An 89,861-nucleotide genomic window follows, 5' to 3' on the forward strand; every position below is an offset into this window, starting at 1 on the left:
GATCGGGGTCGTAGCGTTCCAGGTAATCCGGGAGCCACACCGCCCAGTTGAGGCTGGTGGAGAGGCGCCGCCCCTTGATGGTGAGGAACTCGTTGGCGGGCACGTCATAGGGCAGGTTCAGATCGCCGCGGCCCATGAGCATGGCCGGCCAGATGATAGTGTGGAAAGGCACATTATCCTTGCCGACGAAGTAATACGACTTGACGTCGCCCTGCCAGAATACCTTCCATGCGTCCTTATCTCCCGAGCGCTCGGCCCACTCCATGCCGGCGGAGAGATAGCCGATGACGGCCTCGAACCAGACGTAGATGCGCTTGTCCTCGAAACCAGATACGGGAACCGGTATGCCCCAGTCGATGTCGCGTGTGATGGCGCGGTCCTTGAGCCCCTCCCTGAGGAAGCCCAGTGTGAAATTCTTGACGTGCGCCTTCCAGTGATCCTGACGCGACACCCACTTAGTAAGCTCCTCCCCGAACGCGCTAAGCTTGAGGAAGAAATGCTCCGTATCCTTCAACTCGGGTGTGGACTGACAATGCTTGCATTTCGGCTCGATGAGGTCTATCGGCGTCAGCGGCTTTCCGCAGGCATCGCACTGGTCGCCGCGTGTAGCCGCCCTGCAATGCGGGCAGACGCCGTTGACATAGCGATCCGGCAGGAAACGGTTGCACTTATCACAGTACAGCATCGTCATCTTGCCGGGATAGATATAGCCTTTCTCTTTAAGCGCGGTGAACATTTCCTGAGCGATGCGATAATGGTTATCGGTGCCGGTACGCGTGAAAAGGTCGAATGAGATGCCCATCCTGCGCCAGGATTCGAGAAAGGCCTCATGCCAGCGCTGCGCCACCTCCGCCGGCGACACCCCCTCCTGCTCAGCGCGCACCGTTATCGGCGTGCCGTGCTGATCCGAGCCGGAGACCATGAGCACATCGTTGCCCTTTAATCGATTGTAGCGCGCGAAAATATCCGCAGGCAGATACGCCCCGGCGATATGTCCAAGGTGCAGCGGCCCGTTAGCGTAGGGCCAGGCCACACCGATGAATATCTTCTCAGTCATAATCTTAAAAACTCGATTCTAATCGCATATGAATATGATTTTCTCTTTTGCTGTCGATGGTGTTCTTCACCTTCGACAATCTTCTGTGTCATTCTGAATCCTTCCATGATTTCCAAATATGTGGAAAGATGAAGAATCTCGTTCAGCATCAACCCCCTCTATCCCCCAATCATGGGGGAATTTTAAAAAGGGATAGGGGACACCCCTAATACCCCGGCAGGAGAGAACCTCCTGCACCTCTTTCATGATTCCGTCATCCCGACGTAGGGGCATCCTTCCATACATCCAAACATCATGGAAGGACCGTGACCTATTTCTTCAAATCCAGCCACATCTGATAGACTGCCTTCTTGGACATGCCGGACGACCTGGCCGCCCGGGCGACGGCGTCTTTAGCCGATACCCCCTCCTTACGCAACCGGCGCAGCTCATCCTCGACAGCGGAGGTGGACTTAACCTCCTCCTTAACCTTGCCCTCGATTACAAGCGTAAATTCTCCACGAATTTCTTCGAAATAATCGATGGCACCGCTGACCTTGCCGCGGTAAACCTCTTCGTACAGCTTGGTCATCTCGCGGCACACGGCGACGCGGCGGTCTCCCATTACCGTCAGTATATCCTTCAGCGCTACCTTCAATCGATGCGGCGCCTCGAATAGCACCATCGTCCGCGGCTCACCAGCTACGGACTCGAGGAATTTCACCCGCTGCGCCTTCATCCGCGGCAGATAGCCCAGATATGTGAATTCATGCGTCGGCAATCCGGAAACGACCACGGCGGTAATTATCGCCGAAGGCCCCGGTATGGGCACCACCTCGACGCCGTTCTCGATAGCCGCCTTTATCAGCTCGTATCCCGGGTCGCTCATTCCCGGCGTGCCCGCGTCGGACACCAGCGCGACATCGATGGTCTCGAGCTGTTTCAGCAGGTACGGCAGCTTGGAGCGCTTCGTCTGCTCGTTGTAGCTTATCATCTCCTTAGTGATGCCGCACATCGAGAGCAGGCGCCCGGTGCGCCGCGTGTCCTCGGCGGCTATGAGCCCGACATCGTTCATGGTCCTCATGGCGCGCATGGTGATGTCTCCCTTGTTTCCAATTGGCGTTGCGACAACATATAAAGTTTGCATAGCGGAAGTATTATAGCGTATCGGCCGGTGAAACGTCTATTTGGATTGACTTACCACGTCATATTCTGATATGATTTCCCATACACATTTTTTCCCAATGACTAGGAGATAACCGATGCCGACCCCTCAATTTAAAGAACTGAGACACACCTACGGTTTCGATGAAGTAGCGCTCGTTCCCGGCGATGCAACCGTCAATCCCGATCAAGTTAACCTGGACCTCAAAATCGGACCTTTCACATTCCCCGTGCCGATAGTAGCATCGGCGATGGACGCGGTAGTAGACCCCAAGTTCGCCGTCGCCATGCATAAGCTGGGCGGACTGGCCGTGTTAAACCTGGAGGGAGTGCAGACACGATACGAAGATGCCGCCGCGATACTTGAAGAAATTGCGTCCATGCCCCCCGACAAGGTAACGCCATTCATGCAGAAGGTCTACTCCGAGCCGATAAAGGAAAACCTCATCGGTCAGCGCATCAGGGAGATAAAGAAGGCCAAGGCGGTGTGCGCCGCATCGGTTACGCCGGCCAATACCAAAAAGTTCGCCCCGATATGCGCCGAGGCCGGCATCGATATCTTCGTCATCCAATCGACGGTAACAACCGCGAGACATATATCTAAAAGCTATAAGGGACTCAGCTTCGCCGACCTGTGCAAAGTGATGCCGGCGCCGATCGTTGTGGGCAATTGCGTCAGCTACGGCGCAACGCTTGAGCTGATGCAGCAGGGCATCTCGGGCATACTCGTCGGGGTGGGCCCCGGCGCGGCGTGCACCACACGCGAAGTGACCGGCGTAGGCGTGCCTCAGATTACGGCGACCCTCGACTGCGCCGCGGCGCGGGAACGGCACCTGAAGGATACGGGCAAATACGTCGTTCTCATCACAGACGGCGGATTCCGCACCAGCGGCGATATCTGCAAGGCCGTAGCCGCCGGCGCAGACGCGGTGATGCTGGGCTCAATCTTCGCCCAGACCAAAGAGGCCCCGGGGCGCGGCTATCACTGGGGTATGGCCACCCCGCATGCTTCGTTGCCGCGCGGCACGCGCGTCAAGGTCGGCACGACCACTACCCTCAAGCAGATGCTCTTCGGCCCGTCTTCGGTCACCAGTGGAACGCAGAACCTGGTCACCGCGCTGCGAACGTCTATGGGCATGTGCGGCGCTCGCAATATCCGTGAGATGCAAAAGGCTACAATGGTTATCGCGCCATCGATAAAGACCGAGGGCAAGCACTGGCAGCAGAGCCAAACGTAAATTGAATATCGCTTTGAGATTGACTCTTCGTCAGTCTCGCAAATAATTGCCAGGAGAGGTGAAATATGACGAAAAGATTTGCAGTACTGGGATTGATTATCACTCTGGTGGTTTCGATCTCCGCTATCGGATGCGACGGCGGCGGGAGCGCTGGCCCAACTCCTCAGCCGAAAACGGCGACAGCGCAACCGACACAACAACCAACTGGGCAACCCACATCGGAGCCAACGGCAACACAGGAGACCAACCCTGCCGCTACGGCAACGAGCCTTGACTTCACTGTTGAGTATGTGATTGAAGGACAAGGAACATTTACATACAGGTACAGGGCAAGGAACTTTGGAACCAGCGACCTCGATTTCAGAATTGACATGACCTCGGCACAAATGAACATGGCTTATATCCTGAAAGGTTCCACCCATCAGGGCTGGGTTTACAACGGATACGAATGGATCGACTTTATCACGATGTACCAGGGTTTCGATGAGTTTTGGGATGAATTCTATGAAAGCTTTGAAGGATATCGTGACTACTTGGCTGAAGAATGGACAGGCGTGCAGGGCTGGACATACACTGTTCCCGGAATGGGCACTGTGACATATACTAATATCGATATCAATCCCAGCCTTTCGGATTCTGTGTTTCAGCCGAATTAATACAGCCAGCACAATCAGACAACCATAGTACAAACCGTATATAAGCTAAGAACCGCACGCCCCATCGTACTGCGATGAGCGGATGGGGCGTGTATTATTTTCAAATCTCTAACACGGATTCAAATATTGACTTGAAGCTGATATCGTGTTAACCTCGAAAATCATCGCCAAATGAGGTGGAATATGCTTAAGAAGTATGCGCTACTGGGATTAATCATCGCCATAGCAGTCTCGATTACAGCAATAGGATGCGGCGGCGGCGGTACAAGTGAACCGACACCCACCGCAACGGCAACGGAGCAGCCGGGAGAGACCGGCACGCTGCCGGATAGCTACAAATTCTTCATGGAGTGGTCTGATTCGGACGGGCATTCGGGAGAGATGCAGTACTGGGTCAAGGGAGAAAAGTGGAATACCGCATGGAGCACAACATACGAAGGAACGGAAACAGAATACATGTGGATCTATGACGGACAGTTCGCTTACCTGTATATGCCGGAACTGAACATGGTATATAAATACGCTACTGAATGGGAAGTCGATAATCCGGGTGCGGCATTTGCGCAGGAATTTGAAGACGGATATTGGGGAGATTCATCAGACTCAGAGATACTCTCCGGTTTCCAGGCCGCATGTTCCGGAACCGCGTCTATCGAGGGGCAGGAGAACATAAGCGGCCAGTCATGCACTAAATTCACCTGCGACTTCGCCGATGGTTCCGTATCCAGCTACTGGATATCCGACAGCGGCTGGCTGGTCAAAGGCGAGGCCACCTCGGCGGAAGGATACAAATACACCATGCAGTATTCGAATATCGATCTTAACCCGACGATAGATGACAGCATGTTTGATATCGAGTCATTAGCTCCCGGAGTACCGATAACGACAGTATCTTGACACTACCGTAACTTTATGTTACCTTGGTAAAACTTAATAACTGAAAAGCGTAGAACAAGACTAGTACGTCCGGAAGCGGGGTCACAGAGAGCCGGGGCAGGTGAGAGCCCGGCACCAGCGCAGGGGCGGAATGGACTTGGGAGCTGCAAACCGAAATCGTTTTCGAGAGTAGGCTTTGACGGAGAGGGCACCGTTATCGTAGCCCAGGGTATCGCCGGTAAAGGCCGTACCTGACAAGAGCCGCCCCGTTCATTCGGGGAAAAGGGTGGCACCGCGGAGTTTTTAAAAACCTTCGTCCCTTCGACGAAGGTTTTTTGTTTTGTAAAAACGAACCTTAGCAAAAGAGGTGCAGGAGAAATCTCCTGCCGGGGTTTTAGGGGTGCCCCCTATTCCTTTACTAAATTCCCCCATGATTGGGGGATACAGGGGTTGATAATTACAAATCTAAAGTTTTTAAAGTCGACAGCCGGAGGTGGCGTATGTACTACCCGACAATAGAAGAAGTGAAAAAGCTGAAGAATCAGGGAAACCTGATACCTGTGTACCGCGAGATCGTGGCTGACTTGGAGACGCCGGTCTCGGCCTTCCTCAAAATAGCCGAGGGCGATTACGCCTTCCTTCTGGAAAGCGTGGAGGGCGGCGAGCGTCTGGCCCGCTACAGCTTCATCGGCGCCGATCCCTATCTTGTATTGCGATTGAACGACAGCAATGGCGATCCGTTAATCCCGATCGAGGCCGAGCTCAAGAAATACAAGGTGGTTCCCGTGCGCGGCCTGCCTCCCTTCCACGGCGGCGCCGTCGGCTATCTGGGATACGAGACGGCGCGACACTTCGAGAAATTGCCCGCCCCCGAGCGCGACCCGCTGGGCCTGCCTGAATCCGTCTTCATGTTCGCCGACACCGTGCTGGTATTCGACCACCTCAGTCATAAAATAAAAGTTGTGAGCCATGCGCATCTCCACAACGGCGATGTCGAGAAAGCTTATAAAGAAGCGACCGAGCGCATCGACGCGCTGGTGCGCAAGCTCAACCGCCCACTCGACTCGAATCGTGGTAAGCCTAACGGCAAGGCAGCCAAAGCCGCGACGTCCAACATGTCCCAGGCGCAATACGAGTCCATCGTAGCGCATGCCAAGGAACATATCGTCGCCGGCGATATCATTCAGGCGGTGCTATCGCAGCGCCTGAGCAAACAGACCAGCGCCCAGCCGTTCGACATTTATAGGTCGCTGCGCAGCATCAACCCCTCGCCCTATATGTACTATTTGAAACTGAACGACTGCCACATCATCGGAACCTCGCCGGAGCTGCTGGTGCGCGTCGAGAACGGCGTCGTCGCCACCCACCCCATCGCCGGAACGCGCCCCCGCGGCCACGACGCCGAGCAGGACGCCACTTATGAGAAAGAGCTTAAGGCCGACATCAAGGAGCAGGCCGAGCACATCATGCTCGTCGATCTGGGGCGGAACGACATCGGGCGCATAGCCGAGCCGGGCAGCGTCGAGGTGACGCAGTTCATGGATGTCGAGCGCTACTCACACGTAATGCACCTCGTCTCACACGTGCAGGGGAAACTGAGGAGCGACCTCTCCCCCTTCGCTGCGCTGCGCGCCTGCTTCCCCGCCGGAACCGTGTCCGGAGCTCCAAAAATTCGAGCGATGGAAATAATAGCCGGGCTGGAGCCGGACAAACGCGGCCCGTACGCAGGCGCGGTGGGATATTTCAGCTTCTCCGGCAACCTGGACACGGCGATAACGATACGTACCATAGTGATGAAGGACGGCACGGCGCACGTGCAGGCCGGCGCTGGCATCGTCTACGACAGCGTGCCGGAGCGCGAGCACCAGGAGTGTTTGAACAAGGCCCGGGCGCTGATGAAGGCCATTGAAGTCGCGGAGGAAGCATATGCTACTGCTGATAGATAACTACGACAGCTTTACCTACAACCTGTACCAGTACCTGTGCGAGCTGGGGCAGGACATAGAGGTCGTCAGGAACGATAAGATTACCATCGACGCCATCAAAAAGCTCAATCCGGAACGCATCGTCATCTCCCCCGGGCCGGGCACGCCGCTCGATGCGGGCATATCGGTCGATGCGATAAAACATTTCGGACCTAGATTGCCGATACTGGGCGTGTGTCTGGGAAACCAGTGCATAGGCTACGCCTACGGGGCCACGGTCGCGGGCGCGGGCGAGATCATGCACGGCAAATCGTCGACGATAAAACACGACGGCAAGGGCGTCTTCGACGGTCTGTCGAACCCGTTCCGGGCCATTCGTTACCACTCGCTGGCGGTCATGCGCGACGGCATCCCCTCCTGCCTTGAGGTGACAGCCGAAACGGACGGTGGTATCATCATGGGTCTAAGACACCGCAAGTATCCGACGGAGGGCGTGCAGTTCCACCCGGAATCGATTATGACGAATGTTGGAAAGGATTTGTTAAGGAATTTTCTAAATATGAAAGCGACGGTCAAACAGGAGGCGCGACAATGATTAAAGAGGCTATCGATATAGTGGTTAAAGGCAGCTCGCTCGACATGGAGCAGGCGGCGCAGGTCATGAATGAGATTATGGATGGTGTGGCCACGCCAGCGCAGTTCGGGGCATTCGTCACGGCGCTGCGGCTCAAGGGCGAGACGGTGCACGAGATAGCGGGCATGGCTAAAGTCATGCGCGAGAAATCGCTGCCGGTTAAAGCGGATGGGCCTCTGGTTGATACCTGCGGCACGGGCGGGGACGGCACCAAGACGTTCAATATTTCGACCACAGCGGCCTTCGTCGTGGCCGGGGCGGGGGTCAAGGTAGCCAAGCACGGAAACCGCGGCATGTCCAGCGGCTGCGGCAGCGCCGATGTGCTCGATGCGCTGGGTGTGAAATACGACATCGATGCGAAAGGCGTCGAGTGTTGTCTTGAAAAGATCGGCATCGGCTTCATGTTCGCGCCGCGCTTCCACCCGGCGATGAAGTTCGCCGTCAACCCGAGAAAAGAGATCGGCATCCGCACCGTGTTCAATATTCTTGGCCCCATGACCAACCCGGCGCGGGCGCAATCGCAGCTCCTCGGCGTGTTCAGCGACGAGCTGGCCCTGACGATGGCCGAGGTGCTGGGAATCTTAGGCTGCGGCCATGCGCTGGCCGTGCACGGCGAGGACGGCATGGACGAGATTACGCTCGGCGGAAAAACGACAGTGTGCGAGCTCAAAGAAGGCGCGGTTGCGCGATATTACATCGAGCCTGAGGACTTTGGTTTCACGAGGACGAGCGTCGATAAGCTGAGAGGCGGCCCGCCCAAGGAGAACGCCGACATACTTCGTGTAGTTCTGCACGGCGAGAAGGGTCCCTATCGCGATATCACGCTACTCAACGCTGCCGCGGCCCTCGTCGCCGCCGACATGGCGAAAGACCTTAAAGAGGGCGTGAAGCTGGCCGCCGAATCAATAGACATCCACGCCGCTATGAAGAAGCTGGACGAGCTGAGGGAGCTGACGCAAAGCCTGGTGTAGGGTGGGTTACTTACTCGGAGCTAACCCACCTTCGCAATATATTGTGGTGGGTTTCGCTGCGCTCTACCCACCCTACGGTTTGAGAGCTACCGACGGGGGTTGATATGACGAATACGGAAACAAGAGGTGCAGGAGATTTTCGTTGACAGCTATGAGGGAGTGCAGAGGGTCTTCCCTCTGCCGGGGTTTTAGGGGTGTCCCCTATCCTTTTTTAAAATCCCCCAAGATTGGGGGATAACAGGGGGCTGATTATCTGATGATCCTAGATGAAATAGTCCAATCGAAAAAGGAATCGCTGGAACTGCGGAAACGCGAGATGCCGCTCAGAGAGTTGAAGCGGCGTTGCACCGTCATGAAGCGCAAGCCGATAGACTTCGCCGCCGCATTGCGCGGCGATGATATCCGGCTCATCGCCGAGGTGAAGAAGGCCTCGCCCTCGAAAGGCGTCATAAATGCCGACATCGACCCGGTCAGCCTGGCGACAACTTATGCGGCAAACGGAGCCGCGGCGATATCGATACTCACCGAGGAGAAATATTTCAAGGGCAGCATCGATTACCTGAGAGAGATAAGAGAAGCTTTCGATGCAAAAAAAATCCGGGTGCCGCTGCTACGCAAGGATTTCATCTTCGACCCGTACCAGATATACGAATCGAGAGCCTGCGGCGCCGACGCGCTGCTGCTCATCGTAGCGATATTGGACGACGATAAGCTGGTGCAGTTGATCAATCTCAGCTACACGCTGGGAATGAAGTGCCTGGTAGAAGTACACGATGAGAACGAGATCAGACGCGCCGTAGCCAGCGGGTGCCGGGTGATCGGCATCAACAACCGCGATCTTACAACATTCGATGTCGATCTGCATACGACCGAGCGCCTGCGCCCGTTCGTGCCCGACGACTGCATCGTAGTAAGCGAGAGCGGCATAAAAAGCCGCGCAGATGTGGAGAAACTATACAGGTGGAAGGTGAATGCCATGCTGGTGGGAGAGGTGCTCTCCGCCGCCGATGATGCTGCCAAGAAAATGAAGGAGCTAATGTCATGACCAGGGTAAAGATTTGCGGAATAAAGGAGCCGTCGCAGGCCGTCGCCGCCGCCAAGGCCGGAGCCGACTATATCGGCATCGTGATGGCCCCGTCTAAACGACAGGTCGATATCGAGCAGGCTAGAGCTATCGCGGCCGCGGTGAAAGGGAGCCGTACGCTCTCGGTAGGCGTATTCGTCAACATGCCTGCCAGCGAGATAAACCGCATCGCCAAGTACTGCAACTTCGACCGCATACAGCTGAGCGGCGATGAACCCTGGGAATATGTGCAGGAGCTGCACCGCCCCGCCATCAAGGCCATAAAAATATCTAAGGAATACTCCAGCGAGAAGCTGGTGAGCGAGTTGTCAGGCGGCTATAAGAAGGCCAACTACTACTTCCTGCCGCTGCTGGATTGCGCCGTCAACGGAAGCTACGGCGGCACCGGCAAGGCGTTCGACTGGGCGATAGCCAAAGCAGCCGCGGGCAAATACCGCTTTGTGCTCGCCGGCGGCCTCACACCGGCGAACGTAGCCTGGGCTATAGCGGCGGCACGGCCATGGGGCGTGGACGTATCCAGCGGAGTGGAGACCAACGGCGTGAAAGATATCGGCAAAATAAAGAGGTTCATCTCAACGGTGAGAAGGATCGACTCCACACCGTAGGGCGAGTTATAAACCCGTCGTTAAATATAAGCTGTGGATTCCGGCCTACGCCGGAATGACGAACTCGACAATAAGAGGTGCAGGAGATTTCTCTCCTGCCGGGGGCACTGGGGGTGTCCCCCAGCTTTTTCCCTTCCCCCAAGAATGGGGGATACAGGGGGTTGATTATCACTTAGTCAGAGGTAAAAAGCAGATGAAGAACGCGACACAATTACCCGATAGAAATGGCCACTTCGGCCAATTCGGCGGCAAGTACGTGCCGGAGACGCTCATGGCCGCCCTGGACGAGCTCGAAAAAGCCTACCGCCAGTCCTGCCGCGACGCCAATTTTAAAGCCGAGCTCAAAGCCATGCTCAAAGACTACGTGGGGCGACCCACGCCGCTATATTTCGCCTCACAGATGACGAAGCACTGCGGCGGGGCACAGATATACCTCAAGCGCGAGGACCTGACCCACACCGGAGCGCACAAGATAAACAACGCCCTGGGGCAGGGGCTTTTAGCTAAGCGACTGAATAAAAAAAGAATAGTCGCCGAGACCGGAGCCGGGCAGCACGGCGTGGCCGCGGCCACCGTATGCGCCGTACTCGACATGGAATGCGTGGTCTACATGGGAGAGGAGGACATACAGCGCCAGTCGCTCAACGTCTTCCGCATGAAGCTGCTAGGCGCGGAAGTGCGCCCGGTGTCCAGCGGCAGCAGGACGCTGAAAGACGCGATAAATGAAGCGATTCGCGACTGGGTAACAAATGTCGACACCACACACTACCTGCTGGGCAGCGCGCTGGGCCCGCACCCCTACCCCATAATGGTGCGCGGCTTCCAGTCGGTCATCGGGAAGGAGGCGCGCAGGCAGATGTTGAAAACGACTGGCCGCTTGCCCGATTACATCGTCGCCTGCGTGGGCGGGGGCAGTAACGCGATAGGAATATTCCATCCGTTCCTGCACGACAAGAGCGTCAAGCTCATCGGCGTCGAGGCCGGCGGGCTGGGCATCGCCAGCGGCAAGCACAGCGCCCGTTTCAGCGGCGGCGGCATCGGCGTGCTGCACGGAACGAAATCGTACGTGCTGCAGGACGAGTACGGGCAGATAAAGGAGACGCACAGCATCTCGGCCGGGCTGGACTACCCCGGCGTGGGGCCGGAACACAGCCTGCTCATGGAAACGAAGCGCGCCGAGTACGCAATCGCTACCGACGACGAGGCGCTTGAGGGTTTTAAACTGCTATCCGAGAAGGAGGGCATCATACCGGCGCTGGAGTCGGCGCACGCGGTGTACTACGCCGCTAAGCTGGCCTCCGGACTGCCCAAAAGCAAGAGCATTCTCGTCAACCTGAGCGGCCGCGGCGACAAGGACATGGGCATCGTGGCCGGGGCGCTGGGGGTGAAGCTGTGAACCGCATAGATGCATTCTTCGATAAGAATCGACCGATTAAACGCAAGGCGCTAGTCGCATATCTGACCGTGGGCTATCCAAATATAGACGCGACGCTCGAGATCGCGATCGCACTGGTCGACAGCGGCTGCGACATCATCGAGATGGGCATACCCTTCTCCGACCCGCTGGCCGACGGCGCCACGATACAGCGCGCCAGCCAGCGCGCGCTGGAAGCAGGCATCACGCCGGGCAAATGTCTGGAGGTAGCCGCCAAGCTGCGTAAGAGGGTCGACATACCCCTGCTTTTCATGGGCTACTACAACCCGATGCTTCATTACGGATTTGATAAGTTCTGCATCGCATCACACAAAGCGGGCATCGACGGCTTCATCGTGCCCGACCTGCCGCCCGACGAAGGCAGCGAGGCCGAGGCTATCATGAAAAAACATGGCCTCGACCTGGTATATCTGGTGGCTCCGACCAGTTCCTCGCAAGAACGCTTGAAGTTCATCGCGGACAGGGCTCAGGGCTTCATATACGTGGTCTCGCTCAAGGGCGTCACCGGCGCGCGATCGACGATGTCGACCGACCTTGAAGATTTCATTTCGCGGATACGCAAGATAACGGATAAGCCGCTGTGTGTTGGTTTCGGCATCTCCACGCCGGAGCAGGCACAGCGCGCGGCCGGGCTTGCCGACGGCGTCATCATCGGAAGCCGCATCCTCGACATCATCGAGAAGAGCAAGCGCCCGGCAGCCGACGTGAAGGTCTTCATCGCGGATGTTCGCTCAGCCATCGACGCATAATGTAGGGGCGAATGGCCATTCGCCCTTTGTGGATCCCGGTTTTCACCGGAACGACGTGTAAGAAAAAGAGGTGCAGGAGACTTTTCTCCTGCCGGGGTTCTAGGGGTGTCCCCTATCCTTTTTTTCAATTCCCCCATGATTGGGGGACACAGGGGGTTGACCGGTTTTCATCATACAAAACTCTAATTGACCTCCTGCCTCCGTCTTTGCTATAGTAAGCGCTGTGGCTGTTGTTAAACCGTTCCGCGGTCTCAGATACAACCTTGATCGCATCGGCGATCCCTCGGCAGTAATCACGCCACCATACGATGTGATATCATCTGCGGAGCAGCTTCGCTATTATGATTTAAACCCCTACAATGTCATTCGTCTAGACTACGGAATCGACGAAGCGAAAGACACCCCCAAAAATAACAAATACACACGCGCCGCAGGTTATGTCAAACAGTGGCTAGATGAAGGAATACTTACTCGCGAGGAACGTCCGGCGCTTTATCTCATCAAGCATCGATTTACACACAACGACTGTGATTACAGCCGGTTAAGCCTCATGGCCCGGGTTAAGCTGGAGGACCTCACGACCGGTTGCGTCCGCCCGCATGAAAAAACGATGAGCAAGCCGCGCGAGGATCGCATGAAACTGCTCAAAGCCTGCGCCGTGAACTTCAGTCCGGTCATGGTGCTGTTCCGCTACAAACCCGGAGGCTTTGAGGAGCTATTCGCCGACGTTATCAAACGGCCGGCACCGCATGCCAAGGATAAGGACGGCGTGGAGTTCGCCATGTGGGCCATCACCGACAATGCTACCATACCGAAAGTTTCCAAGCTGCTCGCCGATAAGATGCTGTACATCGCCGATGGCCACCACCGCTACGAGACGGCTCTCAATTACAGTCGCGATCGCAAGGCAGCCAGCCCATCCGACAGCTACGATGCGCCGTACAACTACGTTATGATGACCATCACGCCGGCCGAAGATCCAAATCTGCTCATGCTGCCGACCCATCGCATTATAAAAGGGCTGAAACAAAGCGCGCTGGATTCGCTGAAAGATAAAATTGCCGAATATTTCGACAGCGAAACGCTCCCGCCGCATTCCAAAGCAACGGAATCGCTTAAGCACTGGATAGACGCTCTTCAGAAGAACCGTAATACCAGCTTCGGGCTATACGGGCTGGACGGCGAAAAGCTCTGCGTCCTGCATGCGAAAAAAGGCGTTGACCTGAAAGTCGACGGTGAGGCCGGGGACGACGCGGTCAGCGGCCTTGATGTGACCATACTCCATCGGCTTATCCTTCGCCGTATTCTTAAGATAGACAGCCCCAAGCTGGAGGAGGAATGCCTGGAGTACACCCGCGACGGCATCGAAGCTATAAAGAGTGTGAACAAAGGCGGCCATCAGCTTGCGTTCTTCCTCAATCCGACACCTATCGCTGATATGTTGGCCGTGGCCGATGCAAAACTTAGGATGCCGCAGAAATCAACATACTTCTATCCTAAGACACCGACAGGCCTGGTGATGAACCCCCTGTGGGACGACTAATACTCAAAACATTTCCGCATGTCCGATGCCACCTGCTCCGGCACAGCCTCGATTATGGATACGCCGTAGAAACGCTCCATAGGCCCCGAATCGTTGGTATACAGCGATTGGAATACGGGCCTTGAAATCATGCGCGCGCTGAAGCGGAAATGCCCCGGGTGCTCGTCTATAGCAGCAGAATAAGTGACAAGGTTAAACGAGTTTATCCCCATTTTCTTGTAGCCGTGCAGCACGCGCACGACTGCATCGGCGAAATCCCGTACGTGCTTTTCGTCGAAATCCGCTATGCCGCTGACCCGCTTGGATATAATCTGAACATCGCGATTGCCTCGCGGAGAAAAGGTGGCGATAACAGCTACCGACGCGTTCTCTCCTATAAACCTATCGCCACTTTCCTTTTCGATAGCTATTAGCTCCTGCCAGAAATTTGCACCAGTATCGCGCAGATAGCCTTCACTTTCACTCAAAAGGTCGGCTAGTTCCGGCATGGGTGTGCGTTCCAGGGCGATCTGAACATGGGGATGAATGATACTGGCGCCGCTGGGAGGCAGATAATTCCAGATCCACGCGGGGTATCTGGCGCCTGCATCGTACTTGCGGATAGAAACCGTATATTTCTGGACTGCCGTAAGATTGTCTACTATCATGTCGGGCGTGAATTCGTCAAGTTCCAGATAATGACAATCTGTTATTGTCGCTACGGCATGGTGCTCCGCAAATGGATATAGATTAGGGAACAATATACTTTGGCCGACTGTTATGCGACCGTCAGTATTTTCCGATAGAATTTCCGCTACGAACTTAGACGTCGCTCCATCGATATTCTCCCTGCAGAAATAGCATCCGTCGGCCGAGTGCGAAACAATATCTGATACGTTAATTTTAATCTTCTGTGCTTGTTTCACGCGCTTAGCCCTATCAAGGCTGATGCGGCTGCGGTATCCGGTAAGCGGATCGCTGCGATACTCTATCGGCTTTGTCTCACGCTTAAAACCGCGCAACGGATTAAGGAATTCAACTTTTACCGTCTCTTTTAGAAATTCCATAAGTCCACCCCGAAAATCAGGGTTTCATTATAACATCGCAAGATTTATATAAACATACCCAGTCCGGCACATGACACAGCGGAATTAATCATAAACGTAACGACTCTAGTATTGACAGTGGAAATCAACAGTAAGATAATACTTAAATACCTTTTACCGGAAGCGGGGATAAAACAAGGAGGCAGTAATGAGAATAGTCGTAGTAGGACTCGGGCAGTGCGGGAGCAGGGTAGCGGACGAATTTGCCAGAATGGGAAAAACGGCGGTGCGCCAGCGCGGCATACAGATAATAATGGGCGTCTACGCTGTAAATACGGACCAGGCCGACCTCAGCGGTCTAAAGACAATAAAGCCTGATTATCATCATCGGCTTCTTATCGGCGGGAGAAAGACTTCGGGCCATGGCGTAGGGAAGATCAACGAACTTGGCGCCGAGGTAGCGCGCAACGATAAAGATAAAATAGTGGACGCCATAAGAAGCGGCTCCAGGTTCTATGAGACCGACGCATTCTTCCTCATCGCAGGCGCCGCCGGCGGTACCGGTTCCGGTGCCCTGCCCATAGTCGCAGATACTATCAAAGAAAGGTATCCGGAGAAACCGGTTTATGCCCTTGTCGTGCTCCCGTTTTCTTACGAAGAGGAATCCGAGGAACGGTGCGTTTATAACGCCGCGACTTGTTTGAAGTCCATACATTCTGTGGCCGATGCCGTGTTCCTTGCCGATAACCAGAGGTACTTGAAGAAGGACTCCAACCTGTTGAACAATATGGACAAGATGAACGAGCAGATCGTCAGCCCGTTCTTTGAACTGCTATGTGCCGGCGAAGAAGTAAAACGAGGCAACATCGGAGCCAAAACCCTGGATGCCGGAGATATCATGCAGACGTTGGAAAGCTGGACGGTGATCGGTATAGGTAAGACTCCTCTGGGCACGTTCAGAAAACTGCCGTTTGAAAGAACAAGAAGCTTCAGGGCTAAAGGCAGAGAGACTTTCCGCGGCCTGGAGGCTATGAATCAGGCGATGTCTGAGATGTCGGCAACGATCAACCCCGCTGACGCAGCGAAAGCCCTGTACCTTCTCTCCGCCCCGCAAAAAGAAATGAACGTGGAACTGGTAAAAGAGCTGGGCAGCCTTATGAGAGAGGTTTCGGAAGATGCCCTTATCAGAAGCGGAGACTATCCGCGTGAGCGCAGCGACCTTAGCGTCACCGTGATTTTCTCGCAGCTCAGGGATGTTCCAAGAGTAAAACATTTGTTCAGCACGGTAACTGAGTCCGCCCCTCTGCTAAAGAAGAGACAGAAGGAAGCCGAGGACAAGCTGAAAGAGATGCAAAAGGCATCGGACGGCGTGCCGTCACTCCTCTAATCGATCGTCTCTCTTGATATTTATAACAAAGGCCCGCGATCGCGGGCCTTTCCTTTTACATTCGAATCCACGCGGATTTATTATTCTTGACTTCTCTTTTCAGGGTCCGCTTTTTTTATCGGCTTCTTCCCGCCGGTTTTATCTCCAGCCGTTTTATCGATCTTGGGACCGGCTTTACTCGTCTTCCCCTTTTTCGGAGCCTTCTTCTCAACTTTTCCAGATCGAGCACCCTCGCCGGAAAGCAGCGCCGCGATCTTCTCCGAGAGAACATCCTTGCTGAAAGGTTTAGCTATAACCCCATCCACCTCCGGCATGTCGTCCAGATTGAGCTGTCCTCCCCAGCCACTGATGACTAGTACGGGCGTTCCGGGCTTTATCTCTTTCACAATCTTAGCCACCTCGTGCCCCGACATGTCGGGCATTCCCAGGTCGGTTATCACCAAATCGAAATTGCCCACCTCAAAGGTATTTATGGCTGCCTCGCCGCTATTTGCCTCCACAACCTTGTGCCCTAAACGCTTCAGTGTAAGGCTTAAAATCCCGGCCACCTCCGGATTATCATCGACCATCAATATTGAAATGCTTTTCATAATATCGGTCTTCCCGGCAGCGCTCTTCTTACAGACAACACCCTCGCATACAGGCAGTTTAATTTTGAAAGTCGAGCCGACGCCTTCGTTGCTCTCTACCCATATATCACCGCGATGACGTTGTATAATGCCATAAGTTACGCTAAGCCCAAGCCCGGTGCCTTTATGTATTCTCGTAGTGAAGAATGGTTCGAATATCTTTTTTCTTACCTCCTCCGGCATGCCGATTCCCGTATCGCTGATGGCAAGGGTCACCCATTTCTTCGTCTGCGTAGCCTTAAGTGTGATCTTTCCTCCGTCGGGCATGGCGTCCATCGCGTTGAAGATTATGTTGAGCAACCCTTCCCTCAATTCTGCCGCATCCCCTTCAACAGGGGAAAGCTCCTGCAACTTCGATTCAATATCTATCGTGACGCCTTCTCTCTCCTTCAGTTTCACGCGGCGGGATTCCGCCATCTGCAGCGCGCTTTCCACGACCTCCTTCAAATCGAGCGCCTCAAAATTACGCTCCACCCTCACCCTGGCGAAGTCCTGCAGCCGGCGCACCGTCGTCGCCGCATCCATGGCGGTCTGCTCAATTATCTGCAGGTCTTTCTTTAATTTCTCATCCTTCACGTCCTCAAGCGCCAGCTGAGTGCGGCCCAGCACAACGGCCAAAATGTTGTTGAAATCGTGCGCCACACCCCCGGCCATTTCGCCCAGCGCCCTCAGCTTCTCGGCCTGAAGCATATATGCCTGCGCCGATTTCAAATCCTCATAAGCCTTAAGCAGTTCGGCTTCGTGTTGTTTGACCTGATTAAACAACCTCGAGTTCTCCATAGCGGCGGTCAGTGAACCGGATATCTGCTCCAGTATTTCCTTTTCCCTTTCACCGTAGGCGTTAGGGTTTCTGCTTGCAAGGTTAAACGTAGCGAACACCTCGCCCTTTGAGAACAACGGAACACGGATGGCCGACCTCAACCCGCTGCGGTAATACATGTGGTCGATGGGGAATTTCATTTCCTGCTCAAAATCGGGCTCGATAAGCGTCCTCTTCGTCTTAACCACCAGCCCTGTAGCCGAATCGCTTAATGGCAAATCGGCCCCGTCTTTCAACTGCGTATCTATATCCTCCGCCACAACAAAGTACCGCAACCTGTCGCCCTCCACCATCGCGATGCTGGTGCGATCGAAGTCCATGACCTTCCTGACTTCCTCGGTGAAAGCGCGATACACGCCCTTTATATCCAAACTCGATCCTAAAATCTTCGATAGTGAGGTGATGACCGACAGTCGCCGCGCGTACTCCGACACGCCGTGGTACAAATCAGCGTTCTCCACCGCCACGCCAGCCTGGTCGCTCAGGATGCGCAGCGGCTCCATGAGCACATTGTCTATCTCTTCCCGATCGGTCAATGCCAGTATGCTTCCCACATGGCGATCTCTGGCGAAAAGAGGCATGACCGCGACGGTTTTAACTCCCAGCATCTCCGCAACAACGTCGCTTTCTTCACGCGACAATATTGTGGAAGATACTTCGAAGAAATCGCGTGTTATAGTTGCTTTCCCATCCATGGCATTATCCACTGTCTGGCTGTAGCCCCTGATCTGCGGTATCTCTATATCCGTCAAACGTCTTCCTATGATGTCCTGCAGGTCGCCGACCTTAGACGCATCATATTTTGTGGCAAATACCATCCCTCTGGACACATTAGCCGCTTCGTCCACCTTAATTATGAGAGCGTGGTCGAAGCCCAGGTTGTGCACAACACCGTCAGCTACCTGCTGCATAATCTCCTTCAGGTCCAGCGTACTCTGGATTGAAGTCGTTATCTTCTGCAGCGCGAGGAGCTGGTTGGTACGCTGCTCAAGCTCCCGGCTTCTCTGCTGCAGCATCTCCTCAATATGCTTGCGCTCGCTGATATCCATGAAGCTGCCGATGACGGCCCTGCGGCCCTTGTACTCGATGGAAGCGACCTTCTCCAGAATCCATGTCGACTGCCCGTCTTTCCTGAGGAACCTGAATTCATGGGGCCGGTCGCTGATTCCCTTGAGGTTCTCTATCACTTGAGCCCTGGTTGTTTCCCTGTCATCGGGATGTATGTAATTCATCGAATCGGAATCCAGCAGCTCTTCCAGCGTGTACCCCGATATCCCGGTGAAGAGCGGATTAACATATTTAAACTTCCCGTCCTGAACCAGATAAATACCGGTGGCCGCGCTCTCCAGCATGCCGCGCGTCATCTCCTGAGATTCCTGAAGCTCCTCCCGGGCCCTCTTGCGCTCCGTAATGTCCCTGATAACAGTAATGAACCCCTGCGGGTTCCCGGACTTATCCCGCATCATCGCGGCTATAATCTCGCCGTCGTACTCATTACCATCGACATTCACCATTTTGTATTCAAGAGGACCGCTGATGCCCGTCTCAAATATTCTGGGCAAATCCGCCAGCGCCCTGTCTCTATCACTACTGGCAATGAAATCGAATCCATTAAGTCCGATAACTTGATCTTTAGAAGCAAATCCCGACATCCTAATACCGGCTTCATTCTCCTCTACGATCCTGCCGTTCATATCGGTCACGGTAACACCGTCGGGCAGTGAAGCGAATATTATACGCAGCTTCTCCTCGGAATCCCGCAACGCCTCCTCAACCTGCTTGAGCCTGGTGATATCCAGAAGGCTTCCGATGGCGGCGCGCTCGCCTTTATATTGGATGGAAGCGACCTTCTCCAGAATCCATATGAAGCTCCCGTCCTTCCTCAGCAGCCTGTATTCGTGAGGAGCGATATTGTCGCCTTTAAGATTTGCCACGGCTTCCCTTGTAACGCTATCCCTGTCATCCTGATGAATATAATCCGTCGATCTGTTGCCGATGAGTTCGTCAATGCTGTATCCGGTCATCTCGGCGAACATCGGGCTCACGTAAGCAAACTTGCCGTCCTTGACGATACAAACCGCGGTCGCGGCGCTTTCAATCATGCCTCGTGACATTTCCTCCGAATCGCGCAGGTCCTGCTCCATGCGCTTGCGCTCGGTAATATCCCTGATAACGCTGACTATGCCCTTGGGCCGGCCGGCCGCGTCGCGCAGCAGTGTGACATTTACCTCGCTCTGATATTCCCGATCGTCCTTGTCCTTTACGGAATATTCCACATTTATGCTTCGCTGCTCCCTGAGAGCCTTTATCATGTCGGCGACCATCTTGGGCCGCTCTTGTTCGGCGACAAAATCGAAGCCGCTCATCCCCACAAGCTGGCCCTTATCCGACCATCCGCCCAGCTTGGCCGCAGCCTCGTTGGTTTCGGTTATTATGCCCTCCAGATCGGTTACTATGATCCCATCGCCGATGGATTCAAAGATGATTCGCAGTTTCTCCTCCGAGTCCCGCAGCGCCTGCTCCATGCGCCTGCGCTCGGTGACATCCCTCATTACGGTGATGAACCCGGACGCTTTCCCCTCGGCCTCGTGCAGCATAGCAGTGCTGAGCTCACACTCGATCTCTTTCCCCTTGTTATCCGCTACTGTAAAAGTTGAACCGATGTTGTAACCGTCTTCGAAAACCTTTATCATCTCCTTGAAAGCCCTGTCGCGATCCCGCTCTACGATGAAATCAAAGCCGCCTTTCCCAAGAACCTCCTTCTTATCCGCAAAACCGAACGTGCGGAGCTGGGCTTCGTTCAGATCGATTATCTTGCCTTCAAGGTCGGTCACAACCACGCCGTCAGCCATGGATGAGAACATGACGCGTAATTTCTCCTCGGAATCCCTCAGCGCGTCCTCCATGCGTCTGTGCTCGGTTATATCCTTGAGGACAGCGACAAAGCCTGCCGTCCTGGCGGAAGGGTCCTCATACATGGAGACACCGACATCCACATACATCTCCTTGCCGACCTTATTAACAATTTTATATTCGGCCCTGGGTGTAGGATGTCCTTCCACCGCTTCCTCGCGGGTGGACATGGCCCTGGTCATATCGTCCGGTGCGATAAGGTCATAGCCTTTAGTTCCTATGATCTCTTCCTTGCTCTCCACCCCGCTCATCTCCAGCGCCGCGTCGTTCACCTCCAATATAGTAAATTCGAGATCTGTGAGAACAACGGCGTCTTTAATCGAGTTGAATATACCGCGCAGCTTTTCCTCCGATATCTTGAGAGCGTTTTCCATATTCCTGCGCTCGGTTATATCCCGCACAATGATAAGCGCGACTTCGTCATTAATAGCAGCCATCCTGGCGTCGAAGTGGCGAACCTCCCCCTCCATATTAAGCTCATAGCTATATTGCTGTATTCGACCTGTATCCAATGCATTCTTTATACTGCGAACCGTAAGATCGGCGATATCCGAGGGCATAACCTCCGCAACATGTTTCCCTACAAACTGCTCCGGAGACATGTACAACCCCTCCGCCGGTCCTTTGTAACCAATAAAAACGCCGTCCCTGCTCATCTGGAATATCAGGTCCGGCATAGCCTCTAAAATAGCCCTGCTGCGAGCCTCGCTCTCACGCAGCGCCTGCTCCGCCTTCCTGCGTTCGGTGATATCGTGAACAATCCCCTGATAGCCGGTAACGTCTCCGCCCGCGCCATAACGAGCGGTGAGAGTCATTAAGACGTCAAGACGCTCCCCATCCTTGCGCACCCATTTCACGGCATAATCCCTGACAGCCCCGGTGCTTCTTATCTCGCGTTGTAATGCTTCGCGATCGTCGGGATTGATATATAACTGTCTCGCGTTGAGATCAAGGAGTTCTTCCCCGGAATAACCTACCAGCTTAGCCAAAGAACGGTTAAAGTCCAGTATCCCTCCCTCAATAGTAGTTATTATGATAGCGTCCTGGGAATCCTCAAACAGGGTCCGGTACTTCTGCTCGCTTTCACGAAGAGCTTCCTCGGCCCGTTTACGCTCGGTGATATCCCTGAATACCCCGATCAGCTCTGCCGGATTTCCATATTCATCCCTTAGCACGGCTCCGCGCAACTCTCCATCGAATTCCTCTCCGCCTCGCTTTACAAATCTGTATTCGCCGGGTGCGCCGGTCCCCGTTTCGACCATACGCATCATATCCTCAATTGCCCTTGCGCGATCGGCCTCGACTATAGGTTCCATGCAGTTTCTGCCGATTACTTCCTCTTTTCTGTCATACCCTACCAGGCGCACTGCATCATCATTTAAATCCTTAACATTGCCATTCAGGTCGGTGACAACGAGGCCCTCTCCTATGGAATCAAAGATAAGCCGCAGCTTCTCCTCTGATGCCCTTAGCTCAGCTTCAGCACGTTGCCTCTCAGAAACCTCGCGTTTCAACTCCTTGTTGGCCTTGATCAGATCCGAGGTGCGTTCCTGCACCATCTTCTCCAGATTGTTACGGTAGTCGTCCAATTCCTTTTCTATTCGTTTACGCTCCGTTACATCTCGTACAACATTGACCATAAAGGCCGGCGCTCCAGCGTTGTCATTAATCACAGAGGCTGTGGCCTCGCAGTCGTATTCCTTGCCTCCTTTACCGAGCAGGCACCACTCGGACAAGGTGCTTTGCCCCTTGATAAGGGTATTCTGTATATCGTCAAAGGCCTTCGCGCGATCTTTTTCCGCAATTAGATTGAAAGCTTCTTGCCCAATAACTTCATCCCTGCTGAAGCCGAACATCCGCAAAGCCGCCGGGTTTGAATCCACAAGCTTGCCGGTTTTCATATCGATCACGCTTATGCCATCCGGGATCGATTCGAACAAGACACGGAATTTTTCCTCGGACTGCCTCAGCGCCTCCTCCGCCTTCTTGCGCTCCGATATATCCCTGACTATACCCTGTACGCCTGCATACTGATCGCCTTCTTTTATAATCATGGCGCTGTATTCTATAGGCAGAACTTCCCCGCTTTTATGAACAACCCTGGTCTCGGCCATAAGTTCTCCCGAAGCAAGAAGCGCATTCTGCAATTCTATGGCGGTCTTCTCCCTCCAATCCTCCGGTATGAGTTCGATGAAGTTTTTGCCCTGCACTTCATCTACTGTATAACCCCAATTCCTAACCGCTGGATTTATAGAAGTAATAAAGCCGAGTGCGTCCACTGAGAAGATCACGTCTTTCTCTTTCTCCACCAGGTCCCTATACTTCTCCTCGCTCTTTCTCAATGCATCCTCAGCCTTTTTGCGCTCAGTAATGTCAATAAAAGAGGTTAAGCCCGCCGGTCTGCCCTCGTAATCGCTCAGAGTGCCGGTAACCAATATCCACTTTTCCTCACCGGTCTTGGTCAATGTTCTAAGTTCCCCTAAACTGACTGAGTCTTCTTTGAACATGGCGTTATTCCGCGCGGATGCAGCTATGCGCTCTTTATCAGCCGGGTGGATATAATCGAAGATATTGATCCCTTCCAAATCCGTTTTGGAGCTAAAACCAAACAGTTTCAGGGCCGTTTCGTTAGCCAGCAGTATTTCATTCGTTTCAGCATCAACGATAGCTTTGCCGTCTATTGAGCTTTCAAAAAGCAGCCTGTATTTCTGCTCGCTCCGCTTCAGAACTTCCTCCGCCTTTTTCCTCTCCGTCACATCGCGTATAACCGTGACAAACCCGAACGGATTGCCATCGACATCGGAAAGTTTATTAACGCTTATCTCCGCATCTAACCTGCTCCCGCCCCTTGTTAAAAGGCTGTATTCTTGCATCCCTGAAGTTTCAGTTCCTTCAAGGCTGCGGGCCATCTCCTGCATGGCCTTGTCCTGCTGATCTAGCGACAGTATCTCCAAACCGTTATGACCTATAACCTCATCCTTCCTATATCCAAATAGATTGAGCGCCTCCTTGTTCACATCTACAACGATTGTGTTCAAGTCGGTCACCACCACGCCGTCCGTCATAGAATCGAACATCACGCGAAGCTTCTCCTCCGACTGACGCAACGCATCTTCCGCCATCTTACGCTCTGTTATATCCACCGAGAATCCGATAAGGCCGATTATATTACCGTCCTCATCTTTCATCGGCAATTTATCCGTCTTAAGCCATATCTTCTTGTCGAGGAGCTCCACCTGCTCTTCGATATTCATCTTCGCCTTGCCCGACGTGATTACTTCCATGTCATCCCTGTGATATTTGTCCGCAGTATCAGGCATTAGCTGGAATACGGTTTTCTTCAGCAGTTTCTCCTTAGGAACGGTGGCGAGGCTGGCCGTAGCCTTATTCATATTTAAAATTTTGCCATCATTATCTTTAAAGTAAATGAGAGCCGGCACGGCATCCAATATTAATTGCAGTTCATCGCTTTTTTTCTTTAACTCTTCTTCAATTTGCTTATGCTCAACCCTTAATCTTTCTTCAAAGCCAACCCTAGATTCCTTCTCTTCTCGCTCTCCTATCGAGCCCTTCTCAAGCTGAGCAACTCGTGCCCTGAGCTTCTCCAACTCTCGAATCAACTGTTCCTTGCTCTTTTCTGAATCCCTCATATCACACCTCTCAACAGGGGTCTCTATTAAACGATAATTGAATGAGACTAAAATTTACTACCTGAACCGGTTATGTGTCAATTCCCTTAAGGACATCGCTTGGAAGTAAAATCAAAAGGCCACCCCCTCACACGTGGATGGCCTATCTACTAAAGTAAGCGTAATAATTTCTATATCACACTGTATGTCATTAATTTGCTGAAATTTTTATTACCTGACCTTAATTACAGCATTCAGCACTTCAACAATGTCGCCGACGCGGAACGGCTTGCGTACGAGGAACAGAGGACCTAATGACATCGCATTCAATGCCATCGGATCGTCACCGTAACCGGTCACTATAACCACCACGGCTTTTTTATCTTTTTCTTTGATCGCAGACAGGGTCTCCACTCCACTCATGCCGGGCAGAACAAGATCGAGGAAAATAAGATCGAAGTGCTGTTTATCAACTTCCTGAAGCGCCTGCTCGCCACTCGATACGGCAACGACCCTGAATCCCTTTCGGGAAATAACTTCACTCAGCATTTCTAAAATGCCGGGGTCGTCATCTACTACAAGAACATTGCCCTCAACAACCTTGGCCTGCTTCGCCAGCCAATCATCCAGCAAGTCCTTGCGGAACCTCCAGTTCCCGCCAATCTTCGATGCTGGGATCCTTCCCCGCTGTGCCAGTTTGTATACGGTCATATAGTTGAGTTTTAAGTACTCCGCCGCCTCTTTTGTTGTCATTAAATTACTATTGCTCATATAATCTCCCTCAAACATTACTAAATATGTAATACTATATTACTACAGTATACTATACTATCAAATTTTTCCCTGATTTTGTCTAAAAGTATCATGTTTTACCGCTCATTGTCAAGCACCAATAATTTTAATCCATAAAAGTTTCAGTCCAGCTTGACATGCCATCCCGCCACATGATAAATTTAAACTTGCGCAAAACAAGACTGAGAAAGGGGGATAACCATGCCCAATATGATCGTTTGCGTGAAGCAAATAGCAGATCCTGAGGCTCCTCCAACCAGCTTCAAGATCGATGAAGCGGCGAAAACAATGGTGCCTGCGCAAGGTGTCTCTCAGGTAGTGAGTCCCTTCGATGAACAGGCAGTTGAAGCAGCACTCCGGATCAAAGATGCCCAGGGTGGCAAGATCACCGTAATAAGCCTGGGCAAGAATTTTGTCATGGATGTCATAAAGAAACCGCTATCCATGGGTGCCGATGAACTGGTCCTTCTCCAGGACCCGGCATTCGACGGCGGAGACAGCCACTCCACAGCATATGCGCTGGCAATGGCAATCAAGAAGGTCGGTGAATTCGACCTTATTTTTTGCGGACGACAGGCGGCTGACTGGGATGCCGGACAGGTAGGCGCGGGAATAGCCGAGATCCTCGGGATACCGAGCATAACGCCCGCCAAGAAAGTCGACATCAAAGACGGCAAGGTAACCGTTGAGCGTGTCATCACTGATGGTTACGAGGTTGTAGAGTGTACGGCACCGATGATGATCTCGGTTTCCAACGAGCTGGGCGAGCCAAGATATCCAAAACTGAAGGGAATCATGGCCGCGGCCAAGAAACAGCCCATCACATGGAAGGCCGCCGACATCGGTGCAGACGCTGCTAAATGCGGCGCGGCCGGAGCCAAGGCAACGTTGCAGAAGCTTTTCCAGCCGGTTAAGGAAGGCAAGTGCGAGATTATCTCGGCGGATAAACCGGAGGAAGCCGGCGTGGCCCTGGCACTGAAACTAAGAGAAGCTAGGTTAATCTAAGGGAGGAAATGCTAATGGCTGACAATAAAGGCGTATTGATTTTCGGCGAAGTAATTGAAGGCAAACTGGCCGCAAGCACCTTAGAGCTTCTCGGCGGCGGGCGCGGCCTGGCCGACACGCTCGGTGAGCCGCTCATGCTCGTTCTTGTGGGAAGCGGCGTAGGTGCCTGCGCCAAGGAAGGCATCGCTTACGGCGCCGATAAGGTGTTTGTAGTTGAAGACGCGGCGTTACAGAGCTATACCAACGACGCATATGTAAGCGCTATGGAAAAAGTAGTGAAAGAGGTCGCTCCGAACATCATGCTTATGGCAATGACCCCCATAGTACGCGACCTTGCGCCGCGGCTCGCGTTCAGGCTGGGCACGGCGGTCTCCATGGACTGCGTAAAGCTTGAGATCGATTCCGGCTCAAAGCTGTTGCTCATGACGCGCCCCGTATTCGGAGGAAATGCTCGCGGCGTATATGTCTGCGACAAGGCGAAACCGCAGATGGCCGCCGTCAGAGCTAAGGTCATGGACCCCAAGGATAAGGACGATTCACGAGCCGGCGAGGTAGTGAACATAGCGGCGGGACTGGACGCTTCCACGCTCAAGATGAAGCTTACAGACACCAAGAAGGAGCAGGTCGCCGGCATTAAACTGGAAGATGCCGATGTGATCATCAGCGGCGGACGCGGCCTTGCAAGTGCTGATGGGTTTAAGCTGCTCGAACCTCTGGCGGCCACCCTCAAGGCGGCGGTAGGCGCCAGCAGGCCTCCATGCGACAACGGCTGGGTGTCGCCGTCGATCCAGATCGGTCTCACCGGCAAGATCGTAAGCCCGACCCTTTACATTGCGGTAGCAATCTCGGGCTCCAGCCAGCACATGGCGGGATGCAGCGGCTCCAAGAACATCATTGCTATCAACAAAGACCCCGAGGCCAATGTCTTTAAAGAGGCTCGCTTCGGTGTCGTCGGGGACTGCAACAAGATACTGCCCGCTTTCACACAAAAGGTTAAAGAGCTGGTAGGGTAAGTCACCCTTAAAACACGAAACAAAAAACACCGCCTGGTTTATATCAGGCGGTGTTTTTATTTACCTTAAACAACCGAATACTGGCGGAAGTTCTACTTCTCAGCTGCTTTCGCCGCCTTTTCCTCTTCCCGTGCCTCAATAATCTTCTGCGTCACATGGGAAGGCACTTCCTCATAATGACTGAACTCTATCTCAAAAACGCCGCGCCCCTGCGTGATAGCGCGCAGGTCTATGGCATAGCGCTGCACTTCCGATAGTGGCGCAGTGGCCTCGATCGTGTTCCATCCCCCCTGGGGATTCATGCCGGACACCCTGCCCCGCTTGCCGTTCAAATCGCTCATGATATCACCGGTGAAGTTATCAGGAACGGTGACCTTCATCTTTACGATCGGCTCCAAAAGAACCGGACTGCCATCGGCAAGGCCCTTCTTCAGCGCCATATTTGCGGCGATCTTAAAAGCCATTTCGGAGGAATCTACAGCGTGATAGGATCCATCGGTCAGGGTGACCCTAACGTCCACTATCGGATAACGCGCCTGTATGCCCTCAGGGACCGCTTCATTAAGCCCTTTCTCCACAGCAGGGATGAAGTTCTTGGGGACCGTCCCGCCTACAGTCTTATTTTCGAATTGAACACCGCTGCCGCGCGGCAAAGGCTGCAGCTCGAACACGACGTGGCCATACTGGCCGTGCCCTCCCGTCTGCTTCTTATGCTTATATTCCGAATGCGAGGATCTGGTGATAGTCTCTTTATATGCAATTTTGGGAACTTGCACCAGAATCCCGACCCCGAACTTGCGCTGCATCTTTTCCGCCACCACATCGAGATGGGCCTCGCCCATGCCGGACATGACCGTCTCTGCAGTATCCGCGTCTCTGTAAACATGAAGCGACGGGTCCTCTTCGGCAATTCTTGCCAGCGAAGACCCGAGCTTATCGAGGTCGGCTTTGGTCTTGGGCAGAACCGCCGCGCTCATGCACGGGTTGGGGAACTCGATGCCGGGAAGCGTAAGGGGACGCTCTTTAGCGGACAGCGTGTCCCCTGTAGTAGCCGCCGAAAGCTTGGCCACCGCCCCTATATCGCCGGCCACCAGATTAGCCACCGGATCCTGCGTCTTCCCCCTCAACATATAAAGCTGACCGACGCGCTCCTGCGTCTGCTTACTAGCGTTCCAAACCTGAGAATCGCTCTGCATTGTTCCGGAATAAATCCTGAAATAGGTGAGCTTGCCAACGTAAGGATCGGCGCTCGTCTTGAACACCAGCGCCGCAAGCGGGCCGGACGGATCGGCGGAGATCGTCTCATCCTGCTTAGACTGGACGTTCTGAGCCGTAACATTGCCTATATCCTTTGGCGAAGGCAGGTATTTGCAGGCGGTATCGAGAACGGTGTTTATCGCCGCATTCTCAGTGGCGGAACCGACGAGAATGGGAACTATCTTCCTCTGAATAACTGCAGACCTGAGCCCTTTGCGAATCTCGTCTTCTGTCAGAGCGGTTCCTTCAAGGTATTTAGATATCAGTTCGTCATCCGTCTCCGCCACCGATTCCACAAGCTTTTCCCTCCACTCAGCCGCCTTGTCCTTAAGGGCTTCCGGCACATCGCCTTCTTTGTCCTTTCGATAGGACTTCATGGCAATGAGATCGACAATGCCTTCGAACTTGTCCTGCGCCCCTATGGATATCGTCAGCGGCAGGCACTGGTTGCCGAACTTCTCCCTGATCATCTCCACCACCCTGAAGAAATCGGCATTCTCGCGATTAATCTTGTTAACAAATATCATGCGCGGAAGATTCTTCTCGTCGGCATAGCTCCAGTTCAGCTCGGTGCCGACCTCAACCCCCGAGGCCGCGCAAACGATGAAGATGGCGGCATCCGCTACCCGTATTCCGGCTTTAACCTCGCCGACGAAGTCGGGATATCCGGGAGCATCCATCAAATTGATTTTCATCCCCTGCCACTCACAGGGAAGAAGAGACAGATACAGGCTTATCTTGCGCTTCACCTCATCCGGATCGTAGTCCGAGGTAGTGTTCCCCTGCTCGACCTTGCCCAGGCGGGTGATCGCTCCGGCATTATAAAGCATCGCCTCGGAAAGCGAGGTCTTTCCGGCGCCGGAATGGGAAAGCAGCACCACATTGCGAATGTTATCCGGAGTGTACTGATGCATCGATTATCTCCTTAGGTAATTCTAGCCTGTTTTTTTGGACAACCAGACAAATATTATACCCCTTTCACGTGATATCTGGCAATTCTCGGCGATGCGGCAACGAATTCTTAACCTTGCTCCTGCCGCCGATTAGATGCTATAATCCAGCCACACCAATGCTTCGAGAGGCGCTACTATGAAATTGAGCCGGAAAGACGTACTGCATATCTCCGCGTTGTGCCGCATGAACCTGAGCGACGACGAGGTAGAGAGATTCCTCGGCCAGCTTTCGAACGTACTTGATAACTTTGAGCTACTCCAGAAGGTTGACACGACGGACGTGCCGCCCACCGCCTATCCGATCCCGCTTTCGAACGTAACACGCGAAGACGAAAACGCTCCGTCGTATTCTCAGAGCGACATACTGGCAAACGCGCCGCGGCAGGAGGACGGCCAGTTCAGGGTAAGGGCGGTGCTGGAATAGCAATGAATAACCGCAAACTACACGACCTGACCATTGGACAGGTTCATAAGCTCCTCGTCAAAAAGGAGGTTTCGTCCGTCGAGATAACCAAAGCGGTGATGGAACGAATCTCTCAAGTCGAAGACAAGGTCCATTCCTTTGTAACCGTGACAGGAGAATCAGCATTACGCCAGGCGGAAGAGGCCGACGCACGCATTAAACAAGGCGACGTCTCTCCGCTGACCGGCATACCCGCGCTTATAAAAGACAACATGTGCACCGCGGGGATACGGACGACTTGTTCATCGCGCATGCTGGAGAATTTCGTCCCGCCGTACAACGCGACCGTCGTCGAGAGGCTGAATGAGGCGGGCATGGTCATGGTAGGCAAGGGCAACATGGACGAGTTCGCCATGGGCTCGTCGAACGAGCACTCCGCTTTCTTCCCGACGCGCAACCCGTGGGACCTGGAACGCGTGCCGGGCGGCTCCAGCGGAGGCCCTGCGGCATCCGTCTCTGCTGGCGAAGCGATATATTCCCTGGGCTCGGATACGGGCGGCAGCATCAGGCAGCCCGCCAGCTTCTGCGGCGTCGTCGGTATGAAGCCGACTTACGGACGCGTCTCAAGGTTCGGCCTGGTGGCATTTGCCAGCTCGCTGGATCAGATCGGACCGATGACCAAAGACGTAACCGATTGCGCCCTCGTATTGAACGCCATCGCCGGTCACGACCCCAGAGACTCGACCTCCGTTAATCAACCGGTACCCGATTACACCGCATCGCTGATCCCCGATCTGAAGGGCATGAAACTGGGCGTGCCAAAGGAATATTTCGTTGAGGGAATGGAAGCCGGAGTGCGCGCGGCGATCGATACCGCTATATCGACGCTGGAGCAACTCGGAGCTTCGGTCGACCGCGAGGTATCTCTGCCCGGCACGAAATACGCCCTGCCCGTTTACTACATTATTGCCCCCTCCGAGGCCATGGCCAACCTGGCCCGCTACGACGGTGTTAAATACGGCTACTCGAGCGAGGGCGACAACATGTGGGACGCCATGGAGAAGACGCGAGGTCGCGGTTTCGGACCCGAGGTCAAACGCCGCATCATACTGGGCACGTACGCCCTGTCGGCCGGCTACTACGATGCGTACTATGTGAAGGCGCAGAAAGTGCGCACCCTGATACGCAGGGAGTTCGACGAGGTTTTCCAGAGATACGACGCGCTTATCACCCCGACATCGCCGACAGTGCCGTTCAAGATCGGCGAGAAGACCGGAGACCCGCTCAAGATGTACCTCAGCGATATCTGCACTCTGCCGGTGAATATCGCCGGCATCCCCGGGATATCGGTGCCGGCCGGATTCTGCGGAGGACTGCCAATCGGTATGCAGGTTCTCGGAAAGCCGTTCTCCGAGGAGACGCTGCTCCGCGTGGCCTACGCCTACGAGCAGGCCACGGACTGTCATAAGCAAAGGCCAAAATTGTAAGATATAAAAAAGGCCCTTCCAAGATATCATAAGGAGGCGACATATGAAGCTGTGCAAGACGTTCTTCTTTCTAGTATCTGGAACATTGCTGTTAACAAGTATGGCCTGCTCAGGCGGAACAAGCGAACCAACGCCGACATCAACGCCGACAAAAACGACCGCGGCTACCCCGACGCTTTCGCTCTCGGATAGCAGAATAATGTTCTCCACCAACAGAGATGATGCGTATGAGATATATGTCATGGAGCCCGATGGTTCGAATCAGATACGCCTCACCCGCGATAATGGAGCCAATAGATATCCCGCTTGGTCGCCGGACGGAGAGAAGATAGTTTTCGTTTCCACCCGCGACAATGATGAGGAGATTTATATAATGGATTCCGATGGCTGGAACCAGATACGCCTCACCAACACCCTGGGATGGGACCGATTCCCGGTTTTCTCACCCGATGGCGGCAAGATCCTGTTCTGCTCGTCCCGTGACGGAAGTGGCGAAATCTATGTCATGGACGTTGACGGCAGAAACCAGACTCGCCTGACTTTCAACACCGGCGGCGGGCTCGATGTGGACGAAGAGCCGGCCTGGTCTCCGGACGGCAGCAAGATCGCCTTTACGTCCACCCGCGACGGGGACTGTGAAATCTATGTTATGAATGCCGATGGCAGTGACCAGACTCGATTGACCTTCATCTCCGGAATCGATGAAAACCCTATCTGGTCGCCGGACGGCAGCAAAATCGCCTTCATATCCGAGCGCAGCGGAAACGGAGATATTTATGTTATGAACCCTGACGGCACCGACCAGACTCGTATCACCCAGACAATCGGCGCGGATAAAACCCCGGCATGGTCACCGGATGGCAGTAAAATCGTTTTTGCCTCATACAGAGAAACTAATTACGACTTATATCTAATTGACGCTGACGGCGATAACTTGCGCTGGATTACGAACAGCGTAGAAATTGAAATGTCGCCACTCTGGTCACCGGACGGATCCAAGATACTTTATATATTAGATCCCAACGGTATCAGCGACCTCTATATCATGAATCCTGATGGCAGCAACCAGGTGCCTCTTACTTTTAATCCTTATATTGATACCGATCCTGTTTGGTGGCCGTAAAAGACCAAGAAATAAGTCGAAGGACTTGATCGACTAAATTAGAAAGGAACAGCCTGATGAGAGGCCGCTATATAATTCTTTTTATATTAATAATCATATATCTGGCAGCTATGGGAATAATGCTCGCGTTTTTCGGTCCTGGCAACTCAAGTTCTGCTAAGATACCAACGTCGACAGCAACAATCACAGAAACTATCGCTCCAACCCAAACACCAACGCCCACGCCAGCCCCTACTTCAACTCCAACACCCACCGCAACCGCATCACAATCGCCTACGCCGACGACAGCATATGCATCAAACTGTGAGCATGATAAAAACGAGATACAGATAGCTTTGGATGCATACTACGAAGACCATAGCTTATGGCCCACGGCCGACGGCCTGCCGGGCGATATAGTCTGGGATGAACTGGTGCCGCAATACATGAGCGAAATGCCCCTCATCGACGGTTCATGCGACTGGAGGGTAGGCACTGATCCCGAGGGAGAAGTCTGTATAGGGCATTGGTGTTGAACGTGCACTTGCGGCACGGCGTGCTCGCATTAAGCTTGAATCCGACCATTTATTATCTTAAGCATTTGATCGATATCTCACTCTCCCGACAACTTCAGAGGATGTACATCTTGTCCCGAAATATGATAGATTATATCGGGAGGAAATGGCCTGATGAAAGCCCGCATTATTATTTATACGGTAGTAGCTCTGTACCTTATCCTAACGGTGGTGGCGGCAGTATTTGTGATAACGGAAGAGACTAAAGAAGAGACAGCGCCTGCAGAGCATGAGTCAAGCTACTATCTGGATATACAGCAGATGCAAATCTCGCTGGATGCCTAATATAACTTACTCGGCGACCGGCCCGTTTCAGACGACCGTCTGATATAATCCGTGATGAGGCAGTCCCTCAAATGCGCAAGTGCCATATCTGCAATCAACAGCTCGCGCGATTGGTAAGTTAGTAGCGTGCTCGCATTGAACGCAAATCGGTAGTTGCGGTTCGCGAACCGCAACTACACCTCAAACCATACGAACGATGAGATTGCCACGTCGTCCTTCTATGATAGCGATATATATAGAAGGACTTCTCGCAATGACAGTCCGAGAGAAGAAAGGTACCCCGATGAATCGGGGACGGGGTGTTAGGAGTGTCCCCTATTTTTATTTAAAAATCCCTCATGACTGGGGGATTAAGGGGGTTGAAACCTTGAATGATTTCTCCCACCCCATCCACGTAACCTGCCATTCCGGCCGCAGCTACGCCGACAGGCCGACATCATTCATATTGAACAGCGAGAAATACGATATCACCAAAATCGAGCGTGAGTGGCTCGAGCCGGGTCAGAAGCATTTTATCGTGAGAGCCACAAGGACGGATGCGGCGGAGAGTGAAAAGCGCATCCACATCTGCTATGATACCGTAGAAGACTTATGGCGGCTGTGCGTAAATCAGTGAACACCTTCATCGATAAGCGGGAGATAGATTACTTATCATCGCGTACACAGGATTTGAAGAAATTCGATTCTAACCTTGATACGCGTCTCTCGGAAACCGGTATCGACGGGCTCAAGGTCTGGGAATACGGCAAGCTGCTAACGTCGATCGAGGATTTTAAAGGACTGCGCGTTCTCGATGCCGGCCCCGGTGAAAGCACCTTCTGCCTGTACCTCAAGAGCCTGGGCGCCGACGTCGTCACCATCGACTATCCCCAGCCGTTCGCCCCCAACAAGGAGGGCTTTCGCGACAAGTGCTTCCGCAGCGACGTGGCCGTGCACTTCGGCTCCATGACGCATATGCCGTATAAAAGTAATTCTTTCGACCTGGTGACCTGTACGTCGACGATAGAACATCTGGATACAGACCAGAAGTGGAAACCCATACCGCACGACGACTTCATCGAGGCCACGCTGCGAACACTTTCAGAGATGTGCCGCATCATCAAACCCGGCGGCTATCTTTACATCACCTCGGACGCTTACGACCCGGAGCGCCAGAAGACGGATAGCTGGGAGTTGAGCTTCATGTACAACGGCATCGGCGCGGCCTACAGTGTGTGCGACATCGGAAAGATATTCGTCGACACGATTGAGAAAGGCGGCCTGACCTTCGTCAACGGCCACGACTACGACCCCGATATCATCGTCAACGACCCGCAGCGCTGCAACTACCGCGGCCGCTACTTCACCACCTTCGCCGTCCTGGCACGAAAGTAACTCGCAATATCGCATCGCCCCAATAGAAAGAGGTGCAGGAGATTTCTCTCCTGCCGGGGTATTAGGGGTGTCCCCTATTTCTTCAAATTTCCCCCAAGACTGGGGGATAAAGGGGGTTGAATTAACCATCTTCGACGCTCCCGACTTACGTTCAACCTATCCAAAGGTATAGACTAAACCACACCATATTAAGTAAAATATGTCATTCGCTCTGATAGGGAGGACGCCATGAAAAAGGCCGCCGGAACCAACGAAATATTCAAGATTCTAGAAGACGATGCTCGCAAGACGCCGGAGCAAATCGCGACTATGACCGGCATACCCGTCGCTGCGGTGAAAAAGGCCATCAAGCAGGCCGAGACCGGCCGCACTATCCTCAAATACAAGGCGGTCGTCAACTGGGACAAGCTGGGCGATGAACAGGTGCAGGCGCTGGTAGAGGTCAAGGTAACCCCCCAGCGCGACGTCGGCTTCGACGCCATCGCCGAGCGCATCTACCGCTTCCCCGAGGCGCGCACGGTGTATCTGCTCTCCGGCACGTACGAGCTTCTGGTGATGGTAACGGGCAAGAGCATGCAGGAGGTGGCAGCCTTCACCTCCAACAAGCTGGCTACCATCGAGGGAGTGCAGGGCACGGTTACGCACTTCCTCCTCAAGCGCTACAAGGAAGACGGCGAGATTCTATCAGGCGATGAGCGCCGCAAGAAGCGCGAGCCATTCATGCTGTAGCCTGAAATACATATAAATGCGAGACTTTAATGGTAAAACGTGATCCAATCTCTAAAAAAGTAAGGGCGCTTTCGCCCTCCGGTATAAGAAAATATTTCGACATCATCGCCGGCATGGACGATGTGATATCGCTCGGCGTGGGCGAGCCGGATTTTGTGACCCCATGGCATATCTGCGAGGCCGGCATCTGGGCGCTGGAGAAGGGCGACACGGCCTATACGTCGAACTACGGGCTCCTCGAGCTGAGAGAGGAGATCGCCCGCTATATCGAGAACCGCTACGGGCTGACGTACGACCCGAAGACCGAGATACTGGTCACCGTGGGCGTGAGCGAGGGACTGGACCTCTCCATACGCGCCATCACCAACCCGGGCGATGAGATAATCATCCCGGAGCCGACCTACGTGTCCTACAAGGCCTGCACCGTGCTCGCGGGCGGCGTCGACGTGCCGATACCGTCCAGCGCCGACAAGAATTTTGAGATGCGCGCCAGCGAGATAGAGAAGCGTATCACGAGAAAGACCAAGGCGATCCTGCTGGGATATCCCAACAATCCTACCGGCGCCATCATGGAGCGCGATGAGCTATCCAAGATAGCCAAACTTGCGATAAAGAACGACCTCACGGTTATATCGGACGAGGTCTACGAGAGGCTGACCTACGGAGTCGAGCATGCTTCGATTGTTCCGCTGCCCAATATGCGCGACAGGTCGATACTGCTGGGCGGGTTCTCAAAGTCCTACGCCATGACGGGCTGGCGCATCGGCTGGGCCGCGGCCAACGCCGACATGATCGAATCGATGATGAAGATACACCAGTACACCATGCTCTGCGCCTCGGTCATAGCCCAGCGCGCCGCCCTGGAGGCGCTGCGCAACGGAGAGCCGCAGGTGCAGGAGATGCTGGCGGACTACGACAAGCGCCGCCGCGTCATCGTCAAAGGCCTGAACCGGATCGGCCTTAGCTGCTTTGAGCCGCGCGGCGCGTTCTACGCCTTCCCATCGATCAAGAAGACCGGTATGTCCTCCGACGAGTTCGCCGAGAAGCTGCTGCGGGAAAAGAAGGTGATTGTAATCCCGGGCTCGGCCTTCGGCAAGTGCGGCGAGGGGCATGTACGCTGCTGCTATGCCACCTCCATGGAGGAGATAGAAGAGGCGCTGGAGCGCATGGAGAGCTTTGTCAAGAAGCACCGCCCATGATATAGTGGGTGCGGGAGCGCGTATTGGGTACAAATATAGTCGGATATGTCTTTGTGGGGATTGGAGGCGCGGCCGCCGGTGCCGTCGCCACTCACTATATTGAAAAACTCCTCTTCAACCGCGGCCTCAAGAAGATGCAGGTCGTCTGGAAACATGAAGCAAAGGTTCAGAGCCTTCAACCGGTAAGGGATTACTTGGACAAGCTGAGCCTCCTCGTGGGAGCCGCGGAGCAGCAGGCCATCCTGGCCCGCACCAGCAAGAAGGGCAACGCCGAGCTGAACCAGCTTATTATCGACAAGTTCCGCGAGGTGGAGGCCGCCGAGCCCGGCACCGATTTCAGCGTGGGCGATTCCTCCCTGGTCGAGCTGCTGCGCAACCTGCGCCTCGATAATAAAGAACATGTTATCTACATGAGCCCCAACCTGTGGTTCAGCCCCACATTCAAGGACCGCGTCCGCGAGGCCTACAAGCGGCTGGAATTTCTTGCGACGGAAATAGAATAGCGCTATCCGCCGGTATTCTGCGACGCCACGTCATTGCGAGCGGAGCGAATCGATCTTAACGTCTCTTGCCATATTTACTACGAGATTGCCACGTCGCCATTCCATGGTAGTGATATATAGAATGTCTCCTCGTAATGACAACCAAGAAAAAGTGGTGCCCTTCCGCGGAAGGAACGGGGGTTTGGGGGTGTCCCCCATTTTTATTTAAAAATCCCCCATGACTGGGGGATAAAGGGGGTTGACCTAACTATCCCCTCTTGGTAACGGTATGGAGGAAATCGTCTGCTATCTTCCTGTTTGATACCAGGATGTCCTTCTTGTTGTAGGCGGCCGGTTCGCCGGTGAGCGTCCGGGCCACGCCGCCCGCCTCGCGCACCAGCAGGATGCCGCTGGCTATATCCCACGGGTAGAGGCTCACGTGGAAGTAAAGGTCCAGCCGGGCGCAGGCGGTATACGCGATGCCCAGCGCCGCCGAGCCCATGAGCCGCGTAGTGGTCACGTTCGACCATAGGTTGGAGTAGATATCGATATACTTTCTGCTGTTATCGGGGTTGTACCCCATATCGCAGGAGATGAGCGCCTCCGTCAGCGATGTGCGTTTGGTGACATAGATCGGCTCGCCGTTCAGATACGCCCCCTGTCCCTTCTCGGCATGGAACAGCTCGTCCCGCACCGGGTCGTATATCATGCCCATGACCACATCCTCGCCGTGCGCCAGCGCGATGCACACGCAGAAGTGCGGGATGCCGTAGGCGTAGTTGCGCGTCCCATCCAGCGGATCGACTATCCATTTATATGCAGACTTGCCTTTTATTTCTTTCGATTCTTCGCTGATGATGCCGAAATCGGGATATTCCTTGAGCAACTGCTCCCTTATAGTCTTCTCGGCAAGAAGGTCGACATCGGTGACGATATTGTTCTTGCCCTCGCTCTTGAATGATATCTCCTTGCGCATGGCAAAGCGCGACATGATAATGGTTCCCGCGTCCGTGGCCGCCTGTCTGGCGACATCGAACGCGTTCTGGCGACTCTTCGATAACGGCAGTTCGCTCTTCATACCCTACAGCAGACCCATCCTCTCTTTAACCTCTCGCAGCGTCTCCACGGCTATAGCCCGCGCCCGTTCCGCGCCGTCATTATACACCTTTACCACATAGTCCATATCGGCGGCAAGCTGCTCGCGTTTCTCGCGGAACGGCTTCAAAGCCTCGTTCACCGACTCGGCCAGTTGCACCTTGCAGTCCACGCAGCCACGCTTGGCCACCACACATTCGGCGGCGATATTCTCGACTTCACCGGGATTGAAGAAATGATGCAGCTTCCAGATGTTGCAAATCTTTGGATTGCCGGGATCCTCCCTGCGCTTGCGGCCGGGGTCGGTATAAGCGCCCTTTATCTTCTTCAGCGTATCCTTGGGCGTAGCCGCCAGCTCGATATCGTTATTCAGGCTCTTGCTCATCTTGTTCACGCCGTCCAGCCCGACGATGAGCGGGGCCGTGGTCATCTTGGCCTGGGGCTCGGGAAAGGTGGGTTTGTAGAGGGTATTGAAGCGCCGCACGATCTCGCGGGCCAGTTCGAGGTGGGGCAACTGGTCTTCGCCGACGGGAACGACGTTGGCCTTATAAAGCAGGATGTCGGCGGTCATTAGGACGGGATAGCCGACGAGTCCGTAGTTGATGTTATCCGGCTGCTGCCGCGCCTTCTCTTTAAATGTGGCGACACGGGTGAGCCAGCCCAGCGGCGTAACCATGCCTAGGAGGGTGTAAAGCTCCATGACCTCCGGCACATGCGACTGCACGAACATGATGCTCTTCTTGGGATCGAGCCCGGCCGCCAGCCAGTCCAGCATCATCTCCTTGATGTTCTGCCTGAGTTGCTGCGGATCGTTGAGCGTGGTCAGCGCATGTATATCCACGATGCAGTAAACGCATTCATATTCTTTCTGCAGCGCTACGTAGTTCTGTATAGCCCCGAGGTAGTTGCCGATGTGCTGCCGGCCCGTGGGCCTGGCACCGGAAAAGACGCGGCCTTTCATCTTGCCTCCTTATACTTGGAGAAGAATAACATAAACGAAGGGAAAGGGGCAAGGCGAAGCAAAATCTTCTCCGCCAATCTTTACATTGACGTAAGAATTGTATAGTATTGTTGCATCAAATATCTACGCAGCGAAAGGGGTATCGTAACATGGCACCAAAAGAGATATTCCCCAATTCGACTGTGAAACAAGTCGTCTTCCAGATCAGATTCCCTAACCTATTCTATTTAGAAGACAAAATCGGCGATTTCCAGTTGAAAATCATGAGGGAATTCCCAGAATCTTCTATCTCGCACAGAAAAATATTTGCATGGGCAGATATTGGGCCAGGGGTAAAGCCGGCTGAAGTCGAAAGCCAAATCGAGAAAGAACCTCTTGGACAGAAGGTTTGGCAATTCAAATCACCCAATAAATATCAACTTAATATACAAAGCGGCTCGCTTGATATTTCCTCAAACTATCACAAAACTTACGATTTGGATGGAGGAAATAAGTTCAGAGATATAATAAAACTGGTTATGGACAATTTTCTTCAGACAATCTCATTACCCACCATCAATAGAATAGGACTAAGATATGTCGATGAATGTCCAATCCCTTCAAAAGACACGAAAGTATTTAAATCATGGTATAACTCAGTCTTCCCCTTGGGCAGATTTAATTTATCAGATGCCCTAGAAATGGATTTTAAAACTTGTGTAAAAAGAGGGAACCATTATGTGCGCTATATAGAATCCGTACAAAAGTCTCCAAAGGGAGAGGATATCTTAATTCTCGACTTTGATGGTTTCACTCATGGGATAGAACCGAAGCAATACCTTACGGTAACAGATAAACTGCACAAAACTATAGATACTGAATGGAGAAAAACTATCAAATCACCGGTTATAGACTATATGCGTATACCAAAGGAACAATAATATGGAGACTGAAACCAAGAACTTCGATTATGACAGCTTTACACAAGACGCTACTGGAAGCTCTAAGCAAGATTATAAGATAATCTCCTTCCCCTTTGAGAAATACGAAATAAAGGTGAAAGTAAGCCCTAGTAACGAGTTTATAGAAATCACTGAAGTCACAGTCAATAAAGACTTCTTATCACACAAACAGAGGTTAAATATTAGACAAAGCATCGATGTTGATAAGTACTATCGCGAGTAGTGAAGTTAAACATGTTTTACGAATCTCGAGAAAGTACAGATCAGTTCTTAAGGCTTGGAGACGTAGTAGAAGGATATGTTTCACCTTCAACAAAAATTATAGAGCCATTCCTGTCTTTTGAGCGAAAAATCTATCATAAATATCACATTGACATAGAGGTGCCAAATTATTCCGTTGTCCTAACTCCATGTTGCTCAATTGAAGACCACATGATTAGCCTGACGCCTCTAATCCAACTGCGAAGCGACTTCTTAAGAAACAAGTATTACACGGAAGACTTTACGAGAATAAATCGCTTGATCACTCCTAAGCTCGCCTTCCCGCCTGATGAATGGGAGAAAATGTCCACCGATGATAAGCTTGAGATCGAATCAAGAGAAAGTAATTATGCTCTGTATAATATTTTTGTATATGCCCCAAATGAACTCTTTAGTCCTTATGAGCTACGGAGACAAGAAATAAAACACTATATGATAGATTTTAGGAACATCCAAACATTAAAGTGTGATCTAATAAAAACAAAAGAACAACGCGAAAAAAGTGGAAAGGAAGAACTCCCTATCTTAAAATCAAAACGTTTGCAGCTCTCAGATTCTATTCGTAAAGAATTACGTGAGAAACTTTCATACTACTTCTGGAGATCTAATGACGTAAATACAGAATAAGTTCCAATACACACCTCATGTGCACTTGGCCCCACTATCTACAACAAATTACAAACTACCATCCGATTACTTTTTCCCCTTGCGTCCCCCTCCCCATTCCGCTATCCTTCTCTTAGATTCGAAATCAGTCTTCCGTTTTCCACTTCATTCCAGAAAACAATACCTTCTTGTTAAAAGCCTTTGAATATCAAATAATGATTACAAGGTCTTTACAAATCCTTAACTTTGGCGATGATATAATCGGGGCGAGGAACTTATGAGGATACTGGTAGTTGAAGACGAGAAAGACCTGGCCGAGGCCATAGCCCTGGGACTGCAGAAGCAGGGCTACGCCGCCGACATCGCGCTCGACGGCGAGGAGGCGCTGACGATTCTGGAAGTAAACGCCTACGATCTCATCGTGCTCGACCTGAACCTTCCAAAAGTCGACGGTGTGGAAGTCTGCCGCCGCGTCCGGGCATCAGGGTCATCGATCGGGATCCTGATGCTCACCGCGCGCACCAGCATCGATGACCGCGTGCTCGGTCTTGACCAGGGCGCCGACGACTACCTGGTCAAGCCGTTCCACTTCCCGGAGCTGCTGGCGCGGGTGCGCGCCATACTGCGCAGGGAGGGAACGCCAAGGCCGACCATCCTGCGCGTGGGCGAGCTGGTGCTGGATCCTAACAACCTCAGGGTGCATTTCCAAGGCAGAGAGATTCAATTCACCACAAAAGAATTCTCCATACTGGAGTACCTGGCGCAAAACGCCGGGCGCATCGTCAGCCAGGAAGAGCTGCTGGAGCACGTATGGAACGACGATGCCAATCAGTTCACGCAAACTATTAAGGTGCATATAAACAATATTCGAAAGAAACTCGGCGCGGCCGGCGCGGGGGACATGATAACTACGGTGAAGGGGAGGGGGTATATGCTATGAGAATGCCCGCTTTTACCAGATCGATACACTTCAGGCTGACCTTCTGGTACTCGGCCATACTGATATCGCTCACCATCCTCCTCATCGTCGGCTTGAACATAGGAGTGCGCCAGGCATCGGTGGAACCCCCACCCAACCTCCCGCAATGGGGCGCCGGCAGCGGACAATCGCCCAGAGAGATATTCTTCATGGCCAGGGAATCCCAGTTAGGCCTGCTGCGCAACTACTCGATAGTCGGTATTTCCTGTCTCGTCGTCCTTGGCGGTGCGAGCATATATCTCCTCTCCAGAAAGATGCTGAAGCCCGTAGACCGCGTCTCATCGCTGGCCGAGCGCATCTCAAGCACGAACCTCAAGGAACGCATAAACTACGCCGGTCCTGACGATGAGATAAAGCGGCTGGCCGATACTTTCGACGGGATGTTAAGCCGTCTGGAGAACTCATTCGAATCGCAGAAGCAGTTCGTCCAGGACGCCTCTCACGAGCTGAGGACGCCCATCGCCATCGCACAGACCAACATCGAAGTGCTCGAGATGGACAATAAAGCGACGATCAAGGACTACGAACGGCTCAAGAACATCCTGAAGATGAGCCTGGAGCGCATGAGCGCATTGAGCGAAAAGCTGCTTCTGCTGTCCGAAAGCGAGCAGATACACACAAACTGGTCAACCCTCGACCTGGCGCCTCTCCTGAATGAAATAGCGGAGGAATTCAAAACCAGGTTCGACGAGAAGAACATCAAACTCGAACTGGAGTCGATCGATGAAAGCGTCCCGGTCTCCGGCGACGCATTCCATCTGAAACAGGTATTCGTCAATCTCATCGACAATGCTGTCAAATACGGTAATCCGGGCGGCGAGGTCAAAATATCAACCCGCTCGGACGACGGCCATGTCATTATCGAAATCAAGGATAATGGAATCGGCATCTCCCAGACAGACCAGCAGCGCATCTTTGAACGATTCTATCGCGTCGACAAGTCAAGGTCGCGCGCCCAGGGCGGCAGCGGGCTGGGCCTCGCTATAGTTAAGAAGATCGTTGAGGAGCACGGCGGCACGGTGTCGGTTGAGAGCGCTCCGGGCGAGGGAAGCGCGTTCCGCGTCGTACTGCCACGGAGCAAGACGGGCTGAGATTCAATCGACAATAATTATCGAAGGGGCTTGGGCCCCTTTTTTCTTTACCGTGGTTTTACCATCCCTATGCTAACATGAACTCAAATAGGAAAGGAGGCAACGGCCATGAAGAAATTACTTATATACGGACCGCTTTCAATGGCACTCGTCGCCGCGCTGGCGGTGGGCATCCCGGCCGCGGTGGCCGCGGACAGCCCGGATGCGACGCCGACAGGAACAGTCATCACTGACGAGCAGAGGCCGGGTCAGCAAATCATGACCAGAGCTGCCGAGATACTCGGCATCGACGAAGAGACCCTGGGGAACGCATTCCGGCAGGCGACTCAGGAGATGATGCAGGAAAGACATCAGGAGCGCCTGCAGAACGCCGTGCAGAACGGCCTGATCACCGAGGAGGAGGCCGCTGAGATTCAGGGGTGGTGGGACAGCAAACCGGATTGTCTCGAAGGCTTGGGCCCGCTCGGAGAGCAGAATCAGTTCATGGAACGGGGACGCGGAATGGGTGGTTTTGGTTTCGGCCAGCCGCCTGCTGACGAGACTGAAGAAACCGAATAAAAAACTCAGACCTCGCAATCGAACTAACCCGTTAAATAGGGGCTTAAAGCCCCTATTTATTTTGCTAAAAAATCACGTGTACGCATCCCGTAACTAATTGACAATCATATTCTCCAGATATTATAGTTACCTAACCTGAACACGACTTCTTATTACACATCCCATCCCACACGCTGATAATCATTTCGACTTAGAGGAGGAACGATGAGCCCGTTGAAGAAGCTATTCAGTCCCATCAAGATCGGCAAGATGGAGGTCAGGAACCGCATCGCCATGGCCCCCATAACACCCAACTGGTCGGCCGACGACGGCACGGTCTGCGATAAGCTCATCGATTACTTCGAGGCCCGCGCCGCAGGGGGGGTGGGCATGATAATAACGGAAACCTTCGTCGTCGATAAGAACCAGCAGTACCTGCTGGCCAGCATGGGTTTCTGGGACGACAGCGTTATCCCCAATTTCAAGAAGCTCATCGACCGCGTGCACGCCCATGGCGCCAAGCTGGTGCCGCAGCTGAGCCACCCCGGCGCCGACACCTTCTGCTGGTTGTTCGGCGGCCAGCCCGTGGCACCCTCGGCGCACTACAGTAAGACCTGCGGCTACATGGCACGCGAGCTCACCATCGACGAGATCAAGAAGCTAATTCAGCAGTACGGTGATGCGGCACGCCGGGCACGGGATGCCGGCTTCGACGCCATAGAGCTGCACGCGGCGCACGCCTACATGCTGGCCGGCTCGTTCCTCTCTCCGCTGCGCAACAAACGCACCGACGAGTACGGCGGATCGAACGACAACCGTCTCAAGTTCGTTCTTGAGGTCATGGAAGACATCAAGAAGAAGGTGGGGAAGGACTTCCCCGTGATATTGAGGATATCGGGGGACGAGCATACACCGGGCGGCAGGGATATCCTCAACACACAGCTCATCGCCCCGCGTCTGGTCGAGGCTGGAGTTGACGCCTTCCACGTTTCCGGCGGCATACAGCCGGAGCAGTTCTACCGCATCATCCCGCCAACGGGCACGCCCTTCGGATTGAACGTGAACGCGGCCGCGGCGGTTAAGCAGGTCGTCGACGTGCCCGTATTGACCGTGGCCCGCATCAACGATCCGAAGTTCGCCGACGATATCGTAAGCAGAGGCCTTGCCGACATGGTGGTCATGGGCCGCGCCCTCATCGCCGATCCCGAGCTGCCCAACAAGGCGAAAGAGGGCCGGTTCGAAGATATCGCCCCGTGCACCAGCTGCTCTATAGGCTGTGTGCAGCAGATCATGAAGCTGAAGTCCATGACCTGCGTGATAAATCCCACCGTAGGCCGCGAGGTAGAGATGGCCATAGTTCCCGCTGATAAAGCGAAAAGGGTTCTCGTGGCCGGCGGCGGGCCGGGCGGCCTGGAGGCGGCGCGCGTCGCCGCCCTGCGCGGTCACAAAGTGACGCTGTATGAGAAGCAGGCCAAGCTGGGCGGCCAGCTCAACATCGCCTGCGTGGCTCCGATGCGGCAGGAGCTGGCCATGTGGATCAGTTACCTTTCGACACAGGTGAAGAAGCTGGGGGTGAAGGTCGAGCTAAATACGGAGGCGACGCCTGAGCTCATCGCCGCCGAGAAGCCGGACGTTGTAGTAGTAGCTACGGGCGGCGAGTGCGCCACACCCCCCATCCCCGGGATAGACGGCCCCAAAGTCATCTCCTCCCACGCCGTGCTAGGCGGCGCGCCGCGCCCCAAGGGCAAGGTGCTCGTCATCGGCGGCGGGCTGGTGGGATGCGAGGTAGCAGACCTGATAGCCGACCTGGGGGACGGGTCCGCGGGGTCGGCAACGGCCGTGACCATAATCGAGATGCTGACCGATATCGCCCTGGACGAGGTTGAGATGAGCCGCATGCTGCTGATACCGCGGCTGAGGGAAAAGGGCGTCAAGTGGCTGACATCGGCGACGGTGAAGCAAATCCTCGAAGACGGAGCAATCATCACACGCGACGGCAAAGAGGAGACGATCGAAGGAATCGACCACGTTATTATCGCCTGCGGCACCAAGTCGGTGGATACGCTGAGCAAAGCCATCGAGGGCAAAGTGCCCGAGGTCTATGTCATCGGCGACGCCAAGGAACCACGGCTGGCACTGGAGGCCGTAGCGGAGGGAGCGGAGGTCGGACGCCTGATTTAGGAATCCGATCGAATATTCTCTTTACATTCCGACCGAAGTAGGCTTAAATCGCATATAAGGATTACATATGGCTAAAAGGAACAATTTAAGCGGATATTCCCACGTCAAGGTAAGAACCGCCATAGACGCCGAGATAGTGAGATCGGACTCATTCAGCATCGACGTGGAAACGGGGCCGTTGTCTCCAGTAAGTATACGCAAGAAGGGAGAAGCCCTCACCTTCAGCCGCCCATGGTACTGGTTCCTGGTTGGATTCTTCTTTCAATTGAGCCGGGCTCGCGCAAAAATAGGCATGCCGAGTCTGCATGAACTGGTGATTAACGATAATAGCAGCACCAGCGTTGCCGGTTTCAGTTCCTCCGATGAGTTCAAGCTAACGCTGTCTCGTGCCAGCGTTTTTAGCGGTGATTTAAAGACCGGTGACGCCATGATAGAAGTTTCAGACTCCAGCCAGGCCGAATTCAACGGGACATGTAAACATATTCTCCTCAAAGTAAGAGGAACCAGTGCGCTCTCGGGCGTTATCGATGCCGCCGGCGATGCCGATATAGTGTTATCCGACAATAGTGTGATTAAGCTCTCCGGATCGGCCGGCAATACCACGGCAACAATCAACCACGGCAGCACTGCCGACCTCTCCGGATTCCAGACCCACGATGTCAGTATCAAAATGTATCGACTGAGCCGGTGTATGATAAAACTCGACGGCAGGCTTGATGCCATGCTCAACGGCGCCTCCGACCTCAGGTATTTCGGCACCCCCGCTATGGGTAACACAAGCGTCAGCACAGGCTCCATCCTGCGCCAGGAATGAAGCCTCGTTCCCGCTTTTCGCATCGTCGGTAGCCAATAAGCTATAATAGACCCCGGACGCATAAGTAAACCGCCATCGAGCAGATATATGAGCTTTATCTCTATATTCCTTATAGCCCTGGCCCTGAGCATGGACGCCTTCTCGGTGGCCACCGCCCTCGGCGCCGCCGGCAGACATCATTCCAAACTTGCCGTACTTCGCCTTGCAACCGCCTTCGGCCTGTTCCAGTTCTTCATGCCCGTCCTCGGCTGGCTTCTCGGCAGAACGGTGGTGTCGTACATCTCTGACTATGATCACTGGATCGCCTTCGGCCTCCTCGCCATAGTCGGGATACGGATGATTAAAGAATATTTCGATAAGGATGACAAAGAGCGCCTTAAGGACCCGACAAAAGGCTGGCCGCTATTAATATTGTCGATCGCCACCAGCATCGACGCACTGGCTGTAGGCGTAAGCTTCGCCTTCTTCGACGTAAATATTTACTACGCCGGCGCCGTCATCGGCATCGTATGTTTTATGATTACTGCTGTGGGGATGGTCTTCGGCAGAGCGCTGAGCAGGGTGCTGGGAAAGAAAGCGGTCCTGGTCGGCGGCCTCGTGCTCATCGGTATCGGCATTAAGATAGTGGTCGAGCACATGGCGGAGTAGTCTTCGATCCCTCTCGATATAATTTTTGGTTTCTATAAAAAGAAGTGCAGGAGAGAACTCTCCTGCCGGGGGAACTGGGGGTGTCCCCCAGATTTTTAAAGTCCCCCAAAGTATGGGGGACTTATAGGGGGGTTTGGAAATTAGCGCTCATCCCATCCTATTGCGCCAGCAAGGCCGTTCCGCTATCCTTTTACCTGGGTTAATGAAAGGACGACAATGATTAAATCCTTTAGAGGCGTTACACCCAGGATTCATCCCACCGCTTACATAGCCGAGACGGCCGAGATAATCGGCGACGTGGAGATAGGCGAGATGGCCGGGATATGGCCGGGTACGGTGGTTCGAGCCGACCACGCAAAAATAACTATCGGAAAGTACACACAGATAGAGGACAACTGCACCGTACACGGCGACGTGCCCATGTCCATCGGCGAGAAGGTGCTCATCGGGCACAACGTGGTGGTGCACTGTGCAAAGATAGGCGACAACGTACTCATAGGCAACCACGCCACGCTTCTCGATTATTCCGAGATCGGGGAGGGCAGCGTCGTCGGCGCCAACGCCATGGTCAACATGGGCATGAAGGTTCCGGAACACTCGTTTGCCTACGGCGTCCCGGTTAAGATAACGGGAAAGGTGCCGCCGGAAAGGGATGAGATAATCCGCCTGGCATTGCTCAAGAATATCATAATGGCCATGGAGTTCAAGGAGGAAGGGATTTAGCAACAGGGTTTATTGTAGGGGCGCTGCTCGCTGCGCCCTTCCTATTCGGTTAAGGCAAACCCTACCCCCTATCCGACGACAACCGAGGGTTTGGAAATCAGACTCTCCCCCGCAACCTCAAGATATGCTCCGCCACCTGCGCGAAACCCGGACCGAACTCCAGATCGCTTGCGTATTCGGCGGTTTCCTCCATTAAGTTTCCATCGACGGCAGACAACCTATTGTTACGGATATAAACACTGTGGGGGAAATTCTGGAACAGGGTCATGTCGGTAAGCGAATCGCCAACGACTAGAACCTGCTCAGGCGACAGTTCGCCGTCGATCAGGCCCAGTATTCTCTTCAGCGTCCCACCCTTGCTGACGCCCTTCTGCAGCAGGTGCAGCATATAGCCCGAGTCGAGAAGCTCCGATTCCCTTATATTCTTCCTCAGCTCGACAGTATCCAGACCCGGTGCCTTGAATCCGACATCGATCAGACGGTCAGCATCGTCCTCCGTCGACTCGATCGCTTTGGGAAAGGCTTTCTTCAAACGCTCTAAATCCCTCAACGCAGGCTCGCGCGAATAGCCCAGATCGAGCAGTACTTCATCCGGGCGCATCTTGGCGATGCCGCCGTTCTCCCCTATTATCGGGCCGTTGATGCCGATATTTATGGCCGGAGCCTCCAGCCTGGGCAGCGTGCGCCCCGAGACAAAGCCGACCGTTATACCGCGCGCCAGCAGAGCCCTTATCGCTTCCCCGGCGATGGATTCTATGCGCCCGGCCAGGTCAGTAATCGTGCCGTCGACATCGGTCATTATGAGACGGATATCGCCAGCCAAACCGGAATCGATTTGCAGATATGATTTGGACATGACATTACACAGATTAAACTATGAGATGGCAAGCGGTCAACGAACATGAGAAAACACGAAGAAAGACATGGAGGGAAAGACAGGAATCAACTACAGAGATTCTTGAATAATTTGGACTGAGACGACGTTACAGAAGTTCATGCCGGTACGAACTTGATTACTATTACTATGACCATAACAACCGCCCAGATGATGGAGAGTAAAAGTACGACCTTCTTCCAATTACTCATAACACTGCCTCCATTAAGAATCAACACCGGTCCATGACAGCTATACGTGACGGGAGTTAAAAAATAACATATCGGCATATTTCTGTCAAGTAATGATAGCGCGACTTGAATATGTCGGCCTGTTACGATATTCTATAACTCGGTCAAGAGGTTCGATGATAAAACCATTCAACGGGAAAACGCCAAAGATAGCCGCATCCGCCTTCATAAGCGAGCAGGCTTACATCGTAGGGGACGTGGAGATCGGTGAGAACTCCAGTGTGTGGCCCGGCACCGTTATACGCGGCGACCATGCGAAAATCACCATCGGCGAGAACACTCAGATCGAGGACAACTGCACGGTGCACACCGGCTTCCCCATGACCGTAGGCGATAACGTGCACATCGGGCACAACGTGGTCGTCCACTGCGCAAGCATCGGCAACACGACGCTCATAGGCAACCACGCCACGTTATCCGAATACGCCGAGATCGGCAAAGGCTGCGTCGTAGGAGCCCATGCCCTGGTTCCCCCCAGCATGAAGATACCCGACCGCACCTTCGTCGTCGGCGTGCCGGCCAAGGTAAAAGGTGAGGTCTCGGACGAGCGCATAGCGATTACAAAGCAAAGCGTCGATATCTATGTAAAGATGTCTAAGGAATACAAGGAACAGGGACTATAATCACGGGAGGTTCTTTCAATGTGCAAGGAAAGCAGGATTCAGGAGCTCTTCGACTTCACCGGTAAGGTGGCCATAGTCACGGGAGGCGGCAAGGGCGTTGGGGTGGGCATCGCCACATGGCTCGCGGACGCCGGGGCCGATGTGGTTGTCATGAGCCGCACGCAGTCCGACCTTGATAAGGTGGTCAAGGATATCGAAACGATCGGGCAAAAGGGTCTGGCCGTTATCGGTGACGTAAGTAAAGCCGCCGACGTCAACAGGCTGGTCCAGAGCGCCCTGGATAAATTCGGCAGGATAGACATACTGGTAAATAACGCCGCCATATTCCCCTACTATAACTTCTTCGACCTGACGGAGGAGCAATGGGACCAGGTGCAGAATATAAACATCAAGGGCATGTTCCTCTGCTGTCAGGCAGTGGCCAGACAGATGGTCAAGCAGGGAAACGGTGGGAAGATAGTCAACATAGCCTCCATCGAGGGCGAGTTCCCCCTTACCGCCGGACGCGTCCATTACCATGCCTCCAAGGGCGCCGTGATCAACTTCACGCGCGGGCTGGCCAAGGAGCTTGCCGAGCATAAGATAAACGTCAACGCCATCGCCCCGGGCATGACCGATACGCCGGGCCTTTCGGCTGCCATGGGCGGATGGAAACCGGATGCGATTACAGGCCGCATACCCCTTGGACGGCTGGGCACGCCGGACGACATCGCCAAGACCGTTCTCTTCATGGCCTCGGACGCCGCCGACTACATCACGGGCGCCCTCCTCTTCGTAGACGGCGGGCTGCTGCTCGGGCGCGGGTGGAAGAGAATAGGTTAATACATAAATCTGCCGACACGTCAGGCCTGTAAAAGAATACTTCAGCTAATCTTCCGCTTAAAATGCTTGACAAATCTCTATTTTTTTATATAATATACTTACCGAACGGTAAGTAAGTTGAGTTTATTTTAAGCGACAAAAGTCCCGATCATATCCCGGTTGCTTAAGGGAAAAACGCTATCGGAGGCGCATATGAAGGAGCAGGTACTTTCCGACGTTGTAGTCCTTGATTTTACGCAGGATCTGGCAGGGCCGTTCTGCACCAAGATGCTGGCGGACTACGGAGCCGAGGTGATAAAGATCGAGAGGCCCGGCACCGGCGACCGCACGCGAAGATACGGCCCCTTCCCCAACGATGATCCCGACCCCGAGAAGAGCGGGCTCTTCCTGTTTCTTAACACGAACAAGAAGAGCGTAACGCTTGATTTGAAGTCGGACATCGGCAGGAGGATCGCAAAAGACCTGGCCAGGGATGCGCAGATCGTGGTTGAGAGCTTCAGGCCGGGCACTATGGAACGCTTCGGGCTGGGCTATAAAGAGCTCGAAAAGATCAACCCCAACCTGGTTATGACCTCGATATCGACCTTCGGGCAGACCGGTCCCTATCGCGATTTCAAGGCCACGGATATCGTCCTTTTCGCACTCGGCGGCCCGATGTACGTCGCCGGCGATCCGGAAGGCGGGCCGGTGAAGTACGCCTTCGGCGTCATCCCAATCCACCTCGGCTACGTCGCTGCCGGAGCTACGCTGGCGGGCTTGTGGACTGCCGAGGTGCAGAACATCGGTCAGCAGATAGATTTCTCCATGATGGAAGTACTGCAATCAAATGCCAACTTCCAGCTGGCGCACCATCTCATTTATCAGTATGTTCACGAGATACCGCCGCGGGAGATTACGGGCTTCGGCATGATCCCTTTCGGCAACTATCCGTGCAAGGACGGCTGGATATTCGCGCTGGTTCTTCAGGCTGACTTCCCGGTGCTGTGCAACAAACTGATGAACATGCCGGAACTGCTGGAACAGTTCCCCAACGTTTACGACTCATCGAGAAAGGATGAGTTCGACAGCACTTTTATTAACTGGCTGGCAGATTACACGAAAGCAGAGCTGCTGCAGAAAGCAGGGCCCCTGGGACTTAACATCGCCCCACTGAATACAATGGAGGATGTTTACAACGACAAGCACTTCAACGAGAGAGGGGTTTTCACCGATATCGATAGTCCGCTGGCGGGAAAATTCAAATACCCGGGCCGGCCTTTCCTCAATGATGACATGCCGTGGGCGATTAAAACGCCTGCGCCGCGCCTGGGCGAGCACAACGTTGAGATATTGTGCGACAGGCTCGGCTACAGCAAACAGGATCTGGTGCGTCTGAGGCAGATGGGTGTCGTCTAAATCTATGGCAGGAGGAATAAAGAGACATGAACACGAATAAACTGCCGCTGGAAGGTATACGCGTTATCGATATGGGCATAGTCTGGGCCCTGCCCTGGACCGGGGCTATGCTGGGGGAGATGGGCGCCGAGGTGATACGCATGGAGTCTCTTCAATACGCCCCGCGCATCGTGCGCCACGGCGGCCTGCCCAAGCCGGCCAAGGAGTTCCTGCCCTTCCTCGGCACGCTGGGCAAGGGCTATCCCGACCTCGACCCCGGAGAGAAGCCCTGGAACCGGTATGCCATGTTCAATGCGCTGTACCGCAGCAGGTTGAGCATGACGGCGGACATCACCAGGTCCAAGGGATTGGAAATCTTCTACAAGCTAGTTGCGCTATCCGATGTGTTTATAGAGAACAACGCCCCCGGCGTTATGGAGAAGATGGGCATCACCTGGGAGAAGATACACGAGGTCAATCCCCGTATGATATACGTTCGCTCTTCGGGCTACGGGTTCTCCGGGCCCTATCGCGACTACTCCGGTTTCGGCATGACGCTGGAGTCTGCGGCGGGACACAGCGCGCTCCGCTGGTACGACAACGAGAACATGTTCCATCAGAGCCACTCTTTTCTGGCGGACGCCAGCGCGGGAGCGGCAGCCCTGTTCGCCGTGATGCTGGGCCTGCGCCGACGCCGCAAAACGGGTGAGGGAACCATGGTGGAGATAGGCCTTTCCGAGAACTTCATCAGCCATCTGGCCTACTACGCGATGGACTACGCCATGAACGGGCGTCTGCACGACGCCATCGGCAACCGCGACCTGTGGGCGATTCAGGGATGCTACATGTGCAAAGGTGTCAGACCTGAGCCCGGCTCGGTAAAGACTACCGGTGAGGATCACTGGGTTGCGATAACTATAAATAACAATGAAGAGTGGAACGGCCTGTGCCGCGCCATGGGCAACCCGGCATGGACCGGCGACGCGAAATTCGCCGACCAGCTTAGCCGTATGAAGAACCACGACGAACTGGACAAGCTCATCGAGGAGTGGACTAGCCGGCACGATAAGCATGAGGTCATGCGCCTGCTGCAGAAAGAGGGCGTCCCGGCCGGCGCCGTGCTCAACTCGCAGGACGTGCTGAACGATCCGCACCTCAAGGAGCGCGGCTGGGCTGTGGAACTGGAGCATCCGGAAGCCGGGACACATAAGTACGCCGGGCCGGTATGGAAGATGAGCAAGACGCCGGGTCGGGTCTTCCCGGCCCCCTGCCTGGGCCAGCATAACGAATACGTATACAAAAAGATACTCGGGGTATCGGATGAAGAATATCAGCAGCTGGTGGAGGAACAGCACGTGGGCGATTCTCTGATCGGGGTATAGAAAAAGAGCCTTCGAAGGATGAAAGATGGTCAAAAAAACAAAGCAACCGAAGAGCGGCCATAAAGACACCCGGAAGCACATCATCGACACGGCACGAGCCCTGTTCTCGGAATCGAGCTATCTGGGTGTTTCCATGAGTGATATTGCCGAGAAGCTGGATATAACCAAGGCAGCCCTTTATTACCACTTCCCCAGCAAAGAGGAAATCTATAATGCCGTGCTAGATGAAGTCCTGAACGACATTAACGCCGCTCTAACGGAGGCATTAAAGGAGAAAACCCTGAACAGACGGCTCTACAAAGTCATAAAGAACTACCTGGATCTGGGTTTAAAGGAAAAGAATATCATCAAGGCAACACTTTTGTCCGGGGAGCCGACGGTTAGAGATCATGTCATTCAGAACAGGAAACAACTAGACGGCATAATCCAGCCTTTGCTGAAAGACATCTTGGCAGAAAAGGGCCTGTCCGGAGAGGTAGACCAACGGTTGCTGGCCACACTGCTCATCTGCATGATGGACGGCATACTCCTGGAATATTCGTTTTCCGGCCATAATATAAACTCCGATAAAATCGCGAAGCAGTGGGTCGCTTTCTGGTTTCAGAAATCGATGGCTACTCGGAAATAAATCGCGAGAGGGGCAGAATTCCGTAACTTGAGTTAAGGAGAATAATATGAGAGAGGCTTTGGCCGATGTCAGAGTTGTAGAAATCAGTCGGAACATATCCGGACAATATACCAGCAAGCTCATCGCCGACCTTGGCGCGGACGTCATAAAGATAGAACCGCGCGGCATAGGCGATCCTCTCAGGTCGCAGGGCTCGTTCCCCGAAGACCCATCGGACCCCACAATAGGAGCCCTGTTTTCCTACCTTAACGCCAACAAGCGCAGCATCGCGCTTGATATAGAGAGCCAATCCGATGCCAAATCGCTGCTTAAGATAGTAAAAGGCGCCAACCTTTTAATCGAAGATCTCGGATTCAATGGTCTGGAAAAGCGCGGCCTCAGCCCTGAACGGCTGCGCTCCGTCAATCCCGGAATCGCGCTGGTAAGGATTTCGGACTTCGGCCAGGAAGGAGAATATGCCGACAGGCCCTCGACGGATCTAATCGTCCAGGCGCTCTCCGGGTGGATAAGCGGCCACTACATAGTAGGGCAGGAGCCTGTAGCGGGGGGCGGGCGCATCTCCGAGTTCGTTACGGGGATGTTCGCCGCGTGCGGCGCGCTCACCGCATACAAGGCCGCGGTGCGCTCGGGTGAGGCGGTATGCCTGGACATATCCAAGCAGGAGTGCCTGTTATCCTGTCTCGTGACGCCATGGCTCCATGTCGAGCAGTTGAAAGCTCTGGGCTGGAACATGCCGGAGGGACGGCATTTCTTTCCGCCGGGGATCACGCCCTGCAAGGACGGCTGGGTCGGCATCAACAACTTCAGCGCCCAGAACTTTGAGGACTTCTGCCGGCTGGCCGGTCTGGACGAGTTCATCGACAAGCGAATGGACATAGTAGGGTGCGGCGAATCGAGTCCCGGATTCTTCAAGGCAGTGGAATCATGGGCCGCGGAGCACACCGTGAACGAGATCGTAGAGATGGGACAGGCGGCCCGCATACCTGTAGCGCCGATAGCCAACGGTAAGCAGCTTTTAGAGATGGAGCATCTGAAGTCCCGTAATTTCTTTATAAGCGAGCCCGGGGGCAAGTTCATTCAGCCAAGCTTCCCATACCGTTTGGAGACAACCCCTGCATCTTTGCGCAGCCCCGCGCCCAAGCTCGGCAAGCATAACGCGGATTCCGCATCACCCTGGAAGGGAAAGAAACTTCGCGTCGCTCAATCGAAGCCATCGTACAGGAACAGAGGCTACAAAAATCCCTTCTGCGGGCTTAGAGTTATCGACTTCGGAACCTATCTGGCGGGCGGAACGGTAGGCGCCTATCTGGGAGCGTACGGGGCGGATGTGCTCAAGATCGAGTCCATCCAGCGTCCGGACTCGTACCGGTATGCCGCCGCATATCCGCAGGAGGGCCCGGACTGGTATGAGCACGCCGGTTCCTGGCAAACATGCAATTTGAATAAACGCGATATCACCCTGAATATAGACGACGCCGAGGGCAGAAGACTCGCCGAAGAGCTTATTGCAAAGGCGGATATAGTAATCGAGAACTACACACCGCGCGTTATGGACAACTTGAAACTCGGCACAAAGAGAATCAAAGAACTGAACCCTGATGTCATCTTTTTGAGGATGCCGGGCTTCGGGCTGGAAGGGCCGTGGCGCGACTACGCCGCGTTCGCGTTTCCCATCGAGCAGGCATGCGGCATAGCCTGGATCACGGGATGGCCGGGGGAACATCCCTCAAACCTTGGCGGATACGTAGATATTATGAACAGCATGCACGCACTGGTCGCGCTGCAGGCCGCTCTGCACCACCGCGAACTGACCGGGGAAGGACAGTTGATCGAGCTGGCGCAAATCGAGTCGCTGGTCTGCGCCACTGCCGAGCAGACAATCGCATATTCCATATCAGGCCGGACAATGGATCGGAAAGGCAACAGGGACGGGAGCATAGCGCCCCAGGGCGTATATCGGTGCAGGAACGGCGAATATGCGGCTGTTTCGATCAGGGATGACGATGAGTGGAGGCGATTCGTATCATTAATAGGTTCGCCCTCGTGGACTCAGGGTGCCGGCTTAAATTCGCGAGCCGGCAGGCTGATGCGGCAGGACGACCTCGACCGCTTTATAGCTGAATGGACGGCGGGGCAGGCTGCGGATGACGCAGTGAAAGCGCTCAGGGACGCGGGCATCCCCGCAGCCAAGTTGCTGAACTCGACCGGCGTGTTAACCGAGCCTAATCTTATAGCGCGCAAATTCCACCAGGTGCTGACCCACCCGGCGTTCCCCAGGAGGCAGTACCCGAGATTCCCGTGGCTGCAAAACGGCAGGACGGGATACGGCTACGGCGGGTATAGGTCCGGCGCGCCAACTCTCGGCCAGCACAACATTGAGGTGCTGAGCGGCGAGCTGGGACTGACCAAGGAACAGATTGAAGCCCTGGCAAAGAGAGAGGTTATAGGCAACGTCCCCAAGGGCATGGTGACGAACACGGCATAATAGTTAAGAGCAGGAGGCCGCGTCATGGGAAGACTTGAAGGTAAAGTAGCTTTGATAACGGGGGCGGCGAGCGGGATCGGCCGCGAGTCAGCCTTGCTGTTCGCCGAGGAGGGAGCCAGGGTCGTCGTGGCCGATTACGATGCGGGAAAAGGAAAAGAGACAGCGAAACTCATCGAGGAGGCGGGCGGCACAGCCGTCTACGTCAAAGCCGATGTTTCCAAATTGTCCGATATCGAGGGAATGATAGATGCGACGATGAAGGAATTCGGGCGGCTGGACGTCCTGTTCAACAACGCCGGCATACAGGGCGCCAGAGGCGGCTTCACTGTCGACCTATCCGAGGAGGAATGGGACAAGGTGATGGACATAAATCTCAAGAGCGTCTTCCGCGCCGCCAGGCTGGCCATACCTATAATGCTGAAACAGGGCGGCGGGGCCATCATAAACACCGCGTCGGCGCAAGGCGTGGGGGGCAGCATCACGGGCGGGGCCTACTGCACCTCAAAGGCCGGGGTCATCATGCTGACGAAGGTGCTGGCAATAGAGTACGGTAAGAAGAACATACGTGTGAACTGCATCTGCCCGGGCGTCATTGAAACGCCGATGGCATCGGGATACATTCCTTTCCTGAAGACGGAGGCCCTGGCAGCGGGACGTCCGGGACAGCCAAAGGAGATCGCGCAAGCGGCCCTATTCCTCGCCGGCGACGAGTCATCTTACATACATGGAGCGGCCATAGCTGTTGACGGCGGATGGACCGCCGAGGTGAATTTGCCGGTAAGAAAACCCAAGCCCTCGACATAGGCTGTTCCATAACCGTGCGACATAAGAAGTCGTTAATTAATGGAGGTGGACAAATGGGAGGTCATATTAGAAATATATTCTCCCCGGGCTTTATCGGGAAGATGGAACTGAAGAACCGAATAATAATGGCGGGCATGGGCACCAGCCTGGAGCCGGAGGACGGCACCGTGGACCAGCGCACCATCGACTTCTACGCGGAGCGCGCCAGGGGCGGAGCAGCTCTGCTCATCGTCGGTGTTGGCGCGATCGACCATCCGTACGGACTGGCGCTGACGAACCAGCTCGGCCTGTCCGACGACAAGTACGTTCCCGGCCTGAAAGTACTGTCCGACGCCATTCACGCGAACGGCGCCAAGATTGCCATCCAGCTGCACCACGCCGGCAAGGTGGCCATGTCGGACTTCGGGCGGGGCATCGATATGGTCAGCGCCAGCGAGCTCTCCGCCGGCGGCAGCGAGATATTACAGGACATGGCCTCCACCGAGATACCCCGTCTCATGCAGCAGTTCTCCAAGAAACCGCCGCACAATACGACCCTCGCCCTGAGCAAGGAACAGATCAAAGACTACACACGCAAGTACGCCGAGGCCGCCGGACGCTGCAAGAAGGCCGGGCTGGACGGCGTTGAGATACACGCGGCCCATGGATATCTGATAGCCAACTTCCTCTCGCCGCACACCAACAAGCGCACCGACGAGTACGGCGGCGAGGTGAAGAACCGGACCCGATTCCTGCTGGAGATCATCGCGGCGGTGAGAGAGAAGGTCGGGCGCGACTATCCGGTGTGGTGCCGCATCGACGGGCAAGAATTTGAGATCGAGGACGGCATCACTATAGACGACACAAAGCAGCTTGCGCCGATGCTGGAGGCCGCCGGCGTCGACGCCCTGCACGTGAGCGGCTACGGCGGCTTCCGCCGCTCCTTCTATCACGCCCCGATCTGCCAGCCCGAGGCGCACCTTGTCGGCCTGGCCGCCGAGATAAAGAAGACGGTGAAGATACCGGTCATCGCGGTGGGCCGCATCGACGCGGAGCTGGGCGACAGGCTGATTCGAGATGGCAAGGCGGATTTCATCGCCATGGCGCGCGCCATCCTCGCCGACCCGGAATATCCCAACAAGGTCGCCGCGGGCAGGCAGGACGATGTAATACCGTGCATCCAGTGTTACAACTGCGCCACGCAGGCCTTCTGGAACGCGCCGGTATTCTGCGCGGTCAACCCGGCGGCGGGCAAGGAGGCCGAGCTGCGCATCGAGCCAGCAGGGCAGCCGAAAAAGGTGCTGGTCATCGGCAGCGGGCCCGGCGGCATGGAGGCGGCCATCGTCGCCGCACGTCGTGGGCATAAAGTTGCGATATACGACAAAGGCGTGCGGCTGGGGGGCGCGCTGGTCTTCGCCTCCATGGCCTCCGAGCTTAACGAGGCATTTCTGTACTATCTCATCCGCCAGGTAAAAAAGCTTGGCATCGAGGTCCATCTCGGCACAGAGGTCACGCCGCAGCTTATCGACGAGATTAAACCGGACGCGGTGATAGTGGCCAATGGCGGCATCCTGACATCGCCGGATCTACCTGGCAAGAATCGGCCCAACGTACTGACCGGCTCGGACTTCCGCAAGATGCTGGCCAGCAACCTCAAGGGCGAGGGCGCCAGGATGCTTACGTGGTGGCAGAAGATGGCGGTGCGCATCAGCTCCCCGCTGCTGCCATACTTGATTACGATCCCCAACATTCGCAAGATATCGCGCATATGGCTGCCCATCGGCAAGCGCGTCGTCATCGTGGGCGGCGATATCGCGGGTGTGGAGCTGGCGGAGTTCCTGGCCGACCGCGGGCGCCAGGTCACCGTACTCGAAGAGAAGGACCTGGCCGCCGAGATGTCCATCGCCCGGAGATGGAACTACCTGCAGCACCTGCGCGAGATGGGCGTGACACTTATCAAGGGTGTGAAGTACGGCGAGATCACTGATGAGGGTGTGAGCTATTCGACCAAGAAAGGCTCGACCGTCGTGCCGGCCGACACCGTGGTAATCACCGGAGGCATCGCCGCCAACACCGCGCTGTACGAGGCGATAAAGGCCAAAGTGCCGCAGACGTTCATCGTCGGCGACTGCCGCGAGCTGCGCCTGATACACGGCTCGGTGGAGGACGGCTGCCGCGCTGCGCTTGCCATCCAGTAGGCCGATAGCGTTTAATAGATACAGGAACCTTTGAAAAAGAGGTGCAGGATTCCTCCTGCCGGGGGAATTGGGGGTGTCCCCCAACTCCCCAACTTCCCCCAAGATTGGGGGCCAGGGGGTTGATCAGCACTTAACCCAGAGCTTCCTACAGAAACTCGAAATGCCTTGAAACAGGGGAGGATAACTACATGAGCCTGAGCAATATTCAGCAACTTATGGATTTCACTGGCAAGACCGTCATCGTGACCGGCGCGGGCAAGGGCATCGGCGAGGCCATAGCGCTGGAGTTCGCCAACGCAGGCGCCGATGTTGTAGTGGCCGCCCGCACAAAAAGCGACCTGGATAAGGTCGTCGATAAAATAAAAGCGATGGGACGCAGGGGGCTGGCCGTCCCCACCGACGTGACAAAGGTTGATGCCATCGACAACCTGCTACAATCGACTTTGAAGGAGTTCGGCAAGGTCGATGTGCTGGTAAACAACGCCGGCCACTCACCGATGAAGAACGTGCTAAACGTAACCGAGGAGGATTGGTATTACAACCTCGACCTGAACCTGAAGAGCGCATTCTTCTGCTGTCAGGCTGTAGGAACCTGGTGGATAAAGCAGAAGCGCGGCGGCAGGATAGTTAACATCTCCTCACTCGAATCGCATACGCCCTTCGCGCGAGGCGTTATACCATACGAGGCGGCCAAGGCCGGAGTCAACATGATGACCAAAGCCCTGGCCAAGGAATGGGCCTACAAGGGGATATACGTCAACTGCGTCGCGCCGGGCTCCACCAATACGGAGGGTACCCGCCAGATGGCGGCGGCCGTCGGGATATCCGTGGAGGAATACAAGCGTATGGCATCGGTGGATGTGGGCATATGCATGGGACGCCCCGGCGAGCCCGAGGAGATGGCCTACGCCGTGCTGTTCCTGTCATCGGACGCCGCGAATTACATCACTGGACAGGTGCTGTATGTGGAAGGCGGCGCGCTGCTGGGCAAGGCCTGGAAGATAAAAGGAGCGTAGGGGCGAATAATAATTCGCCTTCACACGATAACCGAGACATTGGTTATTCGCGAGGTCGACCAGTCCTATTACACCTCCCTAGAAAAGGTGTGACAATCCCTCTCCTTCAGTGATACTATGTTCACTGAAATGACCAATATCGAACCAAAATATATATATCTATTCCGCTCCGGCGAGCTGGAGCGCCGCGCCCGGGCACTCGAATCCCGCCTGGCGTCCTGTGATATCTGCCCGCACGTGTGCAAAGTGAATCGACTCGAAGGTGAAACGGGCTTCTGCCGCTCGGGACGATTGCCGATAGTAGCGTCGATCTGCGCCCATCGAGGCGAGGAGCCGGCCCTCTCGGGCGTTAACGGCTCGGGCACCATATTCTTCGGCAACTGTAATATGCGCTGCGTTTACTGCCAGAATCACCAGATAAGCCAGAGCTGGAGAAGACAAAAATCGAACGAGACCGGCTGCCGCAGCCTGGCAGCACATATGATTTACCTGCAAGACGAGATGGGCTGCCACAACATCAACTTCGTATCGCCGAGCCATTTCGCACCTCAGATAGTGAGAGCGCTCGTTGAAGCTGTGCCGATGGGATTGCATATTCCGATCGTATACAACACCGGCGGCTACGATTCGCTCGATACGCTGAAAGAACTCGACGGCATCGTCGACATTTACCTGCCTGATATCAGGTATGCCGACGACAAAACGGCTAAGAAATACTCGCAGGCGCCGGACTACGTAAAATACAATCGCGCCGCGATGAACGAGATGTACCGCCAGGTCGGCGACCTTGTCGTGGACGGGAACGGTGTGGCGCGGCGCGGGCTCATCGTGCGACACCTTATTCTACCCAACAGGCTGGCCGGCAGCGAAGAATCGCTGCAATGGATCGAAAAAGAGCTTTCGCCCTCTGTCACTATGAGCGTCATGTCGCAGTACTCCCCCCGGCATAAAGCTCCCGGCATCCCCCTGCTGTCGCGACGCATATCTCCGACTGAATACGAATCCGTACTCAAATGCCTCAGCGACCTCGGCATGGAGAACGGCTGGCTGCAGGGGATGGAATCATCCGACCACTATCTGCCCGACTTCGAGCGCGAGGGCCACCCTTTCGACACCGACCCCGTAGGGGCGATTCATGAATCGCCCCCGCATGATGTCCCTAATAAAAAGAGGTCGGCATGACCCCCAAACCCATAATCGTTATCGGCGCGGGAGCGGGCGGGATGATGGCCGCCGGCCGCGCCGCCGAGCTGGGAGCCCGCGTCCTCCTGCTGGAGAAGACCGACGGCCCGGGCAAAAAACTCCTCATCAGCGGAAAGACGCGCTGCAACGTAACTAACGCTAAAGAGCTCGACGAGTTCGTTACGATGTACGGTGCGAACGGGCGCTTCCTCTACCGCGCCTTCAGCCGCTTCTTCCGCGACGACCTGCTCGATTTCCTCAGGCGTTACGGTGTTGAAACCAAGACCGAGCGCGGCGGCCGTATCTTCCCAGAATCTGACGACGCCCGCGACGTGGTGCGTGCCTTCGAGCGTTATATCACTGAGCAGCGCGTCGACCTGCACACCAATACTAAAGTGACCGCTATAAACGTCGACGGCGGGAAGATCGCAGGCGTTCAAACGGAGGACGGGACGATCCCCGCCTCAGCCGTCATCCTGGCGACGGGAGGCTCCTCATACCCCGGTACCGGCTCCTCCGGCGACGGCTACCGTATGGCAGCGTCGTTAGGCCATACGATAACAAAGATAAGGCCCGCCCTGATCCCGCTCGTGGTGCACGAGACCGCCCTGGCCAAGAGCATGCAGGGCGTGAGCCTGCGCAACGTGCGGCTGACCGCCTGTCAATGCAAAGCCGAGGATATCGACATTTCAAAGACGCCGAAGCGCGATTGCGGCCGCGGCATCCCCGGCAGGAAGCCCGCCGCGCCGGTCATCGAGAGCCGCATGGGCGAGATGATGATGACGCACTCCGGCATCGGCGGCCCGGTTACGCTGCTCATGAGCCTGGCCGTGGTCGATGCGCTGGAGCGCGGCCCGGTGAGCGTATCCATCGACCTGAAGCCTGCTCTCGACGAAAAGCAGCTGCGCGCGCGGCTGCAGCGCGACTTCGAGAGCTACAGCAAACGGAGTTACCGCAACATCCTCAAGGAGCTGCTGCCGCAGAAGATGATCGAGCCGTTCGTAGCGATGACAGGCATCCCTCCGGAGAAATGCGGCCACGAGATAACGGCGGACGAGCGCGAGCGATTGCTGAATTGCCTCAAATCACTGCGTTTCAACATCGAGGGGCCGATGCCGATAAGCGCCGCCATCGTCACTGCGGGCGGTGTCTCGCTCTCCGAGATCGACCCGTACACGATGGCTTCAAGATTAGTCGGTGGGCTATATTTCTGCGGCGAGGTCATGGACATAGACGCAGATACCGGCGGATATAACCTTCAGGCGGCGTTTTCCACAGGCTACGTCGCGGGGGAGGAAGCGGCTTTGTAGGACGGGTTTAAAACCCGCCGCAAAATTGTAAACACTAGTTGATAGCCGGATACATCGCAGTGTAATATATACAATATGAAATCGACAAGGACTCTAAATCTTCTCTGTCTGACTATCGTCATCGCGGCCTGCGCAGCGCTGCTGCTGTCCTCGGCCTTCCCCGCAACCGTCTGCGGCTGAGGGGAAAAGAAGCTGACGGTCGTCAGCACGCCCGAGACCGGAGGGTCCGTCGCTATTGAGAGCGACAGGCCCTGCGTCGCTAACTCCTATCCCGGCGGCACACTGGTAACATTGACCGCCATCCCATCGGAAGGATGCGAGTTCGAGCAATGGTCCGGCGATATCGGCGATAACCCGGCTAACAGCAGCTCCATCGATGTCGTTATGAATACGGACCGCTTCATCGTCGCCGGTTTCAAGGGATGCGCAGGGCCTCTGGAGATCACCATTGATTACAACATATATTCCGGCAAGCCTTCCATAATTAACGCCTCGTTCGGCTCCATCACAACCAGCGCCACGGGAACGTCAGCCGGTATTACGGTAAACGTCACCGCAACCGCCGCCGAGGGCTACCGCTTCGACGGATGGTCCGGAGTTATAAACGGCTCCGAGACGACGAAGAGCTTTCTAGCGAGTTCTTCCGAGCCCATAACAGCCAGCTTCTCCAAAGCGTCCTCCTCTATATGGACGTGGGGCATGATCGTCGTCATCCTGGTTCTTTTAGCAGGGGCTTTGTATTACATGATCAAGTCCGGAAGGAAGAAGAGGATAGAGGAAGCTCCTGCCGATGTAGCCGTCCCGTTCCAGCCGCCACCGACACCCAATGAGTAGCGATAACACGTAGGGTGGGTAGAGCGCAGCGAAACCCACCAAAAACTCGCCCTACTCCAAATCCATCTCTAGTAATTCTTTGCGAGGGACACTTCCCCAATCCGCCGGGTACAGGCCTTTTCCCATAAACGAATTGAAGCTGCTATACTCCCACTTAGCTGGCGAATCTACAAGGCCGTGCTTCACGGGATTGTAATGGATATAATCCCGATGCGTGTTCAAATCCGCCTTATCTCGAATCATGTGCTCCCAGAATCTTCTCTGCCAGATTCCCCTCTCTTTTTTCATCTGCCTCGAAGCTGATTTTATAGATGCCGAAGAGCCCAAATAATTACGGCTGAAGTCGGATTTTATCAACCTCCACCTCATCGAGAAATCGGAATCATTCTCGGGAAGCATCCAGATGCAATGGAAATGATCCGGCAAGACCACGATGGAATCCATTTTGAAGGGGTGGGCAAGCATTACCCGACGAAAAGATGCCTTTAACAAATCAACAGCCGTTTTGTCACTGAACGTGGGACAACGTCCGTTGGTTACGACCGTGAAGAAGAAAGTCCCGCCTTTTATGTACGCTCGACGGTAATCCGGCATCATGCACCAAAACCGTAGGGTGGGTAGAGCATAGCGAAACCCACCACAATATTTTGCGTCGGTGGGTTAGTTCGAAGTAGTAACCCACCCTACATTATTCTACGACGTCAATCCGGCATCATGCACCAAAACCGTAGGGTGGGTAGAGCGCAGCGAAACCCACCACATGATTATTACGATGGTGGGTTAGCTCGAAGTAGCAACCCACCCTACACTTGTGCTCCTTTTAGAAATTATGATTAAGAGACATGAATATTAAAAAACCTGCTACAAAAATATATCCTCCAATATAAAGGGCTATTAGGATTTTTCTAAACTGATTGCCTCTTTCATTGTAAAACTCGGGTTTATAGAGGTGATAGGGAGTGAAAAACCATTTTCGCGCCGTTACACGCCGGTTTTTAAACATGAAGAATTCGCATTCCAGCAAAACAATTCCCAAAACTGATGTAACTACTAAAAATACATCAAAAGGTTCCACCCTAACTCCAAATCGCTAGCAATATTTATATTATACGTCCTACTGCCCCAAAGTAGGATTTAATCTTCACATCTTCTCCGGCGCGGCCATCTCCATGAGGCGCAGCACCCGCGCCAGCACAATGCGCGTGGCGTCCACAAGCTGCAAGCGGGCCTTGGTAAGCTCCTTATCGTCGGTCACTACGCGGCATTTCTCGTAGAAGTTGTGGAACACCGTTGCCAGATCGAGCGAATAGTGCGGCAGGTGGTGCGGCTCAAGGGTCTTGGAGGTCTGCTCGATGACCTCGGGCAGCTCCAGCATCTTACGTATGAGCTCGATCTCCGGCTCCGAGGTTAGGAGCGAAGTGTCGGCCTTGCCGAACTTGATGCCCTCCTCTTTGGCCTTGCGCAGGATGCTGCAGATGCGGGCGTGGGCGTACTGCACGTAGTAGACGGGGTTTTCCGCCGACTGTTTCACGGCCAGCTCCATATCGAAGTCCATCTGGCTGTCGGCGGAGCGCGAGAGGAAGACGAAGCGGCAGGCGTCCGGGCCCACCTCGTCCATAAGCTCGCGCAGCGTTATCATCTCGCCGGTGCGCTTGGAGGCGCGCACGACGGTGTCGCCGCGCTTGAGCGTCACCATCTGAGAGATTATTATTTGCAGCCTGTCCGGGTCGATATCGAGGGCGCCCACGACGGCCTTCATGCGCGAGACGTGTCCCTGGTGGTCGGCGCCCCATATGTTGATGACCCTGTCGAACTTCCTCTCGACGAACTTGTTGTAGTGGTATGCGACGTCGGAGGCGAAGTAGGTCGGCGAGCCGTCGCTGCGCACGAGGACGTTGTCTTTGTCCTCGCCCAGGTTGGTCGACGCGAACCACAGCGCCCCTTCCTTCTCCACAATAACGCCGCCGTCCTTGAGCAGCTTCATGGCTGTCTTGTACTGCTTGCCCTCGTAGAGGCTCTTCTCGCTGAACCACACGTCGAAGGTGACGCCGAGCCGTTCCAGGTCGGCCTGTATCGATTCGATGACCATGTCCATACCGAGCCGTCCCAGTTCATCCGGCTTGTCGAGGTATATTTTCCCTTTTTTCACGACGATATCCTTGGCGATATCGATCATGTAGTCGCCCACGTAGCCGCCCTCGGGCATGGGCTCATCGCGCCCCAGCTCCCGGCAGTAGCGCGCGTACAGCGAGCGGTGGAACAGGTTGATCTGGTTGCCCGCATCGTTCACGTAGTATTCGCGCTCGACGGTATATCCGGCCGCGGCCAGTATGTTGGCCAGCGCGCTGCCCAGCACGGCGCCGCGGCCGTGGCCCACATGCAGCGGCCCGGTGGGGTTCACGCTGACGAATTCAACCTGTATCTTCTTGCCTTTCCCGGCGGCGATATCCCCGAATCTGTCTCCCACGCTCAGTATCGCGCCCACCTGATCCCTGAGCCAGCCCTCGGTCAGAGAGAAGTTGATGAAGCCGGGCGGCACCAGTTCCACCTTCTCGCAGCCGGGCGGGCACTGGATAAGACCCGCGATGTGCTCGCCTATCTGCATCGGGTTCATCTTGGTCAGGCGCGCCAGCTTGAGCGCCACGGCGCAGGCGTAGTCGCCGTACTCCGGGTTCTGAGGCCGTTCGATGATGACCTCAGGCATTGCCACAGCCGGCATCAGCTTTTTGTCCTGCGCCTCAATCAGGGCTTGTTCGACCAGTCTTGCCAGTTCGTCTTTTATCATGCCTCTCCCATACTTACGCCGTCGCCCCAGATGCGGGACACCTGCTCCCCGAGCAGCCTGTGCTCCGGTGCGGACAGCGCCGAATCTTTCTTAAATATATCGATCGCCTCTTTGCGGGCGAGCTCCAGCAGTTTCATATCGGAGAGCCGGGCCATCTTAAGGTCGGGAAGCCCGCTCTGCCTGATGCCGAAGAAATCCCCCGGCCCCCTGAGCCTCAAATCCTCCTCCGCCAGCGCGAATCCGTCATGCGTGCGCTCCAGCAGGGAGAGGCGCTCCCCGCTCTCCGGCGACGGGCTCTCCGCAAGCAGTATACAATAGCTCTGGTGCTCTCCGCGACCCACCCGGCCGCGGAACTGGTGAAGCTGCGCCAGCCCGAAGCGGTCGGCGCCTTCGATGAGCATTACGGTGGCGTTGGGAATGTCGATGCCGACCTCGACCACGGGGGTAGCGACGAGGATGTGGAACTCGCCGCTGCGGAACCTGCGCATCGCGTCTTCTTTGTCCGAAGGCTTGAGCTTTCCGTGAACGAGTCCGAGTCTCAGATCGGGGAATACTTCCCGCGACAAACGTTCGTGCTCGCTCACCGCAGCCCTGGCCTCGATGGCCTCCGAGTCCGCTATCAACGGGCATATTATAAACGCCTGCCGACCCTCCTGCACCTGCTTCCTGATGAAGCGGTAGGCCATCTCGCGCTGGTCCGGGGCCAGCCACCTGGTCTTTATCACCTGCCGCCCCGGCGGCAGCTCGTCGATTACCGACAGATCGAGGTCGCCGTAAAGCGTCAGCGCCAGGCTGCGCGGTATCGGCGTGGCCGTCATGGCCAGAAGGTGCGGGTTGGCCCCCTTCTGGCGCAGCGCCGCCCGCTGCATCACGCCGAAGCGGTGCTGCTCGTCGACGATCACGAGGCCGAGCTTTTTGAACCCGACCTCCTCCTGTATCAGGGCGTGCGTGCCCACAGCTATATCGACGCCGCCCGCCGAGATGCGCTCGTAAGCCACTCCCCTCTCGCTTTTCTTCATGCTGCCCTTGAGCAGCGCCAGCGTCACCGGCCGGTCGAGTAGCCCCGAAAACGTGCGCAGGTTGCCCTCGTCGCTCTCCTGCCTTCCGCAGCTTCTCAGTATGTTCGATATCGTGGAGAAGTGCTGCTCGGCCAGTATCTCGGTGGGCGCCATGAAGGCCCCCTGGCACCCGCCCGCCGCCGCGGCCAGCAGCGCGGCCACGGCCACCGCGGTCTTGCCGCTGCCCACCTCGCCCTGCAGCAGGCGGCTCATCGGTTTGGCCTTGCCCAGGTCGGACATTATATCGTTAAGCGAGCGCTCCTGCGCCCCGGTCATCTTATAAGGAAGCGACGATAAGAATATCTCAAGCACATTATCCTTAGCCGCGATGCGGTTGGCCCTGCCGCTCTCCCTCCAGTCCTTCCTGCGCGAGAGCACGCCCAGTTGGATGATGAACAGCTCGTCGAAGGCCAGCCTCCTGCGGGCCTGGTCCTTGGCAATATCGTCATCGGGGTAGTGCGCCTGCCTTATCGCCTGCTGCAATCCGATCAGCCCGGCCCTGGTCATGACCTCCGGCGGCATGAAATCGTTAAGAAGCGACGAGCACTCCTCCACCACCTCCTTGATGACGCGCCGCGCCACGCGCGGGCTCAGCCCCTCCGTAAGGTGATATACCGGTATCAGCCGCCCCGTATGCGTCAGGTCGTCTCCCGACAGCAATTCATACTCCGGCGAAATGAATACCTTGATGCCCTTATACAGGCTCACCTTGCCGCTGAATACGTACTGCTCGCCGGTGCGCATCTGCCGAGCCATGTAGGGCTGGTTGAACCACATGACCTTCATGTTGCCGCTCTCGTCGCCGATGACGGCCTCCGCCGAGCGGCGCCCCCCGGGCCTGACCTCCTGCGCCTGCCAGATATTGGCCACCACCGTCTGCTCCTGCCCCACCTGCAGCGCGGCCACTGTCTGGCGCTTGCTGTAATCGATGTGCCGACGCGGGAAGAAGTACAGCATATCGCGCACCGTATTAACGCCGAGTTTGCGGAAACGCGGCGCCAGCTTATCGCTAACGCCCCTGATATCGGTTATCGGAGAATCGAGCTTGAGCGCAACTTTCGACAGCGGTCGAGCCGCGCTCTTCTGCGGTTTTTTTGCTACGGGAGCCGCTACCTTTTTGCTTTTCAAATCAATCTTCGTCGCGACGTTCCCTTCAGCCGTGTCGAGCCACTTCAGCATGCCTCCGACCCAGTCGACACGCTTTCCAGTATCCATTCCTGCGTACTCGACACCACGAAGGTGAACAGGCGGAACGACGGCCCCCCGCTCCAGGAAACGGTCCAGCCCCCCGAAAACGGCGGTATCGCCATACCCCTTCTGTTTTTCTAAAATGAGAATCTTGCGAAGCGTGGAAGAGTCCACTGATATTACTCCACGGAAACGATGTATCTGTAATGAGGCTGTCCGCCGTAGACGGACTCTACTTCCAGATGCGGATACTTCTTGCGGATGAGCTTGACGATGGCGTCGGGCTCCCTGCTCTTTACGCCCGCGCCGTAGTAGAGAGTGACTACCTCCCTGTCCGACATGTCGATCTTTAACACAAGCGCCTCCATGAGCGCCATCATGCCGTCGCCGGCAGCCACCAGATCATTATCGATAAGGGCTATGTCCTGCCCTTTCTTAACCGAAAGGTCGCCATAAGCCGCATCGCGCACCGCCTTGGTGACCTCGACGGTGATTACGTTTGACGCGGCATCCTTCATGGCGAGGAAGTTGGCGGCGAAGTCCGCCGCGTTGTTCAACGCCAGCAGCGCCGCTATGCCCTGCGGCATTGTCTCGGTGGGGACGACGGCCACCATCTTGCCCGTGAGGGGAACAACCTGCTCCGCCGTGAGGATGACATTATGGTTGTTGGGTAAAATGACCACCTTATCGGAAGGCGCCGCCTGAACCGCCTCCAGCAAATCATGGGTGGAAGGGTTCATTGTCTGGCCGCCGGGAACGATTGCGGTGACGCCGATACTGCGGAAAACCTCATGCATACCGTCGCCCTGCACCACTGCCACGGTGGCAACATCCACCGCGGGTTTCTTGCTCAGATCCGACAGGTCCTTATGCTGCTTGTCCATGTCCTCCACCTTGACCTGCTTCAAAGTGCCCAGCGAAGCGGCATATCCCAGCGCGGCGCCCGGATCGAAGGTGTGGACGTGAGCCCGAACGACATTCTCCTGCTTAACCACCATCACCGATTCGCCTATCTTCTCTAAATGCTTTCGAATCGGGACGACATCCAAGTTGGAGCCTTCGATGACGAACTCGGTGCAGTAGCCGTAGGCGATCTCTTCGCCGTGCGCGCCTGCGGCGCCGGTCGGCTCGGGTACGGCGGCTCCGGCCTCGATCTTATCGCCCCTGAGATACTTCTGGAACCCCTCGAATATCACGTACAGCCCCAGCCCCCCGGCATCCACGACCCCGGCGTCGCGGAGCGTATCCAAGAGTTGCGGAGTCTTTTCCACGGATTCCCTGGCCGTATTCACTATGGTCTCGACGACCTTCTTGAAATCGTTCTTATCGGCGACCTGCTTTGCCGCCTCGGCCGACTCCCTGATAACGGTGAGTATGGTGCCCTCCACGGGATGGCTCACCGCCTTGTACGCCAGCGAAGAGCCCACCTCCAGTCCGGCCACGAAATCGCCGGCCTCCAGCTCGGCCTTGCCGTTCAAGGGGACGGCGAATCCGCGCAGTATCTGCGACAGTATCACGCCGCTATTGCCGCGCGCCCCCATGAGCGCCCCGTGCGATATAGCGCGTATCACCTCGGACGCGGTCCCGCCGTTTACCTGCGACGCCTCGGCCACGGCCGAGCGCATGGTCAGGGACATATTGATGCCGGTGTCGCCGTCGGGCACTGGGAAGACGTTGAGCGAGTTGATATGGGGCACGTTCGCATCCAGCCAAATGGCTGCACAGCTGAACATATCTATAAGGTCGCGGCCGCTGCAGGAAGTAATGGCCTTCATCTTTTTCCTTACTTGTATTCGGGAATCAGTTATGGTATCCTATTTGCTGCATTCTACCGCAAAACTACAGTTTGGTCAAAGGGGATACGATGCCAGGCAAATGTGACGTATGTGGAAAGTCAATACAGTTCGGTCATAACGTGAGTCACTCCAAGCGGCGCACCAACCGCCAGTGGCATACCAACACGCATAAGCAGACCATCGTTCTCGAAGGGAAGAAGGTTCAGGCCAACGTCTGCACCCGCTGCCTGCGCACGATGAACAAGCCGGTCAGCTAAACAATATCGCTCGATTTAAACTGGTACCAGCTGCGAGATGCATCTGGTACTTTTTATTTAGCCTTAGTTGCGTTTAGCCCCCGCCTCAACAAGGCAGTTATACCATTCCTCCGCAAAACATGCTAGAATCATCGCAAGATTATGGACACCAAAGAGCGCCCCAAACGCAAGCTATACATCCAAACACTGCGCCGCATGAGCGCGGAACAGCGCCTGCTCAAGTCATTTGAGCTGTCCGAGTTTTCCAGAGAACTCTTCCTCCACGGTCTGCACAAGCGGTTCCCCCACCTGTCGGATGTCGAAATAAAGCGCATTTACCTGAAGCGGCTGGAAAAATGTCACAACAGAAACTATTAAAGCTGACCGTAGAGACACTCGACGGCGCGGGCATCGAGTACATGCTGACCGGCTCTGTGGTCTCAAGCCTTCAGGGCGAACCGCGTTCGACACATGATATCGACATAGTAGTCGCGATCAAGCGTCCCGCGGCAAAGAAACTGGCCGACGCCTTCCCCACGCCCAGATATCATCTGACCAGAGAAAGTATACTCGATGCTATAAGCCATACTAGCATGTTCAACCTCCTCGACACGAACACCGGCGACAAGGTGGATTTCTGGATACTGACGGACGAGCCCTTCGACCTCTCCCGATTCAAGCGCAGACGCACCGAAGAAGTGCTGGGCATTAAACTGGCGGTGTCCAGCCCCGAAGACACCATCCTGATGAAGCTGAGTTGGGCCAAGCGCTCCGGCGGCAGCGAGAAGCAGTTCAGCGACGCGCTGCACGTTTATGAGGTGCAATCCGGCAACCTCGACCTGAAATACCTGCACCGCTGGGCTAAAACGCTCGGAGTGGAATCGCTGCTGAAACAACTGGAAGATAAAGCAGAGCAACTATAAAGAGGTGCAGGATTCCTCCTGCACGGGGGTTTGGGGGTGTCCCCCATCCCAAATTAAAATCCCCCAAGATTGGGGGATAGCAGGGGGTTGAAGATAGCTCTCTCAGCTAATCCGAATAGCTGGCCCTGAGTTCTTTCATCGCCTCGCTGATGCTTGTATCTTTCCTGAAGATGGCCGCCCCCGCCACCAGCACCGAGGCCCCCGCCTCGACGACCCTGCGCGCCGTCTTAGGCGAGATGCCGCCGTCCACCTCCATCTCAGCCGTGAGCCCGCGCTCGTCCAGCATCTTTCGCACGTGAGAGATTTTAGCAATCATCTCCTCGATGAAGGGCTGCCCGGCGTATCCGGGATTCACCGTCATGACTAGGACGAGGTCGACGTAGGGAAGAACGTCTGCGATCACGTCGGGCGATGTCGGCGGGCTGATCGACACGCCGGCCTTCACGCCCAGCTTCCTTATCTGCTCGACGACTTCCCTGAGATTGGAGCAAGCCTCGGCGTGCACAGTGATAACATCGGCCCCGGCTTTAGCGAACTGCTCGATCTGGCTCGGCGCGCGGCCAAGCAGCGAGTGTTCAATGTGCTTATCCGGCTCTTCGATCATGAGGTGCACATCGAGCGGAACCTTGGTGTACGGGCGTATCGCCTGCACAACAAGCGAGCCGATAGTCATGGGCGGGACGAAGTGTCCATCCATTATGTCAACATGTATATAGTCCGCACCTGCTTTACTAACTTCTTCGACCTGCGCCCGCAGGCAGGAGAAGTCCGCCGAGAGTATCGATGGAGCTATCTTTATCTTGTTCGACGACTCAGCCATTGACCGTCTTCCTCATCCGCGCGATCTGCGTCTTCACCTGTGCCGGCGCTGTGCCCCCGACGGCGTTTCTCGCGGCCACGCTGGTCTGGGCGGTTATCTTGAGTACATCCTTGCTAAACTTGGGCGAGAATTTCTTGTAATCGGATATCGACAATTTGTCGAGCGTCTTACCTTTATCGATGGCATACTGCACCAGCCCGGCGACGACCCCGTGCGCCTCGCGGAACGGCATCCCCTTTGCCACAAGGTAGTCGGCAAGGTCGGTGGCCAGTATGTACCCCTCCCCCGCGGCTTTCGCGGCCCTCCCCGCATTAAATTTCAGCGTCGCGACCATGCCGGCGAAGACATCCAGGGTGCCGATAAGCGTGTCGACGGTGTCGAAGAGCCCCTCCTTATCCTCCTGCATGTCGCGGTTATAGGTCAGGGGCAACCCCTTCATCAATGTCAGCATGGCCATGAGATGCCCGTAGACGCGGCCCGTTTTGCCGCGCGCCAGTTCCGCGACGTCCGGGTTCTTCTTCTGCGGCATCATGCTTGAGCTCGTAGCGTACGCATCATCGATCTCGATGAAACCGAACTCCGGGGTCGACCACAGCACCATCTCCTCGGCCAGACGCGAGAGGTGCATCATCGTTATCGACGCGGCCGCTTCGTACTCGATGACGAAGTCGCGGTCGGACACGGCGTCCATGCTGTTCTGGCTGACATGCGCGAAGTCGAGCTCCTTGGCCACGAAATCGCGGTCCAGCGGGTACGGCGTGCCGGCCAGCGCCCCACTGCCCAGCGGCATAACATCGGCGCGCATAAGGCAATCGATGAAGCGGTCAACATCGCGCTCCAGCATCTCGCAGTAGGCCAGCAGGTGATGGGCAAAGAGCACCGGCTGCGCGCGCTGCACGTGGGTATAGCCCGGCATGACCGCGTCTTTATTCGATTCTGCCACGTCGAGCAATGCGCCCTGCAGCGCCTTTATCTTTTCTATCGTATTGCCGATAGCTTCCTTGACGTACATGCGCACATCCAGCGCCACCTGGTCGTTGCGAGAGCGCGCCGTGTGCAGCTTGCGGCCCACACCGCCCACCTTCTCGATTAGGCGCGCCTCGATGTTCATGTGTATATCTTCATGTTCTGCCTTGAACACGAACTTTCCCTTGTCGATCTCATTCCAGATGGAAGCGAGCCCATCGCAGATAAGCTTGGCCTCTTTGACGGTGATTACGCCCTGTTTCGCCAGCATCTCGGCATGCACGATGGAGCCGGCTATGTCATACTTGTACAGCCGTCTATCATAGCTTATGGACTCCGTATATTTTTGTACCGACTGCGCCATGTCCTTCTTGAAACGCTTGCGCATGGGGTTCACCTCCCCGCATTATTCACATCTGTCATTGTACGATTGGCCATCACGTAGGGGCAGACCTATGTGTCTGCCCTCGTAATAACGACATCGGCTAACCTGATAACCACAACACGGGCGAACACGCAGGTTCGCCCCTACAACCCTCTCTCCCCCCTCTTCTTCTGCTAGCGATGGTGTTCTTCACCTTCGCTTTTCATCTAACCAGCCTTTTGCCGTTATTATCAACCCCCTGTATCCCCCACCAACCTTGGGGGATTTTAAAAGAAGATAGGGGACACCCCTAAAACCCCGCCAGAGGGCGATCTCTCTGGACTCCCCTGTTACGACAAAAGACCTTGGAACCACCCTCGACCCACTCTATCTGCCCCCTCTTTGTTAAAGAGGGGGCTTCGGGGGCGTTCGTATTTACACCGGGCCCGCGTACGAGCTATCAGCTTCGTTGCCGTTCTTCCTGCCAGCCTTCTTAACCGCAGACTTCTTGCCGGTTGCCTTGCCCGACTGCTTCTCTACCATGGCCTCCACGCGCAGGCGCAGGGCGTTTATCTTGATGAAGCCGGTGGCATCGCTCTGGTCGTAGATGCTCTCGCCGCTCTCCATCGTCGCTATGTCGGGACGGTAGAGCGAGAGCGGGCTCTTGCGCCCGACGGTTATGATATTACCCTTGTACAGCTTCAGCCGCACCGTGCCCGTGACGTTTTTCTGGCTTTCATCGACCAGCGCCTGCAACGCCAGACGCTCCGGCGAGAACCAGAATCCGTAGTAGACCAGCTCGCTGTAGCGCGGGATGAGCGAGTCGCGCAGGTGCATGACCTCGCGATCCATGGTCAGCGTCTCCATCTGGCGATGCGCCCAGTGCAGGATGGTGCCGCCGGGCGTCTCGTAGACGCCGCGCGATTTCATGCCGACGACGCGGTTCTCGACGAGGTCCACGCGGCCCACGCCGTGCTTGCCGCCGAGCTTGTTCAGTATACGCAGTACGTTGGCCGGCGATAATTTCTTGCCGTTGACGGCGACACAGATGCCGCCCTCGAAATCGAGTGTGACATACTCCGCCTCGTCCGGCGCGTTTTCCGGCGCCACGCTCAGCTTGAACATATCCTGCGGCGGCTCCAGCCACGGATCCTCCAGTATGCCGCTCTCGAAGCTGATGTGCAGCAGGTTGCGGTCCGAAGAGTAGGGCTTCTTAGCCGTCGCCTGGACGGGAATGCCCTTCGCCTTGCAATAAGCAATCATCTCGGCCCGGCCGGGGAATTTTTTGCGGAACTTCTCCTCGCGCCACGGGACGACGATCTTGATATTCGGGTCTATGGAGTAGGCGGTCAGCTCGAAACGCACCTGGTCGTTGCCCTTGCCGGTGGCCCCGTGGCAGATAGCGTCGGCCTTCTCCTTGCGCACAACCTCCATCATGCCCTTGGCGATGAGCGGGCGCGCGATGCTTGTGCCCAGGAAATACTGGTTCTCGTATATCGCGCCGGCCTGTATCATGGGGAAGATGAAATCGCGCGCGAACTCCTCGGTGAGGTCTTCGATGTAACACTTCGACGCGCCCGTTTTTTTCGCTTTTTTATCGAGCCCCGACAACTCCTCGCCCTGCCCGATATCGGCGCAGAAGGCGATGATCTCGGCATCGTAGGTCTCCTTGAGCCACGCCAGTATGACCGAGGTATCGAGCCCGCCGCTGTATGCCAGCACTATCTTCTTATATTGTTTACCCGCCATTAGAATCTGCCTTTCTTACCTGTACTCTCCCTTTGCATTTTGGATATTTTTTACACACATGAAACTCTTTCCCAGAATCAGGGCCTTTTTTAACCACGCGAATTTCAGTTTGAGATCCACATTTAGGACACTGGATACTTCCTGGAGTTAGCGCATCTCTATTAAAAACTCCTCTTTCCAATTGTTTAGCAAACTCTTTTTTTACCTTGAATGTTTTCCAGCAATTTCCACAAGTAAAGAAATAATCACTGCCCCAGTGTGGAATAATCAAGAGCCACTCTTCCCTTGTCTGCTTAATAAGTCGAAGGTTTGCTTCTTGGTTGCAGATTGGGCAAGTGAATCTATATACTGCCAACTCTTTGTTCTTTACATCTCTGCTATAGTAAACCATACCAATAACTCATCATCTCAATTAGATTAGGATTAGGGTGAATTATTTCTTTCCCATCCGAGCCAACACCTTCTTCACGATCTCCATAGCCTCGTCCACGTCATCCTTCGTAATGATAAGAGGAGGGACGAAGCGCACCGCATTGGGCAGCACCGGGTTCAGTATCAACCCTTCCTTCAAACACTCCATCACAAGGTCCGACGAGACATCGCGCGAAAGCTCCATGGCCAGCAGGAGGCCGCGCCCTCTCACTCCGACGACGAGAGGCGACTTCTTCTTCAGGCCGCTTATCGACTTGGCCAAGTAGTCTCCGACAGTGTGGCAGTTATCTATAACCCCGTTCTTTAACATGTAGCTGATCGTGGCATATCCCGCGGCGCAGGCCAGCGGGTTGCCACCGAACGTCGAGCCGTGCTCTCCCGGCTCGAATACGGAGACCTCGTCCTTAGCCATGAAAGCGCCTATGGCCACCCCGCCGCCGAGACCCTTGGCCAGCGTTATGATATCCGGCTCCACCCCGTACTGCTCATAGGCGAACAGCGAGCCCGCGCGCCCGATGCCGGTCTGAATCTCATCGAGGATCAGCAGTATCCCCTTCTTATCGCACCAAGAGCGCACCTTCTTCAGGTAGTCGTCGGCAGGAACGTTGACGCCGCCCTCGCCCTGTATCGGCTCCATCATGATCGCGCACGTCTTGTCAGTCGTCGCCTTTTTAATGGCGTCGATGCTATCATAAAGGACGTTCACAAAACCGTCGGGCAGCGGCACATAAGGCTCCTGGAATTTGTGCTGCCCCGTAGCCGCGGTCATGGCCAGCGTGCGGCCGTGGAACGATTTTGTCGCCGTGATGACCTCCCAGGCCCCTTTGCGATGCAGCTTGCCGTAACGGCGCGCCAGCTTCACCGCGCCCTCGCATGCCTCGGAACCGCTGTTGCAGAAGAACACTTTATCCAGACAGCTGTTCTCGACCATAAGTTTGGCCAGCTTGACCTGCGGCACGGTATAGACCAGGTTAGAGGTCTGTATCAGCTCCCGCGCCTGCTTCGCCACGGCGTTGACGACCACGGGATGCGAGTGGCCCAGTACGTCAACCGCCAGCCCCCCGAGGAAGTCCAGGTACTCGTTGCCGTCCTCGTCCCAGACACGCGCCCCCTTACCCTTGACGATAGTCACGGGCAGGCGTTTGAAAGTGCCCATCAGGTATTTCTTTTCCAATTTTTGCCAGTCAGCCATTTTATATTCCTAAACGATTATCGTTCCTGTCTTCTTTCCCTTCACCGCATCGATGACGGAGTGCGGAGCGCGCCCGTCGATTATCTGCGCCGCCGATGCTCCATCCAATGCGCGCAGACACGCCTTTACCTTGGGGATCATGCCGCCCGCGATCACGCCCGATGCGATAAGAGCCTGTATTTTATCACGGTCGAGCCTATCTAGCAACTGCCCCTTTTTATCGAGAACTCCGGCCACGTCGGTGAGCATGATGAGCTTCTTCGCGCCGAGCGCGGCCGCCAGCGCCCCGGCGGCCGGATCGCCGTTCACGTTCAATATTTTTACAGAGCCGATGCCGTAAGACGGAGGCGCGATGACGGGAATGTAGCCTTTATCGATGACCGCCTGCAGCGGCTCGATATTGACCTTGACCACCTCGCCTACGAGGCCGTGCGTCTTTGTCTGCACCTCGGCTTCCAGCATGCACCCGTCCACGCCGCACAGACCTACGGCGCGCCCGCCCCTGGCCTGTATCTGCGCTACGATTTCTTTATTTACCAGGCCCGCCAGCACGGCGACCACCACGCGCAGACTCTCTTTGCTGGTCACCCTCTGGCCGTCGACCATCTTGGTCTCTATGCCCATTAGCTTGAGCCAGGAGGTGACCTCGTTGCCGCCGCCGTGGAACACGACCGGGTTGAAGCCTTCCTTCTGCAACGCGACGATGTCTTCTATGACCGTCTCGCCCTTGCCAAAGGTGCTGCCCCCGATTTTGATTACGATTGGTTTATTCATCATTCCATCACAACTATGTAATTAGCCTTTCCCAAATCTAGGTGCAAACATACAAACTATAAATCCACAAAAAAATAGCCCTAAACCATATCCTGCATATTCCACTTTAGCAACCGCCAACCCCATTCCGGCGGCCATACTAGTGAAGCCCAGCGTATAGTAAAAATAGTATTTACCGCTTTTCTTATTATCAGTTTGTTGCTTATCTATCCTGTCAAGCGATTCTTTGATCCCTATCAAGTATTTCTTTATCACATCAATATCAGAGCCAGAGTCGCTTTTCTCAAGAGCATCCCCTTTTAAACTTTCAACACCAGTCTCAAGTTTGCATTCCTCTTTCATTTTTGCATCCGAATCACCCATTGCCTTCACCGCTGTACTAGACTTATAGGCCGCCCCGAGAGAAATCAAACCTACACCCAAAGACATCACTGCCAAACCTCCACCTAGAATGCGCCACACTACATCAAGGGATACTATATTCACCAACAATGCACATATTCCTGAGATTATAATCAGACTAAAGCCAAGCAGATAAAAACTGGCCCCTGTCTTACCAAGGTTAGCTGGCAAGCTCCTCAACCACTCCCAGAACTCACGCGGGCTCGGCCCATTATTCAAAACCCTACTCCCAAACACCAAACGTAATCTATCAAATATAAGCCATTTTAGCACCACGATAGCTACAAGGCAAACGAACTCCCCCTGTCATCCCCCTCTTTGATTAAAGAGGGGGAAGCTGCAAAACCGAAGGGGCGTTCGATGCAGAGGTGCAGGAGAGAAGGGCTCCTGACGGGGTTTTAGGGGTGTCCCCTAATTTATTTATGTCCCCCAACGTATGGGGGATTTAGGGGGTTCGGAAAATATCTCCGAACCGTGTCGACCGCCAACAGGGCGAATGATTATTCGCCCCTACATTCGAACGACGTTGATGCGCTATAATATCCCCATCATGCAATCCAGCAAGACATCCGTCTTGATAGCCACCACCCTCGGCGCGTTCCTGACCCCCTTCATGGGCTCGGCGATGAACGTAGCGGTCCCCTTCATCGGTCAGGATTTCGGCATGAACGCCACCACCCTGCCCTGGATAAACAACTCCTTCCTCATCGCGTCCCTGACGTTCCTGCTGCCATTCGGCCGTCTGGCCGACATCTACGGCAGGAAGAAGATTTTCACCTGGGGTATCGTGGCCTTCACCGTCTTCACTTTCCTCTGCGCGCTGGCCAACTCGGCGGAGATGTTCTTTGCCTTCCGCGCGCTGCAGGGGATAAGCGGCGCCATGATCTTCGGCACAAGCGTGGCGCTGGTCACCTCGGCCTATCCGCCGCAGGAGCGGGGGCGCGTGCTGGGCATCAACGTGGCGTCGATCTATACCGGGCTCTCGGTCGGGCCGGTGATAGGCGGGGTGCTGGTGAACCACTTCGGGTGGGAGAGCGTTTTCATAGCAACGCTGCCGCTGTGCCTCTTCGTCCTCGCCCTGATAATCTGGAAGCTCAGAGGCGAGTGGGCCCCGGCCCGGGGCGAGGGGTTCGACAGGGGCGGGGCGGTTATCTACGGCATCACCATAATAGCTATAATGTGCGGCCTCTCCCTGCTGCCGCAGTGGTGGGGGTTCGTTCTCATAGTAGCAGGGGCGCTGGCTCTGGCTGTATTCATCTGGTATGAGATCAGGGCGCGCAGTCCGCTTCTGGAGATCAACCTGTTTCGACGTAATATCCCCTTCGCTTTCTCCAGCCTGGCCGCGCTGATAAACTACGCCGCCACTTTCGCGATAGCGTTCCTCCTCAGCCTCTACCTGATCAACATCAAAGGCTACGCCGCCGACTACGCCGGCTACATACTTGTGACACAGCCGGTATTCCAAGCCATCTTCGCACCGATCGCGGGCCGCCTCTCGGACAGGATAGAGCCGAGATTGCTCGCTTCGGCAGGGATGGCCATCACAGTCGTCGGATTGACGCTTTTCGTGTTCATCACAAAGACGACTTCGCTGTGGATGATAATCGGCGGGCAGGCGCTGCTCGGCTTCGGCTTCGGGCTGTTCTCGTCGCCCAACACCAACGCGATCATGAGCGCGGTGGAGAACAAGCTGTACGGAGTGGCCGCGTCCACGGTGGCCACAATGCGCCAGACCGGCATGACGCTGAGCATGAGCATCGTCAACGTGCTTTTCGCCGTCTACATAGGCAGCGAGCAGATAACGCTGGAGAACCACGACGCCTTCATGCAGAGCTTCAAGGTGGCCTTCATCATCTTCGCCGCCCTGTGCTTTGCCGGCGTCTTCGCCTCGATGGCCCGCGGCAATACGCGCCGGGGGTAAATCTACACCCCCGTCATTACATATCATTACCTGTCGATTCCCGTAGGGGCGGTTCGCGAACCGCCCCTACACCTCGCAACACACAAACGACGAGATCGCCACATAATCCTCACAGAAATCTCTCCCCCATAGTCTGTCCCAGCACGGCGACAAAATGTTATAATAAGCCGTCAGAGCGTTCCACGCCAGAACATCTACAAGAGAGGTACAGCCGGAAATGAAGACGATCACTGTTAAGGAAATCTATAGCCCCACCGACTCGTGCTATTTATGCTTTCAGGAAAACGCCCCGATCACCGGAATAGCGGAGAAGTTCGCGCATGATCCGAGCCTTCGCGCCGTGTTCCTTACGGATTCAAAAGGTAAATTCACCGGAATGGTCCGGCGCAGCGACATGATGAAATGGCTGTATCTCCAAATATACGGTAAGGTAGGCGGAGGCGACGTCTCAACCGGAGACGCCATACAGTTCACCCTTGCCAAGGAAGCCATCGATATCGCGCGCGGCAATGCTGATTCCATCGGAGTGAAGCCGGAGGATACGCTGCAAAAAGCCCTCGATAAGATGATTGCACACAAGGAATCCATCGTCCCCGTGCTGGACAACGAGGACAAGATACTGGGAGACCTGAGGGCCAGCACCGTGCTCAAGAAAGCGCTTGAGATGTGGGAGAAGGAAAAGAAAGACTAATCACTGGCTACGTCGTATACTCGCTGTTTATCACCACGTATTCCGCCGTAAGGTCGCACCCCCACGCCGTAGCCGAGTGCTTCCCCCCGTCACCCATTATTGACATGCGACTGACTCTCGTTTACGATTCTAGCACTATGCGGATAAAGTTGGTGTTGGCTTTATTTTTAGTCTTGCCTGTTATTTTCTCAGGTTGCGGCAGCAGTCCTAAATCCACTTCAAATCTCACTGCTCAGGAGCTATTATCCAACTCTTTGTCTGCTATGGCTGATACAATTTCGTGCTTTCTTCATATAGAAGCACAAGATCAAGAAACTTGGTTTCCATCAGTTGGCGATAAGACTCCAGTTACAAACACGCTACTATGGAATGGCACTTCAATCACCGGTAACAATGGTACAAAAGAAATCACAATGAACCAGAGTTACCAGGACGGATTTGTTGTTACAGTATTTAATCTATCTGTTGCTGACGGCGAGTGGTCTGCAACTCAGAGTGAAGGTGCCCAAGAAATAGATTGGAGCCCAGTCTTTACCCGGAATGGTTCGTGCGATAAATGGGTATCAAGCGACCAGTATCCCCAGCAAATAGCCTTGATGGAGACAGCGACAGAAGTAATTATGTTATCGGATGAAACTGTAAACGGCGTAGAATGCTATACCCTGAAGCTGGTGCCTTCCAGGGATGCCATGATCAACTGGGTCTATTCACTGGAGCAGCCGATGGGTGACTTAAATATGGGGTGGTTTGGCCGTATGTCGATTGACAGGACGAGGGAAGTTTACGATGTCGCATATAAAAATAGTAGCTCGGTCACTGTATGGGTAGACAAGAGAAATTATCAAGTGATTAGGACTAATATCAGCGCGTTCTTTGAGGCCCTGCCGCAATATCTGACACAGGGTGACTTCAGCGGAGGACCGATTTCAAGTGATGAATCTCCGGATACGGTTTGTACCACAATGTCCTGCGCATTTTTTTACAAAGTTGACCGGGCTTTCTATAGTCAGATAGAATTTTCCGACTTCAGCACGGTGATTTCAGATTAACATTAAGTCGTATACTCGCTGTTTATCGCTACATATTCCGCCGTCAGGTCGCACCCCCACGCCGTAGCTGAGTGCTTCCCCCCGTTGAGCGCCACGCGCACCTTGACCTCATCCTTGCCCATAGCCGCACTCACTGTCTTTTTATTGAACGGCACGGGCTCGCCGGCAGACATGAGTTGCATGTTGGCCAAGTAGAGGTCGACTTTTTTAGGGTTGAACCCGGCCCCGCTCCTCCCCAGCGCCGCGATGATGCGCCCCCAGTTCGGATCGCAGCCGTGAACGGCGGACTTAACGAGAGGTGAGCCGACGATGGTGCGCGCGGCGATTCGTGCATCGGCCAACGACTTAGCGCCATCGACCGTTACCTCGATAAGGCGAGTCGCTCCCTCGCCGTCGGTGGCGATGCTGCGCGCCAGGTAAATACAAACTTTCGACAGTGCTTCAGCGAACGCCTTCTCCGCCTTAGTCCCGGCCTTGACCGCGCCACCGGCGCCGTTGGCCAGGATCAGCGCCGTATCGTTGGTGCTGGTATCGCCATCGACCGTAATCATGTTGAGGGAAGCGTCGACCGCTTCTCCTAAAAAGCTATCCAGCAAGCGAGCGTCGATCTTGGCATCTGTCGTTAAAAATGACAGCATGGTGGCCATGTCCGGATGTATCATGCCCGCGCCCTTGGCAATTCCGGCGACGGTGAAACCGTATTCCTCGCAGGCAACGGCGATCTCCTTGGGACGTGTATCCGTGGTCATGATGGCGTGAGCCAACTCGTGCCCGCCCTTCGCGGACAGCTTCATCTGCATAGCGCCCGCCTCGATCTTATCGACGGGTAGCTTAACACCGATGACGCCGGTGCTGGCCACCAGCACGGAGTCGTCCGGGATATCGAGCTTCATCGCCGCGGCCTGCGCCATAGCTCTGGCATCCTTCATGCCCTGCGCCCCGGTGCATGCGTTGGCGCAGCCGGCGTTGACGATGACCGCCTGAGCTTTACCCGACGCGACGCGATCCTGGCACCATTGGACGGGAGCAGCTTTAATTCGATTCTTTGTAAAACGCCCGGCGACGGCGCATGGCCTCTCGGAATACAAAATGCCGAGGTCCAGCCTGCCTTCGTATTTTATCCCGGCAGCGGCCGCCCCGGCCAGGAACCCCTGCGGCGAGGTTATCGTACCGTTACGTATGATTTTCACAAGCGCAATATTATCATAGGAAGGATTGCGGCGCAATAAGAGGAAGCGTTTAGTGAATAGACAATGGTGAGTAGTTTGTAGTCTGTCATCCTGAGGTAGCGCCGAAGGATCTCGTCGAGATTCTTCACTTCGTTCAGAATGACATTGAAGAAAAAGAGGTGGAGGAGAAGATTTCTCCTTCCATGGTTGACTAACTTATCATAAGAATTACCCATCGTGTCAGGGCTTGCGCTAAGTGGTATAATATCGCAATATACTTTGGAAGGTGAAGTCATGAAGATCGTAAATTGTATCTTGGCACTATTCCTCGCGATGTTATTAATACCCGTCATCGCGTGCGACAGCGAGGATGCGGAGCCCACCCCTACAGCAACGGTAGCCCCCACCCCTACGCCTGTGCCGGACCTGCCAGACCTGACCATTACCGGCATCTCATTCGATCCGGCGGTAGGCTGCGAGGGCGCACCGGTGGAGGTAGCGGTTACGATTCAGAACCAGGGAACACAGCTCTCCCCGGCCTGCTACTGGTCATGGCAGTTGTTCGCGGGCAGCCAGATACTGGTGAACACCCTGCCCAGCCTGCCCCCGGGCGGAACCATCGTTGTTCATACCGAACTAACCCTGGCCGACGATATCACCGGCGCCTTCAACACCACAGCTATAGCGGACTCGATGGCGGGAGTCACCGAGATCAACGAGAGCGACAATGAATTCATACAGCCGCTCAGTGTGAGCCTTTGCGACCTGGAGTCCAGCTACGATGCGGACAAGGCCGGCATCCAGACGGCGCTCGAAGCGTACATGACCAGTAACAATGGCTCCATCCCGTTAACGGCCAATTCTGTTTATTTAAGCTACCCCGCCGGCACTTATTCCATCCTTAATTTATGCGCTCTCGTCGGGGAGGGCGAATTGCTGGACGAGGTGCCCGCCAGCGCCCGCGACGACTCGTTCGATAACTGCGCGGCCGGCACGTGCGACTGTAAGCAGAACGCCCGCTATATCTGGCTGGTGAACCTCGCTGGCAACGTGATGTCCGTATGTATCGGCGGCGAATGCGACATGAACTTCGCCGATGGCTATCAGGGCATCTGGCCGTAAATAAAGTCGACCGATGAAACGGCTTAAAAGCTGGCGATGGGTAGTATTTATCGTACTTCTGATCGCGGTAGTATTCGGCGGATGGTATTTTACCACCCAGATGATACGTACAGAATACCCGCAGGCCTGGTCCGACTGGCGGGCCAAGCTTCAAGACGCGGTAACGGACTATAGAAACGCTAACAACGGCTCCCTGCCGATAGTAGGCAGCGGAGCCGTTATCGTTGACGGCGAAGAACAGTATATAATCGACATTTGCGCTCTCGTAGAATTGAACCTCATTCCGTCGACCCCCGCCAGCTGCGCCTCTCTCCCCGGCGCCGCGGACGATAACTGCGACGGCGGCGAATGCTATTGCTATGAAGAGCACCACTATCTCTGGACGATCGACCCGGAGGGATCGGTACACTCGGCATGCATCGGGCAGCAGTGCGATAAGTCCGATGCCGACGGCTACCAGGGTGTCTGGCCGTGATATAATCAGTATGTTATCTCAGAACGCGACAACACTATGCGATTATTCAGTCTCAAGAGATGGAAGTTCAACCTTACGGCGCTGGTCATCCTCGCCGTGATAATTACCGTATACTGGTTCACCATGTGGAACACGCCGTCCAATACGGATTACACGGCCGTCGTCGATATTTTGAACACCGAGGTGGAGGAATACAAGCTGCATCACGATAACAGCCTGCCGGTCTCCGGAATGAATGCCTCGCTCGATGAGCCCGCCGGCACCTATTTTATAATCGACATCTGCGCGCTGATGAACTATGTGCCTGACGGCTTCGCCGCAGTCGATGGAGATGACAATGACAACTGCGATGCAGGTGACTGTGAATGTCAGCCCGACGCAAGCTACGTCTGGCTGCTCGATTCATACGGCAAAGTATTTTCAAAGTGTGTTGGCGACGACTGTAAGAACAACGGGGCTGACGGCTACCAGGGTGTCTGGCCATAACTGTTCTCTGTCATTCCCTGACTTGATCAGGGAATCCAGAAATCTTAATCTGTCATGGCTGAGTGAAGCGAAGCATCTCGTACCCTGCCAGCCATAATTACGAGATTCTTCAGGTTTTAGAATGTAGGGTGGGTAGAGCGCAGCGAAACCCACCAACTAATCGGCGGGCACAGCCCGCCCTACATATTCCATCGCTCCCTACACAAAATGGCCCCTCAATTCCACGCCGGAATGCGGGCTGTAGAGGGCCGGCTGGATGTCCAGCATAGTAAACGCCCCGGACCGACCCTGCTGCTTGAGCCTATAAGCCGCCCGTGCGCACGCCACGAGCACGCTCCCCGTGAATCCCGGATTCGATTCAAGTTTGCAGCTGTACTCCAGTATCTGGCGGCTGTTCTTGCCGACTGTCCCCGATGTCAGCACGAACCCTCCATGCGGATAGGCGGCATGCTTCTCCGCCATCTCCTTCTCGCTGATGAAAACGACCTTCGTATCGTAATCGGAATAATAGTTCGGCATCTCGACGATCCCGCGCCTGATCCTTTCTCTGTCCGCGCCCTTTTTTGCGACGACGTATACCAGCCGCTTGTGCATCTGGCGCTTGGTGAAATCGGGCGTCTTGCCGTCCCGCACCTTCTCCAGCGCCGTCTCGATAGGCAGCGTATACTGGCGCGCATCTAATACACCCTCGATCTTACGCGCCGCATCGGAATGCCCCTGGCTGACCCCGGGCCCCCAGAAGGTGAACCCCTTGCAGCCGGGCAGGAAGGCTTCGCCCATTACCCTCTCCAGCGAGAAGATGCCGGGATCCCACCCCGCAGAGATTATCGACACGTTGCCGTTCTTCCTGGCAACGGCATCCATCTTCTTGAAGTAGCCCGGGATATCGGCATGAGTATCGAAGCTGTCGACCGTGCTGAAGCGCTTCGCGAACACCGGCCCCTGCGCCGGAATGTCCTCCTTGGAGCCGCCGCAGAGTATAGCCACGTCGATCTTAACTCCCTTTGGTAAAGAGAACTTCTCTGTATTCAGCACCGCGACGCCTTTCAACTGCTTCGCCACCTGCTCCGGTCTGCGCGAGAACGCCGCGGAGAGCTTCATATCATCGCTCTTCTCCAGCGCCGCGATAACTCCGCGCCCCACGTTGCCGTATCCCACTATCGCTACATTTATCACTTCCATCCTCCTGAGCCTCGGCCGTCAAAAGGCGACCGATAATCTCGCCACTAATTATAGCAAACACGGCCCTGAAAAATCGCGAAGTTGGCGCAAAAATCAGACAATCTTCCGGCATATCCGTCGACCTTGCCGCAAAAGGTGCTATAATACCGCAAAGACATGTGGGCGAATGATTATTCGCCCCTACAATACGAACGGCTGCTATATGAAATACCTGATAAGATCAGTCGAAGCCTTTTTGCTCGCATCGCTTACTGCATTCATCTTCGTGTTCTTCTTCCACGAGGACCAGGCCGGAGGATACGGCGGAGTCGTGTTTATCGTGAGTCTGATACTCTTCGCGATAATGCTGTTCCGCAGTTCATCTCACAAAGTCCATTTCTACTTCTGTCTCATCTTCGGCATCGAGTGGCTGCTGCTGCCCGCGATAGCTTACATTAATCTTCAATTCCGCACGGACACCTTCGGGGAAGCATTGGGCAACGTTATATTCTTTGGGCTGCTGACCGGCGCCGGCGTCATCGGCGGGTTTATTTTCCTGTCGCTGGCTGTACTGTTTTACCTGCGCGGACGCAGGAACAGAAATATATAGAAATCTCGATTCCGTGGCTTGATGTGTACGTAATTCGCCTGTAATAATTGCTGTGTATTATCTCATTGTAAATACACGGGCACGGTCCTTCCGATGCCGGAAGGATGCCCCTACGTCGTGGGTCGAAAAGAGGTGCCCCGATGAATCGGGACCGGGGGATTAGAGGTGTCCCCGTAGGGGCAGACCTGCGTGTCTGCCCATTGCGGGCGAACACATAGGTTCGCCCCTACCTGGATGACCAATATATGGGGGATACAGGGGGTTGATTACAACTTAATCATGACCAAAATCAAATTCACCAAGATGCAGGCCACCGGCAACGATTTCGTTGTCATGGAAGCGAAACGAAACCGCGACTGGAATGTATTAGCTACGGCCATGTGCGATCGCCGCTTAGGGGTGGGCGCGGACGGCATCATACTGGTCATGCCATCCCGGAAGGCCGACATACGCATGAGGATGTTCAACCCGGACGGCTCCGAGGCCGAGGCCTGCGGCAACGGCACCAGGTGCCTTGCCAGATATGCTATCGGCCGGGGATTGGTCGACGGTAAAGAGATTACGATAGAGACGCTCGGCGGATCGAGGAAGGCGCGGCAGCTTGACGATATGATACAGGTCGACATGGGAGAACCGATTTTCAAGGCCGGGCTGATCCCGGTCAAGCTAAATCGCGACGCGGTGATCGATCATCCGCTCGCCATCGGCGGCAGGCGGCTGAAGCTGACCTGCCTCTCGATGGGCAACCCCCATGCCGTCGCGTTCATCGATGAGGCTATAGAGAAATTCCCTCTCGAAACGATCGGCCCGAAGGTCGAGAACCACCCGTTCTTTCCAAAGCGGGTGAATTTTGAGATAGCGAATGTGATGGGCAAAGGCAGGATACGCGCCCGGGTCTGGGAGCGCGGCGCGGGCGAGACGCTCTCCTGCGGCAGCGGTGCCTGCGCCATAGCGGTGGCGGCGCGATTGCACAGGTTCTGCGGTAAAAAAACGAATGTAGCGCTGCCGGGCGGGACACTGACCATCGACTGGGACGGGAAGAGCCAGGTGAAGCTGACCGGCCCCGCGGAGGAAGTGTTCACGGGAACGTGGCCGGGATAACATGGGGCAATTCATGAATTGCCCCTACACGATGACCGGAATATTTACGCTCGGCGAGGTGCCCCGATATGTCGGGGCCGGGGAAACTGGGGGTGTCCCCAAATCCAAAATTCCCCCAATCTTGGGGGATACAGGGAGTTGACCAGCAACGAGATTGCCACGTCGTCCTTCCATATACCTCGATATCATGGAAGGGCTTCTCGCAATGACAGTCTAAAACAGAGGTACAGGAGACATGGTCTCCTGACAGGGTTTTAGGGGTGTCCCCTAATATTAATAAATGTCCCCCAACGTATGGGGGACTAACAGGGGGTTCGGTTATTGTTCCCCCCTTTTAAGGGGGATTTCAGAGGGTTCAATCCTAATAAGAAAGATCGAAGATGAAACCAGCGAAAAGGATCGAACAACTGCCGCCCTACCTCTTCGTCGGCATATCGAAAAAGATAGCCGAGAAGAAATCTCAGGGCATAGACGTCATCAGCCTGGGCATCGGGGACCCCGATCTGCCCACGCCGCCGCATATCATCGAGAGGCTGTGCCGGGCGGCGCGCGACCCGCAAAACCACCGCTATCCTGATTCGGAAGGCCTGCCCGAATTTCGCAAGGCGGTGGCGGACTGGTACAAGAGGCGGTTCGACATCGGGCTCGACCCGAATAAAGAGGTCGTATCGCTCATCGGGGCCAAGGACGGCGTGGCGCACATATCATGGTGCCTCATCGACCCGGGCGATATCGCGCTGGTGCCTGATCCCGGCTACCCCGTTTACGCCACGGGCGCCATGTTCTGCGGCGGGGAATCGTATTACATGCCGTTGCGGGAGGAGAACGGTTTCCTGCCCGATCTGGAAGGCATCCCGGAGAATGTCGTCAGGAAATCAAAGTTGCTGTGGATAAACTATCCCAACAACCCGACGGGCGCGGTCGCCGGTATCGACTTTTTCGAAAAGGTTGTCGCATTCGCTAAAAAACACGATATCGCCGTATGCCACGACGCGCCGTACACCGAGATAGCGTTCGACGGATACAAACCTGTGAGCTTCCTTCAGGCCAGGGGAGCCATGGACGTCGGCATCGAGTTCCATTCCCTGTCCAAGACCTACAACATGACCGGCTGGAGGGTCGGCATGGCCGTGGGGAACGCCGCAATAATCGACGCCCTGAAAAGGATCAAATCGAATATTGACTCCGGCATACCCCAGGCGATACAACGCGCCGCCATCGAGGCCTTGAGCGGGTCGCAGCAATGTGTAAGCGACAACATGGCGATCTACCAGCGCCGCCGCGATAAAGTTATCGAGGCGCTTTCGAAGATAGGTATCAGTGCGGCGAAACCCCGCGCTGGCCTCTATATCTGGGCTAAAGTCCCGGATGGATACACCTCGATAGAATTCGCAACGAGATGGCTGGACGACATCGGCGTGGTGGTGATCCCGGGCGTCGGCTACGGGCCTCATGGCGAAGGGTACATCCGCATCTCGCTCACGGTGCCGGATGCGCGCCTGGACGAGGCGCTGTCTAGAATTGCTTCATGGAATAAATAATATACTTCAACCCCCTTTATCCCCCAATCTTGGGGGAAAATAAAAAAACAACAGGGGACACCCCTGTACAACCCCGGCAGGAGAAGTCTCTCCTGCACCTCTGTGAGCTAGCTAACCTCTTCGAGGACTGTATCAGAATTGTTATATTCCCTGATCATGACGGACATCGTGTAGGGGCACGGCACGACGTGCCCGTTAAGTTCCCCCTCTTTTTAGAAGAGGGGGTAAGGGGGAGTTACATCTTAATTATCTTCCCTCTCCCTCCGCAGGGAGAGG

At 55.0% G+C, this 89,861-nt stretch carries 83 protein-coding genes and 1 other annotated feature (1 of these 84 cut by a window edge); of the genes, 58 read left to right on the plus strand and 25 right to left on the minus strand.

The window, feature by feature from the left end:
• From metG to rsmI, 3 genes are all read right to left on the minus strand, one after another.
• On the minus strand, nt 1–1,057 hold the 5' portion of the coding sequence (gene metG, locus WC562_03415) for a methionine--tRNA ligase (protein ID MFA5055207.1). It extends 614 nt beyond the left edge of the window; only the first 1,057 of its 1,671 coding nucleotides appear in the window; the start codon lies at nt 1,055–1,057; its stop codon lies beyond the left edge, outside the window.
• Nucleotides 1,058–1,123: 66 nt separating this feature from the next.
• The gene (locus tag WC562_03420) at nt 1,124–1,303 is read right to left on the minus strand and encodes a hypothetical protein (GenBank protein ID MFA5055208.1); all 180 of its coding nucleotides are present in this window, start codon (nt 1,301–1,303) and stop codon (nt 1,124–1,126) included.
• 64 nt (nt 1,304–1,367) lie between these two features.
• Nucleotides 1,368–2,183 carry a 16S rRNA (cytidine(1402)-2'-O)-methyltransferase gene (gene rsmI, locus WC562_03425; GenBank protein ID MFA5055209.1) on the minus strand — a complete coding sequence of 272 codons (816 nt, stop codon included), beginning with the start codon at nt 2,181–2,183 and terminating at the stop codon, nt 1,368–1,370.
• A gap of 115 nt (nt 2,184–2,298) precedes the next feature.
• On the opposite strand from rsmI, the gene WC562_03430 reads away from it, so the two are divergent.
• The 11 genes from WC562_03430 (at nt 2,299) to WC562_03480 (ending at nt 13,916) form a co-directional block, all read left to right on the plus strand.
• Nucleotides 2,299–3,438 (plus strand): GuaB3 family IMP dehydrogenase-related protein, encoded by a 1,140-nt coding sequence (locus WC562_03430; protein MFA5055210.1) that lies wholly within the window; start codon nt 2,299–2,301, stop codon nt 3,436–3,438.
• Between the two features lie 65 nt (nt 3,439–3,503).
• Complete coding sequence (locus tag WC562_03435) at nt 3,504–4,094, plus strand: PT domain-containing protein (GenBank protein MFA5055211.1); 591 nt, start codon at nt 3,504–3,506, stop codon at nt 4,092–4,094.
• 183 nt (nt 4,095–4,277) lie between these two features.
• Nucleotides 4,278–4,991 (plus strand): hypothetical protein, encoded by a 714-nt coding sequence (locus WC562_03440; GenBank protein MFA5055212.1) that lies wholly within the window; start codon nt 4,278–4,280, stop codon nt 4,989–4,991.
• A gap of 41 nt (nt 4,992–5,032) precedes the next feature.
• Nucleotides 5,033–5,294 (plus strand) — a binding site (T-box leader).
• A 176-nt stretch (nt 5,295–5,470) separates the two neighbouring features.
• The gene (gene trpE / locus WC562_03445; GenBank protein MFA5055213.1) at nt 5,471–6,916 is read left to right on the plus strand and encodes an anthranilate synthase component I; all 1,446 of its coding nucleotides are present in this window, start codon (nt 5,471–5,473) and stop codon (nt 6,914–6,916) included.
• The gene (locus tag WC562_03450; GenBank protein ID MFA5055214.1) at nt 6,897–7,490 is read left to right on the plus strand and encodes an aminodeoxychorismate/anthranilate synthase component II; all 594 of its coding nucleotides are present in this window, start codon (nt 6,897–6,899) and stop codon (nt 7,488–7,490) included. Before trpE ends, WC562_03450 begins: the two co-directional genes overlap by 20 nt.
• Entirely contained in the window at nt 7,487–8,500 is a 1,014-nt protein-coding gene (gene trpD / locus WC562_03455) for an anthranilate phosphoribosyltransferase (protein ID MFA5055215.1), read from the plus strand. The genes WC562_03450 and trpD overlap by 4 nt, the downstream gene beginning before the upstream one ends.
• A 256-nt stretch (nt 8,501–8,756) precedes the next feature.
• Nucleotides 8,757–9,545 carry an indole-3-glycerol phosphate synthase TrpC gene (gene trpC / locus WC562_03460; GenBank protein MFA5055216.1) on the plus strand — a complete coding sequence of 263 codons (789 nt, stop codon included), beginning with the start codon at nt 8,757–8,759 and terminating at the stop codon, nt 9,543–9,545.
• Nucleotides 9,542–10,189: a phosphoribosylanthranilate isomerase gene (locus tag WC562_03465; GenBank protein ID MFA5055217.1), complete on the plus strand. Its 648-nt coding sequence runs from the start codon at nt 9,542–9,544 to the stop codon at nt 10,187–10,189. Before trpC ends, WC562_03465 begins: the two co-directional genes overlap by 4 nt.
• Nucleotides 10,190–10,382: 193 nt before the next feature.
• On the plus strand, nt 10,383–11,585 hold the full coding sequence (trpB, locus tag WC562_03470; protein ID MFA5055218.1) for a tryptophan synthase subunit beta: 1,203 nt from the start codon (nt 10,383–10,385) through the stop codon (nt 11,583–11,585).
• Nucleotides 11,582–12,373 carry a tryptophan synthase subunit alpha gene (gene trpA / locus WC562_03475; GenBank protein MFA5055219.1) on the plus strand — a complete coding sequence of 264 codons (792 nt, stop codon included), beginning with the start codon at nt 11,582–11,584 and terminating at the stop codon, nt 12,371–12,373. The genes trpB and trpA overlap by 4 nt, the downstream gene beginning before the upstream one ends.
• A 223-nt stretch (nt 12,374–12,596) precedes the next feature.
• A complete protein-coding gene (locus WC562_03480; protein MFA5055220.1) occupies nt 12,597–13,916 on the plus strand; it encodes a DUF1015 domain-containing protein in 1,320 nt (439 codons plus the stop codon).
• On the opposite strand, the gene WC562_03485 is transcribed toward WC562_03480, so the two are convergent.
• Complete coding sequence (locus WC562_03485) at nt 13,913–14,962, minus strand: hypothetical protein (GenBank protein MFA5055221.1); 1,050 nt, start codon at nt 14,960–14,962, stop codon at nt 13,913–13,915. The genes WC562_03480 and WC562_03485 overlap by 4 nt on opposite strands.
• 187 nt (nt 14,963–15,149) lie before the next feature.
• Here WC562_03485 and WC562_03490 point away from each other — a divergent pair, with 187 nt between their 5' ends.
• Nucleotides 15,150–16,328, plus strand: a complete 1,179-nt coding sequence (locus tag WC562_03490) for a tubulin/FtsZ family protein (GenBank protein ID MFA5055222.1) — start codon at nt 15,150–15,152, stop codon at nt 16,326–16,328.
• Between the two features lie 80 nt (nt 16,329–16,408).
• Here the strand turns inward: WC562_03490 and WC562_03495 are convergent, their stop codons facing one another.
• Entirely contained in the window at nt 16,409–24,340 is a 7,932-nt protein-coding gene (locus WC562_03495; GenBank protein MFA5055223.1) for a PAS domain S-box protein, read from the minus strand.
• A gap of 210 nt (nt 24,341–24,550) precedes the next feature.
• Nucleotides 24,551–25,090 carry a response regulator gene (locus WC562_03500; protein ID MFA5055224.1) on the minus strand — a complete coding sequence of 180 codons (540 nt, stop codon included), beginning with the start codon at nt 25,088–25,090 and terminating at the stop codon, nt 24,551–24,553.
• A 222-nt stretch (nt 25,091–25,312) separates the two neighbouring features.
• Between WC562_03500 and WC562_03505 the strand changes: the two genes are divergently transcribed.
• Nucleotides 25,313–26,116 (plus strand): electron transfer flavoprotein subunit beta/FixA family protein, encoded by an 804-nt coding sequence (locus tag WC562_03505; protein ID MFA5055225.1) that lies wholly within the window; start codon nt 25,313–25,315, stop codon nt 26,114–26,116.
• A gap of 14 nt (nt 26,117–26,130) precedes the next feature.
• Nucleotides 26,131–27,129, plus strand: coding sequence for an electron transfer flavoprotein subunit alpha/FixB family protein (locus WC562_03510; GenBank protein ID MFA5055226.1), 999 nt, complete (start codon nt 26,131–26,133; stop codon nt 27,127–27,129).
• A 92-nt stretch (nt 27,130–27,221) separates the two neighbouring features.
• Here the strand turns inward: WC562_03510 and fusA are convergent, their stop codons facing one another.
• The gene (gene fusA / locus WC562_03515) at nt 27,222–29,300 is read right to left on the minus strand and encodes an elongation factor G (GenBank protein ID MFA5055227.1); all 2,079 of its coding nucleotides are present in this window, start codon (nt 29,298–29,300) and stop codon (nt 27,222–27,224) included.
• Nucleotides 29,301–29,475: 175 nt separating this feature from the next.
• Here fusA and gatC point away from each other — a divergent pair, with 175 nt between their 5' ends.
• Genes gatC through WC562_03530 form a run of 3 tightly spaced genes read left to right on the plus strand, consistent with a single transcriptional unit; the run spans nt 29,476 to nt 32,352 of the window.
• The gene (gene gatC, locus WC562_03520; protein ID MFA5055228.1) at nt 29,476–29,763 is read left to right on the plus strand and encodes an Asp-tRNA(Asn)/Glu-tRNA(Gln) amidotransferase subunit GatC; all 288 of its coding nucleotides are present in this window, start codon (nt 29,476–29,478) and stop codon (nt 29,761–29,763) included.
• Nucleotides 29,764–29,765: 2 nt separating this feature from the next.
• Nucleotides 29,766–31,229 (plus strand): Asp-tRNA(Asn)/Glu-tRNA(Gln) amidotransferase subunit GatA, encoded by a 1,464-nt coding sequence (gene gatA / locus WC562_03525; protein ID MFA5055229.1) that lies wholly within the window; start codon nt 29,766–29,768, stop codon nt 31,227–31,229.
• Between the two features lie 43 nt (nt 31,230–31,272).
• Entirely contained in the window at nt 31,273–32,352 is a 1,080-nt protein-coding gene (locus WC562_03530) for a DUF5050 domain-containing protein (GenBank protein ID MFA5055230.1), read from the plus strand.
• Between the two features lie 67 nt (nt 32,353–32,419).
• On the opposite strand, the gene WC562_03535 is transcribed toward WC562_03530, so the two are convergent.
• Nucleotides 32,420–32,605 carry a hypothetical protein gene (locus tag WC562_03535; GenBank protein MFA5055231.1) on the minus strand — a complete coding sequence of 62 codons (186 nt, stop codon included), beginning with the start codon at nt 32,603–32,605 and terminating at the stop codon, nt 32,420–32,422.
• Nucleotides 32,606–32,687: 82 nt separating this feature from the next.
• Here WC562_03535 and WC562_03540 point away from each other — a divergent pair, with 82 nt between their 5' ends.
• The 7 genes from WC562_03540 (at nt 32,688) to WC562_03570 (ending at nt 36,996) form a co-directional block, all read left to right on the plus strand.
• Nucleotides 32,688–32,867 carry a hypothetical protein gene (locus WC562_03540; protein ID MFA5055232.1) on the plus strand — a complete coding sequence of 60 codons (180 nt, stop codon included), beginning with the start codon at nt 32,688–32,690 and terminating at the stop codon, nt 32,865–32,867.
• A gap of 153 nt (nt 32,868–33,020) precedes the next feature.
• Nucleotides 33,021–33,191 carry a hypothetical protein gene (locus WC562_03545; GenBank protein MFA5055233.1) on the plus strand — a complete coding sequence of 57 codons (171 nt, stop codon included), beginning with the start codon at nt 33,021–33,023 and terminating at the stop codon, nt 33,189–33,191.
• 367 nt (nt 33,192–33,558) lie between these two features.
• Nucleotides 33,559–33,807 carry a hypothetical protein gene (locus tag WC562_03550; GenBank protein MFA5055234.1) on the plus strand — a complete coding sequence of 83 codons (249 nt, stop codon included), beginning with the start codon at nt 33,559–33,561 and terminating at the stop codon, nt 33,805–33,807.
• Nucleotides 33,783–34,565 (plus strand): methyltransferase domain-containing protein, encoded by a 783-nt coding sequence (locus tag WC562_03555; protein MFA5055235.1) that lies wholly within the window; start codon nt 33,783–33,785, stop codon nt 34,563–34,565. Before WC562_03550 ends, WC562_03555 begins: the two co-directional genes overlap by 25 nt.
• 228 nt (nt 34,566–34,793) lie before the next feature.
• A complete protein-coding gene (locus tag WC562_03560; protein MFA5055236.1) occupies nt 34,794–35,294 on the plus strand; it encodes an Lrp/AsnC family transcriptional regulator in 501 nt (166 codons plus the stop codon).
• A gap of 29 nt (nt 35,295–35,323) precedes the next feature.
• The gene (locus tag WC562_03565; GenBank protein ID MFA5055237.1) at nt 35,324–36,493 is read left to right on the plus strand and encodes an aminotransferase class I/II-fold pyridoxal phosphate-dependent enzyme; all 1,170 of its coding nucleotides are present in this window, start codon (nt 35,324–35,326) and stop codon (nt 36,491–36,493) included.
• A 23-nt stretch (nt 36,494–36,516) separates the two neighbouring features.
• Entirely contained in the window at nt 36,517–36,996 is a 480-nt protein-coding gene (locus WC562_03570; protein ID MFA5055238.1) for a hypothetical protein, read from the plus strand.
• A 247-nt stretch (nt 36,997–37,243) separates the two neighbouring features.
• On the opposite strand, the gene WC562_03575 is transcribed toward WC562_03570, so the two are convergent.
• Both WC562_03575 and trpS read right to left on the minus strand, forming a co-directional pair.
• A complete protein-coding gene (locus WC562_03575; protein MFA5055239.1) occupies nt 37,244–38,053 on the minus strand; it encodes an inositol monophosphatase family protein in 810 nt (269 codons plus the stop codon).
• Nucleotides 38,054–38,056: 3 nt separating this feature from the next.
• Nucleotides 38,057–39,031: a tryptophan--tRNA ligase gene (trpS, locus tag WC562_03580; GenBank protein ID MFA5055240.1), complete on the minus strand. Its 975-nt coding sequence runs from the start codon at nt 39,029–39,031 to the stop codon at nt 38,057–38,059.
• Nucleotides 39,032–39,180: 149 nt separating this feature from the next.
• Between trpS and WC562_03585 the strand changes: the two genes are divergently transcribed.
• From WC562_03585 to WC562_03630, 10 genes are all read left to right on the plus strand, one after another.
• Nucleotides 39,181–39,951 (plus strand): TIGR04255 family protein, encoded by a 771-nt coding sequence (locus WC562_03585; protein ID MFA5055241.1) that lies wholly within the window; start codon nt 39,181–39,183, stop codon nt 39,949–39,951.
• A gap of 1 nt (nt 39,952) precedes the next feature.
• Nucleotides 39,953–40,195, plus strand: coding sequence for a hypothetical protein (locus WC562_03590; protein MFA5055242.1), 243 nt, complete (start codon nt 39,953–39,955; stop codon nt 40,193–40,195).
• Nucleotides 40,196–40,206: 11 nt separating this feature from the next.
• The gene (locus WC562_03595) at nt 40,207–40,860 is read left to right on the plus strand and encodes a hypothetical protein (protein ID MFA5055243.1); all 654 of its coding nucleotides are present in this window, start codon (nt 40,207–40,209) and stop codon (nt 40,858–40,860) included.
• A 256-nt stretch (nt 40,861–41,116) separates the two neighbouring features.
• The gene (locus tag WC562_03600) at nt 41,117–41,779 is read left to right on the plus strand and encodes a response regulator transcription factor (protein MFA5055244.1); all 663 of its coding nucleotides are present in this window, start codon (nt 41,117–41,119) and stop codon (nt 41,777–41,779) included.
• Nucleotides 41,776–42,909, plus strand: coding sequence for a HAMP domain-containing sensor histidine kinase (locus WC562_03605; protein MFA5055245.1), 1,134 nt, complete (start codon nt 41,776–41,778; stop codon nt 42,907–42,909). Before WC562_03600 ends, WC562_03605 begins: the two co-directional genes overlap by 4 nt.
• A gap of 108 nt (nt 42,910–43,017) precedes the next feature.
• Complete coding sequence (locus tag WC562_03610; protein ID MFA5055246.1) at nt 43,018–43,467, plus strand: hypothetical protein; 450 nt, start codon at nt 43,018–43,020, stop codon at nt 43,465–43,467.
• Between the two features lie 204 nt (nt 43,468–43,671).
• Nucleotides 43,672–45,627 (plus strand): FAD-dependent oxidoreductase, encoded by a 1,956-nt coding sequence (locus tag WC562_03615; protein MFA5055247.1) that lies wholly within the window; start codon nt 43,672–43,674, stop codon nt 45,625–45,627.
• Between the two features lie 67 nt (nt 45,628–45,694).
• Entirely contained in the window at nt 45,695–46,441 is a 747-nt protein-coding gene (locus WC562_03620; GenBank protein MFA5055248.1) for a DUF2807 domain-containing protein, read from the plus strand.
• Between the two features lie 87 nt (nt 46,442–46,528).
• A complete protein-coding gene (locus WC562_03625) occupies nt 46,529–47,089 on the plus strand; it encodes a manganese efflux pump MntP family protein (protein ID MFA5055249.1) in 561 nt (186 codons plus the stop codon).
• A gap of 216 nt (nt 47,090–47,305) precedes the next feature.
• Nucleotides 47,306–47,812: a gamma carbonic anhydrase family protein gene (locus WC562_03630; protein ID MFA5055250.1), complete on the plus strand. Its 507-nt coding sequence runs from the start codon at nt 47,306–47,308 to the stop codon at nt 47,810–47,812.
• Between the two features lie 97 nt (nt 47,813–47,909).
• Here the strand turns inward: WC562_03630 and WC562_03635 are convergent, their stop codons facing one another.
• On the minus strand, nt 47,910–48,668 hold the full coding sequence (locus WC562_03635) for an HAD hydrolase family protein (GenBank protein MFA5055251.1): 759 nt from the start codon (nt 48,666–48,668) through the stop codon (nt 47,910–47,912).
• A gap of 385 nt (nt 48,669–49,053) precedes the next feature.
• On the opposite strand from WC562_03635, the gene WC562_03640 reads away from it, so the two are divergent.
• The 12 genes from WC562_03640 to WC562_03695 all read left to right on the plus strand — a co-directional run bounded on the left by WC562_03640 (nt 49,054) and on the right by WC562_03695 (nt 63,574).
• Entirely contained in the window at nt 49,054–49,560 is a 507-nt protein-coding gene (locus WC562_03640; GenBank protein ID MFA5055252.1) for a gamma carbonic anhydrase family protein, read from the plus strand.
• Between the two features lie 18 nt (nt 49,561–49,578).
• Nucleotides 49,579–50,382, plus strand: a complete 804-nt coding sequence (locus WC562_03645) for a glucose 1-dehydrogenase (protein ID MFA5055253.1) — start codon at nt 49,579–49,581, stop codon at nt 50,380–50,382.
• A 192-nt stretch (nt 50,383–50,574) separates the two neighbouring features.
• Nucleotides 50,575–51,777 carry a CoA transferase gene (locus tag WC562_03650; protein ID MFA5055254.1) on the plus strand — a complete coding sequence of 401 codons (1,203 nt, stop codon included), beginning with the start codon at nt 50,575–50,577 and terminating at the stop codon, nt 51,775–51,777.
• Between the two features lie 26 nt (nt 51,778–51,803).
• Nucleotides 51,804–53,138 carry a CoA transferase gene (locus tag WC562_03655; protein MFA5055255.1) on the plus strand — a complete coding sequence of 445 codons (1,335 nt, stop codon included), beginning with the start codon at nt 51,804–51,806 and terminating at the stop codon, nt 53,136–53,138.
• Between the two features lie 25 nt (nt 53,139–53,163).
• Nucleotides 53,164–53,766: a TetR/AcrR family transcriptional regulator gene (locus tag WC562_03660; protein ID MFA5055256.1), complete on the plus strand. Its 603-nt coding sequence runs from the start codon at nt 53,164–53,166 to the stop codon at nt 53,764–53,766.
• A 46-nt stretch (nt 53,767–53,812) separates the two neighbouring features.
• Nucleotides 53,813–56,251 (plus strand): CoA transferase, encoded by a 2,439-nt coding sequence (locus WC562_03665; protein ID MFA5055257.1) that lies wholly within the window; start codon nt 53,813–53,815, stop codon nt 56,249–56,251.
• A gap of 24 nt (nt 56,252–56,275) precedes the next feature.
• Nucleotides 56,276–57,055, plus strand: coding sequence for a glucose 1-dehydrogenase (locus tag WC562_03670; protein ID MFA5055258.1), 780 nt, complete (start codon nt 56,276–56,278; stop codon nt 57,053–57,055).
• Between the two features lie 53 nt (nt 57,056–57,108).
• A complete protein-coding gene (locus tag WC562_03675; GenBank protein ID MFA5055259.1) occupies nt 57,109–59,232 on the plus strand; it encodes an NAD(P)/FAD-dependent oxidoreductase in 2,124 nt (707 codons plus the stop codon).
• A gap of 188 nt (nt 59,233–59,420) precedes the next feature.
• The gene (locus tag WC562_03680; GenBank protein MFA5055260.1) at nt 59,421–60,248 is read left to right on the plus strand and encodes an SDR family NAD(P)-dependent oxidoreductase; all 828 of its coding nucleotides are present in this window, start codon (nt 59,421–59,423) and stop codon (nt 60,246–60,248) included.
• Between the two features lie 117 nt (nt 60,249–60,365).
• Nucleotides 60,366–61,430, plus strand: coding sequence for a radical SAM protein (locus tag WC562_03685; protein ID MFA5055261.1), 1,065 nt, complete (start codon nt 60,366–60,368; stop codon nt 61,428–61,430).
• A complete protein-coding gene (locus tag WC562_03690; protein ID MFA5055262.1) occupies nt 61,427–62,740 on the plus strand; it encodes an NAD(P)/FAD-dependent oxidoreductase in 1,314 nt (437 codons plus the stop codon). Before WC562_03685 ends, WC562_03690 begins: the two co-directional genes overlap by 4 nt.
• A 192-nt stretch (nt 62,741–62,932) precedes the next feature.
• On the plus strand, nt 62,933–63,574 hold the full coding sequence (locus WC562_03695; GenBank protein ID MFA5055263.1) for a hypothetical protein: 642 nt from the start codon (nt 62,933–62,935) through the stop codon (nt 63,572–63,574).
• Nucleotides 63,575–63,625: 51 nt separating this feature from the next.
• On the opposite strand, the gene WC562_03700 is transcribed toward WC562_03695, so the two are convergent.
• The 4 genes from WC562_03700 to WC562_03715 all read right to left on the minus strand — a co-directional run bounded on the left by WC562_03700 (nt 63,626) and on the right by WC562_03715 (nt 70,380).
• Nucleotides 63,626–64,168 (minus strand): transposase, encoded by a 543-nt coding sequence (locus tag WC562_03700; GenBank protein ID MFA5055264.1) that lies wholly within the window; start codon nt 64,166–64,168, stop codon nt 63,626–63,628.
• Between the two features lie 547 nt (nt 64,169–64,715).
• Nucleotides 64,716–66,359: an arginine--tRNA ligase gene (argS, locus tag WC562_03705; protein ID MFA5055265.1), complete on the minus strand. Its 1,644-nt coding sequence runs from the start codon at nt 66,357–66,359 to the stop codon at nt 64,716–64,718.
• Nucleotides 66,356–68,779, minus strand: coding sequence for an ATP-dependent DNA helicase RecG (gene recG / locus WC562_03710; protein ID MFA5055266.1), 2,424 nt, complete (start codon nt 68,777–68,779; stop codon nt 66,356–66,358). The genes argS and recG overlap by 4 nt, the downstream gene beginning before the upstream one ends.
• A gap of 5 nt (nt 68,780–68,784) precedes the next feature.
• Nucleotides 68,785–70,380 carry a DAK2 domain-containing protein gene (locus WC562_03715; protein ID MFA5055267.1) on the minus strand — a complete coding sequence of 532 codons (1,596 nt, stop codon included), beginning with the start codon at nt 70,378–70,380 and terminating at the stop codon, nt 68,785–68,787.
• Nucleotides 70,381–70,469: 89 nt separating this feature from the next.
• On the opposite strand from WC562_03715, the gene rpmB reads away from it, so the two are divergent.
• The 3 genes from rpmB (at nt 70,470) to WC562_03730 (ending at nt 71,560) form a co-directional block, all read left to right on the plus strand.
• Nucleotides 70,470–70,658 carry a 50S ribosomal protein L28 gene (gene rpmB, locus WC562_03720; GenBank protein ID MFA5055268.1) on the plus strand — a complete coding sequence of 63 codons (189 nt, stop codon included), beginning with the start codon at nt 70,470–70,472 and terminating at the stop codon, nt 70,656–70,658.
• Nucleotides 70,659–70,799: 141 nt separating this feature from the next.
• Nucleotides 70,800–71,015, plus strand: coding sequence for a hypothetical protein (locus tag WC562_03725; protein ID MFA5055269.1), 216 nt, complete (start codon nt 70,800–70,802; stop codon nt 71,013–71,015).
• Nucleotides 70,994–71,560 carry a hypothetical protein gene (locus WC562_03730; protein MFA5055270.1) on the plus strand — a complete coding sequence of 189 codons (567 nt, stop codon included), beginning with the start codon at nt 70,994–70,996 and terminating at the stop codon, nt 71,558–71,560. Before WC562_03725 ends, WC562_03730 begins: the two co-directional genes overlap by 22 nt.
• Before the next feature lie 106 nt (nt 71,561–71,666).
• On the opposite strand, the gene rpe is transcribed toward WC562_03730, so the two are convergent.
• The 7 genes from rpe to WC562_03765 all read right to left on the minus strand — a co-directional run bounded on the left by rpe (nt 71,667) and on the right by WC562_03765 (nt 78,430).
• Nucleotides 71,667–72,380, minus strand: coding sequence for a ribulose-phosphate 3-epimerase (gene rpe, locus WC562_03735; GenBank protein MFA5055271.1), 714 nt, complete (start codon nt 72,378–72,380; stop codon nt 71,667–71,669).
• Nucleotides 72,373–73,743, minus strand: coding sequence for an argininosuccinate lyase (gene argH, locus WC562_03740; protein ID MFA5055272.1), 1,371 nt, complete (start codon nt 73,741–73,743; stop codon nt 72,373–72,375). The genes rpe and argH overlap by 8 nt, the downstream gene beginning before the upstream one ends.
• Before the next feature lie 402 nt (nt 73,744–74,145).
• Nucleotides 74,146–75,459, minus strand: coding sequence for an argininosuccinate synthase (locus WC562_03745; protein MFA5055273.1), 1,314 nt, complete (start codon nt 75,457–75,459; stop codon nt 74,146–74,148).
• Complete coding sequence (locus WC562_03750; protein ID MFA5055274.1) at nt 75,449–75,850, minus strand: hypothetical protein; 402 nt, start codon at nt 75,848–75,850, stop codon at nt 75,449–75,451. Before WC562_03750 ends, WC562_03745 begins: the two co-directional genes overlap by 11 nt.
• A gap of 42 nt (nt 75,851–75,892) precedes the next feature.
• Nucleotides 75,893–77,083 (minus strand): aspartate aminotransferase family protein, encoded by a 1,191-nt coding sequence (locus WC562_03755; GenBank protein ID MFA5055275.1) that lies wholly within the window; start codon nt 77,081–77,083, stop codon nt 75,893–75,895.
• A gap of 9 nt (nt 77,084–77,092) precedes the next feature.
• The gene (argB, locus tag WC562_03760; protein MFA5055276.1) at nt 77,093–77,857 is read right to left on the minus strand and encodes an acetylglutamate kinase; all 765 of its coding nucleotides are present in this window, start codon (nt 77,855–77,857) and stop codon (nt 77,093–77,095) included.
• Between the two features lie 21 nt (nt 77,858–77,878).
• Nucleotides 77,879–78,430 (minus strand): hypothetical protein, encoded by a 552-nt coding sequence (locus WC562_03765; protein ID MFA5055277.1) that lies wholly within the window; start codon nt 78,428–78,430, stop codon nt 77,879–77,881.
• 358 nt (nt 78,431–78,788) lie between these two features.
• Between WC562_03765 and WC562_03770 the strand changes: the two genes are divergently transcribed.
• Together WC562_03770 and WC562_03775 are read left to right on the plus strand one after the other, a co-directional pair.
• Nucleotides 78,789–80,180: an MFS transporter gene (locus WC562_03770; protein MFA5055278.1), complete on the plus strand. Its 1,392-nt coding sequence runs from the start codon at nt 78,789–78,791 to the stop codon at nt 80,178–80,180.
• 217 nt (nt 80,181–80,397) lie between these two features.
• The gene (locus WC562_03775) at nt 80,398–80,871 is read left to right on the plus strand and encodes a CBS domain-containing protein (protein ID MFA5055279.1); all 474 of its coding nucleotides are present in this window, start codon (nt 80,398–80,400) and stop codon (nt 80,869–80,871) included.
• A 7-nt stretch (nt 80,872–80,878) separates the two neighbouring features.
• On the opposite strand, the gene WC562_03780 is transcribed toward WC562_03775, so the two are convergent.
• Nucleotides 80,879–80,977: a bifunctional ornithine acetyltransferase/N-acetylglutamate synthase gene (locus WC562_03780; protein ID MFA5055280.1), complete on the minus strand. Its 99-nt coding sequence runs from the start codon at nt 80,975–80,977 to the stop codon at nt 80,879–80,881.
• 31 nt (nt 80,978–81,008) lie between these two features.
• Between WC562_03780 and WC562_03785 the strand changes: the two genes are divergently transcribed.
• Nucleotides 81,009–81,920, plus strand: a complete 912-nt coding sequence (locus WC562_03785; GenBank protein ID MFA5055281.1) for a hypothetical protein — start codon at nt 81,009–81,011, stop codon at nt 81,918–81,920.
• A 2-nt stretch (nt 81,921–81,922) separates the two neighbouring features.
• Here the strand turns inward: WC562_03785 and argJ are convergent, their stop codons facing one another.
• Nucleotides 81,923–83,110: a bifunctional glutamate N-acetyltransferase/amino-acid acetyltransferase ArgJ gene (argJ, locus tag WC562_03790; GenBank protein ID MFA5055282.1), complete on the minus strand. Its 1,188-nt coding sequence runs from the start codon at nt 83,108–83,110 to the stop codon at nt 81,923–81,925.
• A 273-nt stretch (nt 83,111–83,383) separates the two neighbouring features.
• Here argJ and WC562_03795 point away from each other — a divergent pair, with 273 nt between their 5' ends.
• The 3 genes from WC562_03795 to WC562_03805 are packed head-to-tail and all read left to right on the plus strand — an operon-like array spanning nt 83,384 to nt 85,172.
• Nucleotides 83,384–84,211, plus strand: coding sequence for a CARDB domain-containing protein (locus tag WC562_03795; GenBank protein ID MFA5055283.1), 828 nt, complete (start codon nt 83,384–83,386; stop codon nt 84,209–84,211).
• A gap of 13 nt (nt 84,212–84,224) precedes the next feature.
• Entirely contained in the window at nt 84,225–84,686 is a 462-nt protein-coding gene (locus WC562_03800; protein MFA5055284.1) for a hypothetical protein, read from the plus strand.
• 36 nt (nt 84,687–84,722) lie between these two features.
• Nucleotides 84,723–85,172, plus strand: a complete 450-nt coding sequence (locus WC562_03805; GenBank protein MFA5055285.1) for a hypothetical protein — start codon at nt 84,723–84,725, stop codon at nt 85,170–85,172.
• Between the two features lie 198 nt (nt 85,173–85,370).
• Here WC562_03805 and WC562_03810 read toward each other — a convergent pair whose 3' ends face one another.
• Nucleotides 85,371–86,354 (minus strand): diaminopimelate dehydrogenase, encoded by a 984-nt coding sequence (locus tag WC562_03810; GenBank protein ID MFA5055286.1) that lies wholly within the window; start codon nt 86,352–86,354, stop codon nt 85,371–85,373.
• Nucleotides 86,355–86,556: 202 nt separating this feature from the next.
• On the opposite strand from WC562_03810, the gene WC562_03815 reads away from it, so the two are divergent.
• The 3 genes from WC562_03815 to WC562_03825 all read left to right on the plus strand — a co-directional run bounded on the left by WC562_03815 (nt 86,557) and on the right by WC562_03825 (nt 89,585).
• Nucleotides 86,557–86,943, plus strand: a complete 387-nt coding sequence (locus tag WC562_03815; protein ID MFA5055287.1) for a hypothetical protein — start codon at nt 86,557–86,559, stop codon at nt 86,941–86,943.
• 279 nt (nt 86,944–87,222) lie between these two features.
• On the plus strand, nt 87,223–88,044 hold the full coding sequence (gene dapF, locus WC562_03820; GenBank protein MFA5055288.1) for a diaminopimelate epimerase: 822 nt from the start codon (nt 87,223–87,225) through the stop codon (nt 88,042–88,044).
• 380 nt (nt 88,045–88,424) lie between these two features.
• Complete coding sequence (locus WC562_03825) at nt 88,425–89,585, plus strand: LL-diaminopimelate aminotransferase (GenBank protein ID MFA5055289.1); 1,161 nt, start codon at nt 88,425–88,427, stop codon at nt 89,583–89,585.
• Nucleotides 89,586–89,861: the final 276 nt, after the last annotated feature.

The organism is Dehalococcoidia bacterium (assembly GCA_041649635.1).
Classification (GTDB): domain Bacteria; phylum Chloroflexota; class Dehalococcoidia; order E44-bin15; family E44-bin15; genus JAYEHL01.

What these genes read in the sequence shown, in the direction of transcription:
- WC562_03420 (MFA5055208.1), bottom strand. Translation starts at nt 1,303, where the DNA reads ATGAAAGAGGTGCAGGAGGTTCTCTCCTGCCGGGGTATTAGGGGTGTC.
- rsmI (MFA5055209.1), bottom strand. Translation starts at nt 2,183, where the DNA reads ATGCAAACTTTATATGTTGTCGCAACGCCAATTGGAAACAAGGGAGAC.
- WC562_03430 (MFA5055210.1), top strand. Translation starts at nt 2,299, where the DNA reads ATGCCGACCCCTCAATTTAAAGAACTGAGACACACCTACGGTTTCGAT.
- WC562_03435 (MFA5055211.1), top strand. Translation starts at nt 3,504, where the DNA reads ATGACGAAAAGATTTGCAGTACTGGGATTGATTATCACTCTGGTGGTT.
- WC562_03440 (MFA5055212.1), top strand. Translation starts at nt 4,278, where the DNA reads ATGCTTAAGAAGTATGCGCTACTGGGATTAATCATCGCCATAGCAGTC.
- trpE (MFA5055213.1), top strand. Translation starts at nt 5,471, where the DNA reads ATGTACTACCCGACAATAGAAGAAGTGAAAAAGCTGAAGAATCAGGGA.
- WC562_03450 (MFA5055214.1), top strand. Translation starts at nt 6,897, where the DNA reads ATGCTACTGCTGATAGATAACTACGACAGCTTTACCTACAACCTGTAC.
- trpD (MFA5055215.1), top strand. Translation starts at nt 7,487, where the DNA reads ATGATTAAAGAGGCTATCGATATAGTGGTTAAAGGCAGCTCGCTCGAC.
- trpC (MFA5055216.1), top strand. Translation starts at nt 8,757, where the DNA reads ATGATCCTAGATGAAATAGTCCAATCGAAAAAGGAATCGCTGGAACTG.
- WC562_03465 (MFA5055217.1), top strand. Translation starts at nt 9,542, where the DNA reads ATGACCAGGGTAAAGATTTGCGGAATAAAGGAGCCGTCGCAGGCCGTC.
- trpB (MFA5055218.1), top strand. Translation starts at nt 10,383, where the DNA reads ATGAAGAACGCGACACAATTACCCGATAGAAATGGCCACTTCGGCCAA.
- WC562_03485 (MFA5055221.1), bottom strand. Translation starts at nt 14,962, where the DNA reads ATGGAATTTCTAAAAGAGACGGTAAAAGTTGAATTCCTTAATCCGTTG.
- WC562_03490 (MFA5055222.1), top strand. Translation starts at nt 15,150, where the DNA reads ATGAGAATAGTCGTAGTAGGACTCGGGCAGTGCGGGAGCAGGGTAGCG.
- WC562_03495 (MFA5055223.1), bottom strand. Translation starts at nt 24,340, where the DNA reads ATGAGGGATTCAGAAAAGAGCAAGGAACAGTTGATTCGAGAGTTGGAG.
- WC562_03500 (MFA5055224.1), bottom strand. Translation starts at nt 25,090, where the DNA reads ATGAGCAATAGTAATTTAATGACAACAAAAGAGGCGGCGGAGTACTTA.
- WC562_03505 (MFA5055225.1), top strand. Translation starts at nt 25,313, where the DNA reads ATGCCCAATATGATCGTTTGCGTGAAGCAAATAGCAGATCCTGAGGCT.
- WC562_03510 (MFA5055226.1), top strand. Translation starts at nt 26,131, where the DNA reads ATGGCTGACAATAAAGGCGTATTGATTTTCGGCGAAGTAATTGAAGGC.
- fusA (MFA5055227.1), bottom strand. Translation starts at nt 29,300, where the DNA reads ATGCATCAGTACACTCCGGATAACATTCGCAATGTGGTGCTGCTTTCC.
- gatC (MFA5055228.1), top strand. Translation starts at nt 29,476, where the DNA reads ATGAAATTGAGCCGGAAAGACGTACTGCATATCTCCGCGTTGTGCCGC.
- gatA (MFA5055229.1), top strand. Translation starts at nt 29,766, where the DNA reads ATGAATAACCGCAAACTACACGACCTGACCATTGGACAGGTTCATAAG.
- WC562_03530 (MFA5055230.1), top strand. Translation starts at nt 31,273, where the DNA reads ATGAAGCTGTGCAAGACGTTCTTCTTTCTAGTATCTGGAACATTGCTG.
- WC562_03545 (MFA5055233.1), top strand. Translation starts at nt 33,021, where the DNA reads ATGAAAGCCCGCATTATTATTTATACGGTAGTAGCTCTGTACCTTATC.
- WC562_03555 (MFA5055235.1), top strand. Translation starts at nt 33,783, where the DNA reads ATGGCGGCTGTGCGTAAATCAGTGAACACCTTCATCGATAAGCGGGAG.
- WC562_03560 (MFA5055236.1), top strand. Translation starts at nt 34,794, where the DNA reads ATGAAAAAGGCCGCCGGAACCAACGAAATATTCAAGATTCTAGAAGAC.
- WC562_03565 (MFA5055237.1), top strand. Translation starts at nt 35,324, where the DNA reads ATGGTAAAACGTGATCCAATCTCTAAAAAAGTAAGGGCGCTTTCGCCC.
- WC562_03575 (MFA5055239.1), bottom strand. Translation starts at nt 38,053, where the DNA reads ATGAAGAGCGAACTGCCGTTATCGAAGAGTCGCCAGAACGCGTTCGAT.
- trpS (MFA5055240.1), bottom strand. Translation starts at nt 39,031, where the DNA reads ATGAAAGGCCGCGTCTTTTCCGGTGCCAGGCCCACGGGCCGGCAGCAC.
- WC562_03585 (MFA5055241.1), top strand. Translation starts at nt 39,181, where the DNA reads ATGGCACCAAAAGAGATATTCCCCAATTCGACTGTGAAACAAGTCGTC.
- WC562_03590 (MFA5055242.1), top strand. Translation starts at nt 39,953, where the DNA reads ATGGAGACTGAAACCAAGAACTTCGATTATGACAGCTTTACACAAGAC.
- WC562_03595 (MFA5055243.1), top strand. Translation starts at nt 40,207, where the DNA reads ATGTTTTACGAATCTCGAGAAAGTACAGATCAGTTCTTAAGGCTTGGA.
- WC562_03600 (MFA5055244.1), top strand. Translation starts at nt 41,117, where the DNA reads ATGAGGATACTGGTAGTTGAAGACGAGAAAGACCTGGCCGAGGCCATA.
- WC562_03605 (MFA5055245.1), top strand. Translation starts at nt 41,776, where the DNA reads ATGAGAATGCCCGCTTTTACCAGATCGATACACTTCAGGCTGACCTTC.
- WC562_03610 (MFA5055246.1), top strand. Translation starts at nt 43,018, where the DNA reads ATGAAGAAATTACTTATATACGGACCGCTTTCAATGGCACTCGTCGCC.
- WC562_03615 (MFA5055247.1), top strand. Translation starts at nt 43,672, where the DNA reads ATGAGCCCGTTGAAGAAGCTATTCAGTCCCATCAAGATCGGCAAGATG.
- WC562_03620 (MFA5055248.1), top strand. Translation starts at nt 45,695, where the DNA reads ATGGCTAAAAGGAACAATTTAAGCGGATATTCCCACGTCAAGGTAAGA.
- WC562_03625 (MFA5055249.1), top strand. Translation starts at nt 46,529, where the DNA reads ATGAGCTTTATCTCTATATTCCTTATAGCCCTGGCCCTGAGCATGGAC.
- WC562_03630 (MFA5055250.1), top strand. Translation starts at nt 47,306, where the DNA reads ATGATTAAATCCTTTAGAGGCGTTACACCCAGGATTCATCCCACCGCT.
- WC562_03635 (MFA5055251.1), bottom strand. Translation starts at nt 48,668, where the DNA reads ATGTCCAAATCATATCTGCAAATCGATTCCGGTTTGGCTGGCGATATC.
- WC562_03640 (MFA5055252.1), top strand. Translation starts at nt 49,054, where the DNA reads ATGATAAAACCATTCAACGGGAAAACGCCAAAGATAGCCGCATCCGCC.
- WC562_03645 (MFA5055253.1), top strand. Translation starts at nt 49,579, where the DNA reads ATGTGCAAGGAAAGCAGGATTCAGGAGCTCTTCGACTTCACCGGTAAG.
- WC562_03650 (MFA5055254.1), top strand. Translation starts at nt 50,575, where the DNA reads ATGAAGGAGCAGGTACTTTCCGACGTTGTAGTCCTTGATTTTACGCAG.
- WC562_03655 (MFA5055255.1), top strand. Translation starts at nt 51,804, where the DNA reads ATGAACACGAATAAACTGCCGCTGGAAGGTATACGCGTTATCGATATG.
- WC562_03660 (MFA5055256.1), top strand. Translation starts at nt 53,164, where the DNA reads ATGGTCAAAAAAACAAAGCAACCGAAGAGCGGCCATAAAGACACCCGG.
- WC562_03665 (MFA5055257.1), top strand. Translation starts at nt 53,813, where the DNA reads ATGAGAGAGGCTTTGGCCGATGTCAGAGTTGTAGAAATCAGTCGGAAC.
- WC562_03670 (MFA5055258.1), top strand. Translation starts at nt 56,276, where the DNA reads ATGGGAAGACTTGAAGGTAAAGTAGCTTTGATAACGGGGGCGGCGAGC.
- WC562_03675 (MFA5055259.1), top strand. Translation starts at nt 57,109, where the DNA reads ATGGGAGGTCATATTAGAAATATATTCTCCCCGGGCTTTATCGGGAAG.
- WC562_03680 (MFA5055260.1), top strand. Translation starts at nt 59,421, where the DNA reads ATGAGCCTGAGCAATATTCAGCAACTTATGGATTTCACTGGCAAGACC.
- WC562_03685 (MFA5055261.1), top strand. Translation starts at nt 60,366, where the DNA reads ATGTTCACTGAAATGACCAATATCGAACCAAAATATATATATCTATTC.
- WC562_03690 (MFA5055262.1), top strand. Translation starts at nt 61,427, where the DNA reads ATGACCCCCAAACCCATAATCGTTATCGGCGCGGGAGCGGGCGGGATG.
- WC562_03700 (MFA5055264.1), bottom strand. Translation starts at nt 64,168, where the DNA reads ATGCCGGATTACCGTCGAGCGTACATAAAAGGCGGGACTTTCTTCTTC.
- argS (MFA5055265.1), bottom strand. Translation starts at nt 66,359, where the DNA reads ATGATAAAAGACGAACTGGCAAGACTGGTCGAACAAGCCCTGATTGAG.
- WC562_03715 (MFA5055267.1), bottom strand. Translation starts at nt 70,380, where the DNA reads ATGAAGGCCATTACTTCCTGCAGCGGCCGCGACCTTATAGATATGTTC.
- rpmB (MFA5055268.1), top strand. Translation starts at nt 70,470, where the DNA reads ATGCCAGGCAAATGTGACGTATGTGGAAAGTCAATACAGTTCGGTCAT.
- WC562_03725 (MFA5055269.1), top strand. Translation starts at nt 70,800, where the DNA reads ATGGACACCAAAGAGCGCCCCAAACGCAAGCTATACATCCAAACACTG.
- WC562_03730 (MFA5055270.1), top strand. Translation starts at nt 70,994, where the DNA reads ATGTCACAACAGAAACTATTAAAGCTGACCGTAGAGACACTCGACGGC.
- rpe (MFA5055271.1), bottom strand. Translation starts at nt 72,380, where the DNA reads ATGGCTGAGTCGTCGAACAAGATAAAGATAGCTCCATCGATACTCTCG.
- WC562_03745 (MFA5055273.1), bottom strand. Translation starts at nt 75,459, where the DNA reads ATGGCGGGTAAACAATATAAGAAGATAGTGCTGGCATACAGCGGCGGG.
- WC562_03750 (MFA5055274.1), bottom strand. Translation starts at nt 75,850, where the DNA reads ATGGTTTACTATAGCAGAGATGTAAAGAACAAAGAGTTGGCAGTATAT.
- WC562_03755 (MFA5055275.1), bottom strand. Translation starts at nt 77,083, where the DNA reads ATGGCTGACTGGCAAAAATTGGAAAAGAAATACCTGATGGGCACTTTC.
- argB (MFA5055276.1), bottom strand. Translation starts at nt 77,857, where the DNA reads ATGAATAAACCAATCGTAATCAAAATCGGGGGCAGCACCTTTGGCAAG.
- WC562_03770 (MFA5055278.1), top strand. Translation starts at nt 78,789, where the DNA reads ATGCGCTATAATATCCCCATCATGCAATCCAGCAAGACATCCGTCTTG.
- WC562_03775 (MFA5055279.1), top strand. Translation starts at nt 80,398, where the DNA reads ATGAAGACGATCACTGTTAAGGAAATCTATAGCCCCACCGACTCGTGC.
- WC562_03780 (MFA5055280.1), bottom strand. Translation starts at nt 80,977, where the DNA reads ATGTCAATAATGGGTGACGGGGGGAAGCACTCGGCTACGGCGTGGGGG.
- WC562_03785 (MFA5055281.1), top strand. Translation starts at nt 81,009, where the DNA reads ATGCGGATAAAGTTGGTGTTGGCTTTATTTTTAGTCTTGCCTGTTATT.
- WC562_03795 (MFA5055283.1), top strand. Translation starts at nt 83,384, where the DNA reads ATGAAGATCGTAAATTGTATCTTGGCACTATTCCTCGCGATGTTATTA.
- WC562_03800 (MFA5055284.1), top strand. Translation starts at nt 84,225, where the DNA reads ATGAAACGGCTTAAAAGCTGGCGATGGGTAGTATTTATCGTACTTCTG.
- WC562_03805 (MFA5055285.1), top strand. Translation starts at nt 84,723, where the DNA reads ATGCGATTATTCAGTCTCAAGAGATGGAAGTTCAACCTTACGGCGCTG.
- WC562_03810 (MFA5055286.1), bottom strand. Translation starts at nt 86,354, where the DNA reads ATGGAAGTGATAAATGTAGCGATAGTGGGATACGGCAACGTGGGGCGC.
- WC562_03815 (MFA5055287.1), top strand. Translation starts at nt 86,557, where the DNA reads ATGAAATACCTGATAAGATCAGTCGAAGCCTTTTTGCTCGCATCGCTT.
- dapF (MFA5055288.1), top strand. Translation starts at nt 87,223, where the DNA reads ATGACCAAAATCAAATTCACCAAGATGCAGGCCACCGGCAACGATTTC.
- WC562_03825 (MFA5055289.1), top strand. Translation starts at nt 88,425, where the DNA reads ATGAAACCAGCGAAAAGGATCGAACAACTGCCGCCCTACCTCTTCGTC.